A 115,343-nucleotide genomic window follows, 5' to 3' on the forward strand; every position below is an offset into this window, starting at 1 on the left:
GGCACAGATTGCCTGGAGCAGATTCTGGGGATGGGATCCGAAGGAAACATGGGCGTTCATCACATTCATGTTCTATACGATATTCCTTCACCTGCGACTCAACAGAGGGTATGAGGGCGAGAAGTCGGCATGGCTCGCCATCATCGGCATCCTGATCATCATTTTCAACCTGATTGCCATCAACCTGCTGGTTGCAGGCCTGCACTCCTACGCATAATATGAAAAGAGGGTTCATATGTCTGAAAAAATTCTCATAGTGGATGATGAAGATCGCATCAGAAAACTGCTCAACATGTATCTGGTGCGGGAAGGCTACGAAATTACTGAAGTGGATAATGGAGAAGATGCCCTTGAGCTCGCATTGGAACAGGATTTCCACTGCATACTGCTGGATCTGATGATGCCCAGGATGGATGGCATTGAAATGGCGAAGCGTCTTAGAACCCAGAAATCCACTCCGATCATCATGCTGACTGCAAAAGGTGAGGAGAACAACCGGGTGGAAGGCTTTGAAGTGGGGGCGGATGACTATATTGTCAAACCTTTCTCACCAAGAGAAGTGGTCCTCCGGGTAAAGGCCATCCTTCGCCGTTCTTCGGAGACAGCATTCATCGAAGCCGATTCATCGACAAAAGATATCATCGTCTATGATCACCTTGTCATCGACAACGATGCCCACAGGGTACTCGCTGAAGATGTCAAAGTGAATCTGACACCAAAGGAATACGAACTCCTGCTGTTTCTGGCCCGCAGTCCCGATAAGGTGTTCGACCGGGAGGAACTGCTCAGGGAAGTCTGGCACTATGACTTCTATGGAGATCTGAGAACTGTGGATACACATGTGAAACGACTTCGGGAGAAGCTCAATAAAGTCTCTCCGGAAGCAAGTGAAATGATCCATACTGTGTGGGGCATCGGATACAAGTTCGAGGTCAATGAATAATGCGTGTCATTAACAGCATCGTTACAAAACTGTGGTTGACTATCATTCTGATAGTAACGACAGTTTTAATTATATTATCGGTCATTTTAAGCATGTATTTCCGCAATTACGTACTCAATTCCACAGAAACACTGCTCAATGAGGAAATCTCACGCCTTGAGGAAATTGTGCTCGCAGAACATGATATCGAAGATATGGATTCGGTTCTGCTCCGTGAAGACAATCTGATTTTCTATACTGAAGGCAGAATGATCTCCCACCAGTCTGCTGCCGATGAAGCGATCTATCAGCGGATAATGGACGGAGAGGGGACGGGAACTACATTCATCCTGGAAGATGTCTACAATCACGACTACATGGTCAAAGTCTCGAACTTGAGCAGCTACTTTGATAGCGATGTTGCCCTGATCAAGTACAGGGACCTCGAAGATATCAACCAGTCCATGCGGGCTGTTACAATCATCATCATCGGCAGTGCATTTGTACTGTTTCTGATAACGACTTCATTTGCATTCTTTCTGATCAACAGGATTACAAGGCCGCTGATCAATCTCCGAAGTGCCGCATTTTCAACAGCCAAAGGGAACTATAATACGCTGGAAGTGAAAAGCAGGGATGAGATCGGGGAACTTACGCTTGCATTCAACAAGATGAATAATGACATCAAGCATAATATTTCGGAGATCACTCATGAACGGAATTTGCGTGAACAGATATTCACCTACATGAATGAAGGTGTCCTGTACTATAACGGAGATGCAGAACTGATATACAGCAACCAGAAAGGACACGAACTCCATGAGCTGATTCGCCAGCATCAGTCGGAATCGGCGCGCTTCACTGAGAATATCAGGGAGATTGCCAAAAACCGTGAATCCGCCATCGAGAGGATGGAGATGGAGTCGCGTCATCTGCAGTTCTCCTATACACCGGTCGAAGAAGGCGATGTCGTGTACGGTGTCATACTGCTGGTCAAGGATATTACTGAAGAGGTCGGTACAGAGAAGATGCGCTCCGAGTTCATCGCCAATGTGTCCCACGAACTTAAAACACCGATGGTCATGCTGAGCGGCTACTCCGAAGCACTGCTCGATGATATCGTCACCGATCCTGCCGAAATCAAGGAGATGATCGGCATCATCAAGGATGAATCGGACCGCATGAATACAATGGTCAATGAGCTGATCACCATCGCACGCATGGACAGCCGATCCGACTTTTTTCATATAGAGAAGAATGACTTCGGTCAGCTTCTTGATAAGCTGGCAAGCCGTTTCAGGCATGAAATGAGCGACAACGGCATAAAGTTCGCCATCAATGCCAATAATGACGACATGGTTTTCGACTTCGACTATGACAAGCTGAGCCAGGTGTTCACAAATCTCCTGGACAACGCAATCCGCTATACATCAGAAGGGGATTATATTACCATCAATGTAGACAGGACGGAACGCTACTTTGTCATCAATGTGACGGATACGGGTACAGGCATCCGTACAGAGCATCAGAAGCGCATATTCGAACGCTTCTACAAGGTGGATGAATCCAGGACACGTGGCCAGCATGGTACAGGTCTCGGGCTTTATATAGTCAAAAGCATCATCCATCGGCACAATGGCTCGATAGAGCTCGATAGCACATTCGGCAAAGGAACCACTTTCCGGATCACTCTACCAAAAAAACACACAGAGGAATGATGCGCATGAAAAGAAAAAGTCTGGAAAGATTGATAATCATAAGTATTCTGGCGGCACTGTCGTTCATACTCATGCTCATCCAGTTTCCAATTCCATTTCTGCCACCTTTCCTGACTGTCGATTTTTCCGATATACCAGCATTCATCGGCTTCATCATTTTCGGTGGTGGGGCAGGTGCGCTCATCATCATCATGAAAATCGTCCTGTATGGACTGCTGATGGCAAGTGAGCCGATCGGTCCACTGTCGAACATGCTTGCAGCATTCTCTCTTCTGCTGCCGATATATTTCATTTATGCAAAATATCGGACCAGACGTTCTCTGATTGCCGGTTTCGTGACAGGCATCATCGTCCTCACAGTCATGATGGCTGTATTGAACTATTTTGTCCTGCTGCCGATGTACGGCATCATCATCGACCAGTCGGATCTTGTGGCGAATATACGTGCCGTAGTAACAGCAGGCATCATACCTTTCAATCTGATAAAAGGGACGCTCGTATGTCTTGTGGCATATGTTGTATATGTAAAAGTGATTCCGAAACTTTCGAAATAAATGAAGCGTGCCATCGGGAGCCGTAGTTCCCGATGGCACGCTTTCTATTCATTCATATTTCAATGCGTCTCCATCAAATGGCTGGTCTTCAACTTTGATCGAATCTGTTGGACAGCCATCGAACGCATCCTCCATATCTTCAAGCAGTTCGTTCGGAACCGCCATCGTTCCCTGGTTATCATCCAGGATGACATAGGCAATCCCGTCATCATCATAATCATATATATCAGGCGCCGCTGCGCCGCATGCACCACATGCAATGCAGGTATCCATATCAACAATCGTATATTTCTTTCCGCTCACTATTTTCACCTCTCAACCATTTCTTCCCCTTCATTTTACGGCTATTCAGGTTATAATTCAATTATATTCAGTTCCGGCAGTGACAATACGACCTTAGTCGTAAAGCAACAGCACTCCCTCTTTAAAATAAGCGGGAAACATACTATAATTGAAATGAAATATACAGTTTGAGGAGAATGTCCATGAAAGATGACTTCTATAAAGACATAGAACATAAACGTGCTTCGAAAGAAGAGAAGGACAAAAGTACCAAACAGCATTCTGAAGAACATAAGACGGAAGATAGGAATTTCAGCCGGGCTGAACGCCATAAGCCGAAGGAGAAAGATAAAGGCAGATCGAATGGCCAGCAGAATGAACGTCTTAAGGAATGGCGCCAGAAATTTGATAGAAACATCAATAAGGAAACTTTGGAAAAAGGGAAGGCGTTTTTTGCAGGCAAGCTGTCCTCATATAACAAAAGAGTCAGGGATGAACTCAAAGTATCAAAAGAAAAACTGTCGCAAGCCCGCCCAGCACGCAAGGTTACCCGGGACGGGGATGATGGTGGCGGAAGAAAAGGATTTACACCAACACTTATCGCAGGCATCCTGATCCTGCCTGTAACCATCATTCTTGGTGTCCTCATCATCAGCAACTTCTGGCCGACAGATGACACAAGTCCCGAGGTTGCAGATAATGCGGAAGAAACAACTGGAGCAGCACCGGAGGAAGCAGGGAATGATGACCTTCAGGACCAGAAGGCAGAGCTCGAGCGTGAGCTTGCCGAATCAAGAAATGAAACTGGTGGCGATGATCTGGGTACCGGCTCGGTTGAATTCGAATACAGCGAGGAAGAACAGTCCGAACTGGAAGCCGCAGCATCTACAGCCATAGAGGATAAGGCATCTGGAGAGGCAACGGATTCAAGTACCAGTGTAGTGGAAACCCCTGAAGAACCCACAGAGGAAACAGAAGTGACCACCGAAGAAGCACCGGAAGAAACAACAGAGGAACCGGCGGAAGAAACGACTGAAGAAGCACCGGAAAGCTCAGGTGGTACTACCCATGTCGTTCGTGGAGGCGATAATGTCTATCGTATCGCTTTGCGCTACTATGGCAGCGGCAGTGCAGAAAACGTCAGCAAGATACTTGATGCCAATGGCGTCACTGCGGATTCACTATCAGTCGGACAGGAACTGGTCATTCCAGAATAGAAAGGTGTAGGACATGAAGCATATCGAAACAATCATCATAGGCGCAGGCCCATGCGGTCTGTCTACAGCCATAGAACTGCAGAACAGGAATATGGACTATCTGGTCATCGAAAAAGGAAATATTGTTGAAGCAATCTACAATTATCCGACCCACCAGACATTCTTCTCCTCAAGCGAGAAGCTTTCCATCGGAGAGTTTCCATTCATTACGGAACAGCATAAGCCGAAAAGAAACCAGGCGCTCGTCTACTATCGGGAAGTCGTCAAACATTTCAACCTTAATATCAATACCTACGAAGAAGTGACATCCGGACGCAGAGTAGAGGATACGTTCATTCTGGAGACTTCAAAAGGCAAGTACAGGTGCAGTAATCTTGTGATTGCGACCGGCTACTATGGCCAGCCGAACGCGCTTAATGTCCCAGGTGAACATAAGAGCAAGGTGCATCACTATTTCAAGGAAGCCCATCCTTTCTTCAATCAGAATGTACTGATCATCGGTGGAAAGAACTCCAGTGTCGATGCAGCTATTGAACTTGAAAAAGCCGGCAGTAATGTGACTGTCGTCTACCGTCAGGGTGCCTATTCAAAAAGTGTAAAGCCGTGGGTCCTGCCGCAATTCGATTCACTGGTCAAAAACGACAAAGTGGCGATGCATTTCAATACGGATGTTGTGGATATCAAGGATGGAAGTGTAGTACTTGAAAAAGAAGGCGAGACATTCGAAATCCCGAATGATCATGTATTCGCGATGATCGGGTATCATCCGGACTACCGTCTGCTGACATCCTTCGGTGTGGAACTGAACGAAAACAGCCATGGGGTTGCACCATTGCATGACAAGGAAACAATGGAGACAAATGTGGAGGGCCTGTATATTGCCGGAGTCATTGCCGCCGGCAATGATGCCAATACCATCTTCATAGAGAACGGAAGATTCCACGGTGGCGCAATTGCTAGTGATATACAAGAAAAAATAGTTGAACAATAACAAAGCCTGCGACCGATCCGGTCGCAGGCTTCTTTGACTTTAATGCTGGAATACTTCCACCAGTTCGTCACCTTCTATATCATTGCAGAGCGCAAGAAGCAGCTTGATGCGTGCTTTCTGTCCGTTGAGACCATTCGAGAAGATGACACCTCTCTGTTTCAGATCGTAGCCGCCGCCTTCATAATCATAGTAGCTGCCTACGATGCCGTTGAATGATCGTGAGACCAGTACTGTACTGATGCCTGCGTCAAGTACGCGTTTGAGTCCGCCGAGCGCACTGGGTGGAAGGTTTCCCTGGCCAAGCCCCTCGACCACCAGTCCATCATAGTCTGCCATCACCAGTGCATCGAAGAGGATATCATCCAGATCGGCATGCGCTTTGATCAGCCCGACCTTCCTGCCTGAATGGGCAGTGTCGAACTGGTCCTGCAGACTCACCTGATGGTGGAAATGGATCTCATCCTTCGTCAGTATGCCGATCGGACCATGGTTCGGACTCTGGAAAGTGGCAATATTCGATGTATGTGTCTTGGTGACGTTTCTGGCTGTATGTATCTCATCGTTGAAAACGACGAGTACACCCCTTGAATACGACTGGTCATCCATGGCTGCACGCAGACTCGATATGTAGTTGTACATGCCATCTGAGCCGATTTCATTGAAGGACCGCATCGCACCGGTGATGACGACAGGCTGGCTGATACTCAGCGTCAGATCGAGGAAGTAGGCAGTTTCCTCAAGTGTGTCTGTACCGTGTGTGACGACAAAGCCGTCATAGTCATCAACACCCTGAAGGATGATATCCCGGATGGCAATCATATCGTCCAGGGTCATATGGGGCGAAGGTTTCCTTACAGGGTATGACTCTTCGAGGTCGATATCAAGCAGATCTCTCTCCTCAAACTTGACCGGGTTATCTCCCACAGGATTGACCAGTCCCTGTGATGAGGACATGCTGATGGTCCCTCCGGTATGTATTGCCAGTATTTTTTTCTGCATATGACTTCCTCCTAAACGAATCTATAAAACTATGATAGAATAAACTGGAACAATGAACAAGGCGGGTTTATATGAAAAAGAAAATCAATATAGCAATTGATGGTCCTGCTGCAGCAGGCAAGAGTACGATTTCCAGACGTATTGCAGAAAGAATGGATTACATATACATCGACACCGGTGCGATGTACCGGGCTGTAACCCTGCATGTCATTCGTCATGGCAGGCAGGTTCTGGATGAACTGGACGACCTCGACATCCGTTTCGAAGCAGGGGGCACCACACTGTATCTGAATGGAGAGGATGTTACGGAAGACATCCGTACACAAGAAGTGACAAGTAGTGTAAGCGAGGTTTCAAGTCTGCCCGAGGTGAGACGCTATCTCGTTTCCATGCAGCAGAAGATCGCAGAGGACAAAGGCGTCGTCATGGACGGCAGGGATATCGGGACGACGGTTCTGCCCGAAGCCGAGCTCAAGATCTTCATGAAAGCATCCCCTGAAATACGTGCCAGACGCAGACTCAAGGAAGAGGAAGCCCGTGGGGTGGAAATAGATCTTGAAACGCTGACCACCCAGATCATCCGGAGGGATGACCTGGATATGAACAGGGAAATTTCACCGCTTGTGAAAGCCCACGATGCTGTCCTTCTCGATACGAGTCATATGGGCATAGCAGAAGTGGAGAACAAAATCATAAAAATGGCTTCAGACCTGTTGAGGGGAGATTAGAAATGCTATACGGCACAGTAAAGGCAATAGTAAAAAAGTACTACCAGGCAAGATTCAAAATCAGGGTGATCGGTGAAGACAGGATCCCGGCAGAGGGACCTGTACTCATCTGCAGCAACCACACATCACTCTATGATCCTCCACTGATTGCCGTCAGTGTAAAACGCGAGATGTCATTTTTCGCGAAATCGGAACTGTTCAAGATTCCTGTTCTGGGCAATGTGATCAGGCGTCTGAATGCAGTACCTGTCGAACGGGGGAAAAGTGATCGGGCAGCGCTCAAGAAATCCATTGAAGTGCTCGGAGACGGCAGCATGCTCCTTGTCTTCCCGGAAGGCGGCAGAAATAAATCCGGTACACTCAAGGACCTTCAGCAGGGTGCAAGCTTCCTTGCAGTGAAATCGGAAGCGCAGATTGTACCGGCTGCCATCAAAGGCAGCTATGACAGAAAAAAGGGTGTTACGATCGTGTTCGGCAAACCCATTGATACAAAGTCGCTGATTGAGGCAGGACGAAATCGCAAGGATATTACGGAAAATATTAAAGATGGCATCAACAATCTTCTTATTTCCGGTTAATTACTTGACAAATTATTATATTTATAAGAAGTTAGGTATATACACTTTATAGTAATGTAATTGGAGGCAGGCATATGACGACTGAAAATACTGTGAACGAAGAAAACAATGAAGAACTGAATGAGGAAGTGAACACTTCCGAAGAAACGGGTACAAACACTTCTAGCGCGTTTGAAATCGGTGATACTGTAAGAGGTACGGTTTACAAGATAGAAGACAAATTTGTCAAAGCACACATCGAGGATTCCGATTTTGAAGGTATTGTTCCAATCAGCCAACTGACGAACAAGAGAATCGAACGCCCTGAAGAGATCGTTTCCGAAGAAGACACGATCGAAGGCATAGTCATCAAAGTTGAAAATGAAGAAGATCGCAAAAATGTCATATTCTCCATCAGAAAGCTTGATGAGTCCAACGCTTATGACAGCCTGCAATCAGCAAAGGATAATGACGAAACAATTACAGGAACAGTGATGGAAGTCGTTAAAGCTGGACTTGTTGTGGATGTTGGTGTCAGAGGATTCATCCCTGCATCACTGCTGTCCGACGCTTATATCGAAGATCTTGACCAGTTTGAAGGACAGGAACTCGAAGTCAAAGTTGAAGATATCGAACCTGAAAAAAACCGCGTCATCCTGAACCGCAAGCGTATCGTGGAAGCTGAAAAGACAGAAGAGCGCAAGAAGCAGCTTGAATCTCTTGAAGCAGGAAGCATTGTGGAAGGCGAGGTTGTAAGAATCACCACTTTCGGTGCATTCATCAATCTTGGCGAAGTCGATGGACTGGCCCACATTTCCGAGCTCGATTACAGCAGAGTTGAAAAAGTTGAAGATGCAGTCAGTATCGGTGATAAAGTGCAGGTCAAAATTCTTGATGTGGATCCTGAACAGGAAAGAATCAGTCTTTCCCTGAAACAGGCTCAAGCAAGTCCTTTTGATTCATTCCTCAATGCACATTCCGAAGGCGAGGTCCTGGAAGGTACAGTCAAGAGACTTGTTGACTTCGGTGCATTTGTTGAAGTGGCATCCGGTGTGGAAGGTCTTGTCCACGTATCCGAAATCAGCCACGAACATGTTGCAACACCGTCCGACGTGCTGAAAGAGGGTCAGACAGTTTCTGTCAAGATCCTTTCCCTGAACGAAGACTCCGAGAAAGTTTCGCTTTCAATCAAGGAGACTTCAGACAGACCAGCCAGAGAAGAACAGGGTAAAGTATACCGCGATGATACCGAAGATGATGGTCCGACTCTCGGAGATGTTTTCGGAGATCGTTTCAAAGACCTGGATATCTAGAACGACTTCAAATTCAATATGTCATCAACTGATAAAGAGCGATAAGTATCGCTCTTTATTTTATTTTTGTGTTAAAATGATTTTAAATATAGGAGGTAGTCCATGTATAAACCAACAATAGCCGTGGTAGGGAGACCGAACGTCGGAAAATCTACTTTGTTCAACCGCATCATCGGTGAAAGAAAAGCAATTGTAGAAGATTCCCCAGGCGTTACGAGAGACCGTCTTTATGCTCCTGGCGACTGGCTTAATTACGAGTTCAATGTCATCGATACTGGTGGGATTGAAATTAAAGATGAACCGTTCCAGGAACAGATTAAAATGCAGGCCGAAATAGCAATACTGGAGGCTGACGTGATCATCATGATCACCAATGGCCGGGAAGGCGTGACAGAGGATGACCTCTTCGTTGCACGTATTCTCCAGAAATCCAAAAAACCGGTTGTGCTTGCAGTAAACAAAATAGATAACTTTGAAATGCGAAATGACATATATGAATTCTACCAGCTTGGAATCGGAGATCCTTTCCCGGTTTCAGGTTCGCACGGACTCGGACTTGGGGATGTTCTGGATGAGGCAGTTGAACATTTCAAGAACCTTGAAACAGAAGAGGAAGAAAATGATTCAGTCAGAGTTTCCCTGATCGGTCGGCCGAACGTCGGTAAATCAAGCCTTGTCAATGCGATTCTCGGTGAAGAGAGGGTAATTGTCTCCGATATCGCCGGGACAACCAGAGATGCAATCGATACCGATTATTTCTATAATGACGAGCATTATACGCTTGTAGATACAGCAGGAATGCGCAAGCGGGGCAAAGTGTATGAAGCGACAGAGAAGTATTCCGTTCTGCGGGCGACCCGCGCAATTGAACGCTCGGACGTTGTCCTTGTCGTCATTAACGGTGAAGAGGGCATCATCGAGCAGGATAAGCGCATTGCCGGACTGGCCCATGAAGCCGGCCGTGCAGTCGTCATCGTCGTCAACAAGTGGGATGCAGTGGAAAAAGATGAGAAGACGATGAAGAAGTTTGAAGATAAAGTGAGGCAGGAATTCCAGTTTCTCGACTACGCGCCGATTACATTCGTCTCAGCATTGAAGAAAACACGCATGACAACACTGTTCCCACTGATCAGCCTTGTCAATGAGTCCCATAAAAAACGTGTACAGTCCAGTACATTGAATGAAGTGCTTGTCGACAGTGTCAGCATGAATCCGACTCCTACTGATAACGGCGGCCGCAGACTGAGCATCTATTACGGTACCCAGGTCAGTACAGCGCCACCGACTTTCGTTCTTTTTGTCAATGATGTGGAACTGATGCACTTCAGCTACCGGAGATATTTGCAGAACCAGCTGAGAAAGGCTTTTGACTTCACCGGTACTCCAATACACATTCTCAGTAGGAAAAGAAATTAGGAGGGTGCAGTCCTTATGAAAATTACAGTGATCGGCACGGGCAGTTTCGGTACCAGTCTTGCCATGGTGCTTGTTGATAATGGTCACGATGTGCATATATACGGCAGGAATAGTGCAGTTGTGGATGAAATCAATGAACAGCATACAAACGTCAACTATTTGAAGGACGTTTCAATTCCTGAAGCCGTCAAGGCAGTGTCCAATTTGGAGGACAGCATCTCACATGCAGAAATCATTGTACTCGCCGTTCCTGTCAAAGCCATGCGGCAGGTCACCCGCGAAGTACATGCGCATCTGAAGGCGATGCACAAAAAAGTGCTGCTTGTCCATGTTGCCAAAGGTCTCGAACTGGATACCCATCTGAGAGTGTCCGAGATCATTTCGGAAGAAACAGATGATGAAACAGTACAGGATATATGTGTGCTCAGTGGACCGAGCCACGCCGAAGAAGTTGCCAGACGGGCGCCTACAACTGTCAGTGCAGCATCCATCGGATCCGATGGTGCCAAAGTCATACAGGATGTTTTCATGACCCAATACTTCCGCGTATACCACAATGATGACTTGACAGGTGTCGAAATCGGCGGTGCTTTGAAAAATATCATCGCGCTGGCCATCGGTGTCCTGCATGGTCTCAATTTTGGAGACAATGCAAAAGCCGCCATCATTACGCGTGGCCTGCAGGAAATTGCAAGACTTGGCACGCGCATGGGTGCAAACCCGCTGACGTTTCTCGGTCTGACAGGCATGGGAGATCTGATTGTCACAGCGACGAGCATGCATTCAAGAAACTACCGCTGCGGCATCATGCTGGCAGAAGGCAGAAGCGTCGAGGAGGCACAGCAGGAGATGGGCATGGTGGTCGAGGGCGTGAACACGACACGTGCTGCCTATGAACTCGCCACACAGTATGAAGTCGAGATGCCCATCACCAAAGTACTCTATCAGTATCTTTTTGAGGATATCAGCCAGGAAGAGGCTTTCTACGCATTGATGATGCGTGAGAAGACCGGTGAGACGGATGATCTGAAAGAAGCACTGCAGCAACAATATAAAGAATGGACTAGAGAGTGATAAGATGTTTGATATATCAAGAATGAACTTAATGTGGATTTCGTTCTATTCACTGGGTGCAATGGCACTTGCAGCCGTGCTGATATATGTTGCACGGTATAAGATTACTTCTCGGCCAATAAGTATCATAGTCTCCCTGATCGCATGGGCACTGCTGATATTTTCCTTTCTGCTGATGATACCAGTACTTGGGGGCAGTAGTCATGCGTAGCTTAAGACTGCTGGTGATCGTGCTTATAAGCAGTATGCTTCTTGCAGGGTGCCTGTATCCGGAATCCGAAAAGACACAGAACCGGATTCCGGATGATCTGCAGATAGAGATGGTCCAGAACGCAGTAGACCAGTTCCAGGAGAATTCCGAAGGTCTTCTGCCGATTAAGACACAGGAAGATCAGCGGGAATATCTCGAGTACCAGGTTGATTTCACAGCGCTGGTACCGACTTATCTGGATCAGCGGCCTGATAATGCCTATGAAGCCGGTGGCAACTATCAGTATGTTATCATAGACGCTGAGGAAGATCCGAAAGTGAAGCTCGCTGATCTGAGGATCACCGACGAAATCAGATCTCTCACCATCCGTCTGAATACATTTGGAGAGAATGTTGAGCTCGGCGAGCCGATCGGTCCCAATGTCTATCCGCTGGACCTGAACTTCTACGAGTTTGACAAAAATCCAACTGTGACAAGCCCCTATACAGAATCGACCCTGAATGTATACTATAACGGCGGACAACAGTTCATTGTGGACTACAGGGAGGACATCGGCAGAATCATGAAAGAGAATGACCTGGAATTCGAAACCGGGGAAGATGTAAGGCATGTCCTGTATGAATATACACCAATCGTGCCGATCTATTCCCCTGAAATCACAGTGAACGAAGAAAACAGGCCGATATTCATGACAAACCGCCATAAAAGCGATTAAAACGGCGTTTTTTAGCCCTAAAGCGCCTAAATCCGTTGCAGTGCTACATTCACTGTGTTAAAGTCAAAACATAATGATAATCATGTTTATCATTATAGTCATATAAGGAGGTGGATCTGATGAACAAAACAGATTTGATCAATGCTGTCAGTGATCATGCTGACCTTACTAAAAAAGAAGCAGGTGCTGCTGTCGATGCAGTATTTGACACTATTCAAGAATCACTGAAAAATGGTGAGAAAGTACAGCTTATCGGTTTCGGTAACTTCGAAGTACGTGAGCGTTCAGCAAGAAAAGGACGTAATCCACAATCAGGAGAAGAAATTGAAATCTCGGCATCGAAAGTCCCTGCATTCAAAGCAGGCAAAGCACTTAAAGATGCAGTAAAATAATTTAATTATTTAGGCCTAACGTAATGGTTAGGTCTATTAATTTATAAGGTGATATTTGTCATGAATGCGCTCAGGAAAGAACTTGAATCCGACCTCGGTCCCAACTCATGGATCCTCGATATACATAATGACCCCTTCTTTGATTTCTTTTCGGAAGAGGTCCATATCCTAAACAGTCCCCACGTCAATCAGGCAGTGCTGCTATTCAACACCGCTCTTAATTTTCTGGATCGTGTGCCTGAAGATGCTGACAGGGAGCTCCACGTACTTGCCGGCGACTATCTGTTCAGCAAATTCTACATGATGCTCTCAAGACACGAAGAATATGAAGTGCTGCATGATATGATGGAGATGTCCAAGTCGCTCAATTCCAGAAAATCCGAGCTGGTGATGGGGAAAGTCAAGCCTCGCCCACAGGAGATGGAATGGCTGCTCTATGGTCCCATGCTCTATCTCATCTCCAATGGATATGTTGACAGCCGTCTCGGTGAGGTCATAGAGGCAAGCATGAACAACCTGGATATCACTTCACTTCCATACATAAACCAAAAGTAAAGGTGAGTTGAATGGACAAAGAGACAAAAGTTCAAAACATATTTAATTCCATATCATCAGACTATGACCTGATGAATGATATCATCAGTTTGAATCAGCATAATATGTGGCGTAGGCGGACAATGAAGGAAATGTTCGTCAAAAATGGCCAGTCTGTACTTGATGTATGCTGCGGAACCGGGGACTGGACCATCCAACTTTCGGAAACAGCACCCGATGCCCGAGTCATCGGCATCGATTTCAGTGAAAAAATGCTGGAAGTGGCAGAAGAAAAGACAGTTGGACATTCAAATATAGAACTGACCCAGGGAAATGCGATGGCATTGCCATTCGATGATGGTTCATTCGACTATGTAACCATCGGTTTCGGTTTAAGGAATCTTCCTGACTACAAAAAGGCGATCGATGAATTCTACAGAGTGTTGAAGCCGGGAGGTACACTTGTAGTCCTTGAGACATCCATTCCTGAAAACAAGCTGGTCAACCAGGGCTTCGATTTCTACTTCGGCACCATCATGCCGACGCTCGGCGGCCTTATTGCCGACCGCTCGAAAGAATACGAATGGCTCTACGAATCCACAAGCGCGTTTCTTTCCAAGAATGAACTCAAGTCCATGATGGCTGAGAGTGGTTTTACGAATCTCAAAGTCATCCCGCATACTTTCGGTACCGCTGCCACCCACATCGGATACAGGCCGCTTGAACGGGTGAAACTCAGTTGAAAACAGTAAAGCAGTATCTTGCTTCAGATTTTGAAGCAGTCGGTGATATCATAAAGGAGAATCTTGATCCGAACGAGATTCTGGTGCATTCCAAAAGTTACGAACTCTTCAGATCAGGTGGAAAAAAGATCCGGCCAACTTTCACACTGCTTGTCGGCAGACTGGGTGAGACCGGCAGATATCCGGATGTACTGAAAGCGAGTGCGAGCCTTGAACTGATCCATATGGCGACACTCGTACACGACGATATCATCGACAACAGCAGGTTGCGTAGAGGCAGATCGACCGTCTACTATGAACATGGTTATCTGCAGGCGATCAATACCGGCAACTATCTTCTATCCACTTCGCTCTCCATCGTCAGCACGATAGAGCATAAGGCGCTCCATGAGGCTTTTTCACAAGCCATCAGGGATATAGTGGACGGAGAGATATTCCAGTTGGATCATCAGTTCAATACCTACCAGACGCTTGATGACTACTACACCAAGATATATAGAAAAACAGCACTGCTGATTGAACTGAGCATCAAAATGGGGGCCTACGCAGCAAATGTCGACCAGCGCATTCTGGACGGGCTGCTTGTATATGGCTATCATATCGGAATGAGTTTTCAGATCATCGATGATTGTCTGGATTTCATCGGAAATGAAAAGACACTCGGCAAACCCAAGTTCTCGGACCTTGAAAATGGTCATTATACACTGCCGGTCCTCATGCTGAGGGATGAAGACCCTGATTTCAGCAATAAACTGCATGCATTCGACGGAAGCAGGGAGAAGCTCGATGAACTGATTGGGGATCTTCTCGCTTCCGATGCAATCGACCGTTCGATCGCTATCAGCAATACGTACATCGATAAGGCAAGGGCGGCCATTGAGGATATAGACGAGCCGATCCGGACCTATCTGATGGAAATTGCAGAAAAACTATCAAACCGTCTGAATTAAATTGAAAAATCAAAATTGATAGTGTTAAAATGGTATGGATTGGATTTCAACTAAAGGAGAATGCAAAAAATGGAAAAAACTTTTCTAATGATCAAGCCTGATGGTGTACAGAGAAATCTCATAGGCGCCATTGTAGGACGTCTCGAGAACAAAGGTTTCAGAATCGCTGGTGCCAAGCTGATGCAGGTATCTGAAGACCTGGCTAAAACACACTATCAGGAACACGAGGAAAAACCATTCTTTGGTGAACTTGTAGACTTCATCACTTCAGGACCAGTTTTCGCTATGGTACTGGAAGGCGACAATGTCATTGATACAGCACGTCTTGCTGTAGGTTCAACCAATCCGCAACAGGCAGCTCCTGGAACGATCCGTGGAGACTATGGACTGACGGTCGGAAAGAATATCATTCATGGGTCCGACTCGAAAGAAAGTGCTGAGCGCGAAATCTCGCTTTTCTTTGATGAAAATGAGATTCTCGACTACAAGCTTTCCAATAGTGCATGGATCTATTAGAACTCAAATAGCAGAAGCTGGGTAAAGCACTCAGCTTTTTTTAGTATCATGAAATAATAAGGAGGATATATTATATGAGATTTTTGACAGCAGGTGAATCACATGGGCCGAAACTGTCGGCCATAGTGGAAGGTTTCCCCGCAAATCTGCCGATAGACAAGGAAAGAATGACCGCTGAACTATTGAAGAGACAAGGTGGATACGGCCGCGGCCGTCGCATGCAGATAGAGAAGGATACATTCCAGTTCGGCAGCGGCGTCAGACATGGCAAGACACTCGGCAGCCCAATCATGCTGGAGATTACAAATGATGACTTCAAGCACTGGAGCAAGATCATGGGCAGTGAACCCCTGACTGCAGAAGAAGAAGCATCCATGAAAAGGGTGATCACGAAGCCGCGTCCCGGTCACGCTGATCTAGTCGGTGGAATGAAATACAATGTCCGGGACCTGCGCAATGTACTGGAACGTTCCTCTGCACGGGAGACGGCTTCACGTGTCGCTGTCGGTGCGCTTTGCAAGGAACTCCTTCATGCGCTTGATATCCGCATCTTCAGTCGGGTCAACCAGATCGGCGAAGTGAAGGATGATGCAGAGTACAGTATTGAAGAGCGTGCAGGCCGTCCCGACCAGTCTTCAGTCCGCATGGTATCAGAGGAGAAGACAAAGCAGGCGGAAGAACTTATTGATGCAACAAAGAAAAAAGGAGACTCGATCGGTGGTATCGTTGAAGTCATCGTTGAAAATCCGATGCCCGGCCTCGGCAGCCATGTCCATTACGACCGCAAGCTTGATGCCAAAATTGCCGGCAGTATTGTCAGCATCAATGCTTTCAAAGGCGTCGAGTTCGGTATCGGCTTCAGAGCCGGGGAGACACCGGGATCGGAAGTTCAGGATGAAATCCTCTATAGTGAGGAGTACGGCTACTACCGCCGCACCAATAATCTTGGTGGATTCGAGGGTGGTATGACGACAGGCATGCCGATCATCGTCAAAGCTGTCATGAAACCCATACCGACATTATACAAGCCGCTCTTCAGTGTGGATATCAACACCAAGGAATCTTTCAAGGCAACTATCGAGCGCAGTGACGCATGTGCTGTTCCTGCTGCTTCCGTTGTATGTGAACACATGGTCGCTATTGAAATGGCCGGTGCCATTCTTGACAAGTTCCCTCATGATGATTTCATTGAGCTGGAATCGGCTGTTGCCCAATACAAACAGCGACTGGGCGAATACTAGTATGGAAATCAGAACCGACTATGCAGATGGCAACTACACCATCCACGTAGACTATGGCATTTTGGAAGCGTCCATATCCGAATATATCGCGGCATACAGCTCTGTACACTTCCTTGTGGATCAGAATGTTTATGCACTGTATAAGGATAGCCTGCTGTCATTTGTTCAGCACCCCATCATACTGGAAGGCGGAGAGGCATCGAAATCTTTCGATGCCTTCAAGCATATTACAGAAACCCTGCTTGAGAGGGGGATAAAGCGCAACCACCTGATCGTCGTAATCGGCGGGGGGGCTGCTGGCGATGCGGGCGGCTTTGCTGCTGCAACGGTATTGAGGGGTGTGGACTATATCCAGGTGCCTACAACGCTCCTTGCCCACGATTCTTCGATAGGCGGCAAGACTGCAATCAACAGTGGGCATGGCAAAAACCTGATCGGTGCGTTCCATCGTCCGAAAGCAGTCATCTACGATCTATCGTTCCTTGAGACATTGCCGCACCACGAACTGCTGAGCGGTTTCGGTGAAGTGTTCAAGCATGCACTCCTTAAAGACGAAGAGACCGTCAGAACGCTTATGGATGCCACCAGGACAAAAATATCACTCGACATGATGAAGCCGTTCATCATCAGCGGCATAGAAACCAAAATGCATTATGTGACCACTGATGAAAAGGAGTCGGGCATCAGAAAATTCCTGAACCTCGGGCATACATTGGGACACGCGATAGAGTATAAGTATAGGATGCCCCACGGGATGGCCGTGATGCTTGGTCTTTATTTCATGATGTATGCCTCAAACGAGAAGGCAGCGCGCAATATATTCGATCTTGATTCGTTCAGACAGTATTTTGAACTGCACGGCTATCCGCTCGAGCATCTGAAAGCGATCGATGAAGTTGAAATGATGACACTTATGGGCAAAGACAAGAAGAACCAGAGCTCGGATGCAACCGGTTTTGTACTGATGAACGATTTTGGACAGTGCTACTTTACTGAAATTGACAGCAATCAACTGAAAAAATATATTTCCCAATTAAAGGAGAGCCTATGAACCATTTATTGAACAGCAGTTTCAGCGGAACTTTGAAAGTTCCGGGAGATAAATCGATCACCCATCGTGCCCTCATGTTCGGTACGCTCGCAAAAGGAACGACGCACATCCATCTGCCACTTCACAGTGAGGATACACGCCGCACCATGGAATGTATGCGTGCGCTCGGTGCACAGGTGGAGGAGCATGCCCAGGAATGGGTGGTCACCTCTCCGGGACACAGTGGTCTTCAAGCACCGGATGATGTACTCTACACAGGGAATTCCGGCACGACAACACGCCTGATTACGGGTCTGATCGCCGGACTCGGCCTCCCGGCCGAGATAGAAGGGGACGCTTCCATCGCAAAGCGCCCGATGGACCGCGTGCAGCGCCCGCTTGCTGAAATGGGAGCAGATATCACTCTGAAAGATGAAAAATATCCACCAATTGAGATAAAACCTGCAAATCTTTCCCCCATCACCTACACGATGCCGATTGCCAGTGCACAAGTAAAAAGTGCCATACTGCTTGCATCACTATTTGCTGAAGGGCACAGTGTCATCCATGAACCCGCGCCTTCAAGAAACCACACCGAGATCATGCTTGAGCAGTTCGGAGCTGATATTAAATCCGAGAACGGCACAATCACTCTCACAGGCGGCAATGAACTGAACGCTTCGGATGTTACTGTACCGGGCGACATCTCTTCAGCGGCTTTTCCGATTGTTCTCGCTGTTCTGAAACCCGGATCCAGCATCACAATCGAAAATGTTTCACTGAATGATACACGTTCCGGCATTCTGGACGTGCTGGATATGATGGGAGCCGATGTGACGGTCGAACAGACATCCAGGACGGGTGAAGCGCTTGGCAGGATCCATGCAGCCTATACGCCGGAACTGAAAGGATTCGAAATATCCGGTGACATCATTCCGCGTCTGATTGATGAAATCCCCATCCTCGCACTTATAGCAGCGTTCAGCAATGAAGCCTGCACTGTGAGAGGAGCGGAAGAACTGCGCTTCAAGGAAACAGACCGTATCCGCGCAGTCATTGATGAACTGTCCAAATTCGGTATCCAGTTCACAGAGTACGATGATGGATTCACTGTCCACCCGGGTCAGGTCGATGTTATGGAAAATACACCAGTAAAAGGGTATAATGACCATCGAATCATCATGATGCTGATTGTTTTCTCCATAATAAGCAACACACCACTGGAAATAGATGATATGTCTGCAATTGATATATCCTATCCCGGATTTTTGGAGGATCTTGAAGCACTAAGGAAGGATGCCTAACCATGCAGGATCAGATCTATGAAATTATTGATCAGTTGAGAAAAGGGGAGTACCCTGAAAATAAATTGAACGAAGTCGTCGGAAATATCGACCAGCTTGTGGATGAGATGGATCTTGAAGCCCTCTTCATTCTTGGTGATACACTGGTCGCTTCAGGTCTTCATAAGGAAGCCGAAAGCATATTTGTACACCTCAACAGCCAGACGAGCCATGACGATGAAGTCCTGTCGTATCTTGTAGACATACTGATTACCGATGGACGCCTTGACGAGGCGCTCAGCCATGTCAATGAAGCAGAGAATACACCGGCTGTGCTGCTACTGAAAGCGGAAATCTTCCAGCAGCTCAACATGAGCGACGTCGCAATAAGATCACTGCTTGAGGCCAAAGCGCTGAGCGATGATCCCATTCTGGACTTTGCACTTGCAGAGATCTATTATCAGGAAGGGGAGTTCCCGGATGCCGTCCGCCACTATGAGGCTTTGATTGCCGCCGGCTTCGAGGAAATCAATGGCATAGAGCTGAATCTGCGGCTGGCCGAGCTGCACATGCATCAGCTTGACCTTGAAAATGCTGGCAGATATTTCGAAATGGCCGATGAGAAATTCTTCACCAATGACGACTACTACAGAAAAGCACTGCTGGAATACCAGCTGCAGTCTTATGAAGCTGCCAAAAACCTGCTCAATCAGGTCATTGAAAACGAACCATACTACGTCAATGCGTATATTCTGCTCATGAATGTTCATGAGACGGAGCACGAACTGGTACCGGCGATAGAACTGATCGAAAGCTACATCAGGCAGGATGATACCGAGCCATTGTTCTTCTTCCACCTTGGCAGGCTTTATTTCAGAAATGGGGAGACGGATAAGGCGATCAATAATTTTTCCAAAGCGATTGCCATCGATCAGGATTACGACGACGCCTATCTCATGCTGTTTGAAACATTGCTCAAATCCGGCAGAACAGAAGAAGCCCCGCAGTTCACCGAGAAGCTAGACACCCATGCACTATCAGGGGAGAGCCTGTATCTTCTGGCGAAGATCGAACAGGAGAACGAGAATGATGGCACCGCACTGGTCCTCTATCAGGATGCTTCAAAACTGATTGGCGAATCCATCGAATTCTATACAGACTACTACAAGTACCTGAACGAAATCCGTCATCCTGACAGAAAGGACATACTGGACAGACTCATCATCCTGGAACCTGACAATATAGATTGGCAGTTTGAAAAGGAGCGTTATGATGAAGAGCATGATCAGGCATAGAAAAGATTTCATTGACTATATTCTATACAATTATGAATTCGGCGATCGTACAGCTGTGTGGATTCTGAATTTCATCAAATCCCACCCGGTCGTCTCCAGTAATACAGTGTTTGTCGATAACGGCAATGTGGACCGTAAGCTTCGCATTTCCGACAATGGGAGTACAAGTCCCACACTGCTGTTTGAAAAAGGGAATACCATCACCGTAGATGGTGAGGTCATCTTCCACGAATTGAACATGAACCAGGAACAGCCGCTGCTACTGAAATTCAATCTTCATCGTGAAGATCCGAGATACAATAGCTTGAAGGCACTGGAAACAGATATGGACAGCACCCTTGAAAAGATAGGACATGAATCCGTCCTCACCCAGATTGATGAAGCGCTGGATTCAAAAGACCATGCCAGATTCAAACAGCTGACAGACTACCTTAATCGGACAAACAAGTAGAAGAGGTGATGAAATGCTATATAATCACCAGGACCTCAAAGTCCTGAAAGATGAAATCGAATTTGTGGATACAGCACTGGTCCCTTTTGCGAGTGCAGATATGAACGAGGGTGCACGTGACAATGCCAGCGACATGGAAATGATCCAGATGGTGACGATCCAGCTCGAAAAACAGTTCAAGGGCCGTCTTTTCATCACGCCGCCCATGATGACCGTCGAGGGCATGACGGAAGTCCTGCGCACTTATATCTCGCAGCTTGAGGCATATGGTTTCAAAAGAGTCATCATTCTGACACATCTTGATCATTCCTTCGAATCGGCACAATCCATTGTACTGAACCGCATCCCGCTTGAGGATATGGATGTCGAGATGAAGATGAGCCTGATCAATGATGAGGTGAAGAATGTGATGAAACAGGTCATCAGCATCTGGAATCAGAGGGATTAGGCATTATTACACGATTATGGTTCGCGAGCATATCAAAAGTTGATTTAGCTTATTGACCGGTTTCAGCTAATAGGCTAAAATTGAACTGTCCTAGTTATATAATAAATGTAAAAGTACGCGCGTTTGAGGGGGGAAATTTGAATGTCGCAAAAAGTAACAAGACGCCAGTTCCTGAACTATTCTCTGATGGGGGTAGGATCATTCATGGCGGCTGGTATCATACTGCCAATGGGTAGATTTGCACTTGACCCGCTGTTCCAGGATCAGGCGGAAGGTTCCATGATCACCACGAGTGTAAAAGCTGAAGAAATTACCGAAGAGCCTGTCAAAGTTGACTTTTCTTTCGATCAGCAGGATGCATGGTATGAAAGTGAAGTGACAGACTTCGCTTGGGTATATAGAGATGGCGAGGAGATCATCGCTCTATCGCCTGTGTGCAAGCACTTGGGCTGTACCGTAACATGGGCTGGTGATGATGCCAACCCGAACCGATTCTTCTGCCCATGTCATAATGGCATGTACGAAAAGAATGGTCAGAATGTGCCGGGTACACCTCCAAGAGGACCATTGGACCAGTTTGAAGTCGGTACATCCGATGGTTACGTCACTATAGGTGAAAGATTCGCCAACGAAATTATATAGGAGGGAACACTTTGCTTAACAGAATCTATGATTGGATAGACGATCGCATTGATATCACTCCTATATGGAGAGATGTCGCTGATCACGAAGTGCCGGAGCATGTTAACCCTGCCTATCACTTCTCAGCATTCGTATATTGTTTCGGCGGGTTAACGTTTTTCATTACAGTCATCCAGATACTCTCGGGAATGTTCCTGACAATGTATTATGTACCTGATATCGTCAATGCATGGAACTCCGTCTACTATCTGCAGCATGACGTTGCAGCAGGAGTCATCGTCCGTGGGATGCACCACTGGGGTGCCAGCCTGGTAGTAGTAATGATGTTCCTACATACTCTGAGAGTATTCTTCACCGGTGCATACAAGGCGCCACGTGAGCTCAACTGGGTTGTAGGCGTGCTGCTTTTCCTTGTAATACTCGGTCTCGCCTTCACAGGCTACCTGCTGCCTTGGGATATGAAAGCATTGTTCGCTACAAAAGTAGGATTGGATATTGCAGAGAGTGTACCGTTTGTCGGTGAATGGATCAAAACACTGCTTGCCGGTGATGAAGAGATCATCGGAGCTCAGACATTGACACGTTTCTTTGCCATCCACGTATTCTTCCTGCCTGCTGCTCTATTTGGATTGATGGCTGTGCACTTCATCATGATACGTAGACAAGGCATCTCAGGACCACTATAGGAATGATAAGGGAGGTAAATTGATATGAAACGTGGAAAAGGGCTGACTTTTGTCGGCGATTCACGAGTACAGAAATATGACAAACCAAAGCTCAATCGCGACTATTCCGAATTTCCGGGTCGTACAGAAGAGTTCTATCCGGATTTCCTTCTGAAAGAGTGGGTAACTGGTGCAGTATTCCTCATCGGTTTCCTCTGCCTGACCGTCGCACACCCTGCGCCGCTAGAACGTGTTGCAGATCCTACTGATACAGGATATATACCTCTTCCTGACTGGTATTTCCTATTCCTCTATCAGATTCTGAAGTACACATATGCATCCGGGCCATTCAATATCATCGGTGCCATAGTCATGCCAGGGATAGCTGTCGGCGCACTGCTGCTTGCGCCTTGGCTTGATAACAGCAAGGAACGCAAGTGGACCAGACGCCCTGTTACAGCTGCGATGATGCTCATTTCATTCGGCATCATCTTCTATACGACATGGGAGTCGGTGGCCTATCATGACTGGGAAACACAGAACCAGCAGGGTCAGATTGTATTTTCAAATCTTGATACTGAAGACCCTGTGTTCCAGGACATCATAAGATCCAACTGTACGAGCTGCCACGGCGGTGAACTGACAGGCGGATCCGGACCGAATCTGATTGAGCCTGATCTGAACGCAGAAACGGTACAAGCATTCGTAGAGAATGGTACTGGAGAAATGCCGGCATTCAAAGATCAGCTGACAGATGAAGAAATTCAACAAGTATCGGAGTTTGTTGCCAACCTCGAACTCACATCGGAAGAGGATGCTACAAATTCTACAAATGATTCAGATGTATCTGAAGAATAATTAAAAGCCCTAGCAATAGGGCTTTTTTTAGTAAGGGAATGTTCCAATGTATAAAGTGATTGATCTAATGTATAACAGATGGTTTCTCATTCTGCTGCTGATTTCAAATGTCATCGGGACACTGTATGGATACTGGTGGTATAGAGGCCAGCTATCCGATACAGAGTGGTATTTCATTCCATTCGTCCCCGACAGTCCGACAGCGACACTGTTCCTATCCATTGTCATACTTCTTATATTGATGGGAAAGAAATCGGGTCTGATGGATGCCCTGGCATTTACAACTCTGATCAAATATGGCGTTTGGGCTGTGGTGATGAACCTGCTGACCTTCATGGAGACAGGATTCATCTCATGGATCGGACTGATGCTCATCGCATCCCACGGCATCATGGCTGTACAGGCAATTCTTTTCCTGCCTCATCTTGAGATCAAGCCCATCCATCTCTACATCACTGCCATCTGGCTATTCCATAATGATATCATCGACTATGTATATGGCCAGTATCCGGTCTATGGTAATCTGGCGCAGTATGAAGCGCATATCGGCTACTTCGCCTTCTGGCTGAGCGTCCTTGTACTGATACTGCTTCATCAGCTGGTACCAAGGCGTTCTGATTGACGATTGGGCAAAATTTGAAGTAAAATAAAGTATGAAAAACTTTTGGAGGTTGGAATCCACGTGTATATTATATTGTATTTTGTGATTTTGATGGTTGTTCCAATGCTCGCACAGATGAACGTAAAATCGACATTCAACAAGTACTCGAAAGTGCGTTCGACGAGTGGGCTGACAGGCCGTGAGGTCGCAGAGGAAATCCTCAGGGAAAATGGCATCTACGATGTTTCAGTCGAAAGAGGCAAGGGCTTCCTGAGCGACTACTATGATCCGAAAAATAAGAAGCTTGTCCTGTCCCCGCATAACTATGACACGCCAAGTGTTGCAGGTACGGCAGTCGCAGCCCACGAAGTCGGGCATGCCATCCAGCATGCGACAGGCTACGCATTTCTTAACTTCCGTTCTGCGCTCTTCCCGCTTGCCCAACTTGGAAGCAACTTCTCATATATCCTGATCATTGCCGGCATGTTCATCACGTATGCGCAGAGCAATGCACAAGGTGGGCTGGGAGACCTGCTCCTCTGGGGTGGTATCGCTCTGATGGCATTCGCGGTTCTATTCCAGATTGTCACCTTACCGGTCGAGTTTGATGCATCCAAGCGTGCGATGAATCAGATCGAATCATTGAACATCGTCAATCAGAAAGAATACCGTCATGCCAAGAAGGTCCTTAACGCAGCAGCAATGACATATGTTGCAGCGACTGCAGTGGCCGTGGCTGAACTGGTCAGATTCATCATGATTGCACGGAGCAATTAGGCTGGATCCGAGGAACCCTTGAAGGGTTCCTTTTTTATTTTGCAGGTAGTCTGTTAATATGATAATGACCATGAAAGGGGAGATACCATGGATTGCAGCTATACTGAGGAGCAGCGCATCTTTCGCTACAGAGCTGTCGGCCTAATCATCGAAAACGATCATATACTGCTTGCCACCAACAGCATGGCAGAGTATTTCTATACAATCGGCGGGGCGGTAAAGCATGGAGAAACCAGTACTGATGCCGTCAGAAGGGAAGTTCTGGAAGAGACGAAGCTCGACTATGAAGTTGAAAAAATGCTCACAGTCGTTGAAAATTTCTTTGACTATGAGTTCAACAGTACGGAATATGAATTCCATGAAGTTGCCATCTACTACCTGATGAAGCCCCAAGGCATGAAAAGGATCAATGCAGTGCAGGATATAGGAGGCGGAAGGAAGGAGCACGTCGAGTGGATTCCTCTGTCACGCATCGACAAGATCGAGATCAAACCATCAATCCTCAAGGAGATCATAGCCAATATCGATCACCTCGCTTCCCCGCTGATACACAAAGATGTAAACCAGTAGTACAAATCAGGTTCACACCGGGGCCAAGATTGTCTATAATCAGTAATAGCAACTAAAAGAATGGATGATAATATGAAGATTGCATTAATCGCACATGATGAAAAAAAGGATGACCTGTTGAGATTCATAGACAAGCACCTTGTATTTTTCAAAAATCAGGAGCTATACGCGACGGGGACTACCGGCAGCAGGATCATCGAGCATACAGGACTCGATGTGCACCGGTGCAAATCCGGACCGCTCGGTGGTGACCAGGAGATTGGTGCAATGGTGGCAAACAAAGCAATAGACTGCATCATCTTCTTCAGGGATCCGCTTACTGCACAGCCCCATGAACCGGATGTCAGTGCGCTGCTGAGATTATCCGATGTATATGATGTACCACTCGCGACAAATGAAGGCACTGCGGAGGCCGTCCTCTATCATCTGAGCCATAAAGACAGGGGGTAGGGTGAATGAAAATCGGCATAACCTGCTATCCGAGCGTAGGTGGCAGTGGTATCATTGCCACTGAACTTGGCATACAGATGGCGAAAAGGGGGCATGAAGTGCACTTCATCACTTCAAATGTCCCTTTCAGACTGGATGCGAACCATCCGAACATCTATATACACCAGACGGATATAAATGACTACAGCGTATTCCGCTATCCACCCTATGACATCACCCTGGCAAGCAAGATCTCAGAGATCATCGTCGAATATGATCTGGAAATCATCCATATGCACTATGCCGTACCACACGCCATCTGCGGCATCCTGGCGCGTCAGATGGCAGGCCGGGACGTGGGTATCGTCACGACACTCCATGGCACCGACATCACGGTTCTCGGCCATGATATGTCGCTTGTCAGTGCAATCCGTTTCGGCATCAACGGCTCCGACGTTGTCACGGCAGTTTCCGAAAGCCTGAAGGAACAGACACAAAGGCTGATCGGACCGGACAAGGACATAAAGACCATATACAATTTTGTTGATGAACAGCACTTCAACTCAATTGGCAAGGAAGATGTTAAGCGGCGCATGAAGGAAAGGTTCGGAATACCTGCAGGCACCCGGGTACTTATGCATACTTCAAATCTCAGAAAAGTAAAAAGGATCGATGATATCATCCGCGCTTTCCATATAGTACACCAGTCTGTCGACAGTGTTCTCGTACTGGTCGGCGATGGACCGGAGATGAACAGCATCCGCAGACTGGTCAAAAATCTGAAACTGGAAGACGCCGTCATATTTGCCGGACAGCAGACGGATGTAAAATCATTCTATCTGATGAGTGATATCTTCCTGCTTATGAGCGAGAAGGAAAGTTTTGGTCTGGCATTGCTTGAAGCGATGCACTGCGGCGCTGTGCCGGTCGGTTCGACAGCCGGCGGCATCAGTGAAGTCATCCGTCACGAAGAAACCGGCTATCTTGCAGAGGTCGGTGACTTCGACACAGCTGCCGCACACATCATCGGCATACTTGAAGACGATACACTCTATAGAAGAATCCAGACCCGCATGCTTGAAGACGTCGGAGCCCGTTTCCATTCCGATGTCATTGTCGGCGAGTATGAAATGCTGTACAGGGAACTGATTGAGGAGCAGAAACATGCATGAACTCTTTACAACAGGCAATATCATATTGAAAACACTCGTATCCCATGGATACAAGGGATACTTCGTAGGCGGTTGCGTGCGGGACTATCATATGGGGCGGTCCATCAGCGACGTCGATATCACGACCGATGCGCTGCCGGAAGACATCGAGCGCATCTTCCGGCATACGATTGACGTCGGCAAAACGCACGGCACCATCATCGTACTGGTGGAAGACGTGCCATTTGAAGTGACCACTTTCCGGACCGAATCGGAATACAGCGACTTCCGCAGGCCGGATGCGGTCACTTTCACCCGGGATCTGCACAGCGACCTCGAGCGCAGGGATTTCACCATGAATGCGATGGCCATGGACGGTGATTTTGATATTATCGACCCCTACAACGGAATGGAAGCCATCAGCGACAGAATGATCACCACTGTCGGACAGGCATCCGAAAGATTTGGCGAGGATGCACTCAGAATATTGAGGGCAGCCAGGTTCGCTTCCCAACTCCAGTTCGAAGTCGCTAATGACACAAAACGTGCCATGGCGCAACATGCAGAGAATCTCCGGCATGTTGCTGTGGAACGAAGCGTAACGGAACTCACCAAACTCTATATGGGACAGGATCCGAATGGAGCCAAAGCACTGATGGCGGATACGCATCTGAACAGGTATCTGCCGTTCTTCGACAAGGTGGATGATGCGTCATTCCTCAGGACAGATGTCCGCTCGCTCGAATGTGAACTGGCACTCCAGATCCATCTGGCGCCTGAGCTGAAACAGGCACTTCCCGCACTGAAGCTCTCCAATACCATCAAGACGAATATTGGAAATACACTCAGACTGCTTGCCATGATTGATTCTTCCTCCATCAGAAATCTCGCCTACAGCTTTGATGACCGTGTACTGGAAAAAACCGCAGATATGATCCAGATGAATCCATATCTTGAGAACGGAAACAGGATGTCGCGCCTGAAGTCGGCACAGACCACAAAACCTGGACTTCCCATCGCAGATGCTTCCGAAATCGAACTTGATGGCAATGCGCTCATGTCACATTTCAATGCACGCGGCGGGCCGTGGATCAGAGTCGTCCTTTCGGCTGTGGAACAGGAAATACTGGATGGCCGACTGGACAATGACAGAGACAAAATAATTGAATGGGTGAGGGCACATGTCGAATATGAAGCAGGAAATATTGAAATTATTGAAAAGTGACCAGTTCATTTCCGGTCAGGAAATGGCCGACCGTCTCAAAGTTTCCAGAACGGCTGTCTGGAAGAACATCAACGCTTTGAAAACCGAAGGGTACAGCATTGAATCGGTCACCAGAAAAGGCTATCACCTGAGAGAGCATCCCCGTTACATAAGCCCGACGGCACTGGAGGTGCTGGTTGAAAGTTCTCCTCTCTTCAGTCATATGGAATACTTGGAAACCACCGAGTCGACACAGATTGAAGCGTTCCAGAAGCTTGAAAACAAGGATGGCGCCTATATCGTTGTCGCACTTGAACAGACCAAGGGCAGAGGGCGGTTCAGCCGCCAGTGGTCCTCACCAAAGAACAGGGGACTCTATCTTTCCATAGTGCTGCGTCCGAATATACCGATCACAGAGATCATACGCTTCAATCTTTTCATATCCCTTGCCCTGTCAAGAACGCTGGATGCGGCTTTTGGCGTCCAAAGTGGCATCAAATGGCCAAATGATATATATATCAATAACAGAAAGGTTTCCGGCTTTTTGACTGAAGTCGTCAGCGAAAGCAATGTGATCAGTGCTATAATCTGTGGTATCGGCATCAACATATTCAAAGACGAAAGTGTCAGTGCGCTCGGAACGGCCACTGACATAGAATCCGAAATCGAACCGGACAGAGCGATCGATCTGGATGATTTCATGAGAAAGCTGATCCACAATATAGAAGTGTACTATGACCGTTTCATCAATGAACCGTTCAGCAGCATCCGGGAAGAATGGAAATCGCGGGCGATTGTTTTCAACAAAGATCTGAAAATCACCGAAACCGGCGAAAGCTATATGGCTAAGGCTCTGGATATCGATCAGGATGGATTTTTGGAAGTGCTGGATGAGGCGGGAGAAATCAGAAGAGTGGTCAGTGCGGATATTGAACTCTAGTAGGAACTGGTGATGAGATGCTGAATGAAAAATTTGCGGTGGTCGACCTGGAAACCGCCGGAAATAATAAAAATAAAGATAGTATCATCCAACTGGGCATTGTGATTGTCCAGAACTTCAAAGTCGTTGAAACATACACGACTTTCCTGTCGGATGAAACAGAATTGACCCCCTTTATAAAGGAACTGACAAGCATTGAGACATCCATGCTCGAAGATGCACCACGGTTCAAAGATGTTGCCCACGAAATAGCTGCCCTTCTTGACGGCTGCATTTTTACAGCACACAATGTCGAATTCGATTTCGGGTTCCTCCAGTCGGCCTTCAGGAAATGCGGCATCAGATACAGCCCGAATCATCTCCTTGATACTGTGGAGCTGGCAAGAATATTCCTGCCGACACTGGAACGTCTTCAGCTCAATGAGATTGCCCAGTCGCTCGGCCTCGGGCTGTCGAATGCACATCGCGCAGACGAAGATGCCCTCGCGACTGCGGAACTGCTCATCCATCTGCTCGGCAAGATCACTGCGCTGAACACAGAAACACAAAAACAGCTGTATCACCTGTCGAAAGCGCTGAAATACAACTTGTCCGATGTCCTCTTCTCGATTATTGCAGAGTCTGAAGACAGGCAGCCTGTCGACCTTGATCACTATGGATCATTCTTTATGAAGCAGGCACCTCGTATGGATACGCATCTTCAGCCCGTTACAGTCAGGGAACTTTATGAAAGCTATGTTGCATATTCGGGAAATGAGTACCGTGAGGAGCAGCTCCGTCTTGCCAATGAAATATTCGAAGCGCTCGAACAGGATGACAATCTCGTTGTGGAAGCCTATACCGGCGTCGGCAAGACACTGGCGTTTTTGATTGCAGCAGTCAGTTTCCACTCCCTTTTTGGCCGGAAAGTGCTTGTCAGTACATCCAGAAAGATTCTGCAGAACCAGATTCTTCGAGATGAACTGACAGTACTGGAACAGGCTGCAGGTCTGTCAATCGGTGCAGCCAGCCTGAAAGGCAAGGATAATTATCTGAACCTTGATGCGTTCGAACTGCTTCTCTCTCTTGAGGAGAACAACACCGAAATAGTACAGTTGAAAATGAAACTGCTCGTATGGCTTCTTGAAACCGATACGGGCGACCTGGCCGAGATCCACCTCAAAGGCCCGGAACGGTCATACTACAGAACAGCCTCCATCCAGGCTGGTGAATCGAGCAATCATCTATTTTTCGAACGTGCCCTTTCTGAAGCGGAACGGTCTGCTTTCACAGTGACGAATCATTATTTTCTTATGGAATGCCTCCATCATCTGTCTGATGTAGGCAGCATCATTGTCGATGAAGCCCATCAGCTCAAACGGGCACTCGAAGAAAGGATGCGGACCACCTTCAGCTACCAGGCAATGAAGTTCTTCATCGGGCAGATCGGCACTGCAGGCCAGGACCGTCTTCTGACCACCTATATCAATCACAATAATGAAATGTCTGTATATCTGCTTGAAGATATACTCAAACATCTCAATCAGAACATAGACAGGATATTCGGTGCGGCGTCAGCCGGCAACCCCGAAGATATGCGGCACCATATCGAAGTCAGCATCCATCATGTCTCCATATTTCTCGGCACAATCAGAGGTACCCAGAACTACCAGGTCCTCTACAACCATATGCATCATTATCAGAAGATGCTCGGAAGTCTCGAACGTGGAATAAGAACCGGAAACTATTCGCTCGAAACGGACAGGAACATGCAGAAGATCAAGGTGCATATCCATGAAGGGGACATGGCTTCCCTTCGCGCAAGAGCCGCGAATGTCACAGCGACCATCATGCTGTCCGGGACACTGGAAGTGAACGAGAGTTTCGATCATCTCGACTACTGGTATGGAGAAGAATATTTCAAAACGCTGGTCATCCGCAACGAAGCCCTCTTCAGACAGACGAAAATCTTTGTGCCGGAGGATATTCCCGTCTATGATGTGCAGGATGACGACTTCATTGCAACAATTGTCGAATACATCGCAATCTACCTGAGCGAGACGGATCAGAAGCTGATGGTACTGTTCTCGAATTTCGAACTGCTGGATAAAGTCTATGAATATACGGAAGATATACAGACTTTCGAGGATTTTGTAATACTCAAGCAGTCGCGGGCGACTACAACCGAAAAGCTGCTTGCCCAGTTCAATCAGCTGGACAAATGTGTACTCCTCGGCACGTCGAGCTTCAATGAAGGCATCAATATACAGACTGCAGGCACCAAATGCCTGATGCTGACAAAGCTGCCTTTCCCTGTACCGAAGGAATCGGGTTTCAAAAGCTTCTACCGGACCGATCTGCCGGAAGCTGTATTCCAGTTCAGACAGATTGCCGGCAGAATTCATCGCCGTCCTGAAGAGAAAGGGCTGCTGCTGCTGTTCGACAAGCGCGTGCTCAACCGCAGATATAAAGATGCATTCCTCAAATACTTCCCTTCTGAAAATATCATCCAGGGGGATGGAGAGTCTTTCAAAGCACTGCTTCGTGATTTATAATGACTATATCAACCCTAAAGGAGACGAAATATGCAACTCTCTCAAAGAATCAGGAATATAACACCAAGTCAGACATTGGCAATCACTGCCAAATCAAGGGAATTGAAATCTCAAGGTGTCGATGTGATCAGCCTCAGCGCTGGAGAACCCGATTTCAATACACCTGAAGAGATCATAGAAAAGACCTACAAGGCGCTGAAGGAAGGCCAGACAAAGTATACATCAGCTTCAGGCATCAATGACCTCAAGGAAGCCATTGTCCGGAAAATGAAGGACGACAATGGTCTCGATTACGATGCTTCCGAAATTTTTGTCGGCAGTGGGGCGAAGCATGTACTCTACAACCTTTTTCAGGCAACACTCGATGCAGGTGATGAAGTACTGATTCCAACGCCATACTGGGTAAGCTATACAGAGCAGGTCAAGCTGGCCGAAGGCCAGCCCGTCGTCATGCATACTGATGAATCGACATCATTCAAGATGACACCGGAGATCATTGAAGCGCATAGAACCGATAAGACACGCATGCTCCTGCTCAATTCACCGAGCAATCCAAGCGGCATGGTCTATACGGAGGAAGAGCTGAGAAGCCTGGCGGAGTATCTCGAACAGACCGATATCGTTGTTGTGGCAGATGAAATATATGAAACACTCGTATATGACAGACCACATATTTCAATCGCGACATTCAGCGACAAGATGAGACAGAACACGATTGTCATCAACGGTGTAAGCAAATCCCATGCCATGACAGGCTGGCGCATCGGCTATGCATGCGGGGACCGGGATGTCATGAAGGCGATGACGGACCTGACGAGCCACTCCACATCCAATGCTGCGACACCTTCCCAGTGGGCGGCTGTGGCTGCCTATGAGATGGACCCATCCTACCTTGAGGAATACAATAGGACCTTCAACGAAAGAAGGGACAGGGCATATGAGAAGCTGATGGAGATCCCTTACATCGACTGCATCAAACCGGAAGGGGCATTCTACCTGTTTCCGAACTTTGCGGAATGTGCAGAAAAATGCGGTTTCCAGGATGTCGACCAGTTCGTCGCTGCACTGCTCGAAGAGCAGTACGTCGCGGTGGTACCTGGATCAGGATTCGGTTCACCCGACAACATCAGACTCAGCTATTCACTGAGCATCGAAGATATGGCCGAGGCACTCGACCGTATCAGAAAATTTGTAGAACAACATTCTAAAGGAGCTTAGTTTGACATGAAGATATCAATAAACCAGGCATCAAAATACGAAGGACAGCAGGTGACGATCGGGTGCTGGCTTCTGCAGAAGCGGGGCAGCGGCAAAATCCAGTTCCTGCAGCTGAGAGATGGCACAGGATTCATGCAGGGAGTCGTCGTCAAAGCAAATGATGAGACACTCTTTGAAACTGCCAAAGGACTGACCCAGGAGACATCCATGTACGTCACAGGTACAATCAAAGCGGACGAACGTTCCCAGTTCGGCTACGAGATGGAAGTGGACGGCATCGAAGTCATCCATGCATCGGAAGGCTACCCGATCACACCGAAAGCCCACGGCCCTGAATTTCTGATGGACAACAGACATCTGTGGCTCCGTTCAAAGAAACAGCATGCTGTCATGAATATCAGGAACCAGATCATCAGAAGTACCCATGACTTCTTCTTTGAAAATGGCTACAAGAAGATCGATCCGCCGATTCTGACAAGCAGCTCACCGGAAGGGACGACAGAACTGTTCCATACAAAGTACTTCGAAGAGGATGCCTACCTGTCACAGAGCGGGCAGCTCTATGCTGAAGCGGCCGCCATGGCGCACGGCAAGGTATTTTCATTCGGCCCTACTTTCAGGGCGGAAAAATCGAAGACAAGAAGACACCTGATCGAATTCTGGATGATAGAGCCGGAAATGGCATTCTATAAGCATGAGGACAGCCTGGAGGTACAGGAGCAGTATGTCGAGTACCTCGTACAGCAAGTGCTCCAGAACTGCAGTCTCGACCTCGGTATTCTGGAGCGGGATACGGCAGTGCTTGAGAAGATCCGCGCACCATTCCCACGCATCACCTATACTGATGCAGTCGAACTGCTGAAGGAGAAGGGATTCGAAGATATCGAGTGGGGCGAGGACTTCGGTGCGCCGCACGAGACTGAAATCGCAAACCACTTCGACAAGCCGGTCTTCATCACCAACTATCCGAAAGCGATCAAATCCTTCTACATGGAGGAGAACCCGGAAGACCCGCGCACTGTACTGTGTGCTGATATGATTGCGCCGGAAGGATACGGTGAAATCATCGGAGGCAGTGAGCGGATCCATGACTATGCTACGCTGGAACAGAAGATCATCGAAAGCGGCCTCAACCTCGATGCCTATCAGTGGTATCTTGATCTGAGAAGATATGGCAGTGTGCCACATTCCGGATTCGGTCTTGGTCTTGAACGTACAGTTGCATGGCTGAGCGGCGTTCAGCACGTCAGGGAAACTGCTCCATTCCCTCGCTTGCTCAACCGTCTCTACCCATAGGTCAAATATCGCCGTCAGGCGATATTTTTATAAGGAGTCGTATTATGATTGATGATTATATAAGATATGTGAATGTACCAGTAAATAAAATTCTGCTCGACCACTATGCCACACTCGATATTGATGAGCGTGCCATGGTCGTCATCATCAGGCTGATGGATATCCATCAGCAATCATCCCAGCTGCCTGAGTTCACCTCACTTTCAAAAGGCACGACGATGTCTGAAGGGGATATTTCCAAAGTGATCCAGGGACTGATCCAGAAAGGTCTGCTTGAAGTCGAAACTATCAAGGAGACAGGCAAATATATAGAACGGTTCAATCTCGAGCCGCTCTATTCCAAACTGGTCCAGCTTTTCGAATCGGCAGAACCGGCAAAGCCCGAGCCGACGGAAATCAGGTCGCTGTTCGAGTATGTTGAAGGATTGTACGGCCGTGTCATCAGCCCGAACGAGTTCGAGAGGATCAACAGCTGGCTCGAAGATTCGAAGTACAGTCCCGAGGCCATCCGGAATGCCATCGATCTGGCCTATCAGAATCAGATCAAATCACTGCAGTATGTTGAACGCATCCTTGGCCAGACAGGCCGGGAGACTGCAGAGGTGAAAGAGGAACGGATGCCTGTACGCTCATGGCTGGAAGGAGAAGATGTCTATGATCAGTAGAAAAAAGACGATTGAGATGATCGACAAGATCGACAAGATGTTCCCTGACGCAGAATGCGAACTCGTGCATGACAATCCATTCGAACTGACCATTGCGGTCCTGCTGTCTGCACAGTGTACCGACAATCTCGTAAACCGGGTGACTGGAGAGCTGTTCAAAAAGTACAAGATGCCGGAAGACTATCTGGCAGTCGGCCAGTCGGAACTGGAAAACGACATCCGGTCGATCGGACTGTTCCGCAACAAGGCAAAGAACATCCAGAAACTGTGCCGGGATGTCATCGACCGTTATGACGGGGCGATACCCGGCAATTATGACGATCTGGTCAGTCTGGCTGGTGTCGGCCGCAAAACGGCCAACGTCGTCCTGGCAGTTGCATTCGGTGTACCGAGGATCGCTGTAGACACCCACGTCGAGCGAGTAACAAAACGCCTCGGCATCACTCGATACAAAGATTCGGTGCTTGAAGTCGAAAAGACATTGATGCAGAAAGTGCCAAAAGAGCGCTGGAGCAAGACGCATCATCAGCTCATTTTTTTCGGCCGCTATCACTGTACGGCCAGGAACCCAAAGTGTGAAACATGCCTGCTGCTCGAAGACTGCAGGGAAGGGCAGAAGCGTATGAAGAGAAAAGACGCGTGATGACGATCGAAGCAATGTATGAAAAACTGCTCGAAAATGCCAGACGGCCGGACCGGAAACTCTATGATGAATATGAGCATGCCATCCTGGCCCATATCGATGCGACGCTTCATGATATGGACGCTGATGCACACATTCATGTACTGCCGTTCAACTATCAGGAACGCATGGCGTATATCCAGTCGAGACCATACCAGTACCACAGTATCATCCAGCTGAAGGGAATTCATGAAGAGTTCACCAAAAAGGCTGCCTCCTACCGCATCAGAAAAAATAGGGATTAAAAAAGTACTCATGAAACCAGAAGGTTTCATGAGTACTTTTCATTTTTATGATGCTTCATCAGTTTCTTCTTCAGTCGGCTCTTCAACCGGTTCCGCTTCCTCGGTCGTCTCTTCTTCCATTCCACCTTCTGCGGTCGCTTCCTCGGTTTGCTGTTCAGTCACTTCCTCAGTTGCTTCTTCTGTGGAAGGCTCTTCTGTCGTCGTCTCCACAGTCGACTGCTCCGTTGTTTCCTCTTCTGTCGCTTCCTCGGTTTGCTGTTCAGTCACTTCCTCAGTTGTTTCTTCAGGCTCAATGATGACCTGTGAGGGCTCTTCCGTTGTCTCGACCGTCTGTGCAGGTTGTGCATTCCGGGACTCTTCTGTGCTGGTGCTGTCGTCCGCTTGGACTTCCTCACTGCCTCTGACGGCCAGTACGTTGCCGTCCATCTGTACTACGCTGTCCGGCCGGTCGAAATCCTGGCCATTATACGTACTGATCGACTGCATGATATCCCTGAAGAACCACTGTGGTGTAATATGCTCATCAGCACCGACAAACGATGAATCACCATTATCCCTATTCTCCATAAACCCTGTCCAGAGGCTCATTGTGTATTCCGGTGTATAGCCGACAATCCAGGCATCCTTGGCGGAATTGTCAGGCAGGTTCATTGCTTCCCTGTCTTCTCTGCTGTACGAGGTCGTTCCTGTCTTGGCGGCAATATTCAATCCATTCATCTGGATGAAGTCTGCGCTGCCGTAAGGTTCGAAAGTGCCTTTGAGCATGTCGGTCAGCATATAGGCGGTATAGTCCTCCATGGCTTTTTCGGACTCATTTTCAAATTCGACCGTTTCGCCTTCATCGGTCACAACATGCCGGATCGACTGTGCCGTATTGTATGTGCCGCCGTTGCCGAGAGTAGCGTAGGCTTCGGCCATCTGAAGGGGTGTGAAGCGTGATTCATAGCCACCGAGCACATCATTGAATGACAGGGTGTAGTCGCCTTCCGCCTTCTCGCTGTAGTCGAGTCCGACATTTTCAGCAAATTCCTCCGGTGCATCTTCTCCCGCTTCGTCCCGGACCGTCTCGAATGTTTTGACAGCCGGTATATTGAGGCTCTGTCTCAGGGCGTTGCGCATGGTGACGGTACCGTGATCCTGGGAATCGTAGTTGTAGATGGTATTTTCAAAGCCCTGAGGCTGATACTCATACTCATCTTCTATCGTATGATCCGTCCGCCACTGCATATTCTCTATGGCTGGTCCATAGGCAAGGAATGGCTTCATCGTGGAACCGACATTCCTTTCGACCAGTGCCTGGTTGTGCATGACCACTTCACGGTAGTCCCGGCCGCCTGATATGGCCACAAGGTCGCCGGTCTCCGTATCCAGGATGGTCGATGCCATGTTGAAGTTGTCGCTCTGGAATTTCGGGTTATAGTAGTAGTCTCTGTTATTGACCATCGTCTGCAGCTGGCGCTGGACGCCGCTGTCCATATTGGTGTAGATGGATATGCCGCTTGCAAGTGCCTCACCAAGCTCCATGTTTCTGAACATGTCATTGGTCTGGAGTTCCTGCTTCACTACGTTGATATATGCTGCATATTCCGGGTTTTCAGGCTCACTGGAAGCACGATCCTCCTCGGAGCGCGCAATCAGATTGGCTGTAAGATCCGTATTGACCGCTTCGTTGTATTCCGCTTCGGTGATGCGGCCATGGTGCAGCATCAGACTCAGCACAGTGTTGGCACGGTCGGTGCCGAGTTCCTGGTCGACATAGAGATTGTATCTGTTCGGCAGCTGCGGCAGTCCTGCCAGATACGCTGTCTCCGCCAGGTTCAGATCGCCGAGGTCCTTGTCGAAGTAGTAGTCTGCTGCAGTCCTTATACCGTATATGCCATCCGAGTAGTAGATTTTATTCAAGTACATCTCAAGAATCTCGTCCTTGGAATACTCCTGTTCGAGCCGGTAGGCGAGATAGGCCTCCTGTGCTTTTCTTTCCAGTGATTTATCTGCAGTCAGGAAGACGCGCTTGACCACCTGCTGGGTGATCGTGCTGGCGCCCTGGCTGCCAAAGCCGTCCGTAACGTTGTTCAGCACTGCTGCGCCGAGGCGGACGAAGTCGATGGCACCATGGTCATAGAAACGGTTGTCCTCGACGGACAGTACCGCGTCGGTCACATGGGCCGGCGTATCCTCTATATCGACGAGCTGCCTTTCCTGCCCTTCATACAGGGTGGTGACCAGTTCGTCATTCTTATCGTATATTTTTGCAGGAATCGGATCCTGCAGCTTCTCTTCGCTGAAAGCCGGCGCTCGTGATGCGTAGTATGCAAAAAGGAATGAGCCGGCCACAAGCATTACAAGACCGACAAGTACCATCCACAGGACAATACGCTTGATCAGTGATGCTCTGGAACGGCCGGCACCTTTCTTCTTTCTTTGTGCACCGTTCTTTTGCGGAGGCTTTTTCCCGCTTCTTTTATAGTTCTGATCCATACACTATTCTCCATTCTCGAAATAAAATTCGTCGACTGCGTCTAGATAGCTGATCCTCGGGTTCATACCCTGTTTCAGCAGTAGGGCCGAGTCTTTTATGTCCTGGTATCTGATGGATTTTCTGCCACCGTCCTGGAATGTCTCCCAGAAGGGTAGAAAATGCTCGATCGGCATCAGATATGATTCATCGTACAATGAGAAACGGATGATGATGAAGACCATGCCGCCCTGCTCATAGCACTGTTTCATATGATTGACCTGGTGCGCGTGGATATTGATGAAGGGGAACCGCTGATCATTCCGCGTCTCTTTAGCTTCAAAATCTATATACCTTCCTCTGTATACACCATTATAGTCGCTGGTGGAGGGGACCTTGAAATATGCTTCATCAATCTTGGCCTTGTTTCTGGAAGGGTAGTCGACGTTGACAATCTGGACAGGGGTCGGCTTCTTATGTATGACAGCGCGACCGCTTTCCAGATAGTACTGGTTTGTCTGGTCGAGATCCTTCTCCAATGTCATGCCTCTCTGGCCATACTTGATTCTACCATCAAATGAGCGGCTACCGCGAGCAGGACTCTCCGAACTCTTTGGACGGGGTTTGATGCCCTTAGGATATTTCATATGCATCGCCTTTCATTATTCTGTATGATGATAATATAATATTATACAATATAATGGTGGAATTAAACCATTGATAATTATAGGGAGTGTGGCATTTTTGTCAAGAAATGCATCTTTTGAAAAACTGCGTGAACTGCTGGATGAAGTCGATCACAGGTACAGCATGGCCAGGGAAGGCTATAAATTCGACTTCGAGACCGAAATAAAACCGTTCCTCGACCGGAATAAAGTACTGGTGGAGCAGATTGAGGACGTCGACACGGACTTCAGGTTCAATCCGGTGACCCGGGAGAAGGTGGTGGAGGAGTTCATGGAATTGCTGATGGCCTGCCATGAAAAGCGTTTCAGCCTCAAACTCTACAAGGAGAAGTACAAGTTCGTAAACATGTGGCTCGCCCACACAGAGCGGGAGGGGCTGATCCGATGAAGACACTGATCACCGGCTACCGGCCATACGAGCTCGGCATCTTCAAGGACGCACAGCCGGAGGTCGATGTATTGAAGGATTTCATGAGGGAGAAGGTAAGGGCCTATGCTGAAACCGGCACCGAATGGTTCATCATACAGGGATATACCGGCATCGAATTCTATGCAGCCGAGGCACTGATCGCGCTGCGGGACGAGTACGGCTTCAAGTTCTGTGTACTGAAGCCGTTCCATAAGTTCGATGACAGGTATAAGGAGGAGGATCAGGCGAAGCTTCAGCGCATCCTGGATGAAAGCGACTTCCACCGGTTCATCTATGATCGGGAATACGAATCTCCGAAAATGTTCAGAATCATCAGCCAGTTCCTCATCGAACACTCGGATCAGGCACTCGTCGTCTACGACGAGGAGGTGCCGTCAAAAACCCGTTTCATATACGATCAAATGCTTGAATTTCAGATGGATAATCCGTATAATATTGAAAGAATACAATTTGACGAAATCAATGCTTTCATAGATTCCGCTTATGAGAGGTGAAGGAATGAGCGAATATACGTTGAAATTATCAGCAAAGGATATATTCGAGAAGGAATTTGAAAAGTCCGTGAGAGGTTTCAAGCCGATAGAAGTAGATAGTTTTCTCGATGATGTAATCAGCGACTATCAAAAAATGGCCGACATGAACAACAGCCTCAAACGACTTGAAGATGAGAATGCACGTTTGAAGAAAGAAGTGGAAGAATTAAGAATCCGCGTCGCCACCAAGGCGAGATCAGTTGACAACCAGTCACAGAACCACCAGATAGATATTCTGAAGAGACTCAGCAATCTGGAGAAGAAAGTGTTTGGACAGTCCAAAGTGAATTGATTTGAAGCGGTATCTCGGATAATCGCTATGCACGCATGTGCATAGAGGAAAGTCCATGCTCACACGATTCTGAGATGATCGTAGTGTTCGTGCTTGACGAAGAAATAAGTCAAGGCAGTACGTTTTAGAACGGCTGACGGCTGTGAACGGTCCTAAGTGCAATGCATATGGATCCAGTAGCTATAAAAGTGCCACAGTGACGTAGCTTCTGTAGAAATGCAGAAGGTGGAACGCGGTAAACCCCTCGAGTGAGCAATCCAAATTTGGTAGGAGCACTTTCCAACGGGAATTCAACCAGCGGAAGGATACTACATTGTAGTATAGACAGATGATTATCACCAATGTGCGAGTGTAACTAGTACACGCCCCAGCACAGCGGTACAGAACATGGCTTATAGAGATACCGGACTAGATACGCTCTCCATTACGAATGGAGAGCTTTTATTTTATAATAAAAATGAACTACATATAAACTTCCATAAAAGAGAGGGTTTTTTGATGCAATTCAAACTGCTGGCAAATACACCGATGGGAATCGAGCGGGTCGTCGCCAATGAAATCGAGGCGCTCGGCTATGAAACACAACTTGAAAATGGCCGTGTCTATTTCGAAGGGGATGAGATGGCCATCATCCGGACGAATCTGATGATGCGCACCGCAGACAGGATCCGTATCATCATCGGAGATTTCGAAGTGTCGACATTCGACGAGCTGTTCGAGAAGACAAAAGCACTCCCATGGTCCGACATCCTCGGTCCATCTGCCGAATTTCCGGTGACAGGACGTTCCCACAAGTCCACACTCTACAGCGTGCCGGACGTACAGCGCATCGTCAAAAAGGCCATTGTCGAACATCTCAAGGATGAATTCAGCATCAAAAGCAAGCTGCCTGAGACAGGTCCGCGCTACAAGGTGGATATCGCAATACTGAAGGATCGTGCCGTACTGACCATCGACACGAGCGGGGACGCGCTGCATAAGCGCGGCTACCGTACTGCACAGGGTGAAGCGCCGATCAAGGAGACACTTGCCGCGACAATGCTCGGCCTGGCAAATTATGATGGCTCCGGCACGCTCATCGATCCTTTCGCAGGATCAGGCACCATTGCCATCGAAGCGGCGATGATGGCATTGAATATTGCGCCCGGATCCAACCGGACGTTTGATGCAGAGAAATGGGACATCATCCCTGAAGCCGACTGGGTCAAAGTGCGTATGGAACTGGAAGAAGCGGCACATTACGATCGGGAAGTTAAAATACTCGCTTCCGACAACGATCCGGAAATGATCCGGATTGCCAGGGACAATGCCATGGAAGTCGGACTGCTTGACAATATCCAGTTCAAGCTGCTCGATGTCCACGACCTTGAAATTGACGAGGAGAACGTCCAGATCGTCACCAATCCACCATATGGCGAGCGTATCGGTGAAGCAAAAGCAGTCGAAGAGATGTACCGCAAGCTCGGTGAGCTGATGAACAGCAACCCTTCACTCAGCGTCTATCTGATGACTTCAAACAAGATGTTCGAACACATCGTCAACAGGAAGGCGACCAAGCGCCGAAAACTCTTCAACGGCTACATCGAAACAACCTACTTCCAATACTGGGGAAAACGGGAGGAATGACCAATTGGCAGCGACAGGGACACTCGACACATTATATAAGCTGAAAAAGGAAATACTGAAGTCCGATAATGATGTGCTTGTTTCACAGATCGATCATGCCATCATGAAAACGTACAGGGATCAGCTCGTATTTTCATTCATCGGTCATTATTCGGCCGGCAAATCGAGCCTGATCAATCATCTGCTCGAGCAGGACATCCTGCCGTCCTCACCCGTACCGACGACAAGCAACACCGTTTCGGTTGAAATCGGGGAGGAGCGGGAGATACGGGCCTTTGTCGACCAGTACAGATATATTCCGCTGGCAGACTACGCGGCACTCAGAAGACTCAATACAAGGGATCTCGACATCACGTCCATCTCGATGAATGTTTCCCACCCCGAGTTCAGGGCGCGCACGGTCTTCCAGGATACCCCGGGTGTCGACTCCAATACACAGAGCCACGAGGACAGTGCCAACCGCTTCCTGCTCAACAGCGACTACATCTTCTTCACTGTGGAATACAACCACGTCGAGAGCGAACATAATATGAAGCTGCTCAAGGAGATCTCGGAACTTGAGATTCCATTTTCCCTGATCATCAACCAGATCGACAAGCATGATGATGCGGAACTCTCTATGGAAACTTTCATGTCCCGCATCAGAAAGACGCTCGGCCACTGGAATGTCACACCTGCCCATATCTTTACAACATCGATATACGAGTCACCCTACAACGAAGTGGCACAGGTTTCTGAAGAAATCTCAAGCATTGAAGAGAACAGACCTGACTATGAGGCAGAGTACCACGAACGGATCATCCGCAATATCGAACACAGGCAGCTGCAGTACCTGGAAGACGCTGCAAAAGATATGGAGAGCAGCCTGGAACTTCCCGATACACCGACTGTGGAAGCAGTGGAGGAACAGATCACCTATCTTGAGAATGCACTCGACAATAATGAGATCGCCCGTCTCCATGAGAACCAGGAAGCACTCCGCTCCCATGTCCAGTCATCACTGAAGGACATCGTCACGAACAGCTACCTGTATCCACATCAGGTGAAAACGGCGATTGAGACGTACTTGAAGGTATGCGCCGGAGAGATACAGCCGGGCGGTCTGTTCGGCAAAAAGAAAAAGACCCAGGCACTCATTGATGAACATAGAAATAAGATTGGAAGTGAAATCGACCCTGTACTCCAGACGGAGATCAACGCACCGGTCAACGCCCTGTTCGACAAGCTTGGGCTCGAAGGGGAACCGTTCAGATACCACTGGAATGAAGATGTACTGATAGAGGAAGAGATGACAACACTGTCGTCAGCCTATGTCATGAACTATCTGGACAAGCTGAAGCGGGCAATCGGCGCAGACATCACTAGACGTGCAATGGACCACATGCAGGGCCTTGATATCCGGACACAGTCGCAGGCTGCATCTTCAAAGGAGCTCGAGGAGACACTTGAAACGTACCAGTCATTGAAGAAAACACTCGAACTGGTCGAATCCATCGAGACATCCAACTACAGGCATTTCTATATCCATCTCAATGATGAAATGGACAAACTCGACCTGACCGAGGCGATCAGCCGCGACTTTGAAGAAGCAGCACCAGACACAGTTGACTATAGGAGCAGCGTAGCCGACAAGCCCATTGGGGAGATGGATACCGCCTACTACCGTCAGCTCGTCGAAATACTCCTGGATCATCCAAGATACAATGACTACCGCAGTATAATAGCGGACAAGCTCGAGCGCATCGATAAAGGCGAGGTCAATATCAGCGTGTTCGGTGGATTCAGTGCCGGAAAGACAACCTTCATCAATGCATTGATGGGGGGCGTACATCTGACGACAAGCCCGAACCCGACGACCGCAACCATCACCGAGATCACCGGGGGCAAAGAGAGCCATGCACTATATAAGACAGAAGCGGATCTCGTCCAGTCGCTCGAAGTGATCACCAACCATGAGGGGAGTGCAGTCGCTGATTTCCTCCCCTGGATAAAGCGCAGCCGTCACAAGGTGAAGGAAGCCCACATTCCGTTCATTGATGGCATCCTGTCCCACTTTGACACGCATCAGGCGCATCTTGGCCAGGATATCGAGATGGAAACCGGAGCACTCATCGATATGATCAGTACGGACGAGGAGGCCATATTCATCCATAAGGCCTTCCTGTCCATCGATACGCCATTTACAGACAGATTCACGATCACCGATTCCCCAGGCATCAATTCAATCAACGACCGTCATACGAAGGAGACGCACAGCATCATTGCCGGCAGTGATATGATCATCTACGTATCCTACTATAATCATGTATTCAGTCGCTCCGATGAGCATTTCCTGCAGTACATCAAATCGATCAAAGGAGCAGATTTTCCGATCATCTTCATCGTCAATGCCGTCGACTTGATGCAATCGGATGATGACCTTGACAAAGTGATGGACTATATCCATGCCTCACTTGGACAGCTTGACATTGAACATGAGATATTTCCGGTATCAAGCAAACAGGCACTTGAAGATGGGGATGCTGGTTTTGACTCAGCCAAGAATGAAATCACGGCACTTGCCACCCATAATGCATTGAACATCCAGTACCAGTCCATGAGGGAAACAGCAAAACAGCTCAAGCGCACTATCGCCGGCAACTGCGAACGGTACCATGACCGCCACGCGCTACAGGCTGAAATTGAAGCGGCGAGAAGCAGAGTGGCCGATACAATCGACCGCTTCACAGTGACAGCCATTGCATCGACACTCCATCAGGAACTGGACATCATACTGTCCCATACAAAAAAACAGCTGACACTGAAGCTCTATGATCAGCTGAAAAGTATGATCTCCCCGGCGGATATGAAGAATGGGCATTTCCTAACGGATAACCAGGCCTATCTCTCGAACGCCATCAACCAGCATCTTGGCCTTGAAACGGCCACAAGCTTCAATGCCGTCTACCATAAGGCGGAGCGGGAGATTGAACAGATGGTCGGGCAGCTGAATGAAGATCTGAAGGAAACACAGACAGCCCACCGTATCGATGGCGTATATGCCGACCATGCACAGCCCGGAGTCGAGATTGACGCATCCCGTCTTATTGAATACGAAAAGCCCCTTGCACGTGCCAAAAACAGGGCGAGGGATTTCCGCAGCCTGCTGCTCGAACTCTCGGAAGCAGTCATTGATTCCATTGATGATGCTGCAATGAGGGACGGGATGACGGATATGGTCGACACCTATCTCCAAACGGTCGATGGGAAAATGAAGGCGCAGCTTGAACCCGTCCGTCAGTCACTATCCGAACCGCTGCCCGAAATCAGTGAGGAAGTCTACAAAGCGGATACAGAACTCGCGCAGACTATAGAAAATCTTGAGGTGGTGAATGCATGACCATTATAGACAGAACAACTGTAGACGAACAGGATTTCAATACGCTCATTCCGGTGGACTGCCGCAATGTCATGGATGATATGACAGCATCGCTTGATAGAATAGCTGAATCCCCGGTAGAGGGCGCCGTGCATATACCACAGTACCCCTGGATGTTTGATGACGAAGGACTGAATCACGGAAGACATCCGGTACCGGTTCGAAGTATCGTAGAAAAACTTCATGAATCACTGGTACAGGCATCAGGAGAGGTTCCGCTCCTGTTTGATGATGAACAGCAGTTCTTCCATACGCGCCTTTATTATCTGTTCAGGCTATATGGGCTTGATGCCATGCTGTGGAATGACTCGGTGGACAGCCTTGAAACATTGTCCACATCTTTTGGCAGCACCACACCCGCACTGCCTGGCCCGAACCAGAGCCGCACCGGCGACTACTCCGATGTCCAAATCGGACTGCTTGTGCTGATGGAGGATGTGAAAGAAGCGGTACATGATGAGGATGTCCTGCTGATCGACGTCCGCAGCAGGGAGCGGTACCTTGGACTTGAAGAGCCCATCGATCGTAAGATGGGACATATTCCGGGTGCTGTGAACATTCCCTACGGCAGTTTCTTCACAGCGGGAAGGATGGACTTCGCTTCACATGAGCACATGCGCCATTTTCTTGACAGTTTCAAGGAAATCATCGTATATTGCGGTTCCGGCATGAGTGCAACACCGCCATTTCTGGTACTCCAGGAGATGGGCCTGCCGGTGCGCCTTTACGGCGGCAGCTTCTCGGAATGGATAACAGATGATAACAACACTATCGAAACCGGGGACGCCCCGCTGAATGAAAGGATCCTATCTCTGAATGAATAATAATATACTTGTAGTGGATGGCATGGCACTGCTATTCCGTCATTTCTATGCGACAAGTTTTCGCCAGCAGTTCATGTACAATGCCTACGACAGACCGACCAATGGAGTCCAGGGTGTCGTCCGCCACGTACTGAAGCTGGTCGAGACACTGAAGCCGGAACATCTGGTCATCACCTGGGATATGGGCTCGAAGACTGTCAGAAATGAATGGTATGCGGATTATAAGAAGGACAGGGTCGCACCTCCAGATGAACTCATCCCGCAGTTCGACCATGTCAAAGAAGTACTGGACGCCCTCGGCATGTTCCAGATTGGCATAAAAGGTTATGAAGCCGATGACATCATCGGTACCCTGTCGAAGCGATATGATGATATCGTCATCGTCAGTGGGGACAAGGATCTCCTGCAGCTGCTTGATGCAAGAAATGAACTATGGCTGACAAAGAAAGGCTATACGGTGTACGACCAGTATACGAAAGCCCGGTTTGAAGCGGAGCATGGCATCACACCGGAGCAGTTCATCGATGTGAAAGCGCTGATGGGAGATGCAAGCGACGGCTATAAGGGCGTCAAAGGCATTGGGGAAAAGACGGCTTTCAAGCTGATCCGCGAATTTGAAAGCGTCGAAAACATCCTCATGAATCTTGAGACTCTGACGCCCGCTATCCGCAGTAAAATAGAAAGTGATGTCGAGTCACTGAAGATTTCACAAAGATTGGCGCGCATCATCACCGATGTACCGGTTGATTTCGACCATATAGAGCAAAATAGTGTACTCAGCATTTCAAAACTACAGATCCAGACCATACTTGATGACCATGACCTCGCAATCAGCAGCAAGTTCGTCGGAACGCTGGATCTGTAGGAGGTGACTGCATGACACTTGTCTATATAGACGCAGCCGCTTCGACCCAGCCGAAGATGGCTGCCGGGGCAGTTGTTTTCAAAGATGAGGCGATGGATCTTGAATTCACGAAGTTCCTGGGTGAAATGGACAACCATGAAGCTGAATGGGCTACACTCGATTTTGCTGTGGAAAAAGCGATTGAACATTCCATCACTTCTCTTATTGTTTACACGGATTCCAAAATCATAGCCGACAGCTTCGACAAGAACCATGTGAAACATCCGGTTTTCAGGAAGTATTTCAACAGCATTTCAGCCAATCTCGGCAGATTTGACCTTTTTCTGATCAGCTGGACACCGAGGGAGAAGAATCGGCGGGCTGACGAACGTGCAAGGGAACTGCTCTACAGACATAAGAAAGGCAGATCTCAGTGATCAGCCTTTTTTTATACGTAAAATTTCGGTATAATTGCTTAAGGAGGTTGAAAAGTGAATATCGAAGTATTGGATAAGATCAACGCCCTTGAAGAAAAATACTGCCAGAATTGCCTTCTGAAGGAGCTTAACCGCGCAGATGGCAGCAAGACGGCTGCACATAATTTTTGCATACACGAGTGTTCGATAGGCATCGCCATACGTTCACACGGAAATGAACTGCAATAGGAGGATTAACATGGAAATCGTTAAAATTGAACCAACACCAAGCCCGAATACTATGAAAATCACTGTAAGTGAAGAAAAGCAGGAAATGAAATCATCAACCTATCGTGAAACATCCGATGATGCACCTGCGTTCATCAACAGAGTACTTGAACTTGATGATGTGACCAGTGTATTCCACGCACTGAACTTCATCTCGGTCGACAAATCACCAAAAGCCGATTGGGACACGCTGATACCTGAAATCGAAAAGACATTCAATGCAGAAGACCAGGACGTAAAAAAAAACCTCAATTAGAGGATAACTTCGGTGCTGTTTCCACCCAGGTGCTGACATTTAAAAATATCCCTTATCAGATCAAACTGAATGACGGGGAAGAGCACCGGAAACAGCTGCCGGATCGATTCATGAATGCTGTCGAATCCGCTACGTTGCCAGAGGACAACATCATTCTGCTCAGGAAATGGGAGGATCATGGCACACGCTATGGAACGCCCGATGAGGTGTTCCAGGAAGTTGCCGAGGAACTCGAGGCACTTTATGGTGCAGAAAGACTGGATCGTCTCATCGAGGAAGCGAAGAGCAGATCGACTCCTGAACCTAAACGGTACTATAGATGGTCCGTCCAGGATTATGAATCCAGGGAAGACTGGAAAGATCGTCTCTGGCTGCTGAACCATATGGAAACACCCACTGCGGATGACTATGAACTGCTTGAACTTGCACTTTCAGATGACAAGATGCAGGTAAGAAGAGAAGCAGTCAGTCTGCTTGCAATGATCGAGGAGAAAAAGACACTGTCCTATCTTAAGCGTGCACTCCAGGATCGATCGGTGCCTGTAAGACGGACTGCAGGAGATGCCTACAGTGATCTCGGGTACGAAGAAGGTCTCCGGGACATGTATCCACTGCTGGGCGATAGAAGCCCGATTGTCCGTTGGCGTGCCGCCATGTTCGTCTACGAAGTCGGAGACGCGAGCAGCCTGCCGCATCTGAAAGCCCATAAGGATGACCCGCAGTATGATGTACGTCTCCAGATGGAGATGGCCATCGCCAGAATTGAACAGGGAGAGGCTGCACTCGGCAGCGTCTGGAAACAGATACAGGAAAGGAAGCGATAGAATGAACCCATACGAAGCATACATGAAAGAAGTTGCACAGCCGATGCGTGATGAATTGACACAGAGGTCCTTCGAAGACCTCACGACGGCTGGGGACGTGGACCAGTTCATGTCCGGCCTCGGTAAGGAAGAAACTGCTTTTGTTGTCATCAACAGCGTATGCGGCTGTGCTGCAGGACTGGCAAGACCAGCTGCAGTCACTGTCGCCGAGCAGAATCCTATACGTCCGGACAAAAGAGCAACCGTATTTGCGGGTCAGGATAAAGAGGCTACAGAGCGCATGCGTGAGTATGTCGGGCAGGCGCCTTCAAGCCCTTCAATGGCACTGTTCAAAGGGGATGCACTTGTGCATTTCATTCCACGTGAACATATTGAAGGCCGGGATATCAATGACATCATGATGGATATAAAAGAAGCCTTTGACGCGCATTGTGCATAATAAAAACAGGAAAGGCTGAGCCTTTCCTGTTTTTAATGATGATTATGGGACTAGTCGAAAATGCTCATGGACGTCATATATAAAGCGAGCAGCGTCAGACCGATTGTCATAAGTACTTCCATTGGCTACACCTCAAATGAATAGATTTAATCGCATACGTACATACGTACATTCATGTATTATTATATATAAATAATCATAAAAAGAAAAGGGGAGGATAAAATGAATCCTTTCGATAGTGAATATCACGAACTGATGAAAAAGATCATGACGGATGGCAAATACAAAGGTGACCGCACCGGTACTGGTACGTATTCGATATTCGGTCATCAGATGCGATTTGATATGCAGCACGGTTTTCCGCTTTTGACCACCAAAAAGGTACTGTTCAGGATGCTTGCTACAGAACTGATCTGGTTTATACGTGGTGATACGAATATCCGTTTCCTGCTGCAGTACAACAATAACATCTGGAATGAGTGGGCATTTAAAAACTGGGTCGAGTCCGATGAATATAAAGGACCGGATATGACGAACTTCGGAATCCGTGCACAGCAGGATGATGCGTTCAAGGAAGTTTATAAAGATGAGATGGAAACCTTCAAAGCACGTATTCTTGAAGATGATGCTTTTGCCGAAAAGTATGGAGATCTCGGTAATGTCTATGGCAGGCAATGGCGTGCCTGGGAAGGGCCGGATGGCAGCTTCACCGACCAGCTGAAGGATGTCGTCCGGAGCATCAGAAATAATCCGGATTCGAGGAGACACATCGTGACAGCCTGGAATCCGGCTGAAATCGATACGATGGCACTGCCACCATGCCATGCCTTTTTCCAGTTCTACGTTAATGAAGGGAAACTGAGCCTCCAGCTCTATCAGAGAAGTGGGGATGTTTTCCTCGGGGTGCCTTTCAATATTGCCAGCTATGCTCTGCTGCTGCAGCTTGTAGCCCGTGAATGCGGTCTCGAGGCAGACGAGTTCATCCATACACTGGGTGACGCGCACATCTACAGCAATCACGTAGATGCTGTAGAGAAACAGCTCGCACGCGAAGGTTTCACGCCACCGGAAATAAAGATAAATGGGGACCGTTCAATGTTCGAATTGGAATATGAAGATCTTGAAGTGGTGGACTATGAATCACACTCTTATATAAAGGCACCGATTGCGGTATAGGAGGATGAAAATGGTATCTTTGATTGTATGTCATTCAGCACAGAACGTCATCGGCTTCAAGAACAGCATGCCGTGGCATCTGCCCAATGACCTGAAACATGTCAAGAAGCTTACAGAAGGCAATACCATCGTCATGGGCAGGAAGACTTTCGAATCCATCGGTCGTCCGCTGCCCAATCGCCGCAATGTCGTACTGACACAGAGTGAAGATTTCTCGCATGAAGGCGTCGATGTTATCCACAGCATAGATGATATCGAAGCACTGGATGGCGAAGTATTCATCTTCGGCGGCAGTGGCGTCTACAGCCAGACGATGCACCTGGTTGATGAAATGCATGTGACACACATCTACGAAACATTCGGCGGCGATACCTTCTTCCCGGACTATGACAGTTCCGACTGGGAACTGGTGTCGAGTGAAGAGGGTACAGTCAATGAAAAGAACAGGTACCCGCACGAATTTCTGCACTATAGACGCAGAAACCGATAAAGGAGTGTCCGCTTTTGAATATTTGGAAATGGCTGTTCATTGGTCTGCTGATTGTGAACGTGGGCATCGTCATCTGGCTCTTCACCGTGCTGAACGGCAACTATGAAGCTCCGGATTCTGAAAATGATAATTATACGCCTTCGGAATCGGGTATAGAAATAAAGATGAACAACGATGCTGTCGAATCCGTACTTAATGAATCCATCAATGATGACAGTTTGACGATTTCAGTAGATGAATCAGGCATTGTACTTGATGCTGTCCAGGAAGCCTACGGATTCACAATCGATACATCAATTGCGCTTGATCCCGTATCCACTGGAGACGAGGTGGTCTTCGAAGCGAAGAACATCAACATAGCCGATCTTCCTTTGACGCAGGACATGCTGTATTCTCTGATCAGAACACAGAGTGACCTGCCGGAAGGCATCAGATTCAGCGATACGGAAAGGGCACTGGTTGTCGATTCCGCGGCATTGACAGAACAGATCGAGTGGGACGTGAAAGTCGATTCAATTGATTATGGGAATGATGAGTGGTATTTTTCTATAACAAGATAAAAGAAAATCAAGAGGTGAGTATTTTGGCAATAGCAACATTAGCAGGTGGATGTTTTTGGTGTCTCGTAAAACCATTTGACCAATTTGACGGAGTGAAATCGGTAGTTTCCGGCTACTCCAATGGTCATGTTGAAAATCCGACATACCAGGAAATATCAACAGGAACAACAGGACATGTCGAGGCTGTACAGATTGATTTCGATGAATCGGTCATGTCATATGAATACATGCTCGATATATTCTTCAAAACATTCGACCCGACAGATACAAACGGACAATTCGGCGACAGAGGACCACAGTATGCGCCCGCAATCTTCTATCATGATGATGAGCAGAAGCGTACTGCCGAAGCTGTAATCGAGAAGCTTGATGAACAGAATATATTCAACGGCCCGATTCGTACACCGGTGCTGCCATATAAGAACTTCTACAGAGCAGAAGAAGAGCATCAGGATTTCTATAAGACAAACAGTGCACACTATAATGCCTACTTCAAAGGTTCAGGCAGAAAATCATTCATAGAAGAGCATTGGGGGAAAGAGTAATGGCAATTGAAAAAAGTGAATCCGAACTGACTGCTGCCGAATACAATGTCATGAAGGAGAATGGTACCGAACCACCATTCCAGAACGAATACTGGAACCATTACGAAGATGGACTATACGTGGATAAGATCAAGGGCACACCACTTTTCACTTCACGTGACAAGTTTGCGTCCGATTGCGGATGGCCGAGTTTTGCGAAATCGATTTCGGAGGATGTATCAGAACACTTTGATGACTCATTCGGCATGCGCCGTACGGAAGTCAGAAGCGAAACATCAGACAGCCACCTTGGACACGTCTTCGAAGATGGTCCACAAGAACTCGGCGGCTTGCGCTACTGCATCAACTCAGCGGCGATGGAGTTCATTCCGAAAGACAGCCTTGAAGAAAAAGGGTACGGGGAATACTTGAAGTATTTCAACTAGATGTCATAAATAATAATATGGACAGGGGAGAAAGCACATGTTTAAAAATTTATTTGGAAAAAAGAACGAGGCAGACAAAGAGCTGAAAATCACAAGTCCTTTGAATGGAAAATATGTTAAACTGGAAGACATTCCAGATCCTGTTTTTGCGGAGAAGATGATGGGCGAAGGATTCGGTGTCGAGCCGACAGATGGTGAAGTGGTCGCACCTGTTTCCGGAACCGTCATGCAGGTCTTCCCTACAAATCATGCAATCGGCATCAAGACCGATAATGATATCGAGCTGCTCATCCACATCGGTCTTGAAACTGTTGCAATGGAAGGCAAAGGCTTTGAAGGTCATGTCTCCGAGGGAGATAAAGTTGAACAGGGAGACAAGCTTGTCACATTCGACTTCGACCTGGTCAAGTCGGAAGCGAACAGCACAATTTCCCCTGTCATCATAACCAATAGTGACATTCTCGAGTCTTTCAATATTGAGGAAGTCAGCAGTCTGAATCGGGCAGATACGGTTGTTGCAAGTGCTTCTATAAAATAATGAAGAACTATTCTTTCTATCAGTATCTCAAGACAAGAAGAGGGGAAGACTCGCCAATCGGTCGGTTGGCGAGCTTCGTCATGGAAGATTCCATGTTCCCCAAATATTCCGAGGACTATCTTGAAATTTCGGAATATCTTGAGGAGAACCCCTATGAAGACATGCCGCTTTCCCATTATGACTCAGCTTTTGATGACTATCGGAACTGGCTTTCCCACTAGCCGGACATTAATACCAACTAAAGGAGATTATTATTCATGAGTATTCACATCAATGCAAACAAGGGCGATATCGCAGAAACGATTCTGCTTCCTGGAGATCCACTAAGAGCTAAATATATTGCAGAGACTTTTCTCGATGACGTTGTCTGCTATAACGAAGTCCGTAATATGCTCGGTTTTACAGGCTACTACAAAGGCAAACGCATTTCTGTACAGGGTACAGGCATGGGGGTTCCATCCATCTCCATCTATATTCACGAACTCATGGCTGAGTACGGTGTCAAAAACCTGATTCGCGTCGGTACATGTGGTGCCATCCAGAAAGACGTGGAAGTCAGAGATGTCATTCTGGCACAGAGTGCATCAAGCGACTCATATCAGAACAGAAAACTTTTCAATAACATCGATTACGCTCCGACTTCAGACTTTGAACTGCTGCTTTCAAGTTATAATGAAGCAAAGAAAAAAGGGCTGAATGTCAAAGTAGGCAACGTATTCACGGCGGACTCCTTCTATGATGAAAATGGCAACATCGAACAGCTTGCAGAGTACGGTGTCCTGGCTGTGGAAATGGAATCCAGCGCACTCTTCACAATCAGCAAGAAGTTTGATGCCAGAGCACTTTCCATTCTTACCGTGTCGGATCATATCCTTACCGGAGAAGCCACATCAAGCGAAGAGCGCCAGACCACTTTCAATGAAATGATCGAAGTGGCACTGGATGCAAGCCTCCCTTTTGCAGAAGAAACTGAATAGCATTCATCAGGAACAGTGCCCGGCACTGTTCTTTTTCTTTAATTTTCAAGCTTAAACTGGTAAACTGAAACTTAATTATTCAAGCAGAAATTAGGTGTGTGTTTTGAGCGAAGAAAACGAGCGTCAAGAGTCCAGATTTGCAGAGGGACGACGTATCAATATCAATTTTTTCTGGTTTATCATCATCATATTGACATCAATCATTGCTACAGCTGTCATTACTGCACTCAGTCTCGAAGCAGGCTCTGAGAAAGCTGTGAATGTCGGTACAGACACGAGAAGCGAGTTTGCCAAACTCTATAATGTGTACGATACAATAAATGCAAATTACTATGACGAAGTTGATCGTGAAGCTCTGATCGAGTCTTCCATACAGGGCATGGTCGAAGGACTTGATGATCCATACAGCGAATATATGAACAATGAAGAACTGGCACAATTCCAGGAGTCTGTGACAGGTGACTTTGAAGGCATCGGCGCAGAGGTGATGCAGGAAGGCAATCGTGTCATCATCACATCCCCGATGCGAGGTTCTCCAGCTGAGGAAGCCGGTCTCGAACCAGGAGACGAAATCATTGCCGTGGATGGTGAATCCATTGAAGGATGGACCACACAGGAAGCTGTACAGCTGATACGTGGAGAAAAAGGCACAGATGTTGTTCTGACCATTGTCAGAGGCGAAGGTGATCCGATGGATGTGACAATCACCCGAGATACCATACACATCGACAGCGTCACCTATGAAGAGGTCGAAGGTGTCGGCCACATCAGCATCAACCGTTTCCAGGAAGGTACGACAGAAGAGTTTGAGAATATGCTCAACGCGGCAGCTGAAGATGATGTAGAGGATGTCATCATCGATTTCAGATATAATCCGGGGGGTCTTCTGGATGAAGCTGTCAGCATGATCAACCAGTTCATCGACCAGAATGAAACTGTGCTCTATTTGGAAGAGAATGGCGGAGAGCGCACAGAAATCAAGACAACTGATGAGCAGAATCCGAACACTGACGACTTCAACGTCTATATACTGATCAATGAAGGCTCTGCAAGCGCCTCCGAAGTATTTACAGGCGCACTGGATGATCTTACCGATGCGACCGTCGCAGGGACACAGTCCTTCGGTAAAGGTGTCGTCCAGCGCACGGTTGAACTTGGCGATGACTCGCTGTTGAAGTACACGAACACCAAGTGGCTGACGCCGGATGGCACCTGGATACATGGGGGAGGCATCACTCCGGATATACAGCTGGTAAACCCTGACTACTACAGAGTTGAAATGCTGAATCCCGATGAAGTGTATACAGAGGACGTCAGCAATGATACAGTGAAGTCAATCAAGGTTGCACTGGACACGCTCGGCTACGAGATTGATGATTTCGACGAAACTTTTGATGCATCATTGACCGCAGCAGTGGAATCATTCCAGGCAGATCAGGATCTTGAACAGAGCGGGGATGTCACTGGCGAAACTTCAACTGCAATGATGAGTGAACTCAGGGACTATATCAACAGCAATGATGCCCAGCTCAATTATCTGGTCGACTTTATTAATGAAGAATATACTGAAAAAGAAATAGAAACATACGCAGACGAGCGCGCACAGCATCTGGAGATTGAAGAACGTGAAGATCATTCAGATCAGGACGCCGGGAACGAAGAGGAATCAACAGAAGAATAGCAGTCAAGCCGTATGAACATGATGTTTATGCGGCTTTATATTGTATCAATGGCTAAAATAGTTTAAAGTAATTAGCATAAAAGAGTTTTTGGAGGAAAGTATGGAACCAAAGAAAAGAAAAGTCGTCCTCACAGGTGGGGGCACAGTCGGACACGTAATGCTCAACAAACTGCTCATCCCCGGGTTTATAAATAGAGGGATAGAACCTGTCTATCTGGGTTCAAAGAAAGGGATAGAAAAGGAAATCATCGGTGCGACTTCCATAAAATACTATAATATTTCGAGCGGGAAACTGAGACGCTACCTTTCCTCGGAAAACTTCAAAGACATATTCAAAGTCATGAAGGGTATCGGTGATGCCCGCAAAGTATTGAAAAAGGAAAATGTCGAATTTGTATTTTCAAAAGGTGGATTTGTCAGTGTACCTGTCGTACTGGCTGCCAAGTCGCTCGGCATCCCCGTCTATATCCATGAGTCCGATATAACACCAGGCCTGGCGAATAGAATAGCAGGCAAATTCGCAACCAGAATATTCGTCACTTTCAAAAGGACACTTGAATATATTCCTTCAGACAAGGCTGAATATATTGGGCCTGTAATACGTGATGAACTGAAACGCGGCTATAGCAAAATCGGTTATGAACTGACCGGCTTTAATCCGGATAAACCTGTGATGATCGTAATGGGTGGTTCGCTCGGTGCCCGTTCCATCAATCAGTTCATCAGAAACAATCTGGATGAACTGACCAGGGAATGGCAGATCATCCATCTATGCGGCAGGGGCAACTATCAGGAAGGACTGGACAGGGACAACTATAAACAGTTCGAGTTTGTCAAAAAGGAACTTCCACACCTTATCACGATTTCCGATATCGCCGTCGGCCGTAGTGGTTCGAATGCCATCTACGAATTCCTCCTTAATGAAAAACCGATGATACTCATCCCACTGCCACGTTCCCAGAGCAGGGGAGACCAGGTGGAGAATGCAGAGTATTTCAAGGAGAAAGGCTATGCAGAGGTCATACAGGACGAGGAACTTGATATGGAAATCTTCCAGCAGACACTCACACGGATTGATTCCAATAAGGAAGCCATCGTAGACTGCATGTGCAAGTTCGAGGGTGGCTTCAAACCCCAGGAACTCGTAGATCTTCTGATCACCAAGGAGGCACAGCAATGAGTCGACTGAAAAAAATATCCCTGTTTCTGGTTTTCACCCTGATTTTCGGTGTCATCGCCTTCTTCCACGAATCTCGCCTCGGGCGCTGGATTGATACTGAAGTATATGAATTCATATACGCATCGGAGAGTTTCATCACGACGGCGCTCATGCTTGGTTTCACCCAGGTGGGTGAAGTGCTGTCGATGGTCATACTGTCACTCATCATGATCACAATACTGATGCTCTACCGCCTCAAGTTCGAGACACTTTTTCTGATCATCTCCATGCTCTCGAGCAGTGTACTCGTACCTGTGTTGAAAAACACCTTTGACAGACAGAGGCCATCCCTCCTCAGGCTGATAGATATTACCGGGTTCAGCTTCCCGAGTGGCCATGCCATGGGATCGTCCATTTTTTTCGGTTCATTGATGGCACTCATCAAAAATAGTGAATTGAATCATAAGGGGATATTATACGGCATATGTGCAACTTTCATTCTGATGATATCCTCTTCCAGAGTCTATCTGGGAGTGCACTATCCGACAGATATCATTGCCGGAATCGTAGCCGGAACAGCCGTCGTCATCGGTACGAGTTTCATAATGCACAAAAAGCTTGACAAGCTTCCAACGCCTGTTTAGAATGTAATTGAAAATGATTATCAATGATAATGAATAAGCCCCCCTTATTTAACAGATCATTTTCAAGACAAAGAAATATATCCATAAACATATGGCGGCGCCCTTCTGGGCGTTGCCAATTTTTTTGTATGCACTTATAATTATCTTGTCAATATATATCAGTGAGGTGAGATCAGATGGTCGTCAATCTGTATGAGTCCATAATCCTGGAAAATGAAAGAATCAGGCTCATCCCCATGCAGCCGGGCCATGCCCGGGAACTGCACGAAATCAATCACGAGTCCATCTGGTCGTATATGCTGTTCCAGGCAACGAATGAAGACCTCATGCAGGAGTGGGTGAGAAGCGCCATAGAACTCAGGAACCAGCTTAGGGACATCCCTTTTGTCGTCGTATTGAAAACGACTGATGAAGTGCTCGGCAGTACGAGAATCCAGCAAATCGACTACGAGAGGCAGAGCTGCGAAATCGGCGCGTCATGGTTCGGGACAAGGGCCCAGCGTACTTTCGTCAATTCCGACAGCAAGTTTCTGCTGCTCGAGTACTGTTTTGAAGTGCTCAATATGATGCGTGTCCAGATTCGTGCGGATGAAAGAAATGTCAGAAGCAACCGTGCGATCGAACGGATCGGTTTTACGAAAGAAGGCATCATCCGCAAGGAGCGAAACCTCCGTGGTGTTGCACGCAATATCATCATCTATTCCATAATTGATGATGAATGGCCGGAAGTCAAAAAGAACCTGCTCATCAAACAGCAGAGCTATATGATGGATCTGCCCCTGGAAACTGTAAGCTGACGCATGATATCCATCATGCGTTTTTTTAATGCTTCCAGCATGATATGATTACAAAAACAGAAGATAGGAAGATTATGATGAAACATATTCTAGTTGTGGAAGATGAAATGAATCTCGCCCGCTTCATAGAGCTTGAGCTCGTTCATGAGGGGTATCAGGTCACTTTATCCGCCGATGGGGGGGATGGCCTGGATAAGGCCTATTCATTCGACTATGACTGCATACTGCTCGATCTGATGCTGCCTGAGCTGAATGGTCTGGAAGTATGCAGACGACTGCGTAAGGAGAAGGATACACCGATCATCATCATTACAGCCAAGGGTGAGACATACGACAAGGTGGTCGGACTCGATTATGGTGCAGATGACTATATTGTAAAACCATTTGAAATAGAAGAACTGCTGGCAAGGATACGTGTCATCATGCGCCGCTCCACTTCAAAAGAGCAGAAACGCGAAGTGCTTTCCATGCACGGCATTGTCATGGATGGAAAGGCTCACCACGTTACGATTGATGATGTCCATATCGATCTGACCAAGACGGAATACGACCTGCTCCACCTGCTGATGAAAAATGCCGGTGTCGTCCTCCAGAGGGAGACCATTCTGGATCATGTATGGGGATATGATAGTGAAGTGGAAACAAATGTCGTTGATGTCTACATCAGGTACCTGCGCAATAAGCTCAAGCCATTCGACAGGCATAAACTGATAGAGACCGTCAGAGGTGTCGGGTATGTGATCCGGTCATGAACAGACAATCGCTGAAATACAGATGGCTTCGGCTATCCACACTGATCATTTCCATCACATATCTGATGTTCAGCTCCCTGCTCATCTATCTGACCAGCATCTACCTGGAAAACCAGGAGTACCGTTCGATAGACCGAAGTCTTGAGGAGCTGGAGAGCATATATGAAGGTCAGCCGATCAATACCATCAACGAAAATGAAATCTATTCGAGTCTTTATGACGGGCAGAAGATGATTCTCTATACACAGAGTGGGGAAGAAGTTTTCAGCGCCACTGCCGGTATACCGCTGGTTTATGAAAGTGAGTTCGAGCCTGTACTTGAGAAGGAGATCACTTCCATGGATACAGAGGATGGCAGTTTTTTCAAAGGAAGCATCAGGATCGATTCAGTCTACTGGAATGGTTACCTTTCGGTCATACACCCGCTCGACTACTACCATTCGGTCATCCGCATGATGGTCTTCATCGCCATCATTGTCGGCTTCATCTCCATTCTCTTCACCTCGATCATCAGCTACTTCTTTTCCACACAGATGGTCAAGCCGATCCGGAACATTGCCAACCAGCTGAGAAGAATAGAAGATGAAGGGTTCTCCGAACGGCTCCAGATACAGACCAACACCGAAGAAACCGACTACATGGTCGAATCATTCAACCATATGATGGATTCGCTGGAGAGATCCTATAACCAGCAGAAACAGTTCGTAGAGGATGCGTCCCATGAACTCAGAACGCCACTCCAGATCATACAGGGGCATCTGAAGCTGATTAACAGATGGGGACGGCATAAGCCTGAAGTTCTCGACGAATCATTGAACATTTCAATCGATGAACTCCAGCGGATCAACAAGCTTGTCGAAGAACTCCTGCTTCTGACAAAGAATGAAGGCAGGACAAAAGAAGTCATGGAAGAGGTCGATATCAACAAGGAAGTGAAGAGCAGGGTGGCTGCATTCAGACAGCTGCATCCGGACTATACTTTCAATCTTGATCTTGACGATAGAAAGATCCGGTTCCTCATCAATCCTTATCATCTTGAGCAGATGCTGGTCATTTTTCTGGATAATGCAATCAAATACGACCATGAACAGAAACATATCAATGTCACTACAAAAAAACACGAGGACCATTTCGACATTTCAATCGTCGATCACGGAATCGGCATCCCGGAAAGCGAAATTGAAGCCATTTTCGACCGATTCTACAGAGTCGACAAATCAAGGAGCAGGGAACTCGGCGGCAACGGTCTCGGACTCTCTATCGCACAAAAACTTATCGATAACTATAAGGGTAGAGTATGGATAGAAAGCAATGAGGGAGCGTTTACAAAAGTGACGATAAGATTCCCTCTAAAAAATAGACAATTGTAATAATTACAGCAACTATTGGCTTTAAAACGAAATACCATAGTGCTAGAATGGAACTGTATAAGATAAAAGAATCTAAAGAGGGTGGCAAAATGCAAGAGAAAGAACTTGAGAATGCCCCGGTTCGTTTTGGTACCAATCTGGGGATGATTCTCGAGCTTCACGAGATGTACCAGGAAAATCCAGACAGCGTCAGTGATGAAATGCGTTATCTGTTTGAAAATATCAGTTCTGGACAGGCAGGTACTGCTCAATCGGATATGGATCACAGTAAAGTGAAAAGTCTATTGCGTCTGATAGATAATATCAGGCTGTTTGGTCATCTGGAATCGGATATCTATCCTGTCTATACACCGGATGTAAAAAATGTTCCAAGCCTGGACTTTAAAGACTACAACCTGACTGAAGAGGACCTGAAAAGGCTGCCTGCTTCACTTGTAAGCGTGCACCTTGGTGACTATTACGATAATGCCTATGAAGCAGTCACCCAGCTCCATTCACTATACACTGGACCGCTCGCATACGAGTATATGCACATCAACGATACGCAAGAGCGCCAATGGCTGAAGGAAACAATTGAAACACAGAAGGAAGTTTCCCTTTCTGATGACGAAAAGAAGCACCTGTTCAAAACACTTGCAAAAGTGGAAGGGTTTGAAAAGTATCTGCACAAGAACTTTGTAGGGGCAAAACGCTTTTCCATCGAAGGTGTCGATTCCATAGTGCCACTGCTTGACCATATGCTCGGACTGATGGCGGACGAAGGCATCCCCAATCTGCAGATCGGAATGGCACACCGCGGCCGGCTGAATGTACTGACCCACGTCCTCGAGAAGCCATATGAAATGATGATCAGTGAATTCATGCATACAGATCCGATGAAGTTTCTTCCTGAAGACGGTTCTCTTGAAATCACACAAGGCTGGATGAAGGATGTAAAATACCACCTGGGTGGAGCGAAAACAAGAGAAGACAAAGGAATGAAGCAGCGAATCAGTTTGGCCAATAACCCAAGCCATCTGGAAGTTGTAGGACCGATTGTCCTCGGCAAGACCCGCGCACAGCAGGAGACTACCGATCATGCAGGATATCCGGATCAGGATTTCAACAAGGCGATTGCAGCAATCATACATGGCGACGCAGCCTTCCCGGGACAGGGTATTGTCTATGAATCCCTGAACCTCGGTAAACTGGATGGATACAGTGTCGGCGGTTCCGTCCATATCATTGCTAATAACCGGATCGGCTTTACTACTGAAGAGACAGATGCACGATCGACGGTATACGCCTCGGATGCAGCCCTCGGTTTCGATCTGCCGATTCTCCACGTCAACGCAGATCGTCCTGAGCATGTGCTCAGAACAGTAGAGATTGCACTTGAATATAGACAGAAATTCAACAAGGATATCGTCATCGACGTTCTTGGCTATAGAAGATATGGGCACAACGAAATGGATGAACCGACAACGACCAACCCACTTCTATACAAGGAAGTGAAGTCCCACGATACAATCGACGAAATCTATGGTGCTAAACTTGTGGAGGAAAACGTCATTTCAGAAGATGAAAAGACTGAAATCATACAGGGTGTACTGGATGAAATGAGAGCGGCCCATGACCAGATCGACAAGAGTGATACGAATGTAGATGGGCATCTTGAAACCCCGGAAGCCATCATGGAAGGCCAGGAAAACCCCGAAGATGATATTTCACGGGAACGTCTTGAAAAAATCAATGATGATCTCTTCCAATATCCTGATTCCTTCACAGTATTCAAAAAGCTTTCCAACGTACTTGAAAGAAGGAAAAAACCGTTTGAAGACGATGAAGAGCTCATAGACTGGGCACATGCGGAAGTACTTGCTTTTGCATCAATCAACCAGGATGGTACTCCGATCAGATTGACTGGACAGGATTCAGAAAGAGGTACGTTTGCCCAGAGGCATGCTGTACTGCACGATCCTGAAACAGGAGAAAATCATATTCCGCTCCATGCAGTCAGTGATTCAAACGCTACATTCGATGTGCATAATTCACCACTTTCAGAGGCTGCAGTCGTCGGTTTCGATTATGGATACAATGTAGAGCAAAAGACGGTCATGGCAATATGGGAAGCACAATATGGCGACTTCTCGAACATGGCACAGGTAATCTTCGACAACTTCATGGCCGCAGGCAATGCCAAGTGGGGAGAGACATCCGGAATGACACTGTTCCTTCCTCATGCTCAGGAAGGGCAGGGTGCAGAACACTCCTCAGCACGCCTGGAACGCTACCTCCAGCTTGCTGCTGAAAATAATATGACTGTTGCCAACCTGTCCAGTGCATCGAACTACTTCCACCTTCTTAGAAAACAGGCAAAATATCTTGGTACGGAAAAAATGAGGCCACTGGTACTCATGACACCAAAAAGCCTGCTCCGCAACCAGATCGTCAGTGAACCTGTAAGTGCTTTTACAGAAAGCAGCTTCAAGGAAATCATACTGCCGGAGTACAAGCGGACAAAAGTCAGAAAGGTATTGATTGCCAGCGGCAAGATGGCTGTCGACCTGCTGACAGAGCAGAAGAAAAATCCAGATGATGCAGTAATGATCATCCGACTGGAGCAGATCTATCCCTTCCCTTCTGAGAAGGTCCAGGAGGTACTGAAAGGTCTCAGGAATCTGGATGAAGTCAGATTTGTCCAGGAGGAACCTGAAAACATGGGCACATACAACTATGCTCTTCCGTTCCTGCTCGAGATAGTACCGGAAAAAGTGGAAGTGGACTATGTAGGCAGAATCAGGCGTGCCTCTCCTGCAGAAGGTGATGGAGAATCCTATAAACTGATACAACAGAATATTATTGAAACTGCTCTAAAATCATAGGAGGTAGAATAATGGCTGAAGTTAAAGTCCCAGAATTGGCTGAATCAATTACAGAAGGAACGATTGCAAGTTGGCTGAAACAAAAAGGTGACCAGGTCGAAAAAGGAGAAAATATCCTCGAACTTGAGACGGATAAGGTCAACGTGGAAGTAATCAGTGAAGAAGCCGGTGTCATCACCGAGCTCAAAGCTGAAGAAGGCGATACGGTCGAAGTCGGCCAGGTCATCGCCATTGTTGAAGAGAATGGCGAAGCAGGCAGTTCATCAGAAGAATCTGAAGAGAGCACGAAAGAAGACAAATCAGAGCCTGAGCAATCTTCCGACAGCTCAGAACAGAAGGAAGAACAAAAGAAACAAGAAGAACAGCCAAACGGTGAGCGCATTGTAGCCACACCTTCAGCGAGGCGCATGGCTCGTGAGAAAGGCATCGATATCAACGATATCAATGCTTCCGATCCAAGGGGGCTTGTAAGAAGCCAGGATGTCGAAGGCCACGGCAAGCAGCCTGAGAAATCAGAGGCACCTAAAAAGCAGGAGCAGCCCAAGAAGCAGGATTCCGGCAAACCGGATAAGCCTGTAATCAGAGAAAAGATGTCCCGCAGAAGACAGACCATTGCCAAACGTCTTCTCGAAGTTTCACAGAACACAGCAATGCTGACGACTTTCAATGAGGTCGACATGACGAATCTCATGGAACTCAGAAAGCGCAAGAAGGAACAGTTCCAGGAACGCCATGATGGCACCCGTCTTGGATTCATGTCATTCTTTACTAAAGCATCCGTCGCAGCACTCAGAAAGTATCCTGCTGTCAATGCTGAAATTGATGGGGAAGATCTTGTCCTCAAGCAGTTCTATGATATCGGTGTTGCAGTGTCGACTGATGAAGGTCTCGTTGTCCCGGTAGTCAGGGATTGTGACCGTAAGACATTCGCAGATATCGAAAATGATATCGTCGATATGGCGAAGAAGGCACAGAATAAAAAGCTCGGCCTTGATGACATGACCGGCGGTTCATTTACAATTACAAATGGTGGCGTATTCGGCTCACTGATGTCCACACCGATCATCAATGGTACACAGGCAGCCATCCTCGGCATGCATACCATTCAGAAACGTCCTGTGGCAGTCGATGATGAAACAATGGAAATCCGTCCGATGATGTACATTGCTCTAAGCTATGACCACAGGGTCATCGATGGCAAAGAGGCGGTAGGGTTCCTCAAAACAATCAAGGATCTCGTTGAAAACCCTGAAGATCTTCTGCTTGAAGGATAAAACAATAATATTTATGACAGGCGTCCATAGGACGCCTGTCTTTTTTATGTTAGAATCATAATAAAATCAAATGTCTGGAGAGATGAACATGCTTCATGAAACTTGGAACGACAACAACTTGAGAACGGTCAAAGTAAAACATACAGATGCTAAGAAATATAAAGTATCAGATATGCTGACAGCCGGAAAGCTGTATACGGTAGTCAATGAAACCGAAGAATATATTTTTGTTAAAGATAACTCGGGAAAAGTCGGCGGCTACTATAAGACCTACTTTGAAGAAGCTGAATAGATATGCCGATACAATTTCTTCACAATGATGAGACAATCAAAGGGGATGCGATGATCATCCTTTCCCTCGGCAAGAATCTTCTGCTCAAGGGTCCTACCGGGGCTGGAAAGACCCGTCTTGCAGAAAACATGGCTGAAGCGCTTGATCAGCACATCTACAGCATCAACTGCTCCGTGGATGTGGATATCGAATCCCTGCTTGGATTCAAGACAATTGAATATACGGAAGGCCGGCAGGAAATTACTTTCATAGATGGCCCTGTCGTTTGTGCCATGAAGGAAGGCGCGATTCTATATATTGATGAGATCAACATGGCCAGGCCTGAAGTGCTGCCGATACTCAATGCGGCACTCGACTACCGCAGAACGATCACCAACCCGCTGACCGGGGATGTCATTACAGCTGAACAGGGGTTCAGGGTCATCGCAGCGATCAATGTCGGATATGTCGGGACCATGCCTATGAACGAAGCACTTCTTAACCGCTTCAATGTTATCGAACTCGGATATGTATCGAAGGAAGCACTTGCCGAAATATTGAAAGCACAGAGCATACAAAAAGATGGGAGTATCATTGAGGAGATTGCACAATTCCACAGTGATCTTGTCACAATGACAGAGCAGGGCCAGATTTCCCAGGAAGCTTCAAGTGTCAGAAGTCTGATCGATCTTGCAGATCTGAGCACAAAGATGCCGATCAGTCGTGCCTGCCACCGTGCAATCATCGACAAGCTGGATAGTGAGCAGGAGAAAAAGGCAATACTGAATGCAGCAGAACTTCAATTTGGAATGGGATGACCATGGGCTATTCATTTATAAAATTCAATGATGAGATTGTAGACTCCAAAATCATGATGGAACTGACAGACCTTGCAAGGCTGCTTCTTAGGAACAAGGAAGTGACAGTGTCCGTAAGGAAGTACAGCTACTATGATCCTGTTGAAAATACATTCAATCTGAGCTTCTTCTGGAAGCATCGAACCGATATCACCGAAAGGGAAGGATTCAGATACGATATACTGACCCGGTATCCTTCCACTTCCATCATGGACTACAGCCAGTATGACAGCATGAAGGACACGGGTGTACTGACGCAGCAGATTTTCCTGTCCCTGGAATACTACAGAAACCGCCGGGCTGCTTTCCACTCCCGCCCTCTGATCAGCAGCATGGTGGAAGAGGGGGATCGCATAAGAATCAGAGAATACAGCAGGAATGCTGCCACTGATGCCGAGGCGTTTCTCAAATCATTCAATATTGCCATCTTAGAGCGCAAGGATGCCCTTCATGCATTTGGTGAAGATTTCCCCCTGATCAGCACAAGTACAGAAGAAAGCATCCATCTGACTGAAGAGATCATTTCGATGCTTTCCTCCCGCATCTCGCTCAATACTGCGTTTCAGATACATGATATGCCCTTCAACGAAATCAGTGTGTTCAATAGAACGACACCATTCAGAAAAGATGCTGCAAAACTGGAAAGTGAAGAAGAGACGGAAGAGAATTCGACTCGCAGTGTCGATACAAAGACCGATCGTGATGCGAATGATGCGAATGTCCTTGGTGAGACAGGTGACAATTCATCACGTAAAAGTGCACATGGCAGGCAGAATGACCATAATGATGATGTATCCGACTATTATGAAGGATTTGGCAGCAATACTGGGGAAAATCAATTTGAAGACAGGGGACGTACCAATCAGTATGCAACTCTCAACGTGCTGCGTCCAAAGGTAAAACTTTCCCAGTACAATGACTACAGGAATATATTCGAGTCCTATAATCATGTGGCCCAGAAAGTCATCGGGGATATCACACAGATTCTCAACTATAAGATGAATGCCTATCAGACACGCCGCACTTCAGGCAAACTGATGAAGAATCCCGTTGGACCGCTCATCGATAACAGTCACAAATTGTTTGTCAAAAAGAACACCGAATCGAAAGAAATCGATGCTGTATTCACGATCATCATCGATCAGTCATTTTCAATGACGGAACATCTTGCAGGATGTCGGAATGGCGCAATCATCCTGAATAACATACTTCGGACACTCCATGTTCCACACCGTATCATTTCATATCATGAAGATACTTTTGAAGTAATGAAAAACCATTACCCGAATAACATATACGAGCATCTGGATTTTGAAAGATCCAGATACTACTATCCTGTGTCACTGATGGATCTTGAAACTTCCGGTGATAACAGGGATGGGCTCATCATCAGAAACGAAATAGAGAATCTCGAGCAGCGCAGTGAAAAGGATCGGTTCATCATCATGTTCTCCGATGGACTGCCAAGTGCAGAGCAGTATAACCAGAGTGGCATCATAGACACGCATGAAGCAGTTCAGGAAGCCAGGAAATCAGGAATACAGGTCATCAATATGTTCATAGACCAGGATAATGAAGAGAATACACTGGCAGCCATCAGGAATATTTACGATACAGACACTGTAATTGTCCATGATGCAGAAGAGATTGCTTTCGCGCTGCCGAACCTGTTGAAGAGGGTACTGGCAAAGATACTGATGTAATCCCGGGTTGTGATGTCTGATTATTAAGAATCTTATGGACTTGATCAGATTTGTGTTGTACACTAATGAATGTCGTTTTATTATTCTTTCGTATCAGGAGGTCAAATAATGAGTTTTAAAAACAATATCATAGTCGGTTTCATGCTGTTTGCCATGTTCTTTGGCGCAGGAAACCTGATTTTTCCACCAGGGCTGGGTTTTGATAGCGGGCAATATTTCTGGATGGCAATCATCGGCTTTGTCATTACCGGGGTAGGACTGCCACTGATCGGAGTCATTGCCGGATCCATATCCAAAGATGGCTATCGGGAATCTCTCAAAGTCGTCCATCCGATATTTGCCATCATCTTCATGGTGATCATCTATCTCGCAATCGGACCGTTCTTCGCAATTCCAAGGACAGCGACGACAGCATATGAGATGGCGATGGTGCCATTCATCAACGGCACAGGCTGGGTGAGTCTGCTCATATTCACACTTGTCTTCTTCGGTATCGTATTTGCATTGAGCTATAACCCGAGCCGCATGGTCGATAATATCGGCCGCTTTCTTACACCGGTACTGCTGGTTACCATAATTGCTCTGATCGTCAAAGCAATCACAATGTACATCGGCAACGATTCAGGTGCTGCGGCTGAAAGTTTTGATTCTACATCTCCATTTTCTGTCGGATTTACTGAAGGCTACCTTACTATGGACGCGATTGCAGCCATTGCCTTTTCAGTCATCGTTTTAAATTCGATCCGCAGCCTTGGGGTTACCAAAAGAAAAGACCTGCTCATCGAGACAATCAAATCTGCTTCCATTGCAGCATTTCTTCTGGGCGTCATCTACATTTCGCTCGGATGGATCGGAAACCATGTAAGTCCAAGTGTTTCCCAGCCGGAAGACCAGAACCTGGGGACGTTCCTGCTGACATTCGTAGCTGAAGATTCCTTCGGTCAATTCGGCACAATCCTGCTCGGTGTCATCGTTGCAGTGGCCTGTCTGACAACAGCGACTGGCCTTGTTGTTGCTGTCAGCGAGTATTTCAATAGTATTCTTCCTAAAATATCGTACGAAACTTTTGTCATCATATTTACTCTGATCTCACTTGTGCTCGCCAACCAGGGGCTGACACAAGTCATCCAGACAAGTGTTCCCGTGCTTTCAATCATCTATCCGATTGCCATGGCGTCCGTTGCACTGCTGTTCCTGACATACTTCATACCATCACCACGACTGAGCTTCCAGATTCCGATCTACCTGATCATCGTTACAAGCATCCTGGCAGTTGTTCACAGAAATGGATGGTTTGATTTTGGATGGATTGAAAATATGCCTCTGTTCCAAAGCTCATTCGAATGGATCCCCGTCATGGTCATCGGTTATATTGTCGGTTATCTGATAGGGATGAAACAGGAGAGAGTAAAATATTCATAAAAAAAGAAGCGCAGATGCGCTTCTTTTTTTAATATCTATGTTCCTGCTTGATTTCAAGCAGTCTTGTTTTAAGATCCTCTTCCATCTGTTCAAGTTCACGCTCCGCTGCCTGACGTTTCTGTGAACCTTCCTGCTGTATTCTTAGAGTTTCCTCAATAGTCGTTACCAGATTATCCTGCGTCGTCTTCAATGTCTCGATATCAACGATGCCTCTTTCATTCTCCTGCGCAGTGCGTATGGAATTTTGCTTGAGCATTTCAGAGTTTTTGGTCAACAGGTCATTGGTGGTGTTTGTAACAGCCTGCTGTGCCTGGGAAGCCGATTCCTGACGGAGCAGGGTAAGGGCGATCGCCATCTGGTTTTTCCATAATGGTATGCTGGTCAGTATGGAGCTCTGGATCTTTTCAGCCAACGTCTGGTTGATATTCTGGATCATCCTGATCTGCGGTGCAGACTGTAATGTAATCTGTCTTGAGAGTTTAAGGTCATGAACCCTCTTTTCCAGTCGGTTGATATACTGCATCATATCGTTGACTTCCTGCACATGCATCTGATTGCTGGATTGTTCGGCTTTGCTCCTTAGTTGCGGCAATGTCTCATTCTCGAGTTCCTGCTTTTTCATTTCAGCAGCAGCAATGTAGATATTTATCGCATCAAAGTAGTCTTTGTTCTGATCATACAGCTTATCGAGCAGATGGACATCTTTGACAAGCACTTCCTTGGCATGCTCAAGCTGGATGCTGATGCGATCGACTTGTGAAGCGACACTCTGGTGTTTGGAGATCAGTTCATTCACTGATTTCTTGACTCTTCTGAACAGCCGGTTGAATATATTCTTCTTTTCCTTGGAAAGTTCATCAGGATCGATTTCTTTGAGCTTCTTCATCAGGCTCTCCAATGTATCCCCGATGGGACCTACATCCTTGGACTGCACTTCATTCAGCATCTGGTGGGAGAATTTTGAAAGGGCCTGCTGAGCATTGGCCCCATATTGAATCAGAGCATCATTATTCAAAGGTTCTATCTTATCTTTGATTTCTGTAATTCTCTTCAGGTCTTCCTCATTGAACCGTTCCTGATAGGTCGTCAGTGCGTCCTGCTGCTGGCTCTCCTCGGTCATGGCCGCTTCCGGCCGAGGAATCAATTCATTCTCTTCATCCACTGAAGAAAACGGGTCTGACAGAAGCTGTTCTCTCAATTTATTTTCCTCTTTCATCATCTTCACCTCTGTTTTGGTATACGGGTTCTTTCTCTTTTTTCTTAAGCTTCACTTTCTGCTTATCCAATGTGTTGTCGAGTTTCATGGTGGATGTGCTACGCTTTCTGTTCAGCTTTATAAAGTCCTTTTCAACTTCCAGTGCCTGATAGCCATTCCTGTTCATTGATGACAGGTTGCTCTGTATCGTCCGTTTCAATTCCAGCAGTGAAATTCTTGTTTCATGAAGTTTCACCTTCTCCTCTTTGGTCTTGCCTGGCATCTTATAGAGGAAAAGATACTGTTCAATTGTATTTACTGCCGAGTCCAGATTCGAGTGGAAAAACTGCTGGATATTGAAAAATAGTTTAGGGTCATTTTCAACTGTCTGATATACAGTCCGGACAAGGCGGTTGATATCATATATCAGACGCGCGTCCTTCAATGTTCTTACATTCTTATAGCTCTGTCTCAGCCGTTTTATCTTTTCTCTCGCTTCCGTCAGCTGACTTTTGACATAACGATACTCACTTTTGGTAATTCCCATCTTCTGCAGCTGGGAATTGAGACTGATGGATTGAGTAGGGAAGTAGGCCGCAAAAAAACCACCTGCTGCAATCATCATATCGAACACCAGATGAATATCGAAGGCTATCATCGAAAACATGCCGGCCACAAGAGCAACCGGAACGGAAATTAATGATGCAAACCAGTGTGATATATTATTCTTCATTTTTAAATTACACCTTCAGTCAGTACTATTTGGTGACAAATCTGCCACTGCCGTCTTCAAGGGGAATGTTTTCGACGGAATAGTCGTCAACTCTTGAAGCAGGGGAGATCCCCTTGATGATCTCCTGTACAAATTGATCGAGATCGGATGTTTCTCCGGTCGCCAGTATTTCCACATGATCCTGAACGTTTGCTGCATATCCGGTAATATTCAGTCTGTCTGCAGCAGCTTTGGCCGAATATCTGAAACCGACCCCCTGTACATGGCCGGAAACGTTTATCATTCTAGATTCCATCTGCAACACCTCTTATACATATTATAGGATTTTTAACTTGATAATGCGAATTATACGCGTATATAATACATATATTATCAAAAGCGAATGGAGTTTTTAAAATGCTTAGGATTGTCATACTCAAAGCGGATTATGAAGGCTGGTGGCTCTTTGAGGGTTGGCAGGATAATATCATCAGACAGTTCAGCTATGATTCGGAAAAGGACATGCGTCAGGCGTATGCCGAGCTGAAGCAGCAGATGAAAGAGAAGTTTCATTCTTCCAAGGAAGGTAAATACAGTCTTACAGCTTTCTTCAATGGCTGTGAGCTTGAATACTGTGAAGACTGTGATGAAGACCTTCAAATCTACTATACACCGATAATGATTAAAAACGACGAATTATTTGTATAATATTATTAGAATATTCATAAAAAATTTACAAAACTTACAAAGAATCATTTGCAAATGCAGTCATTTTGCAGTATAATTGATATATCAATAGGCATTCTCTATTTAAGAAATTGTATGTACCATACAGTTCTTATCTATGTAGTTTATGCATATTGAATTATCGTCTTTGGAGGATTTAATTAATGAAACAAGGTACAGTAAAATGGTTCAATGCAGAAAAAGGTTTTGGCTTTATCGAAATCGAGGGTGAAAACGACGTATTCGTACACTTCTCAGCGATCAATCAAGAAGGTTACAAATCTCTTGAAGAAGGTCAATCAGTAGAATTCGAAGTAGTTGAAGGCGACCGCGGCCCACAAGCTGCTAACGTTGTTAAACTATAATATAAATCCATTTATAGGTTAAATTGATTTGTATCATGAAAAACCTGGGTCCAGGCCCAGGTTTTTTTATTGCCAATATATATGGAGCGCCTTATGGCGCTCTTTTTTTATATCATATCATTTTCTATCAGCTGGGCAAGACTCTGCCTTCTGATCACTTCACGAACGTCTGCTCCAGTTACGAAGATGACAGCGGGTTTCCTCATCTGGTTGTAGTTCGATGCCATGGAGTAATGGTAGGCACCTGTTGTTCTTACAGCAACAAGATCCCCTCGGCTGACATCTTCCGGCAGGGAAGCATTCTTACGTACAATATCCCCGGATTCACATAGCTTACCGACGACATGAGCGTCCATGGACTGGGTCTTGTTCTCTTTAACAGCCATCACTTCATATTCTGCGCCGTAGAGTGGGGTGCGGATATGATCGCTCATGCCACCATCGACTGATACATAACGGGAAACACCAGGGATATCTTTGACGACACCGACTTCATATAGTGTAATGCCTGCTTCAGCGACAATGGAGCGTCCGGGTTCTATCATGATGTGGGGGAGGGGGATACCATACTCGGTGGACAGCGACTTCAATCTGCTGATGATGTTGGCAAATCCCTTTTCTATCGGATAACGTGTGTCTGCCTCTGTATACCGGACACCGTAGCCGCCGCCCATGTTCAGAATCTCAATGTCGATACCGGATTTTGACAGCCACTCAAATACGACATCAAGCGCCTTCAGGAAAGGTCCTTCTTCATCTATCTGTGACCCCAGATGATAGTGGACACCTTTAAAGTTCACATATCTGCTTTCCTGGATCATTCTGATGGCCTCAAACGCTGTACCATTATGGATGGACAGACCAAATTTGCTGTCCTCCTGGCCAGTCTGTATGTATGAGTGGGTGTTGACATCAATGCCTGGATTGATTCGCAGCAGAACGTCTATGGGCTGATCTGCCAATCTGTCGAGCAGAGCCACTTCGTCCATGGCATCAACGACAAAAAGTCCAATGCCCACTTCCAGCGCATACTGGATTTCTTCTGCCGTCTTATTGTTGCCGTGAAAATGGATATGGGAGGCCGGGAAGCCTGCCTGGATTGCCGTATACAGTTCACCTGCCGATACGACATCAAGCTTCATATCTTCTTCCTGGAGCAATTTGACCATCTGTACCGAGGTGAATGCTTTGGATGCATAGGAAATCGAGTAGTCGAGTGATTCCTGTTCAAATACGCTATGGTATTTTCTGCACTGGCTGCGGATTGCGTCTTCGTCATATACAAATAGTGGCGTGCCGTATTGCTTTGCCAGATCTTCCAGTGCATGGTCGTTCAGATGGAGTTCATTATTGATATACGCCAGTGTCATTGATAATCACCTTCTTCAGAGAGTTGTAGTTCAGTGCCCCCAGCTGTTCGGAGTTCGCCCCGACACCTAAGGCTGTAAATTCATCGATTCTGAGATCATTGCCATATAGGATCACTTCATCTTCCATGTCTACACATTCATCCACTTCCACAATCATATGGCTCATCATCAGTGCTTTTATCGGGTAGCGTCTGCCGTTGATCATACAGTCGAACTCGGCACGTTTTCTTAATATGCCGTCACCATAGCCGATATCCACCACCGCGATCGATGCGTCTTCATGCGGTTCGTAACTGCCGCCATAACCGCACTTCTGACTGGCTCGAAGATGTCTCAGCTGAACGATTGGAGCCTTCAGCGTCATACTCTGTTCATAGTCTGAAGCAGGCAGAGTAGCATAGGGGCGTGAACCGTATAATGCTATGCCGAGCCTGAGGTGCGTATGATGCTCAAAAAGGCCGTCGCGTGCATAGCTTGCGCTGTTCTGGGCATGGATGTATTTGAATGTATGACCTGTGTTCATAACAGTTGACAGGAGATCGAGCCACATTTTTCTTTCCACTTCATACTCCTGCATATCCAGCTCATCCGCATAGCCGAAGTGTGTCCATATGCCTGCAATATCGGCGCGCGCGTGGGGCGGCAGGGCATATGCATCATTGATCACTTCCACCATATCTGATGCATCTTCAAAACCCGATCGGTTGAAAAGTCCTGCATATTCCAGATGAATGCTGATGCCGGTGAGGTCATCTCTATACTTGTAGTAGTATTCCAAAGAGGGGAGGGTGATATGGAAATCATTGCGTCTGACCATTTCCAAATCATACGTCGGGTTCATCAGAAAAATCATTGCATCCGGTGCCATCTCCCTGATTGTGAGTGCCTCATCCATGGATGTGGTGGCAAATGAATGGATACCGGCCTCAAGAAACGCACTGACGGAAAACTTCAGACCATAATTGTAGGCATTGTTCTTAACTACAGCGATGACATTTTTGCCACCTGATGATGCTTTCGCTGTCCGTATGAATTGTGCTCTGTCGATTATGAGTGTACCGCCCATTCCATTCACTTCCTTTTTATATTTCGTTCATCAATGCTTCGTAATAATCGGCTACATTCATAAGAACCGCTTCATCGAGATCGAATGTTGCTGTATGCAGGCTGCTTGTAAATCCTTTTTCTTCATTTCTACTTCCAAAGAAGACGAAATAGGATGGGGCAAGACGACTGTAGAAACTGAAGTCCTCACCAAAAAGGTAGGGCTTGTCATTCTCCACTACATCTACATCGACCTTCGACCCAGCAAGTGCTGCTTCAACAGGCTGTCTCAGAGCCTGTGCATTCATGACCGGTGGATAACCTTCATTGAAAGTGACCTCGACCGCTGAACCGAACAGCTCGCTCGATGTTCGTGCCAATGTCTGCATTCTTGATTTGATGGTATCAAGGTCATTCATTTCATATGTTCGTATCGTTCCCTCAAGATAGCCCTGGCTTGCCACTGTATTGATGGCCTCGCCGGCATTGAGGTTTCCGATATGGATGATGTTGCGGTTCAGACCATTCAGATGGAAATGCTGCATCTGTGTCAATTGTGTTGCGATATGCAGCAGGCTTTCTATTGAAGATACACCCTCGTGCTTTGCTGCGACATGTGCGGATTGGCCATTGATATAAAAACGGAACTCCGTAGCACTTGCTGTAATCGCGTCATCCCGGAGTATCACTTTGCCTTCATCCTCATTCGGCATCATATGAACACCGAATACTGCTTCAATCTCCATATCAGGCTGCCAGACATTGATCAGCTGGTCTGCGCCTGCCGCCGTTTCTTCGGAAGGCTGGAAAATGAAGATTACATTGTGCAGCAGCTGCCCTTCGTCAGCAAGTGCCTTGCACCGTTTTGCGAAAAGCATGAGTGCACTCGTGTGACCGTCATGCCCGCATGCATGCATGGCGCCATCAACTGTACTGCGATAGGGCACATCATTCTCCTCATGGATCGGCAGGGCATCGATATCCGCCCTATAGGCGATGGTTCTATCCGAATTACCGTCCAGATAAGCAACGGCCCCTGTTTCAAGAGGCCGTTCAAAAGGAATATCCATCTGTTCCAGAAATGTAATGATATGATCTGTCGTTCTGAATTCCTGCATGCTTATTTCAGGATGCTGATGGAGTACCCGTCTGTGATGCGTGACGAATTCAAGATCAGTCATTCAGTTTCCTCAGTGCAGCAACAATTTCCTTCTTGGAGCCTTCAACGTCCTGCGCCTGTTTGATGACTTTGGCTGGTGTACCTGCGACGACAGTGCCTGCTGGTACGTCTTCAGTGACTATGGCACCTGCAGCAACGATTGCGCCCTGACCGACTCTGACACCTTCCAGGATGACAGCATTGGCACCGATCAGTACATCATCTTCAATGACGACAGGGGAGGCACTTGGCGGTTCTATGACGCCAGCGAGTACAGATCCGGCACCAACGTGCACATTCTTGCCTGTCACGGCACGGCCCCCGAGAGATGCATTCATGTCGATCATGGTACCTTCTCCGACCACTGCACCGATATTGATCGTTGCACCCATCATGACGACTGCGCCGTCTTCGATGACTGCATTTTCACGGATGAATGCACCTGGCTCGATACGTGCATTGGTTTCTGACAGATCCTTCAATGGGATGGCAGAGTTTCTTCTGTCCATTTCAATTTCGATATCTGTGATGACGTCCGTATTTTCTGTTTCGAATGCTTTCCAATCAGCAAGATCTGCAAAAATCGTCTTTGAACTTTCACTGCCAAAAACTTTGAGTGTTTCAGGGAACTGGACATTTTCAAAGTTGCCGTTGACGTACACCTTCACAGGTGTCACCTTATGTGCGTCGCTGATGTATTGGATGATTTCTTCTGCTGTAAAGTTTTCCATGATCTTATCTCTCCTCGAATAGATTATTATAGTCGTAGAACCCGTCCGGCCGGTCGACCAGAGCTGTTGCTGCTTTCAGCGCACCATTGGCGAAGATTTCCTTCGATTGCGCCTGGTGGCTGATTTCAATGACTTCGTCATCTTTGGCGAATATGACATCATGCGTCCCGACGATGGAACCGCCTCTGATGGCACTGACACCAATCTCTTCTTGTTTACGCTTTTCATGAATATTGGACCGGTCGTATACCGGGTAGCTGCCTTCACGATGATCAAGGGCAGTGTCCAGTAATTTTACCAGAGTGCCACTTGGTGCATCCACTTTCCTGTTGTGATGACGTTCGACCATCTCCAGATCGAAGTCTTCAAGCATGTCCAGTGCTTTCTTGAGCAGTGTATTCATGACATGGACACCGTAGCTCATATTGGCACTGAAGAATACAGGCAGCGATCCACTCTTTTCTTTCAGTACAGCAACCAGTTCTTCCTTCCTGCCTGTCGTTGCAATGACAAGTGGTGTCTTCACTTCACCTGCGAGCAGAGGCAGCAACAGATCCGGATGCGAAAAGTCGATGGCGACATCCGCACCTGCTGCATCGATCGAATCGAATGCAGGGTAGGGGGGATCACTTTTACCACCAGCAATGATGCCGGCAATTTCATGTCCTGCTTCTTCAGCCAGCCTTGCTGTGATTCTATTCATTGTGCCGTAGCCGATCAGCAGTATTCTCATACGAGAGAACCCTCCCTGAACTTTCTCAGTGTTTCAACCACTTTTTCGTGCGCTTCCGCTTCGAGAGGGACAAGTGGCAGTCTCAGTTCATACTTGCCGAAGCCGAGTACACTCGTCATCGCTTTTACCGGTATCGGGTTGACATCCACCTGTACCGCTTCGATCATCGGAATAAGCCTATTGAACTGTTGCTGTGACTTCGGGTCATTGTGCTGGATGCTGTCATAGACTTCCTGCAGCTCACCGGGGATGATGTTGCCGACTACGGAGATCAATCCTTTGCCGCCCATTCTGCAGAATTCATGCATATTATCATCATTGCCGCTGTATAGGGAGAAGTCCTGATCTTTCGTCATTTCAAGTACTGTTTTCGTATATTCCAGATCACCTACAGCATCCTTCAGACCAACGATATTCTGATGTCTGCTCAACTTTTCTACAGTCTCAGGCTCTATTGTCATCCCGGTTCTGCCAGGGACATTATAAAGGATGACAGGCAGATCGGTACTTTCCGCCGCCTGCACAAAATGTTCGTAAAGACCGCGCTGGCTGCTTTTATTGTAGTAGGGGGTGATGAGCATCAGCGCGTCTGCGCCGGCTTCAGCAGCATACTTCGAATGCTCTATTGTAGTCCGCGTCGAGTTTGTACCTGTGCCTGCAATGACAGGTATACGACCTGAGACCGCCTCTACTGCCGTTTCGAGGAGGGCACGCATCTCGTCACCCTCAAGTGTCGGTGATTCACCTGTAGTGCCATTGATGATCAGCGCCTGTGCATTGTTTTCAATCAGGTATTCGATATGTCTTCTGAATGCTGCATGATCCACAGCGTCATCTGCGAATGGGGTCGTCATCGCTACACCGATGCCTTCAAAAATAACCGTATCATTCATTATGAACCCTCTCCGTTTCCATCATCATTTTTAAAATCTGTACTGTGTTCTGCGCGGCGCCCTTCAGAAGATTGTCTGCTGTGCACCATATATGGAATGTATTATCCAGTGAATCATCTCTTCTTATGCGTCCGACGGATACTTCCGGTTCACCTGTACTTTCAAGCGGTGTCGGATATACATTATTTGCAGGATCGTCCAGCAGTTTGATGTGGGGGAGATTTCTGAATGCTTCCCTTACTGCTTCAACCGAAGCTTCCTGATCCAGAGTGACGTTGATGTGCACGCTATGGCTGTTTGACACCGGAACCCTGACACAGGTTGCGGTCACCCGGAGGTCTTGCTGGTCCAGTATCTTCTTTGTTTCGTCCATCATCTTTATTTCTTCTTTCGTATAGCCATCTTCCATGAAGACATCGATGTGGGGAAGTACATTATCATGGATCGGATGCGGATAGGTTGTCGGTGCTTCTCCTTTTGCTCCCGCCTCAAGATCCCTCAGACCACCCGAACCAGAACCGGAGACGGCCTGATAGGTAGTGTAGTGTACTCTTTTCAATCCAAACTGCTCTTTGAGTGGCTGGAGTGCCACGACAGACTGGATGGTCGAACAGTTGGGATTCGCTATGATGCCTCGATTGAGCTTCGGCGTATTGATTTCCGGCACGATCAGATCGATATCTTCATGCATCCGCCACTGGCTGGAGTTGTCTATCACGATGGCGCCATTTTCCTCGAAAATCGGTGCGAACTGCTTGCTGGTGCCACCTCCGGCACTCATGACGACGTAATCGAATGCTTCCTTCGCTGATTCTTCATTCAGTTCCGTGACTGTAAGCGTCCGGCCCAGGACTTCGATCTCTTTACCTGCAGAACGCGGGGAGGAGAAGAGCACCAGCTCATCCGCCTCTATCTCATACTGCTCGAACATTTCAATCATCTTGCTGCCGACGACACCAGTCGCTCCAACTATTGCTACTTTGACCATATTGATCTCCTCCTGATTTTATAGTTCGAAGGCTGTCGCCAGTACTTCGACTGCCTGCTTATCATTTACACTGTCTACGACGTAGGAAATGCTGATTTCCGAAGTCGTTGTCTGATAGAACGGTATTCCTGCTGCCTGTAGGGCCCTGAATGCTTTCGATGCCACGCCTGTCATATCCCGCATCCCTGAACCGATGATCGAAACTTTTGACCGGGTGGTTCTGGCATCGAGCATCATTTCAGGATGCATATGTCCGACTGCTTCAAAGATCTCATCCAGACGATATGAATCAGCATCTTTGACTGTAAAAGAAAGCTGAAATCCTTCGCTGTTCACGACTTGCGAAATCATATCGATATTGATGTCATGCTTTTCGAATTTTTCGAAGAGGTCGAATATGAGTGTCGATTCCTTCTGTGGTTCATAGAGTGTGACATGGATGATGTCACTGTCGAGCGCTGCCCCCGTGACTGCTTTCCTTTCAAGCACTTGTGTATCCTGCATGATCCATGTTCCTTTCTCTTCAGATAGTGTTCTTCCCAGATAGAGTGGGATGGCATGATTTTTCGCAATTTCTACGCATCTTGTTTCAAGGACTCCCGCACCGAGTGCACTCATTTCCATCATTTCATCGTAAGTGATCTCATGGATTCTGCTGGCTGCGCCATAGACTCTCGGGTCTGTGGTGTATACGCCATCCACATCCGTATATATTTCGCATGGCATGCCACAGCGTGCTGCGATGGCCACCGCCGTTGTGTCGGAACCACCCCGGCCAAGTGTTGTAATCTCAAGATCGTCATTGATGCCCTGGAAACCGGCAATGACAATGACGTCATGGATTTCAAGCGTCTCTTTCAATCGTTTTTCATCAATATCTGCAATTCTGCTTTTCATGTGGCCGCCGAATGTTTTTATACCTGCCTGGTAGCCCGTCATGGCCTTCGTACAAACACCAAGATCTTCAAGCACAATTGAAAGGTAGGAGATGGTCTGCTGTTCTCCAGTAGTCAGCAGCAAAGCCACGTGGTCCTCTTTTGGAGCAGAGGAGAGCCGGCTGGCATTCCGCAGCAGTTCATCCGTCATGCCTCCCATCGCGCTGACAACAACAATCAGCTTCTCACCCCGCGAGACCCGCGACTGCAGTTCTCCGGCAATATCTTTTATCTTGTCGAAATCACCTACAGACGTTCCGCCAAACTTCAATACACTTGTTTCCATATGACCTCCTGCTAGGGAAGTACTCACTTAAATTAAAAAAAACAAGCCCGGAATGCCGGACTTGTTATATCTATACACAAGTGATGCACTCCATTATTTTGTGAAAATAATGACAGATCTGTAGCTCTTAACCTTCAGATCCAATAGCGTACCGCTGCAACGGTCTGCTATTTCGGCATCTCACCCTTTTGCACACTTAAAGCTCGCAGGCTTTGATAAGTGGCTACTCATGATTGATGCGCCTCATCCAACTGATATTAAATTTTATAAACGTAATTATACATATATAATCCATACATGTAAACCACTTTTTTAAAAATAGACAATTGCCGCATAATTACGACTTGATGAGCCCTTTATCTTTCAAGTACTCTTCGTACGTCGATTCTTTGACGATGGCACCTGTTTTCTCGAGTTCCAGCACTTTGTTTGCGATGGTATTGATGAACTCGAAGTCATGAGATGCAAAGATGATGGATCCTTTGAATTTCTTCAGTCCTTCATTGACCGAGGTGATGCTTTCCAGATCAAGGTGGTTTGTCGGTTCATCCAGTATGAGTACATTGGATTTCGACAGCATCATTTTGGACAGCATGCCTCTCACTTTCTCTCCACCGGATAGGACATTCGCCTTTTTCTTGGCTTCTTCGCCACTGAACAGCATGCGGCCGAGGAATCCTCTCAGGAAAGTTTCAGTCTGCTCTTCAGGTGGTGCATACTGGCGCAGCCAGTCGACCAGGTTCAGGTTTACACCTTCGAAGAATTCGGAGTTGTCTTTTGGCAGATAGCTGTGACTTGTCGTCACGCCCCATTTGACTTCTCCTTCGTCCGGCTTGATTTCTCCGGCAAGAATGCGCAGCAGGGTAGTGCGGGCAATCTCGGAATAGCTGATCAGTACGGTCTTATCATATGGGTCGAGTGTGAAATTCACATTATCCAGAACCTTCTGGCCGTCAACTGTGTGGGAAAGGTTTTTGACCTGCAATAGATCATTACCGATTTCACGCTCAGGTGTAAAATGAACAAATGGATATTTCCTTGACGATGGTTTGATATCATCAAGCTCTATCTTTTCGAGGGTTTTCTTACGGCTGGTCGCCTGTTTAGATTTCGATGCATTCGCACTGAAACGTGCGACGAAATCCTTCAGTTCCTTGATCTTCTCTTCCTTCTTCTTATTCTGTTCCTGCGCCATCTGTTGGGCAAGCTGGCTGGATTGGTACCAGAAGTCGTAGTTGCCGACGTAGACCTGGATCTTACTGAAGTCAAGGTCTGCAATGTGGGTACACACGTTATTAAGGAAGTGACGGTCGTGTGAGACGACAATGACAGTATTGCTGAAGTTCATGAGGAACTCCTCAAGCCACTGGATTGCTTCGATGTCGAGACCGTTGGTCGGCTCATCGAGCAGCAGTACATCGGGATCGCCGAAAAGACTCTGTGCCAGGAGAACTTTCACTTTCTGATTGTTCTCGAGTTCTGACATGTTCTTGTCGATCAGATCTGCACCGATGCCAAGACCATGGAGCAGGCTCTCAGCGTCTGCTTCAGCTGTCCAGCCGCCCATTTCTCCATATTCACCTTCAAGTTCGGCCGCACGCATGCCGTCTTCATCTGAAAAATCCGGTTTCATATATATGGCGTTCTTTTCGTTCATGATATCCCATAGCTTGGCGTGGCCCATCATGACGACATCGAGAACGCGCTGATCTTCGTATCCGAACTGATCCTGCTTCAGTACGGCCAGTCTTTCGTCATTCCCCATGCTCACATGACCTGTCTGTGCTTCCAGTTCTCCTGAAAGTATTTTAAGAAACGTTGATTTGCCGGCGCCATTCGCCCCGATCAGACCATAGCAGTTTCCGGGTGTGAACTTTATATTTACATCTTCAAACAGTTTTCGGTCACCAAACCTCAGACTGATATCTGTAACCTGTAGCATAGGCACTCTCCTTTAGTATATTCTTAAGCGATGATACCACATTTATGGTACCATTGAAATATAATTCTAGGAGGCCAGTGACCGATGGAACATGAATCAAGCCGATTTTCGGACATCATCAGGAACAGTCGACGCAGTGTGTTTTTCACTGGAGCAGGGGTTTCTGTCAAAAGTGGCATCCCCGACTTCAGAAGCATGGGTGGACTGTTTGATGAAATCAGCAAGGAAGGCCATTCGCCCGAGTATCTGCTGAGCCGGTCGCATCTTGAAAATGAACCTGAAAGCTTCGTCCGCTTCTATAGGAAACGGCTGATGTATCTTCAGAAATCGCCAAATATCGTCCATGATTTCATTGCAGCTGAAGAAGACGCGGGCCGTTCACTCGGCGTCATCACCCAGAACATAGATGGCCTGCATACGGAGGCGGGCAGCCGCAATGTGGATGAACTCCATGGAACGATCAACCGCTTCTATTGCACCGGTTGCAGCACGCAGTATTCCAAACAGGCAGTCATCGAACAGAATCTGATGCATTGTGACTGCGGGGGCATCCTGAGACCGGACATCGTACTTTATGAAGAAATGCTGGATGAATCCGTAATGCAGTCCGCCATGGACAAACTTGGACATGCAGACACGCTTGTCGTCATGGGAACATCACTCGTCGTCAATCCGGCAGCATTCCTCATCAACTACTTCAGCGGTAGTCATTTCATCATCATCAATCAGGACAGAACACCATTCGATCGTGCAGCAGACCTGGTCATCAATCAGGATATGACCAAAGTCATCGAGCACATCTATAATAGTTAAGGAGATAATATATGGAACCAATATCAGGAACAGTACAATTTTTGGAAGTCATCAAGAAGGAAGGCTCGACATACCATTTAAAAACAGAGGATGCGCAATATATCAGAATGAACGCCTCTACATCGGATAAGGAATTCGAAATCGGTGATCAGGTCAGCGCCTTCATCTATCCGAACAGAAGTGGTGAACTGTTTGCCGCTCCAATCGTACCGACAGCATCCGTCGGCCAGTATGGCTATGCGACTGTCACAGAAGTGAACAGGGACGGCGCATACGTGAACGTCGGTGCGCCTAGGGATATTCTGGTGCCCTGGATCGATCTCCCGAAAGTCAAAGACGTCTGGCCGAAAGAGGGCGACCAGCTGTATCTCGTCTTGAGAGCAGAGCATGATAACCAGCTCTTCGGCAGGCTGCTCAGTGAAAATGATGCAGCAGAACGCTTCACACCTGTCGACCAGTCGAAGTTTGCAGAGATGAAGAACAAATGGCTTGAAGGCCGTCCGTATCGTCTGCTCAGGATCGGGACATTCCTGCTGACCGAAGATGGCCACAAAGTGTTCGTCCATGAAAGCGAAAGGGAAGCAGAGCCGCGTCTTGGTGAACTGAAGAAATTCAGAGTGATCGGCATCAATGAAAAAGGCGAAATCAATGGTTCCTTCATCCAGCAGGCATACAAGAAAATGGACGCTGACAGCGAAAAGGTGATGGACTATATTACAAAAAATGGGGGCAGCATGCCATTGACTGACAAAAGCCCTCCTGAAGACATCAAAGAAGCATTCAACATGTCGAAAGGTTCATTCAAACGTGCGCTCGGCCGGCTGATGAAAGAAGGCAAAGTCGAGCAGACAGGCAAGGAAACAGTCGCAAAGAATCAATAGGTATAGATGGCCCTCCGGTTTTTATTGACGGAGGGCCTTTTGTATTGAGCAGTGGTCGACAATTGGGTATTCTTGAAATGAATGATAAAGAAAATTACGAAAAGAGGGTTTGGATGATCAGATTTGACAGCGATTATATAGAAGGCGCACATGAATCGATTTTAAAACGGCTGTCCGAGACCAATAATGAACAGCTGCCGGGTTACGGTACGGACCATCACACAGAAACAGCCAAAGCGTATATCCGTGATCTTTGCGGAGTAGACGCAGATGTACACTTCATGGTCGGTGGCACACAGGCCAATATGACCATCATCGCATCGATGCTCAGAACCCATCAGGGTGTCATCGCGCCCGATAGCGGCCATATTGCCGGTCATGAAACAGGCGCCATCGAATCAGTCGGACATAAAGTCCTGGAAATCGAAAATAGCGACGGTAAAATAAATGCCGAACAAGTCAGAAGCTTTGCAGAGGGCCACTGGAATGATCCGACCCACGAACATATGCCGCAACCGAAGATGGTCTACATATCACAGCCGACTGAATCTGGTACATTATACTCCAGGCAGGAACTGGAAGATCTCAGGGAAATATGTACTGAAAATAATCTATATCTGATGGTTGATGGCGCCAGGCTTGGATATGCACTTGCATCCCGGGACAATGATACAAGCATCCGTGACTTGGCAAGTCTATGTGATGTCTTCTATATCGGTGGCACAAAAGTCGGTGCACTATTCGGCGAAGCCATCGTCATCACCAATGATAATATAAAACCTGATTTCCGCTATATTATGAAGCAGAAAGGCGGATTATTGGCCAAAGGCAGACTGCTCGGCATCCAATTCGAAGTCCTTTTTGAAAATGGGCTGTACTTTGAGATATCAAAGCATGCCATAGAGATGGCCCATCGTCTGGCAGAAGCTTTTGAGAAGAAAGCTATCGAAATGTATGCTCCCGCATCAACAAATCAGATTTTCCCAATACTGACCGATACACAGATCGACGTATTACAGTCAAAGTATGCCTTTCATGTATGGGAAGAGATTGATACAGCAAGGAAAGCCATCCGGCTTTGCACGAGCTGGTCGACTACCAGTGATGATGTCGATGCACTGATCAGCGATATCGAAAAACTTTAGAAAATAGTGTCATATAATAAAGAAAACCAGTCATCGATTGTTCGATGACTGGTTTTAAATTTCTATCCTTCTATTTCTTCTGTCAGTGCTTCAAGCTGATCGACTAGTTCGCCGATATAGTCTATCGTGTCGCGCAACGGCTGCTCAGTTGTGATATCGACGCCGCCCATGCGTGCCAGCTCGACAGGATCTTCCGTACCGCCCGCATTCAGAACTTTGAGCCAGTCGTCGACTGCCGTCTGTCCTTCATTCAGTACTCTCTTGCTCATCGCTGTAGCAATGGTGAGCCCGGCAGAGTAGGTGTATGGATAGAGTCCCATATAGTAGTGCGGCTGTCTCATCCATGTCAGTTCGGCACCTTCTGTGATTGAAACATCGTCTCCCCAGAACTCCTCGATCACTTCACGCTTCAGCTGATTCAGTACAGGGGCGGAGACACTTTCGTTCTGATCCACCTTCTTGTAGACTTCACGCTGATATGCAGCTTCAAGCAGGTGCGTCACACAGTTGTGATAGTACGTTCTGGAAATGATGGAGCTGATGACCCAGCGCTTGAACTTCGGATCGTCGGAGTTCTCAAGCAGGTGGTTTGCCATGAGCATTTCGTTCATCGTACTTGGTGCTTCGACAAAGTACATGGAACTTCTTGCATCAAACACGTTCTGTGAACGGTTGGCGTTGTAGAAGTGTCCCGCATGCCCCAGCTCATGGGCAAGGACGAATACTTCCGTCATCAGTGATGTCCATGAGATCAGAATGAACGGATGGGAGCCATATGGGCTGGAGCAGAATGCACCAGTGGATTTTCCTTTGTTTTTGACGAAGTCGATCCAGCGCTCATCGTAGGCACGATTGACCATGTTGACATAGTCATCTCCCATGATGGCAAGTGCATCATTGATGTACTTTCTGGATTCCTCGATGCTGATTTCAGGCTCTGATGATGGGTCGAGTGAAATCTTAAGGTCTTCATACTTCATTTCATCCAAGTTATGCACGCGCTTCAGCAGTTTCGCATAGCGTCTCATGTGTGGAGAGAGATCACTCATGATCATGTCGATCTGACGGTTATAGAGCGACTGATCCACATCCTGGCGGTGGAGCAGGTAGTCGAATACGGAATCGAAGCCGCGAAGATCGGATGTCGTCTTCTCCTGCTTGAGCTGGAGATCGTAGGTTGCTGCTGTCGTATGCTGATACTCTGCAAGTTTGTCACTGAAGGCACGGAATGCACTGTGTCTGATTTCCGTATTTTCATGACTTTCCAGTTCACCTTCGAAAGCGAGGTAGGATAGGGGGATTTCCTGTCCATCCGCTTTGAAAGTACCAAAATCAATATCAAGCAGTTTGGTTTTCTGATACAGACTGTATGGGCCTTCGAAAACAGTGGAGTAGGAGGCAAGCGCCTTTTCCACATTGGCATCGAGCTGGTACGGTTTGTTTTTCAGCAGCTCGTCCACAAAATTAGTGAATTCGGATGCCTGGCTTTTGACTTCTTCAAGGAAAGACGTGTCCTTCTGCAACAGTTCACTTGTCAGGAAGCTCGTTTCACTGCCGAAATATGTACTGATATTGCTCGCAAGGCCACTGAGTTTCTGAGCAGAAGCATCTCCCTGATCGGATGCCATTCTGAGATTGGCGTATGCACCGATCGGCACTAGGGATTCAGTCAGATTCCTATAGCTTTCAAGCGCTTCAATTGCAGTTTTTGCATCCGATAGACCACCTGAGAATTTTTCACTGAATGACTTTATTTCCGGGCGGATATTCTGTACAGCCTTTTCAAATGCTTCATCAGAAGCAAAAAGGTCGGATAGATTCCACGTGTACTTTTCTTCCACTTCATTTCTGGACTTGAGTTGTTCCATTGTCATTTGACACTCCTTTAATTTCGGAAACCGAAGTAATGATACCATTATACATGAAAATTCAAAAAATTAAAATCATTACTATATAAATGAGGAAGAAGTTTCAAAACTGTCCAAATCGAGAATAAGAGATGTATAAAACAATTTGGAGGTGAAAGGATGATACAGAGTCCGAGTTTCTACATTTTCAGCATACTTGCAGTCATTGTCATAAGCGCAATTGCAGGGCTTGCTTTGAGGAGATATATCATTGTACCGATCATTGTTTTCATAATCACGGCTCTGGCAGCATTCATCATACCGAACTTCGTTGAGAATACGGATTGGGAGCCATTGATGGGCTATGCATTATTCCTTGGAATATTATCTTTCATTATAAGCGTATTGACCTGGCTGTATGTCAGGGCGAGAAGAAGAAAGAACGAAATTACTTCAAAACGCGCGACGAAGGCCGAACTGAATGATCCGGATACAGCACCTGACAGTAAAAGATGATGCATGATGACAGCTGCCAAAGAGCAGCTGTTTTTTTTATGGATGAATTAGAAACCACACATACGGAATCACACAAACATGTATATAATAAATAGACATTTCAGATCATGTTCAGTGGAAATATTGCGATAATCCCGGATTGCACATAAAAATAATCCAGATGCTATGGATGGCAATAGTATAAGGTGCTGTATGTGCAGATCAGGCTGGATGATCAAAAGGACCTATGATAATATATGGAGCAATAGACGACAGTTTATAGACAGATCAGTAAAAAGGGTGCTCTATCTCTATACACACATAACTTCCTATAATATATATTATGTAAACTTTATAATATAGGAAATATGTTCTGTAAAATTACCATTAATATGGGCATTAAAATACCCGGTCCGGATCTTATTCCGTAACCAGGTATTCATCATTCCATATGATTTGCTTGCTATGTTAACTCTTATGTTAGTATTTTATCCTTCTTCTTTTGATTCGTTTACAACTTTATATACTGTCGCTCTGGATACGCCAACCATATCTGCAATCTGCTTTCCTGTATATTTCTGTGTATCGTATAACGACTGTATCATTGCTTTCTTGTCGTCTGCAATTCCGGGTCTGCCACCGTTTCTACCGCGTGCGCGCGCTGATTCCAGCCCTTTTTTCGTCCGCTCACTGAGCAAGCTTGCTTCAAGTTCTGCAAATGCCGACATCATCGTAAAGAACATTTTACCCATCGGATCTTTCGTTGTAACATTCATATTGATGATTTCCAGGTCAATTCCGCGTTTTTCCAGCGCTGTCGACAGCTCTATGAGCTGTTTTGTCGTACGTCCCAGCCGATCCAGCTTCGTGATCACCATCGTGTCCCCCTCCCGCATATAGTCCATGCATTTTTCAAGCTCTGTGCGTTCGGGCTTTCTGCCGCTTACTTTTTCTGAGAAAATTTTAATGCATCCTGCTTCTTCAAGCATATCCATCTGACTTTCGAGGTTCTGACCTTTGGTGCTTACTCTTGCATAGCCTATTTTACTCATTTTTACATCTTTCCCTTTTAATGTATTTTAAACGGTGTAATATCATTATAAGTGTACAGTGAATAAAAAACAAGTTAAAAAACAACATTTATTAACATTTTAGAGGTTTATGTTCTTTAATTGTTAATGTAAATAAAACCCTCGTTAAATAGACAGTTAAAATGCCTCCTCAATTCATTGGAAATTTTACAATTTATGTTTAATGTCTGATAATTAGTACATATATAATATAAATGATAACCCCATATTTGTTTCTGGAGCTGATAAAATGACTTTCACTATTGTTACTTGCATCCTATTTATGGCTTTTGTCGCCTGGTACTCCTATCGTAAAACGAGAAACACCGTCGGTGACAGTGATGGCTACTTTCTCGCCGGGCGTGGTCTGACCGGTGGCTTCATCGCCGGATCTCTCGTTCTGACCAATCTTTCTGCAGAACAGCTGGTCGGACTGAATGGCCAGGCCTACAGTGCAAACATGTCGAATATGGCATGGGAAGTGACTGCCGGCATATCTGTCATCATCCTTGCGCTTGTCCTGCTGCCAAGATACATAGGGGGTGCTTTCACCACCCTGCCGGGTTTTGTGAATAGCCGGTTCGATGAAGGGACCCGGATGATGGTCACACTTCTGTTCATGATGGGATACACGTTCGTAACCATCCCTTCAGTACTCTACTCCGGTGCCATTGCTGTACTTCAGCTGTTCGATGTACCGGAGCTGCTCGGTCTGTCACTGGAGCAGTCCATGTGGATTGTCATCTGGATTGTCGGCATCATCGGTGCCTGCTATGCCATATTCGGAGGGCTGAGGGCTGTTGCCATATCGGATACACTGAATGGAATCGGGTTGCTCGTCATTGGACTGCTCGTCCCGATCATCGGACTATATGCACTCGGCAGCGGCAACATTTTCGAAGGTATGAAGACTATTGCTACAGAAAACCCTGAAAAACTGAATTCAATCGGTTCTCGTGAGGATGCTGTACCATTCGGCACCATATTCACCGGTATGATTTTCGCCAATCTATTCTATTGGGGCACGAACCAGTACGTCATCCAGCGGACACTTGGCGCCAAAAGTCTTGCTGAAGGTCAGAAAGGTACGCTGTTCACCGGATTTCTGAAAATGCTTGTACCATTCATGATGATGATTCCCGGCATCATCGCCTTTCATCTGTATGGACCGGAACTTCAAAATATAGATCTTGCCTACCCGGCTCTGATCAACCAGCTGCTGCCACCCGTTTTAAGTGGATTCTTCCTGGCAGTACTTCTGGGCGCTGTACTCTCGAGCTTCAACTCGCTGCTCAATAGTGCGGCCACCATGTTTGCGTATGATATCTATAAGGTGAAATTCAAAAAGAATGCGTCAGACAGGGAAATGATTATGATCAGTAAATGGTTTGGTACACTCCTGGCGCTGATTTCCTTCTTCATCGCCCCTCTGCTGCTCCGTGCACCGGATGGACTTTGGAATATCATCAGGGAATTCACCGGATTCTTCAACATTCCGGTTATTGCAATCATACTTGTCGGTATCTTTTCAAAGAAAGTGCCGCCGATCGGCCCGAAAATTGCCATCATTGTCCATGTCATCTTGTACTACATGCTGATATGGGGACTGCCGACATTCTTCGGCATCGAGTTCGGCATCAGCTTCATCCATATCCAGGGCATGCTGTTCGTACTCGCTGTCGCAATCATGGCAGTAGCCGGAATTGTCAAACCATTGGCAAGACCACACGAATTCACCTATAACCCCAAGGTGGACATGGTACCATGGAAGTTTGCACTACCTGTTACAGTAGTGCTGATCGGTGCCATGGTATTCTGCTTCGTACTATTTTCAAACATCGGACTCGCCTATCCGGACGGCATTGTTTCCGGATGGTTCTGGCCAGTCGTTATAATACTTGCTGCCATGACCGCCCTATTCTATTTCATTTCATTCAAGAGATGGAACGACAAGTACGGCACAATGCTGCAGAACACCTACAGCGAAAAGAAGCTATAGCACATGTGCTATAGCTTCTTTTCTGTTCTAGATCTTATTCAGTTTCTGGGCCAGCTTGTGCACCGGCCTGTTGTATACTTTTTCAAACGTTCCCGGTAATTCCTCTATCAACGGATCATAGCCTTTTTTGAACTTGTAGACACCATAGTCCTTTGAGTCTTCCGTAAAGTCCCCGGTCAGCCCAAAGAAATTGAAGCGTCCGAGACCAAGCTTCTTTGCTTCCTTGATCATATGCCATGTCGTGAAGTTTGTCCCCATGAACATGGAATGCTCGGGGTAGCTGCCACTGAAGAGATAGACCATTTCATGGTTGTTATAGTAGTACATGGCAGCGGAAAGCTCTATGATGTTTCCGTATTCGGCCTGGACACCACGGATTTTCTCCAGACGTTTCTCCTTATTGCCCATCAGATCCTTCAACTCATTCAGTCGACCCTTCATGCGTTTCGTGCCCTGGCCGCTGTCGACCTTGCTCTGCATTTCCTTCTGATCGGAAACGAGTGCTTCGAGCTCCTCACTGAGCTTTGCCAGGTATTCTTCAAGGTCGATGTAGCTTAACGTCAGATAAGTACGATCCTTCAAAGTTCTGAGGAGGTTTTTGATCTTCTCGCTGCTTACCGGGTCAAAACCGATGCGCTCTTCAGTATCCTTGTATATTTCAATGAATTTGTCGTATTCATCCTCTTCCAGATATCTGACCCTGATGCACATCTGCTCACTCGCCCGGGTGTTGTATCGGGTCTTCTGATCCATGCGCTTCATGAGTTCTTCTTCGTCCCTGGTGATATCAAGCACTGCCTGATACCTCAGCATTTCACTGGTCACAAGCTGCTTCGTAAAACCATTATGGCTATAGCCGAGAGCCTTGTAGACTTCCATGATCCCATGGTTGTTAAGTTCGCTGTCGATCGCTTCCCCGTCGCTATTGCGCATCTGATAGATATGATATGGAGAATGGACCATTTTGATGGCGCCCTGCTTTTTTGCATACGCATCAATTTCCTTCAGGAAGAACTGCAGCCTTTCATTTGAAAAAGGCTGGATCAGCGGGCCGGCATGAGACGTGAATATCCTGTACCGCTTCAGCACAGAACGGCCACTGATCATGGAAACGCCGATGAGCGTCTCCTCTTCAAACAGCCCAAGGATATGAGTCTCCTGGATGCCTGAAATATAGTCATAGTACAGCGGATCATGCATATAGTGGCAGTAGCTGCCATAATCGGCCATGAAGGCTTTGAAAGTCTCCGCCTGGATGGGTGATGTTCTCATATTTGGGACAACCTTTCCTTTACTGGTCAATTGGACCTTGCAGCTCTTTTCTGTTCAATCTTCCGCTTCACCTTATAGACATTGTACGGCATTTTGCTGATGACCTTTACAAAGTCTCCGACAAGCTCCTCGATTTCTGCATTGAAGCCGCGCTTGAATCGATAGACACCGTAATCCTCTCCATCTTCCGAAAAATCTCCACTTACACCGTAGAAATTGTACCGGCTGATGTTCTTGTCCATACAGTACTTCATCATTTCGAAGTGCATCATATAAGGGCCGACAAACTGGGAAAATGCAGTGGAACTTGCACCGGAATGGTAGACCATTTCATAAGGTGTTTCGAAATAGATGCCGGAAGCCAGGTTCAGTACATTGCCTTCGTTCTTGCGCAGTTCGCTTGCCTGTATCCGGTCCTCGGTCATCTTGTCGATCTGCTTGTCGAGTTCACTGATCTTATTGAGCGTCTTTTCATTCTTGCTGTCTTTTTCCATCAGCTGGTTTCTCTTGGTCTCAGCATCTTCGATGTCATCGGAAAGATTGCTGATGTACTTGTCCAGTTCTATATAGGCCAGTGGAATAAGTATCTTGTCTCCATACGCTTTTTTAAGGTTCGAATAGTATTTAGGCGGATCCGGCGGTGTGAAGAAGTCCTGCCGCTCGCTTGTATCCATATACAGTTCCAGGAAGATGTCGATTTCATCCAGCTCCAGAAACCTGATTTCGACACCATATTTCAGCGCCTTCTTGATATTCCGCTTCCTCTGGGAATCAAACGACTTCAATAAGGTGTTTTCATCATATCCCGACAGATCCAGTACGCTCATCCAACGGGCCTGCGATGTTCTTGAATAGCCGCGTGTAAATCCCTGGTGGACGTATCCCTCTTCTTCCATGATGCCGATCAGTGCATCCTGCTCGGGATAGTCGGCTTTCGGATTGACATCCTTGTCATATTTTCTGTAGATCCAGTTCGGGTCGAGTTTGACATAGAGTCCATTGTTCTTCTTCAAATACTGTGTGAGTGACTGCAAAAAGAAGCGGACGAGATCATGATTATGGTAATCGAGAACCGGTCCACGGTTGGAGTAGTAGAAATACTTGCCCATCACGGTCTTTTTCAATGTAAACAGACAGGCGGCGATGACTGTATTGTCCTTATCCTTGACGCCAAGCAGGCGTACCTTGTCCTTATCCATCTCACGATTCCTTTTATTTTCTATCATCTGGAAGAAGGCGGATTCCTCGCCTTTTTCGATATAGCCTTTATATTCATTCTCGGTCAGCTCAACAAATTTCATCCGTCTGCTACCTCCCTATCCTATCCCTTAGTTTCTTCAGTCCCTGATAGGCTCTGTATGCCGGAACATTGACCGGCTTCGTAAAGTCACCGGCATATTCGAATACTTTTGCATTGAAGCCACGCTTGAACTGGATGACGCCGTAGTCCTCCGCTTCTTCTGTGAAGTCTCCACTGATGCCATAGAAGTTGTACAGGTCGATTCCCCTCTCCAGCGCATAGTTGATCATATGCCATTGGATCAGATAGCTGCCTGCAAAATGCCTGAAATCATTGTCACTGCCCCCAGCCAAGTATACAACCTCGTGCGGTGTGATGAAGTAGTAGGCACTCGCAATCGGGAGTTCCGTCCCATGCGTCTCCCGCAATGCTTCGCCTTCAGCAAGCTTGTCTTCTATATTTTTCAGCTGCTCTCCAAAATTATCGATTTTTTTCGCGGCTTTCCTGTTCATCGGATCCTTCTCCAGATCCTTGTTTGCCTTCTCAATATTTTTGAGCAGTGCATCACGGTCTTTGGTTATGGATGCTGTGTATTCATCCAGGTTGACATATACGAGCGGAATGATGACATTATCGCCAAAATGCTGCTTTCTGCTGATATAGTAGGCGTCATCCCGATCGACGAATGCTTTCTTCTCGGAAGTATCCCTCATGAATTTCCTGAATACATCGATCTCGTCAAGTTCCAGATAGCGTATATGAAGTCCATGCTTCTGCGCCTTTTTGATGTTCCGCTTCCTCAGGTTGTCCATCTCATCAAGCAGTGTCTTCGGATCCTTGTCCCGAAGCTCGAGTACCGAATGCCACCGGATCTGTATGACAGGATCGAAGCCTGTAGTGAAGCCATCGTGCCTGAAGCCCTGATCTTTGAAGTAGTCGAAGATATGGCCGTTGTCCCTATCCTCCAGCACTTCGCCATCATGATCTCTTTCCTTGATGACTTCATAGGGATCAATTCTGACATGCATGACTTTTTTCGGTTTCAGAAACTGGTGCAGACCTTGGAAAAATACATCAAACACCTGCTTGTCCGCGTAGTCCATCACCGGCCCACGATTGCCGTAGGCATACTTGAACACTTTCATCATCGGGGTCAGTGTCACAAGACACGCCGCCCTGACCGATTCGCCATCCTTCACACCGACAAGATGCGTCTCCACACCTTGCGATACCTTCAGCAGGTAGTTCTCTTTCGTCTGGGTGAAATGACTGAAGTGGGTTCTGGTGAACTGATCGAATTCCTCTATGGTCAACTCTGTAAATTGCATAATGGCACTCCTGTCAACTAATTTTCATACTTTGATTATATTATCAGATTTACCGGACCATCTCCATAATTTTTAAAAGCGAGTCAATAAATTCGCTCTCAGACACAAATTTCATCAAATTCGCCTCTGGACACAAATTGTTATATAATATAGCCATAGTCCTATGTATTATACCATTCAGGAGGTGGTCTGCCATCGTTTCCATACTGATCATGGATGTATCCGGAAGCTCCAAGGCAACCGAAGCAATTTTCAAGAATCTGAAATGGCTGGAAAAAGAAATCGGTACATGGCTCACCGGCGACTCTTTTTCACATGTCAACTACCGCATGGGGGATGAACTGTTCATCCTGTCCTCCCGTGAACACTATACCCTCTTCATCGCCATCTATGCGAAGCTGCTCTGGGAGTCGGGGGACTTCCCGCTCAAGTGCAGCTTCCATTCTGCAGACATGGAAATTCCGGAGGGCGACCCGGAGCAATGGAGCCATGAAGCAATCAAAGATACAAGGCGCGCCCTCGACCAGGTGAAGAAGTCTTATATCCAGGACTTCACTTCCCCCGAAATGAGCCAGGAAGTCGATGTGGCCCTCATGTATGCGACGGATATACTGAACCATATGACGGACATCCAGCGCCAGGTGGCTTCGTTCAAGATCGGCGGCATGCTGCAGAAGGATATTTCAGCACGACTCGACAAGAATGAATCAACCATTTCAGCACACTACAGCAAATCCCGCGGCCGCCAGCTCACGTCCATACTTGCCTTTCTGGCCGAATACTACCAGGTGGATGATGGACCGCTTCGGGAGGGATTCAGCACCTCTTTCGAAAGGCGGGCGGAGTCATGAAGATACTGATGATCCTCCTCTCCATTCTTCTTTACGTTTCAAGCGGCTATATGCTGAGAACACTTCTCGGCTTTCTTTCAGGCATGCGGCATACGCGTACCGACTACATCGGATTGACCATCGGATATAGTGAACGCTTTCTGATCATCATCTTCGTAGTGTTCGACCAGTATACGGCAATGGGACTGATCATTGCTGCAAAATCCATATTGAGATTTCCGAGCACCAGTGACGATGAAGGTCATAAAGAGAGCGAGTACGTCCTCGTCGGGACGATGCTCTCCCTCGTCATCGGCATCCTGAACGGACTCCTCTTCATGTACGCTCTTACTTTATAGGACAGCACCCGCTGTCCTATCTTTTATGTCCGGCAATCAGCCCTTCCCGCAGTTTGAGTGTCGACGGTTCGGTGCAGCTGAGTGCACGCATGACAGAAAGCTGGCCATACTTCACCTTGAGGCGGTCCACAGTCTTCACCAGCCGGTCACGGCGTTCTGCTGTCTCCACATCCTCAAATAGTGAAATCTGCCGGATATGATCAGGAATGAAGTTGGTCAGCGAAATGCTCAGGGTCCGATATAAGGCATATGGATCCGCCATTTCAGAAAGCAGCTCCCATACCCGCTTCATGATGGCATTGCTGTCGTTCGTGCCCTCGTGGATGGTGAACTGCCTGCGGTAGATCTTCCCTTCCGCCGTGCCCACGGAAAACTGGACGGTCCTCGCCATCCTCCCTGAAATCCTCAGCCGGTGGGTGACTTCATCGACATGCTCCAATATGACGACATAAGTCTCAACGAATCGATAATCCCGCATCAGTATCTGGCTTTTCACTATCGACGGGGAATGTGCAACATGCTTTTCCCGGATGGTGCTGAAGTCGATGCCATTGGCATGCAGATGCCAGTCCACACCGATGATGCCGAAGTCCCGCTTCAGATGGACCGGAGAATACTTTGCCAGATCCCCGATTGAAAATATCCCGCGTTCATTCAGCTTGATTTCACTTCTTCTGTTTATACCCCAGAAATTTCTGAGCGGTTTGATCTTCCACAGCTTTTCAGGTACATTCTGATACCGCCATTCGGCAACACCATCCGCTGTCTTCTTCGCCTCAATATCAAGAGAGATCTTGCTGAGCAGAATATTTTCACCGATGCCGATCGCGCAGTCGATCCGGGTCTCCCGATAGACTTCAGTCCTGATCCTTCTGGCAAGCGCATACGGGCTATCTTCATAAATGTGGAAGCTCTCAGTCACATCCATGAAGAATTCATCCACCGAATACTGATGGAAATCCTCAGGGGCCACATATCTCAGCGCAATCTCTGTGATTCTTGCAGAATAGTCGAGATATGCCTTCATGGAAGGATTGATGATATAGATGTCTTTTTGCCGCGGTATTTCAAACAGTCTGGATCCGGTTCTGACACCGGTCTTCTTCAGCTCAGGTGTCGCTGCAAGCACTACAGAGCCAAGGTTCTTCGTGTCCGCGACAACTGCAAGCTTTGCCGTCATGGGATCGAGCCCCTTCAATATGCAGGAAACACTGGCAAAGAAGCTTTTCTGGTCGACACAGAAGACATGCCGGTGCGGGCAGATATGATAATTGTACATAGCATCCCCTCCAAATGAGAACATATGTTCCCTCCTTCGTATATTCATCATATCACAAAAGTATAATGGCGAAACATAAATGATGATTAACACTGGATAATCGGGTAAAGATGGGGTATGAAATATTATATAGTTTCAAAAGGAGGAGATCTTATTGAAAGATATTTTCAGACTGCTCAAGCAGGGCAGCAAATCATCACTGATCGCATCCATTGTCAACTTCATCATTGCAGGACTCAAGGGGGTCGCCTTCCTTTTCACTGCCAACGTTGCAATGTTTGCTGAAATGATGCACTCCCTCGGGGATGCCATCAACCAGCTTTTCGTATACATCGGCTCAAGCCTATCGAAGAAAGCACCGACAGAACGCTTCCCTTTCGGCTTCGGGCGGCTTGTAAACCTTGTCTGCCTGTTCGCCATCATAGTTGTTGCGATACTATCATATGAGACCATACGCGAAGGCATACATCATATCGTGGAGCCGCTTCCGACCGATACCGATACGACCATGCTGCTGATCAATATCGGTGTCCTTGCCATTGCCGCAATTCTCGAAAGTTTTGTACTGTACAAGGCAGGCAAGGAAATACTGCAGCAGACGGACCAGCCCTATGATGGACTGAAACCGCTGACGAAGAGCTTCCTGCATCTCAATCGGGCCAAGCCGGCAACGAAGCTCGTATTCATGGAAGATACCGTCGCAACAGCCGGTGCCCTGCTCGCCATCATTGCAATACTGATCGCCCGCTTTACAGGATTTGCACCGAGTGAAGGGATTGCATCCGTCATCATCGGTCTGATGATGTTCTACATCGTCTACAGGGTGTTCATGGAAAATGCAGCCGGCGTACTCGGTGAACATGACCCGCATATGGAGGAACGCATTTCACAGATCGTCCTTCGCCACGATGCGATAGCGGACATCAGGAAACTGTTCGTCCTTAAAGAAGGGGATAACCTCCACGTTGAAGTCATTGCAGAAATCGATCCCGATCTCACATCCAGGGAAGTGAACAGCATCCGGGATGAAATAGAAAAGATCATCATGGAACAAAGGCACGTCACGGATGTAAACATGGAATTCGAACTGGATGACGGCAAAAAAACATGGCCGAAGACACAGAATGAAATGGATCAGAAGTCAAAATAAATTGCATAATAAAAAGGATGGCGCAATCGCCATCCTTTTTCATTTTTCATTCGCCTTCAGCAGGGTCTTCTGCGCTCGGCTCGAGCGCCTCTGTGTCCTCTACGTTTCCTTCAAGAAAATCATGAATGTACTGGCTGTTGGTCTCAAAATCGAGATCGATGACATTTCCCGCATGCGGAACATCAACAAACTGATAGGTGTTCTCGACCGGTACAGTCAGCGTCTCGATGCCCTTATCGCTCCTTACGAGAAACGATGCCATCATCCTGTACAGCTCTCCATCGCTCATACTGGTGTTGACGTGCCCCATGGCTGTACCTGTAATTTTGGGAAGCTTCAGCATATTGCCGACGCTCAGTGCCTCATCCTTCAGTGCATTGATCACCTGCTGCTGACGTCTGACACGGCCGAAATCACCCTCTGCATCATGACGGAAGCGGGCGTAGGCCAGAAGGTCCGTCCCGCCAAGCTGCTGCTCACCCTGTTTCAGTTCCGTGTCGATCTTCTCGGACATGTCCTTTTCTACATCAATGGGGATGCCATTTTTATTGATGACATCGACGACGGATTCGAATGCGTCGTAGTCGACCACTGCATATTCTTCGACTTCAATGCCGAAGTTCTGCTCGATGGTCTGTCTGAGAAGCTCCGCCCCGCCAAGTGAATAGACCGAATTGATCTTATAGCTTTGAAAGCCCGGAATATCCACATAGATATCACGCATGAGCGATACCAGCTTCATCTCCTTGTTCATGAAGTCGTACTGGGCGAGCATGATGACGTCCGTCCGCTGGGTGCCATCCACTTCACGGTCGGCACCGAGCAGCAGAATATTCTTCTTGCCATCATTATTGTCCTCACTGTTGAATTCGAACGTCTCCTGTTCCACACCGTTCTCCTCAGCAATCTTCAATCCCGACTGGTATGAGAAGAATACGTAGAGGACTGAAGCGATGAGCACCACCAGTAGAATGAGAGGAATGAGCGCACGCTTCCTGATGCGCTTCTTCTTTTTTGTATTATTATGCTCCGGTCTTTCGGAACGTCTGTATTCATTATCCATAATCATGCTCCTGTCATCAATATACCCAATCATTCTAACGGTTTTCCGGCAAATAATAAAGAAATTATATTACCTTTATACGCGCCAGCATATAAAAAATTGTTATGAACAGGCTTCATATAGTAGAATATCCATAAGAAAAGAGGGATTGAAATGATCAGAAAACTACTACCGCTGGCAATTGCTATGCTACTGCTGCTGCCGAATCAGGCCGAAGCTGCTTCGGAATGGAGTGAAGCGGTCACTGTATATGGCGCTGCACTCGAAAATGATCCACAGCTCCAGGAATCGACACGTGAAATACTGGGCGCGGCAGAGGATGATAAGACTGCATACGTCTACAGCGAGGATGTCGAGCAATACATCGGCATGAACTACAGCAATGATGTATTGAAGTCGAGTATACGCATCACCCAGCAGGATCCGGGCTACGGGCTCGATATCACCGTGGATGAAAGCATGGGACAGATCACCCAGATCACCGAGGAGACATATAAGAACGCACTGCTCACCTCGGGCATCACAGATGCACAGGTGGTCATCGGTGCTGCTCAGGATGTCACCGGGGAAAGTGCACTTGCGGGCATCTACAAGGCCTATGAGACCCAAGGGGAAGCCATAGATACCGAGCGTACACAGAATGCCCAGGATGAACTCGGAACCATCACGGAAATCACAGAAGAGAACAGCAGTGTTGAAGGCTTCTCCCAGGAACAGCTCAACAAGATGATCACCGACATCAAGATCGAGGTCATCAATCAGGGCGGCAATCTGACTGAAGAGGAGATCCGCACCATCGTCGATGAACAGATGACCGCCAATGGTCTGAATGGTATTTTGACCCAGGAGCAGATCGACAGGATCATTGCACTGATCAAGCAGATTCAAAATTCCGGGCTCTTCCAGAGCGAAGAAGCTGAAGCACTGAAGGATAGCGCCCAGAATCTGATCGATCAGATCACTTCGAGTGATGCATTCAATAATGCAGTCGACCAGGCGGAATCCCTGGGACAGGAGATTCAGGAATCCAGTGCATGGGATTCCTTCAAGACAGCCGTTTCTAATTTCTTCGACCGCGTCGTTTCATTCTTCAGATCACTTTTCAACTAGAAAAAAGGCAGACCTCATGGTCTGCCTTTTTTCTATTCTTTACTTATTTGTCCTCGTCCCTGTAGGCGTATCGGTTGTAGCCCCATTCGTCTACAGAAGTGAGATCAGCTCTGATGTTATTGGTCTCGAATATCGGCTTCTCACCACGTTTGAGCTGCTTCTTGTAGTCGGCGGCAACCTGCCAGACGACATTGCTCAGGCCGAATACAGCAACCAGGTTGGTCACAGCCATCAATGCCATGAACAAGTCTGCTGTCGCCCATGCCGTATCAAGTTCCATGACGGAACCGATGAAAATCATGACGACAACCAGGATCTTGAACACGAATAGAAGCACACGGTTCTCTTTGATGTAGTAGAGATTGCTCTGCCCATAGAAATAGTTTCCAAGAATGGAACTGTAGGCAAACAGCAGGATGACAATCGCGATGAATGTGTTGCCGAATGAACCGATCTGTTCGGTCATTGCCGCCTGTGTCACCTCGATCCCCTGCACAGCATCTGCACCGAAGCTCAAGTCTGTATACATGAGTATGAGGATCGCTGTTGCTGTACATACGACCATCGTATCGAAGAAGACGCCAAGCGACTGTATGAGACCCTGTTTGACCGGGTGACTGACCGCTGACGATGCTGCAGCATTCGGTGCGGACCCCATACCGGCTTCATTGGAGAAGAGTCCCCTCTGGAAGCCATTGAGTATCGCAGCACCGACTGCACCACCAAATACTTCACGGATACCAAAGGCATTGGAGAAGATTCTTCCAAGCATCGGTATGATCTGATCGTAGTTGATGATGAGGATGACGAAGACGACTGCCAGGTAGACGACCGCCATTACCGGAACAATGTAGCCGGTGACATTCGCAATCCATTTTGCACCACCGAAGATGACCAGCCCTGCAAGCGCCGCAACGATGAGACCGATGATCCAGCGGTCCACACTGAAGGCCTGTTCATAGGCATGTGCAATCGTATTTGCCTGCAGCCCATTGAACACAAAACCGAAAGTGATGGTGATCAGAACGGCAAAAAATACACCCAGCCATTTCTGGTTGAGCCCCTTTTCCATATAATAGGCCGGTCCACCACGGAAACCACCCTCTTCGTCCTTCACCTTATAGACCTGGGCGAGTGTGGATTCGAAAAACGCAGTGGCTGCACCGAAGAATGCAACAACCCACATCCAGAAGATCGCACCCGGACCACCGAGTACAATTGCAGTGGCAACCCCTGCGATATTTCCCGTTCCGACACGGGAAGCCGCACTGATGGCAAATGCCTGGAACGGCGAAATCCCTTTGCTGCCATCCGGAAGTTTTTCTCCTTTTTCCTTCAGTACATGGAACATTTCCTTGAACCATCTGAACTGGACGAATTTGGAACTGATAGAAAAATAAAGACCTGCGACGATCAGCAGTCCTATGAGAAAATCGCCCCATAGGAGCGTGTTGCCGACCTCGACAAAAGTTTTAAACCATTCGGGTATTATCCCTTCAAAATCCATATTGCACCTCCTAAGATAAATACCATTATAGCATTGAAGAAAGTGCTATGAAGGAGGAAATTAATTTTACTGGTCCGATGGTGTCATATTTCCGAAAATGATACTTTTCACTTCGCCGAATTCATTCTCATCCACCACAAAGGAACCATTGGCATACTTGCCGCTGACACGGATGGATCTGGCGTCAAGATCAAAGCTTGATCCTGATGAACGCAGCGTCATGCCTATGTTATTTTCGATGAGGCGCGCACCGATGATACGGTGCGGCTTCGATTTTATTTCCTTGAGCAGTGTACTTCCGACCTGTGCCCGACCGGCCGATTCAAACGTATCGATGGCCGTCCGCTTCACTGCACCACGCTGGGTGGCCGTCACAAGAAACTTCTCATTTGTAATGAGACCGGAGAACACGAGGGTATCATCCGCTTTGAGCTGTATCGCCCTGACACCCTGGGCCTTCAGACCGGTGGCATTGACATCAGACAGTGGATATCTGAGGGAGATGCCCCTTTCAGTAACCAGCAGTACGTCCGCCGCCGAATGGGCAAGCTCGACACTGATGACAGCATCGCCCTTCTTGAGATTGATGCCTGAGATCGGACGCCTGATCCGGCTCGCTTCGTAGGCTTTCAGTTCAGTCTTCTTGATCTGCCCCTGCCTGGTTGTGGTCACGACGGAAATATCGTCTCCGTATCCTTCAATTACGAAAGCCGCAACAGGTACTTCCTTCGCCCCGAGTCTGAATCGGTTTGAGAGATGCTGGCCGTTGTCCTTCCAGCGGATATCCGGCAGTTCATGGACCGGAATGATCATGTAGTTCCCGTGGCTCGTAAATACAAGCATATGCTCGAGTGTATGTGCCTGATGAGCAAGCAGCACCTGATCATCTTCCTTCATTCCGATCTCTTCCGGAGTGCTCGCATTATAGCTTCTCTGGCTGGTCCGCTTCACATAGCCTTCCCGAGTCAATGACACGACCACTTCCTCTTTTGCGATCAGCACTTCTTTTTCAAGTTCGATGGTCTGGATCTCATCCTCCACAGTACTTCTACGTGGTGTGGCATATTTTTTCCTGATATCCCTGAGTTCCTTCTTGATCACCTTGAGCAGCTGCTTCTCGTTGGAGAGGATCTCACGCAGCTGGTTGATGGTATAGTCGAGCTCATTATGCTCAGTCTCAAGTTCAACGATATCCGTATTCGTCAGACGGTACAGCTGGAGCATGACGATGGCTTCGGCCTGGGCTTCTGTAAAGCTGAAGGTTTCCACCAGGTTCTCCTTGGCATTGCGTTTGTTATCGGAATCCCGGATGACACGGATGACCTCGTCCAGGATCGACAAGGCTTTCATAAGGCCTTCGATGATGTGCATCCTGCGCTCTGCTTCCGACAGTTCATGCCGCGATCGATTGATGATGACCGCCTTCTGATGGGCGACATAGCTCGTCAGTATCTCTTTCAATCCAAGCTGCTTCGGTGCCCGATCGCTGATGGCCACCATATTGAAATTGTATGACACCTGCAGGTCGGTCTTCTTGTAGAAGTAGTTGATGATGCCTTCGACGTTTGCTTCCTTCTTCACTTCGACAACGATGCGCATCCCTTCGCGATCCGTCTCGTCCCGGACTTCCAGTATGCCATCGACATTGCGGTCCGCGCGTATTTCATCCATTTTTTTGACAAGGTTGGCCTTGTTCACTTCAAACGGCAGCTCATCTATGATGATGAGGGTCTTGCTGCCTCTTGTGTCTTCGGTGCGCACCTTGCTGCGTACGATGATTTTCCCGCGTCCCGTCTCGTAGGCTTTCCTGATCTGATCCACACCCTGGATGATGCCGCCTGTCGGAAAATCGGGACCTTTCACGACTTCCATCAGCTCCTCTACAGTCGTACTCGGCTTGTCGATGACCTTCAGTGTTGCATCTATGACCTCACCGAGATTATGCGGCGGGATGTCTGTGGCGTAGCCTGCAGAAATGCCGGTCGAGCCGTTTACAAGCAGATTCGGAAACTTTGATGGGAGTACGGTCGGCTCCATTTCCGTATCATCGAAATTGTTGATGAACTGGACCGTATTCTTATTGATGTCCCTGAGCATCTCATTCGATATTTCAGCCAGTCTGGCTTCTGTATAGCGCATCGCAGCAGGCGGGTCGCCATCGACGCTGCCCTTGTTGCCATGGATGTCGATCAGCCCTTCACGCATCTTCCATTCCTGTGACAGGCGGATCATTGCTTCATATACACTGGAATCCCCGTGCGGGTGATAGTTGCCGATGACGTTGCCGACTGTCTTGGCACTTTTCCTGAAACTTTTCTCATATGTGTTGCCTTCCTTGTACATTGCGTACAGAATACGACGCTGTACCGGTTTCAGGCCATCCCTGACATCAGGAATGGCACGGTCCTGGATGACATACTTGCTGTAGCGGCCGAAACGGTCGCCGATGACGTCTTCAAGTTGCATCCGCTGTACTTGTTCAGTCATTCATTTCACCACTTTCTCCCAATTTTGTGACGTCGTCCTTGCCCAATATGCTGTCTGCATCCTCTAGCGTGAAACTGACATTGGATTCGATCCATTTTCTGCGCATCTGGACATTGTCTCCCATCAGTGTCGTCACACGTTTCAATGACAGTGCTTCGTCTTCCACCTGGACCTGGATCAGCGTACGTGTTTCCGGATCCATGGTCGTTTCCCACAGCTGATCCGGCATCATTTCACCAAGCCCCTTGTAGCGCTGAAGATCGATATTTTTTCCCATTTCCTTCTGTGCCTGGACCAGTTCATCTTCGGTCCACACATATCTGACTTCCGATTTCTTCTTGCCGCGTGTCTTCAGCTGGAAGAGCGGCGGCATGGCAATATAGATCTTGCCTGCATCAAAGAGCGGACGCATATAATTGAAGAAGAACGTCAGCAGCAGTACTTGTATATGGGCGCCATCCGTATCGGCATCAGTCATGATGACAATCTTGTCATAGTTCGAATCCGCCACATTGAACTCGGTACCGACACCGGCACCGATCGTATGAATGATTGTATTGATCTCTTCGTTCTTGAATATATCTTCAAATCTGGCCTTCTCTGTATTGATGACCTTGCCCCGAAGCGGCAGGATGGCCTGGAATCTTCTATCCCGACCCTGTTTGGCGGAACCGCCTGCAGAGTCACCCTCGACCAGGTACAGCTCATTCTTTTTGGAATTGCGGCTCTGGGCAGGAGTCAGCTTACCCGATAATAGCGTATCCTTGCGTCGCTTCTTGCCGTTCCTTGCCTCTTCACGCGCTTTTCTTGCTGTTTCCCTGACGTTTCTTGCTTTGAGTGCCTTTTTGACGAGCTGGGTGCTGAGTGGTCCATTCTCCTCGAGAAAATATGGCAGATGCTCACTCATCACCGACTCCATGACATTACGCGCCTCACTGGTACCCAGTTTGCTTTTCGTCTGCCCTTCGAACTGGAGCAGATTTTCAGGAATCTTAACTGAAATGACCGCCGTCAGTCCTTCGCGGATGTCATTGCCTTCAAGATTCTTATCCTTGTCCTTCAGCTCATTTATTTTGCGTGCATATTCATTGAAAACACGCGTGAAACCGGTTTTGAAACCGACCTCATGTGTACCTCCATCCTTCGTACGTACATTATTGACGAATGAAATCAGCGTTTCCGTGTACTGGTCGTTGTACTGGAAGCTTACTTCCGCCACAATATCGTTATATTCCCCGGAAAACATGACGACTTCTCCGATGGCATCCTTGCCCTCATTCAGAAAATCGATGAACGCTTTCAGCCCTTCATCATACTTGAAAATTTCCTCGAGCGGCTCTTCAGGGCGCTCATCTGTAATGGTGATTTTCAGCCCCTTCTGAAGAAATGCGGATTCACGCATCCGCTCCATGATTGTTTCAAAGTTGAATACCGTGCCGGATTTGAAGATTTCAGCATCCGGCCTGAAAGTCACTTCTGTACCTGTTTCCTTTGTTTTTCCTGTGACCTTCAAGGGACTATCCAGCTTGCCACCATCCTTGAATGACATTTCATGGATCTTTCCATCCCGGAAGATCCTGATTTTTACCCATTCACTCAGAGCGTTTACAACCGAGGCCCCCACACCATGGAGTCCGCCGGACGTCTTATAGCCGCCAGCACCAAATTTACCGCCCGCATGGAGTACAGTAAAGATGACTTCGGGGGTTGGCTTCCCTGATGTGTGCATGCCTGTCGGCATGCCGCGTCCATTATCCCGGACAGTGATGCTTTCATCGGGATTGATTTTGATGCTGATTTCGTCACCATAGCCGTTGATGGCCTCATCCACCGAGTTGTCGGTGATTTCATACACCAGATGGTGAAGTCCCCTATGGTCGGTCGAACCGATATACATTCCCGGTCTTTTTCTTACGGCATCCAGACCTTCCAGTATTTGAATCGAATCATCATTATAAGTATTCTGTCCTGCCAAATCTGATATCCTCCTACAAACATACGTTCGTTATTTTTATCTCATGTTCTATTTTTATACAAAATCTCGGTGATTGCAACCATAATCGTACCATACAGCCTGATAGTTTACATAATAATATTATTGTAAACTATGTTTTGTTATGCCCTGATAAAAATTTATGGTAAACTGTTAGTACCTGATAATAAAGGGGTTTTTAAATGGAAATGATCATAATACTCCTGGTGTTGAGCTATCTTTTAGGGTCCGTGCCTTTCAGTCTGCTTATCGGCAAATGGTTTTATAAAATTGATATACGGCAGCATGGCAGCGGTAACATCGGAACAACCAATACTTTCAGGATTCTCGGAAAGAAAGCGGGTATTGTTGTTCTGCTTCTCGATATGCTCAAAGGCGCCCTCCCGGTGCTTGCTGCAATGCTGCTGGATCCGGATATGCATATTTTCATCCCTGGACTTGTCGCAGCCCTTGGTCATGTGTATTCGATCTTCCTGAAGTTCAAAGGTGGAAAGGCCGTTGCAACGAGCGGTGGCGCTGTACTTGCATATAATCCCATTCTTTTCATCCTGCTGCTGGTGGCTTTTCTGATCACATTGAAGATCAGCAAATACGTCTCCCTTTCCAGCATGGTCAGTGCAGTTCTCTTTTTCATCCTGTCTCTGATTTTCAGAGATCCACTGCTCATTGCTTTTTCTTTTATCATCGCTGTAGTGATTGTTGTTAGACATATCTCCAATATTAGACGTATAATGGACGGGACAGAAAGCAAGATTACATTCATGTAGCAGAAGGGATGATCAAAATGCTAGAAGTTACAGATCGTGCACTTGATTGGATGAAGGAAGAACTGGAGCCGAACGAAGGACAGGGCGTCAATATCTATGTAAGATACGGCGGAGAAACACAGCTGAAACAGGGGTTTTCCCCGGCACTGACGGTAGAACGCATCCCCTCTGACAGTAAAGTATATGACTTTGAAGGACTTCAGATTTTCATCAAGGAATCCGACCTCTGGTATTTTGAAGACACCGAGCTGATCATAGATTCGGATGAAGATGAAATCATATTCGACAGCAAATAGGCAAATGGCCCATCCCCTTTAAAGGGGATGGGCCATTTTGATTTTCTATGCTTTGAGTTTGTTTCTGAGGACGAGCTGGAGGATGCCACCATTGCGGTAGTAGTCCACTTCAACTTCGGAGTCGAAACGTGCTTTGACTTTGAATTCCGTCTTTTCGCCCTTTTCATTCGTTGCCACAGCATCCAGGATATGTCCAGGCAGTACATCTTCATCAACTTTGATGTCGAATGTTTCACTACCGTCGAATCCTAGAGAGTCTGAATCTTCACCGTCGACAAACTGCAATGGCAGTACACCCATCATGACAAGGTTAGAGCGGTGGATACGCTCATAGCTTGCTGCAATGACTGCTTTCACGCCAAGGAGGTTTGTTCCTTTGGCAGCCCAGTCACGACTTGATCCCATGCCGTAGTCGTCGCCAGCCAGAACGACGAGACCTGTACCATCCTCCTGGTATTTCATGGCAGCATCATAGATGCTCATCACTTCACCAGTCGGCCAGTATGTCGTAAATCCGCCTTCTTTGCCGTCCGCAATCTTATTGCGGATACGGATGTTGGCGAATGTACCACGCAGCATGACTTCATGGTTGCCACGGCGTGAACCATATGAGTTGAAATTCCTCGGTGATACTCCTTGTTCAATCAGCCATTTACCAGCTGGTGTATCCTTGCCGATTGCTCCGGCTGGTGAAATATGGTCGGTTGTAACCGAGTCGCCGAACTTGCCGAGTACACGCAGTCCATTAAGTGACTCGACCGTACCTGCTTCAGCAGATAGGTTCTGGAAGAATGATGGATTCTGAATATATGTGGAATCCGGATTGAAGTCATAGAGTGGTGCATCCGTCGTTTCGATGTTGTTCCAGATTTCATTGGCATCGAATACTTGCTCATACTCTTTTCTGAAGAGTTCCGGACTGACGTTGCCCATGACAGCATCCTTGACTTCCTGAGTGGAAGGCCAGATATCCTTCATGAAGACATCATTTCCTTCTTTGTCTTTGCCAAGCGGTTCATTGCGCAGATCGATATCCACTGTACCTGCCAGCGCATATGCCACAACGAGTGGTGGAGATGCCAGATAGTTCGCTTTGACAAGCGGGTGGATTCTGCCTTCGAAGTTACGGTTACCGGAAAGTACGGAGCTTACAAGCAGGTCACTTTCTGTAATTGCTTCTGTAATTTCAGGCAGCAATGGGCCGGAGTTTCCGATACATGTCGTACAGCCGTAGCCGACAAGGTTGAAGCCGAGCTGGTCAAGATATTCCTGCAGTCCGGATTCATCCAGGTAGCCGGTAACAACTTTGGATCCTGGAGCCAGTGAAGTCTTCACATATGCTGGGACTTCAAGTCCTTTTTCCACTGCCTTCTTGGCAACGAGTCCTGCACCGAGCATGACATATGGATTGGATGTGTTGGTACATGATGTGATGGCTGCGATGACAAGATCGCCAGTCTTCATCTCAACTTCTTTTCCGTCATTGAAATTGACTGTCGTCGTCTTATCGAACTCGTCTTCATCAAGCCCATGCCCATTATGGCCGCTTTCAGCTGTGATGGACTTTCTGTATTCTTCCTTCATATCGGAGAGCGTAATCAGATCCTGCGGACGCTTCGGTCCAGCCAGGGAAGGTTCCACAGTGGAAAGGTCGAGATCGACAACTTCGCTGTATACCGGCTCATTTTCCGGATCGAAGTACATATCATTTTCCTTGAGGTATGTTTTGACGACATCACAATGCTCAGCACTGCGTCCTGTCAGCTTCATGTATTCGAGTGTTTCATCATCAACCGGGAAGAAACCGCATGTTGCACCGTATTCAGGTGCCATATTGGCAATTGTTGCACGGTCGGCAAGTGGCAGTTCAGTAACACCCTGGCCGAAGAATTCGACGAATTTACCGACAACACCCTGTTGTCTGAGCAGCTCGGTCACACGGAGTGCGAGGTCTGTTGCTGTTGCGCCTTCAGGAAGAGCATTGGTCATGCGCACACCAACGACTTTAGGAATCGGGAAATAGGAAGGCTGTCCAAGCATTCCGGCTTCAGCTTCAATACCGCCTACACCCCATCCAAGTACACCAAGGCCGTTGATCATCGTCGTATGGGAATCGGTCCCGACAAGCGTATCAGGGAATGTAACGAGCGCATCGCCCTCTTCTTTCACATGGACGACATTAGCCAGGTACTCGAGGTTGACCTGGTGCACGATGCCTGTCGCCGGCGGCACTGCTTTATAGTTATCAAATGCTTTTGTTGCCCAGTGCAGAAACTCGTAACGCTCCTGGTTTCTTTCGAATTCAAGTTCCATGTTCTGTCTGAGTGCATCGTCAGTACCATAGGCATCCACCTGAACAGAGTGGTCGATGACCAGGTCGACTGGTACTTCAGGGTTGATCTTCTGTACGTCTCCCCCGACGTCATCCATTGCTTTTCTCAAAGATGCCAGGTCAACAACTGCCGGCACACCGGTGAAATCCTGAAGGATGACACGCGACGGTTTGAATGGCACTTCTTTTCCATCGTTATTGCCCTGGTCCCAAGTAGCCAGGGATTCAATGTGATCGTCATTGATGACACTGCCATCATACTGGCGAAGTACTGATTCGAGCAATACTCTTACGGAGTATGGCAGCTTATGTGTTTCGGACATGCCGCGTTCAGTTAAAGTCTTCAGACTATAGTAGTTATAGTCCTGACCATTGACGCTGAACGACTTTCTGGCCGCTTCACTAACATTTTGACTCATTTTTAATAGCCCCCTATCAATATTCCAGTCATATGACCGTTCCTATTAATTGTATATCTTTACAATAGGGATGTAAACGAAACGCGTCATAATTCAGCCATATCTTCGATACAAAAAAATGACCCATAGCGATAAGTATAACTTATCACTACAGGTCATTCACATAACTATATATTATTCACTTTTCTCTGAGTTCTCTCTTTCCAGTTTCTTTTCATGATCCTTCATGAGTTTTTCATATTTTGTACCCTCATAGTTCGGTTCATGAAGCAGGTTCAGAGCTTTCTGTTCTTTCGCGACATCCTTATAAGTAGCAATCATCATAAGAATGAGGATGATGGAGAACGGGAAGGCAGATATTATTGCTGCAGCCTGGAGTGCATCCAGTCCGCCGCCCATCAGAAGTACAATTGCAATCAGTACCTGGGCAGCACCCCAGATCAACTTGACTTTATTCGGTGGCGTCAGTGAACCATTCGTTGTCTGCATACCCAGTACAAATGTGGCCGAGTCTGCAGAAGTAATGAAGAATGTAGCAATAAGGAGAACCGCAACAATTGAAATGATCAAGCCCATAGGCATATTGTTCAACATCTCGAACAGTACTATTTCCGTCGCAAGATCTGAAAAGCCGCCTATTGTTTTTTCCATATTGATTGCTGTCACACCAAATATGCTGAACCATACGAAGCTGACTGCAGCTGGCGCGATCATGACGGCCAGAACAAACTCACGGATGGTACGGCCACGGGATACGCGGGCGATGAATATTCCTACAAATGGACTCCAGGACATCCACCAGCCCCAATAGTAGATTGTCCAGCTGCCGAGCCAGTCATTCTTATCCTGGTTGAGTGGCGCGACATCATAGCTCATCTGGACGAAACTGCCGATCATGCCGCCAAAAGTGTCGGTCCACATATTAAGGATAAGTACGGTTGGTCCAACGACGAGCGTGAAGATCATCAGAAGTCCTGCGAGTATCATATTCGCATTACTGAGATACTGGATGCCTTTTGACAGTCCTGTCCATGAACTGTACATGAATAATACTGTAATGACGATGATGATCATGATCTGAACAGTGATGTTATTTGGTACATTGAACAGATAGTGGAGTCCACCATTGATCTGTTTAACACCAAGACCAAGTGATGTAGCAACACCGGCGACTGTGGCGAATACAGCAATTACATCGATTGCTGTTCCTACAGGCCCTTCGACACGTTTACCAAGAATCGGTCTCAGTGTTCTGGAAATAAGACCTGGCTCATTGCGTCTGAATTGGGTAAAGGCGAGTGCCAGTCCTACGACTGCATATATTGCCCAAGCATGGAATCCCCAGTGGAAAAATGATCGTCTGAGTGATTCTTTCATTGCCTCATCTGTACCTGGCTCAGCAGTCGGTGGTGTAAAGAAGTGGCTGAGTGGTTCAGCAGCACCCCAGAATACAAGACCGATACCCATACCGGCACTGAAGAGCATCGCAAACCAGGACAAGGTTCTGAATTCTGGTTTTTCTGTTGGCTTACCGAGACGGATCTGACCCATCGGTGTCAATACAAAAACTAGACAGAAAGCAATAAAAACAGTTGTCAGCGACACATAGTACCAACTGAAGTTGCTTGTAATGAATCCTTGCAGATTACCTGTCACCGTCTCAAAGTTTTCTGAGAAAAGGACACCATAGAGCACAAGTACAGTAACCATGGCAAGCGCAATCCAGAATACCGGTGTCAATCTTGCTTTGTCGTTCTCATTCATGATATTCCTCCTTCATTTTCTTAAGGGATAATTAATTTACTTTTTGTAATAGCCCTTGCAAACAATTATTCATGTTAGCATATTACACTTGAGCTGGCAAATTGAAATGGCGTTTATAGGCACTTATTTACCTCAAATTAACTAAATTAATAGTATTTTTACATTAGAATTAAGCTTCCACCATCATGTTATGATAGTATGATATTTCACTTGAAAATCATTACACAACTAAAGGAGGAGCAGTATCATGTGGCAGGAATTCAAGAGTTTCATACTCAGAGGAAATGTAATCGATTTGGCTGTTGCCGTCGTAATCGGTGCAGCATTCAGCAAGATTGTTACGGCACTTGTAGAAAATATCATCATGCCGTCCATCGCCCTCATCTTCGGCAATACCGACTTCACTTCAGAGTGGGCGTATAAGGGTATTACATATGGTGTATTCATCCAGGCAATCATCGACTTCATCATCATAGGCGCAGCTGTATTCGTATTCGTCAAGGCGGTCAACGTACTGACGCGAAACAGGCTGGTCGCAGAAGAGGAAGAAGTGGTGGATGAGCAGATCGTTCTTCTGCGGGAAATCAGGGATGCTGTGAAAAAAGATCAGAATGGCATATAGCATAAGAAACACGTCGGACCTTCAATGGGTCCGACTTTTTTTATGAAATGCCGATGATGGTTGCTACGACCAGTGCAGCTGCAGCAATGAAGAGCCATAGCAGAGTCACTTTCCACACGAATCTGACCCATTTGATATACGGAATACCTGATACGGCCAATACCCCCATCAGCGAAGCGGATGTCGGAATGATCGTATTGGTGATGCCGTCTCCATACTGATAGGCAAGTACCGCAACCTGTCTCGGTATGTTCTGCAGATCCGCAATCGGCGTCATGATCGGCATTGTTGTCATGGCCTGTCCTGAACCAGATGGAATGAAGAAGTTGATGACGACTTGGATGACCAGCATGCCAAGCGCCGTAATGGACGGTGGAAGGAAATCCAGTACACTGCTCATTCCATGGATGACCGAGTCTATGATGACACCCGACTCCAGTACGACAACGATGGCGCGTGCAAATCCGACAATGATGGCACCGTAGACGACGAGCTTCATGCCGCTGATGAATGCATCAAATATGTCATTGATCTTCATCCCCCCTACCAGTCCTGCAATCAGGCCGATCAGGAAGAAGTTGGCGGACAGTTCCGTCAGGAACCAGCCATACTGGAAGATGCCGTACACATTGATGATGATTCCGATGACGAATGTGGCAAGGATCAGTATGTGCCGCTTCCTGAGCTGTTCAAAATTCATGACATCATCTGTAAAATTGACCGTGCCTTTTTTTGATTCTTCATATACAAGACTTGATTCCGGGTTTTTCTGCACTCTTTTGGCATAGCGCATCACGTACAGGATACCTGTTCCAAGTACTACCAGATAGACGATGGTTCTGAACCCCCATCCGGAAAAGATCGTCAGCTCTGCAATCTGCTGCGCGATACCGACCGTAAAGGGATTGAGCATGCCGCCGATGAAACCGGAAGCTGCACCCAATGTGACCATGGCCGTCCCTACTATGGCGTCATAGCCGAGTGCTGTGGCCAGCACGATGCCTATCGGAACGAAGATGATTGCTTCTTCGGACATTCCTGTAGTAAAGCCGAGAATTGAAAAGACCAGCATGATGACCGGAATCATCAGTTTTTCCCTGCCTTTGACTGCCGTCATCACTTTCTGGATGGCCGCTTCAATGGCGCCTGTCGCTCTGATGATCCCGAACGCACCCCCTACAAGAAAAATGTAGAAAATAATATTTGCGCCATCTATCAGGCCAGTTGGAATGGCCTTGAAAAGTTCGAAGAATGAGACGGGACTCTGTTCGACATTCGTGTAGCTGCCCGGCACAACCTCTGTCCTGTCCCCTACTTCCACCCTTTCAAATTCTCCGGCAGGAATGACATAGCTCAATGCCGCAGCGATGATCACAACCGTTAAAAGAATTGCATAAGTATGGGGAAATCTCAACCTCGATCCGGGTTCTTCTTTCGTGTCTCCTTTATTCATACCATCTCTCCTAAAGAATTGATATTTTTATTATACCGATATTTCGGAATATGAAAAGGATATATTATTTGAACTTTTCCAATTATTTAGGTAATTAAGGTTGTCATCACCCGCTCCTGAAGTATAATTGAGTAGACATCTCATGAAAGGGGATTTGAAATGAAATACATAAAAATACCCCATGCGTTTGTGCTGATATATGCCATCGTCATTCTGGCGATGCTCATGAGCTATATCATTCCAGCAGGGGAATATGAGAGATATGAGAATGAAAACGGCACGCTTGTCGTTGATGAGACTTCATTCCAGTATACGGAACAGACACCTGTGCACTGGACCGAGATATTCCGAAGTGTCCCTGAAGGCATGACAGATGCTGCAGGCATCATCTTCCTCATTTTCATCATCGGTGGCGCCTTCGGCATGATCAATGGGACAGGCGCCATCGAGGCGGGCATCAACAAGGTGGTATCACTGCTGAAAAATCGGGAGGTTATTCTGATTCCGCTGACGATGCTGATATTTTCGTTCGGTGGTGCGACTTTCGGCATGGCCGAATCCACGCTGATCTTCATCCCGATGGGCATCATGCTCGCGCGCTCCCTCGGCATGGATGCCATGACCGGAATGGCCATGGTGGCGCTTGGTGCAGCTGCCGGCTTCTCGGGCGGATTCATGAATATATTCACCGTCGGGGTCGCCCAGCAGATTGCTGAACTGCCACTATTCTCAGGCATGTTCTATAGAATCATCATCCAGCTGGTGTTTGTACTCATTGCAGCATTCTTCGTCTACCGCTACGGCCGGCGCGTCCAGAAGGATATGAACAACAGCTATGTCTACGGACTTGAAAAGAATGCACAGAATGAAACTTACGAATTCAAAGAACTGACCAGCAGGCATATTCTTGTGCTGCTGATCATATTTTCCGGATTCGGTCTGATCATCTACGGCGTCGTACAGGGCTGGTCGACAGGCACCGACCTGTCCGCCATATTCCTGGCCATGGGAATCGTGTCGGGGCTCGTCGGCGGCAATACGCCGAACGGCATCGCCGAAGATTTCATCAAAGGCGCAAAGGAAGTGACATTCGGTGCCCTGATCGTCGGACTCGCGCGATGCATACTGCTCATACTGGAGGATGGCACCATCATCGATACGATCATCTTCTCAATCAGTACGATTCTTGAAGGACTGCCCGCTTCAGTTGCCGCGGTCGGCATGTTCCTGACCCAGTTCATGATCAATTTCTTCATCCCGTCAGGATCCGGCCAGGCTGCGACCACCATACCGCTTCTGGCACCAATCGGCGATATTGTCGGTGTGTCCCGCCAATCGGTAGTGCTCGCCTTCCAGATGGGAGATGGACTGGCGAACTATCTGTTCCCGACGTCGGCCATCCTGATGGCTGGACTCAGCATTGCGAACATTCCCTATGAGAAATGGCTGCGCTTCGTCTGGCCGGTCATGCTCGTATGGGTGGTTGCAGGTGCGACGTTCATGGTAGTCAGCCTGTGGATCGGATACGGTCCCTTCTAGCATATATAAAGACACTGGATCCTGATCTCAGGATCCAGTGTCTTTATTGTTGTAGTACTGTTTGATTTCACTGATGAAGTAGAGACTGCCGGTCACAAGCAGCACGTCCCCTTCGAATGCTTCGATAAATGAGAGGTAGTCGGTCACCATGGACTTGTCGGGATGGTTCACCTTTTCAAATATGTGCTCTTTCGACAGCGATTTCGGGAAATCAAAGTCCGTCACATGGAATGATCCTGCAATTTCGCCAAGCGTATCCAGCATATCTGTCAATGGCTTGCCTTCTATTGCCGAAAACAGTACTGTAATTT

The 115,343-nt window shown here is 47.3% G+C and carries 117 protein-coding genes, 1 other RNA gene and 1 riboswitch (2 of these 119 cut by a window edge); of the genes, 88 read left to right on the forward strand and 30 right to left on the reverse strand.

All coding sequences use genetic code 11. From position 1 onward, the window contains the following. The 4 genes from ccsB to GQ671_RS02930 all read left to right on the forward strand — a co-directional run. Positions 1–217 carry the final stretch of a c-type cytochrome biogenesis protein CcsB gene (gene ccsB, locus GQ671_RS02915; protein WP_160652431.1) on the forward strand. Its footprint begins 983 nt before the window's first position, so only the last 217 of its 1,200 coding nucleotides appear in the window; its start codon lies off the left edge, out of view; the stop codon is at positions 215–217. A gap of 18 nt (positions 218–235) precedes the next feature. After that, the gene (locus tag GQ671_RS02920; protein WP_160652434.1) at positions 236–943 is read left to right on the forward strand and encodes a response regulator transcription factor; all 708 of its coding nucleotides are present in this window, start codon (positions 236–238) and stop codon (positions 941–943) included. Between the two features lie 92 nt (positions 944–1,035). Then, positions 1,036–2,640, forward strand: coding sequence for an ATP-binding protein (locus GQ671_RS02925; protein WP_246153106.1), 1,605 nt, complete (start codon positions 1,036–1,038; stop codon positions 2,638–2,640). Between the two features lie 5 nt (positions 2,641–2,645). Further along, on the forward strand, positions 2,646–3,194 hold the full coding sequence (locus tag GQ671_RS02930) for an ECF transporter S component (protein WP_160652440.1): 549 nt from the start codon (positions 2,646–2,648) through the stop codon (positions 3,192–3,194). A 48-nt stretch (positions 3,195–3,242) separates the two neighbouring features. Here GQ671_RS02930 and GQ671_RS02935 read toward each other — a convergent pair whose 3' ends face one another. Further along, complete coding sequence (locus GQ671_RS02935) at positions 3,243–3,467, reverse strand: 4Fe-4S domain-containing protein (RefSeq protein WP_160653521.1); 225 nt, start codon at positions 3,465–3,467, stop codon at positions 3,243–3,245. A 212-nt stretch (positions 3,468–3,679) separates the two neighbouring features. On the opposite strand from GQ671_RS02935, the gene GQ671_RS02940 reads away from it, so the two are divergent. Then, positions 3,680–4,693 (forward strand): LysM peptidoglycan-binding domain-containing protein, encoded by a 1,014-nt coding sequence (locus tag GQ671_RS02940; RefSeq protein ID WP_160652443.1) that lies wholly within the window; start codon positions 3,680–3,682, stop codon positions 4,691–4,693. Positions 4,694–4,706: 13 nt separating this feature from the next. Continuing rightward, positions 4,707–5,684, forward strand: a complete 978-nt coding sequence (locus tag GQ671_RS02945; protein WP_160652446.1) for a YpdA family putative bacillithiol disulfide reductase — start codon at positions 4,707–4,709, stop codon at positions 5,682–5,684. A gap of 39 nt (positions 5,685–5,723) precedes the next feature. Here GQ671_RS02945 and GQ671_RS02950 read toward each other — a convergent pair whose 3' ends face one another. Further along, on the reverse strand, positions 5,724–6,683 hold the full coding sequence (locus GQ671_RS02950; protein WP_160652449.1) for an asparaginase: 960 nt from the start codon (positions 6,681–6,683) through the stop codon (positions 5,724–5,726). A 71-nt stretch (positions 6,684–6,754) separates the two neighbouring features. Here GQ671_RS02950 and cmk point away from each other — a divergent pair, with 71 nt between their 5' ends. The 34 genes from cmk to GQ671_RS03120 all read left to right on the forward strand — a co-directional run bounded on the left by cmk (position 6,755) and on the right by GQ671_RS03120 (position 36,057). Continuing rightward, complete coding sequence (cmk, locus tag GQ671_RS02955; RefSeq protein WP_160652452.1) at positions 6,755–7,411, forward strand: (d)CMP kinase; 657 nt, start codon at positions 6,755–6,757, stop codon at positions 7,409–7,411. A gap of 2 nt (positions 7,412–7,413) precedes the next feature. Then, a complete protein-coding gene (locus GQ671_RS02960; protein ID WP_160652455.1) occupies positions 7,414–7,989 on the forward strand; it encodes a lysophospholipid acyltransferase family protein in 576 nt (191 codons plus the stop codon). A gap of 74 nt (positions 7,990–8,063) precedes the next feature. Then, positions 8,064–9,281, forward strand: a complete 1,218-nt coding sequence (gene rpsA, locus GQ671_RS02965; RefSeq protein ID WP_160652458.1) for a 30S ribosomal protein S1 — start codon at positions 8,064–8,066, stop codon at positions 9,279–9,281. A 102-nt stretch (positions 9,282–9,383) separates the two neighbouring features. Beyond that, a complete protein-coding gene (gene der, locus GQ671_RS02970) occupies positions 9,384–10,697 on the forward strand; it encodes a ribosome biogenesis GTPase Der (protein ID WP_160652461.1) in 1,314 nt (437 codons plus the stop codon). A 15-nt stretch (positions 10,698–10,712) separates the two neighbouring features. Then, the gene (locus tag GQ671_RS02975; RefSeq protein WP_160652464.1) at positions 10,713–11,771 is read left to right on the forward strand and encodes an NAD(P)H-dependent glycerol-3-phosphate dehydrogenase; all 1,059 of its coding nucleotides are present in this window, start codon (positions 10,713–10,715) and stop codon (positions 11,769–11,771) included. 22 nt (positions 11,772–11,793) lie between these two features. Further along, positions 11,794–11,982, forward strand: coding sequence for a DUF2768 domain-containing protein (locus GQ671_RS02980; RefSeq protein WP_246153117.1), 189 nt, complete (start codon positions 11,794–11,796; stop codon positions 11,980–11,982). Then, the gene (locus tag GQ671_RS02985) at positions 11,975–12,697 is read left to right on the forward strand and encodes a hypothetical protein (RefSeq protein WP_160652470.1); all 723 of its coding nucleotides are present in this window, start codon (positions 11,975–11,977) and stop codon (positions 12,695–12,697) included. The genes GQ671_RS02980 and GQ671_RS02985 overlap by 8 nt, the downstream gene beginning before the upstream one ends. A gap of 119 nt (positions 12,698–12,816) precedes the next feature. Then, positions 12,817–13,089, forward strand: a complete 273-nt coding sequence (locus GQ671_RS02990) for an HU family DNA-binding protein (protein ID WP_160652473.1) — start codon at positions 12,817–12,819, stop codon at positions 13,087–13,089. A gap of 60 nt (positions 13,090–13,149) precedes the next feature. Continuing rightward, positions 13,150–13,644, forward strand: coding sequence for a hypothetical protein (locus GQ671_RS02995; protein ID WP_160652476.1), 495 nt, complete (start codon positions 13,150–13,152; stop codon positions 13,642–13,644). Between the two features lie 11 nt (positions 13,645–13,655). Then, positions 13,656–14,366: a demethylmenaquinone methyltransferase gene (locus GQ671_RS03000; RefSeq protein ID WP_160652480.1), complete on the forward strand. Its 711-nt coding sequence runs from the start codon at positions 13,656–13,658 to the stop codon at positions 14,364–14,366. Beyond that, positions 14,363–15,316: a polyprenyl synthetase family protein gene (locus GQ671_RS03005; RefSeq protein ID WP_160652485.1), complete on the forward strand. Its 954-nt coding sequence runs from the start codon at positions 14,363–14,365 to the stop codon at positions 15,314–15,316. The genes GQ671_RS03000 and GQ671_RS03005 overlap by 4 nt, the downstream gene beginning before the upstream one ends. 69 nt (positions 15,317–15,385) lie before the next feature. Continuing rightward, entirely contained in the window at positions 15,386–15,832 is a 447-nt protein-coding gene (ndk, locus tag GQ671_RS03010; RefSeq protein WP_160652489.1) for a nucleoside-diphosphate kinase, read from the forward strand. A gap of 74 nt (positions 15,833–15,906) precedes the next feature. Further along, positions 15,907–17,073, forward strand: coding sequence for a chorismate synthase (gene aroC / locus GQ671_RS03015; protein ID WP_160652492.1), 1,167 nt, complete (start codon positions 15,907–15,909; stop codon positions 17,071–17,073). 1 nt (position 17,074) lies between these two features. Next, positions 17,075–18,124: a 3-dehydroquinate synthase gene (gene aroB, locus GQ671_RS03020; protein WP_160652495.1), complete on the forward strand. Its 1,050-nt coding sequence runs from the start codon at positions 17,075–17,077 to the stop codon at positions 18,122–18,124. After that, positions 18,121–19,407, forward strand: coding sequence for a 3-phosphoshikimate 1-carboxyvinyltransferase (gene aroA, locus GQ671_RS03025; RefSeq protein ID WP_160652498.1), 1,287 nt, complete (start codon positions 18,121–18,123; stop codon positions 19,405–19,407). Before aroB ends, aroA begins: the two co-directional genes overlap by 4 nt. A gap of 2 nt (positions 19,408–19,409) precedes the next feature. After that, positions 19,410–20,681, forward strand: a complete 1,272-nt coding sequence (locus GQ671_RS03030; RefSeq protein WP_160652501.1) for a tetratricopeptide repeat protein — start codon at positions 19,410–19,412, stop codon at positions 20,679–20,681. Next, positions 20,659–21,132 (forward strand): YpiB family protein, encoded by a 474-nt coding sequence (locus GQ671_RS03035; RefSeq protein ID WP_246153119.1) that lies wholly within the window; start codon positions 20,659–20,661, stop codon positions 21,130–21,132. Before GQ671_RS03030 ends, GQ671_RS03035 begins: the two co-directional genes overlap by 23 nt. A gap of 13 nt (positions 21,133–21,145) precedes the next feature. After that, positions 21,146–21,580 (forward strand): DUF2487 family protein, encoded by a 435-nt coding sequence (locus GQ671_RS03040; RefSeq protein ID WP_160652504.1) that lies wholly within the window; start codon positions 21,146–21,148, stop codon positions 21,578–21,580. Positions 21,581–21,721: 141 nt separating this feature from the next. Then, positions 21,722–22,222: a QcrA and Rieske domain-containing protein gene (locus GQ671_RS03045; RefSeq protein WP_160652507.1), complete on the forward strand. Its 501-nt coding sequence runs from the start codon at positions 21,722–21,724 to the stop codon at positions 22,220–22,222. A gap of 11 nt (positions 22,223–22,233) precedes the next feature. Further along, the gene (gene qcrB / locus GQ671_RS03050; RefSeq protein ID WP_160652510.1) at positions 22,234–22,908 is read left to right on the forward strand and encodes a menaquinol-cytochrome c reductase cytochrome b subunit; all 675 of its coding nucleotides are present in this window, start codon (positions 22,234–22,236) and stop codon (positions 22,906–22,908) included. Positions 22,909–22,932: 24 nt separating this feature from the next. After that, the gene (locus GQ671_RS03055; protein ID WP_160652512.1) at positions 22,933–23,745 is read left to right on the forward strand and encodes a menaquinol-cytochrome c reductase cytochrome b/c subunit; all 813 of its coding nucleotides are present in this window, start codon (positions 22,933–22,935) and stop codon (positions 23,743–23,745) included. 46 nt (positions 23,746–23,791) lie between these two features. Next, a complete protein-coding gene (locus GQ671_RS03060) occupies positions 23,792–24,367 on the forward strand; it encodes a DUF1405 domain-containing protein (RefSeq protein WP_160652517.1) in 576 nt (191 codons plus the stop codon). Between the two features lie 66 nt (positions 24,368–24,433). Next, complete coding sequence (locus GQ671_RS03065) at positions 24,434–25,123, forward strand: zinc metallopeptidase (RefSeq protein ID WP_407690713.1); 690 nt, start codon at positions 24,434–24,436, stop codon at positions 25,121–25,123. An 87-nt stretch (positions 25,124–25,210) separates the two neighbouring features. Further along, positions 25,211–25,693, forward strand: coding sequence for an NUDIX hydrolase (locus GQ671_RS03070; protein ID WP_160652523.1), 483 nt, complete (start codon positions 25,211–25,213; stop codon positions 25,691–25,693). A gap of 72 nt (positions 25,694–25,765) precedes the next feature. Further along, on the forward strand, positions 25,766–26,143 hold the full coding sequence (mgsA, locus tag GQ671_RS03075) for a methylglyoxal synthase (protein WP_160652526.1): 378 nt from the start codon (positions 25,766–25,768) through the stop codon (positions 26,141–26,143). A 5-nt stretch (positions 26,144–26,148) separates the two neighbouring features. Beyond that, positions 26,149–27,294, forward strand: a complete 1,146-nt coding sequence (bshA, locus tag GQ671_RS03080) for an N-acetyl-alpha-D-glucosaminyl L-malate synthase BshA (RefSeq protein WP_160652528.1) — start codon at positions 26,149–26,151, stop codon at positions 27,292–27,294. Further along, positions 27,287–28,498, forward strand: a complete 1,212-nt coding sequence (locus GQ671_RS03085; RefSeq protein ID WP_160652531.1) for a CCA tRNA nucleotidyltransferase — start codon at positions 27,287–27,289, stop codon at positions 28,496–28,498. The genes bshA and GQ671_RS03085 overlap by 8 nt, the downstream gene beginning before the upstream one ends. Continuing rightward, positions 28,455–29,417: a biotin--[acetyl-CoA-carboxylase] ligase gene (locus tag GQ671_RS03090; RefSeq protein WP_160652535.1), complete on the forward strand. Its 963-nt coding sequence runs from the start codon at positions 28,455–28,457 to the stop codon at positions 29,415–29,417. The genes GQ671_RS03085 and GQ671_RS03090 overlap by 44 nt, the downstream gene beginning before the upstream one ends. Before the next feature lie 17 nt (positions 29,418–29,434). After that, on the forward strand, positions 29,435–31,951 hold the full coding sequence (locus GQ671_RS03095) for an exonuclease domain-containing protein (RefSeq protein ID WP_160652538.1): 2,517 nt from the start codon (positions 29,435–29,437) through the stop codon (positions 31,949–31,951). Between the two features lie 30 nt (positions 31,952–31,981). Then, on the forward strand, positions 31,982–33,169 hold the full coding sequence (locus tag GQ671_RS03100) for a pyridoxal phosphate-dependent aminotransferase (protein ID WP_160652541.1): 1,188 nt from the start codon (positions 31,982–31,984) through the stop codon (positions 33,167–33,169). A 6-nt stretch (positions 33,170–33,175) separates the two neighbouring features. Continuing rightward, positions 33,176–34,465 carry an asparagine--tRNA ligase gene (gene asnS, locus GQ671_RS03105; protein WP_160652544.1) on the forward strand — a complete coding sequence of 430 codons (1,290 nt, stop codon included), beginning with the start codon at positions 33,176–33,178 and terminating at the stop codon, positions 34,463–34,465. Between the two features lie 44 nt (positions 34,466–34,509). Continuing rightward, positions 34,510–35,130, forward strand: coding sequence for a DnaD domain-containing protein (locus tag GQ671_RS03110; RefSeq protein WP_160652547.1), 621 nt, complete (start codon positions 34,510–34,512; stop codon positions 35,128–35,130). Beyond that, the gene (gene nth / locus GQ671_RS03115; protein ID WP_160652550.1) at positions 35,120–35,773 is read left to right on the forward strand and encodes an endonuclease III; all 654 of its coding nucleotides are present in this window, start codon (positions 35,120–35,122) and stop codon (positions 35,771–35,773) included. Before GQ671_RS03110 ends, nth begins: the two co-directional genes overlap by 11 nt. Beyond that, entirely contained in the window at positions 35,773–36,057 is a 285-nt protein-coding gene (locus tag GQ671_RS03120) for a YpoC family protein (RefSeq protein WP_211364878.1), read from the forward strand. The genes nth and GQ671_RS03120 overlap by 1 nt, the downstream gene beginning before the upstream one ends. 45 nt (positions 36,058–36,102) lie before the next feature. Here the strand turns inward: GQ671_RS03120 and GQ671_RS03125 are convergent, their stop codons facing one another. After that, the gene (locus tag GQ671_RS03125) at positions 36,103–38,535 is read right to left on the reverse strand and encodes a transglycosylase domain-containing protein (RefSeq protein ID WP_160652556.1); all 2,433 of its coding nucleotides are present in this window, start codon (positions 38,533–38,535) and stop codon (positions 36,103–36,105) included. 3 nt (positions 38,536–38,538) lie between these two features. Next, complete coding sequence (gene recU, locus GQ671_RS03130; protein ID WP_160652560.1) at positions 38,539–39,159, reverse strand: Holliday junction resolvase RecU; 621 nt, start codon at positions 39,157–39,159, stop codon at positions 38,539–38,541. A gap of 97 nt (positions 39,160–39,256) precedes the next feature. Here recU and GQ671_RS03135 point away from each other — a divergent pair, with 97 nt between their 5' ends. The 33 genes from GQ671_RS03135 (at position 39,257) to brnQ (ending at position 68,893) form a co-directional block, all read left to right on the forward strand. After that, on the forward strand, positions 39,257–39,586 hold the full coding sequence (locus GQ671_RS03135) for a DUF1798 family protein (protein ID WP_160652563.1): 330 nt from the start codon (positions 39,257–39,259) through the stop codon (positions 39,584–39,586). Next, the gene (locus tag GQ671_RS03140; RefSeq protein WP_160652566.1) at positions 39,583–40,122 is read left to right on the forward strand and encodes an SLOG family protein; all 540 of its coding nucleotides are present in this window, start codon (positions 39,583–39,585) and stop codon (positions 40,120–40,122) included. The genes GQ671_RS03135 and GQ671_RS03140 overlap by 4 nt, the downstream gene beginning before the upstream one ends. A 4-nt stretch (positions 40,123–40,126) precedes the next feature. Beyond that, a complete protein-coding gene (gpsB, locus tag GQ671_RS03145; RefSeq protein ID WP_160652569.1) occupies positions 40,127–40,453 on the forward strand; it encodes a cell division regulator GpsB in 327 nt (108 codons plus the stop codon). Positions 40,454–40,463: 10 nt separating this feature from the next. Further along, an RNA gene (gene rnpB / locus GQ671_RS03150) (RNase P RNA component class B) lies at positions 40,464–40,853 on the forward strand. A 98-nt stretch (positions 40,854–40,951) separates the two neighbouring features. Further along, positions 40,952–42,079, forward strand: a complete 1,128-nt coding sequence (locus GQ671_RS03155; protein ID WP_160652572.1) for a THUMP domain-containing class I SAM-dependent RNA methyltransferase — start codon at positions 40,952–40,954, stop codon at positions 42,077–42,079. A 4-nt stretch (positions 42,080–42,083) separates the two neighbouring features. Beyond that, the gene (locus tag GQ671_RS03160; protein WP_160652574.1) at positions 42,084–45,458 is read left to right on the forward strand and encodes a dynamin family protein; all 3,375 of its coding nucleotides are present in this window, start codon (positions 42,084–42,086) and stop codon (positions 45,456–45,458) included. Further along, positions 45,455–46,321 (forward strand): sulfurtransferase, encoded by an 867-nt coding sequence (locus GQ671_RS03165; protein ID WP_160652577.1) that lies wholly within the window; start codon positions 45,455–45,457, stop codon positions 46,319–46,321. The genes GQ671_RS03160 and GQ671_RS03165 overlap by 4 nt, the downstream gene beginning before the upstream one ends. After that, positions 46,314–47,186 carry a 5'-3' exonuclease gene (locus GQ671_RS03170; protein ID WP_160652580.1) on the forward strand — a complete coding sequence of 291 codons (873 nt, stop codon included), beginning with the start codon at positions 46,314–46,316 and terminating at the stop codon, positions 47,184–47,186. The genes GQ671_RS03165 and GQ671_RS03170 overlap by 8 nt, the downstream gene beginning before the upstream one ends. 11 nt (positions 47,187–47,197) lie before the next feature. After that, positions 47,198–47,602, forward strand: a complete 405-nt coding sequence (locus GQ671_RS03175; RefSeq protein ID WP_160652583.1) for a ribonuclease HI family protein — start codon at positions 47,198–47,200, stop codon at positions 47,600–47,602. A 54-nt stretch (positions 47,603–47,656) separates the two neighbouring features. After that, complete coding sequence (locus GQ671_RS03180; RefSeq protein ID WP_160652586.1) at positions 47,657–47,830, forward strand: zinc-finger domain-containing protein; 174 nt, start codon at positions 47,657–47,659, stop codon at positions 47,828–47,830. Between the two features lie 10 nt (positions 47,831–47,840). Then, positions 47,841–48,125, forward strand: a complete 285-nt coding sequence (locus GQ671_RS13110; RefSeq protein WP_322789451.1) for a NifU N-terminal domain-containing protein — start codon at positions 47,841–47,843, stop codon at positions 48,123–48,125. A 29-nt stretch (positions 48,126–48,154) separates the two neighbouring features. Further along, positions 48,155–48,949 (forward strand): virulence factor, encoded by a 795-nt coding sequence (locus GQ671_RS03185; RefSeq protein ID WP_322789452.1) that lies wholly within the window; start codon positions 48,155–48,157, stop codon positions 48,947–48,949. 1 nt (position 48,950) lies between these two features. After that, on the forward strand, positions 48,951–49,388 hold the full coding sequence (locus GQ671_RS03190; protein WP_160652588.1) for a BrxA/BrxB family bacilliredoxin: 438 nt from the start codon (positions 48,951–48,953) through the stop codon (positions 49,386–49,388). 222 nt (positions 49,389–49,610) lie between these two features. Further along, positions 49,611–50,564, forward strand: a complete 954-nt coding sequence (locus GQ671_RS03195) for a thymidylate synthase (RefSeq protein ID WP_160652591.1) — start codon at positions 49,611–49,613, stop codon at positions 50,562–50,564. Positions 50,565–50,574: 10 nt separating this feature from the next. Continuing rightward, a complete protein-coding gene (locus GQ671_RS03200; protein ID WP_160652594.1) occupies positions 50,575–51,054 on the forward strand; it encodes a dihydrofolate reductase in 480 nt (159 codons plus the stop codon). A 14-nt stretch (positions 51,055–51,068) separates the two neighbouring features. Then, on the forward strand, positions 51,069–51,614 hold the full coding sequence (locus GQ671_RS03205; RefSeq protein WP_160652597.1) for a DUF2140 family protein: 546 nt from the start codon (positions 51,069–51,071) through the stop codon (positions 51,612–51,614). Positions 51,615–51,637: 23 nt separating this feature from the next. Continuing rightward, positions 51,638–52,159: a peptide-methionine (S)-S-oxide reductase MsrA gene (gene msrA, locus GQ671_RS03210; RefSeq protein ID WP_160652600.1), complete on the forward strand. Its 522-nt coding sequence runs from the start codon at positions 51,638–51,640 to the stop codon at positions 52,157–52,159. Continuing rightward, complete coding sequence (msrB, locus tag GQ671_RS03215; protein ID WP_160652603.1) at positions 52,159–52,584, forward strand: peptide-methionine (R)-S-oxide reductase MsrB; 426 nt, start codon at positions 52,159–52,161, stop codon at positions 52,582–52,584. The genes msrA and msrB overlap by 1 nt, the downstream gene beginning before the upstream one ends. A gap of 37 nt (positions 52,585–52,621) precedes the next feature. Beyond that, the gene (locus GQ671_RS03220; RefSeq protein WP_160652606.1) at positions 52,622–53,122 is read left to right on the forward strand and encodes a PTS sugar transporter subunit IIA; all 501 of its coding nucleotides are present in this window, start codon (positions 52,622–52,624) and stop codon (positions 53,120–53,122) included. Beyond that, positions 53,122–53,343 (forward strand): YozE family protein, encoded by a 222-nt coding sequence (locus tag GQ671_RS03225; protein WP_160652609.1) that lies wholly within the window; start codon positions 53,122–53,124, stop codon positions 53,341–53,343. Before GQ671_RS03220 ends, GQ671_RS03225 begins: the two co-directional genes overlap by 1 nt. 36 nt (positions 53,344–53,379) lie before the next feature. Further along, on the forward strand, positions 53,380–54,099 hold the full coding sequence (gene deoD / locus GQ671_RS03230) for a purine-nucleoside phosphorylase (protein ID WP_160652612.1): 720 nt from the start codon (positions 53,380–53,382) through the stop codon (positions 54,097–54,099). Positions 54,100–54,202: 103 nt separating this feature from the next. Continuing rightward, positions 54,203–55,780, forward strand: coding sequence for a S41 family peptidase (locus GQ671_RS03235; RefSeq protein WP_160652615.1), 1,578 nt, complete (start codon positions 54,203–54,205; stop codon positions 55,778–55,780). A gap of 100 nt (positions 55,781–55,880) precedes the next feature. Further along, positions 55,881–56,960: an undecaprenyldiphospho-muramoylpentapeptide beta-N-acetylglucosaminyltransferase gene (locus GQ671_RS03240; protein WP_160652618.1), complete on the forward strand. Its 1,080-nt coding sequence runs from the start codon at positions 55,881–55,883 to the stop codon at positions 56,958–56,960. Continuing rightward, the gene (locus GQ671_RS03245; RefSeq protein ID WP_160652621.1) at positions 56,957–57,583 is read left to right on the forward strand and encodes a phosphatase PAP2 family protein; all 627 of its coding nucleotides are present in this window, start codon (positions 56,957–56,959) and stop codon (positions 57,581–57,583) included. Before GQ671_RS03240 ends, GQ671_RS03245 begins: the two co-directional genes overlap by 4 nt. A gap of 176 nt (positions 57,584–57,759) precedes the next feature. Beyond that, positions 57,760–58,380, forward strand: coding sequence for a GNAT family N-acetyltransferase (locus tag GQ671_RS03250; RefSeq protein WP_160652623.1), 621 nt, complete (start codon positions 57,760–57,762; stop codon positions 58,378–58,380). Positions 58,381–58,457: 77 nt separating this feature from the next. Further along, positions 58,458–59,132, forward strand: coding sequence for a response regulator transcription factor (locus GQ671_RS03255; RefSeq protein WP_160652626.1), 675 nt, complete (start codon positions 58,458–58,460; stop codon positions 59,130–59,132). Then, a complete protein-coding gene (locus GQ671_RS03260; RefSeq protein WP_160652629.1) occupies positions 59,129–60,502 on the forward strand; it encodes a HAMP domain-containing sensor histidine kinase in 1,374 nt (457 codons plus the stop codon). Before GQ671_RS03255 ends, GQ671_RS03260 begins: the two co-directional genes overlap by 4 nt. 89 nt (positions 60,503–60,591) lie before the next feature. Beyond that, complete coding sequence (locus GQ671_RS03265) at positions 60,592–63,366, forward strand: 2-oxoglutarate dehydrogenase E1 component (protein WP_160652632.1); 2,775 nt, start codon at positions 60,592–60,594, stop codon at positions 63,364–63,366. 11 nt (positions 63,367–63,377) lie between these two features. Then, complete coding sequence (gene odhB, locus GQ671_RS03270) at positions 63,378–64,640, forward strand: 2-oxoglutarate dehydrogenase complex dihydrolipoyllysine-residue succinyltransferase (protein WP_160652634.1); 1,263 nt, start codon at positions 63,378–63,380, stop codon at positions 64,638–64,640. Positions 64,641–64,728: 88 nt separating this feature from the next. Further along, on the forward strand, positions 64,729–64,932 hold the full coding sequence (locus GQ671_RS03275) for a DUF6501 family protein (RefSeq protein ID WP_160652636.1): 204 nt from the start codon (positions 64,729–64,731) through the stop codon (positions 64,930–64,932). A 2-nt stretch (positions 64,933–64,934) separates the two neighbouring features. Next, entirely contained in the window at positions 64,935–65,729 is a 795-nt protein-coding gene (locus GQ671_RS03280) for an ATP-binding protein (protein ID WP_160652638.1), read from the forward strand. A gap of 2 nt (positions 65,730–65,731) precedes the next feature. After that, positions 65,732–67,471: a vWA domain-containing protein gene (locus GQ671_RS03285; RefSeq protein ID WP_160652640.1), complete on the forward strand. Its 1,740-nt coding sequence runs from the start codon at positions 65,732–65,734 to the stop codon at positions 67,469–67,471. A gap of 108 nt (positions 67,472–67,579) precedes the next feature. After that, complete coding sequence (gene brnQ / locus GQ671_RS03290; RefSeq protein ID WP_160652642.1) at positions 67,580–68,893, forward strand: branched-chain amino acid transport system II carrier protein; 1,314 nt, start codon at positions 67,580–67,582, stop codon at positions 68,891–68,893. Positions 68,894–68,921: 28 nt separating this feature from the next. Here the strand turns inward: brnQ and GQ671_RS03295 are convergent, their stop codons facing one another. The 3 genes from GQ671_RS03295 to GQ671_RS03305 are packed head-to-tail and all read right to left on the reverse strand — an operon-like array spanning position 68,922 to position 71,116. Next, on the reverse strand, positions 68,922–70,109 hold the full coding sequence (locus GQ671_RS03295; protein ID WP_160652644.1) for a toxic anion resistance protein: 1,188 nt from the start codon (positions 70,107–70,109) through the stop codon (positions 68,922–68,924). Next, the gene (locus GQ671_RS03300; protein ID WP_160652646.1) at positions 70,093–70,821 is read right to left on the reverse strand and encodes a 5-bromo-4-chloroindolyl phosphate hydrolysis family protein; all 729 of its coding nucleotides are present in this window, start codon (positions 70,819–70,821) and stop codon (positions 70,093–70,095) included. Before GQ671_RS03300 ends, GQ671_RS03295 begins: the two co-directional genes overlap by 17 nt. Positions 70,822–70,846: 25 nt before the next feature. Continuing rightward, positions 70,847–71,116, reverse strand: coding sequence for an acylphosphatase (locus tag GQ671_RS03305; RefSeq protein ID WP_160652648.1), 270 nt, complete (start codon positions 71,114–71,116; stop codon positions 70,847–70,849). 101 nt (positions 71,117–71,217) lie between these two features. Between GQ671_RS03305 and GQ671_RS03310 the strand changes: the two genes are divergently transcribed. Further along, on the forward strand, positions 71,218–71,508 hold the full coding sequence (locus tag GQ671_RS03310) for a DUF1033 family protein (protein WP_160652651.1): 291 nt from the start codon (positions 71,218–71,220) through the stop codon (positions 71,506–71,508). A 182-nt stretch (positions 71,509–71,690) separates the two neighbouring features. Continuing rightward, complete coding sequence (cspA, locus tag GQ671_RS03315; protein WP_017548994.1) at positions 71,691–71,891, forward strand: cold shock protein CspA; 201 nt, start codon at positions 71,691–71,693, stop codon at positions 71,889–71,891. A 107-nt stretch (positions 71,892–71,998) separates the two neighbouring features. On the opposite strand, the gene lysA is transcribed toward cspA, so the two are convergent. From lysA to GQ671_RS03360, 9 genes are all read right to left on the reverse strand, one after another. Further along, entirely contained in the window at positions 71,999–73,261 is a 1,263-nt protein-coding gene (lysA, locus tag GQ671_RS03320) for a diaminopimelate decarboxylase (protein ID WP_160652655.1), read from the reverse strand. Further along, positions 73,239–74,327 carry an alanine racemase gene (locus tag GQ671_RS03325; protein ID WP_160652657.1) on the reverse strand — a complete coding sequence of 363 codons (1,089 nt, stop codon included), beginning with the start codon at positions 74,325–74,327 and terminating at the stop codon, positions 73,239–73,241. The genes lysA and GQ671_RS03325 overlap by 23 nt, the downstream gene beginning before the upstream one ends. Positions 74,328–74,343: 16 nt before the next feature. Beyond that, the gene (locus GQ671_RS03330; RefSeq protein ID WP_160652659.1) at positions 74,344–75,486 is read right to left on the reverse strand and encodes a M20 metallopeptidase family protein; all 1,143 of its coding nucleotides are present in this window, start codon (positions 75,484–75,486) and stop codon (positions 74,344–74,346) included. After that, the gene (dapD, locus tag GQ671_RS03335) at positions 75,479–76,195 is read right to left on the reverse strand and encodes a 2,3,4,5-tetrahydropyridine-2,6-dicarboxylate N-acetyltransferase (protein ID WP_170288612.1); all 717 of its coding nucleotides are present in this window, start codon (positions 76,193–76,195) and stop codon (positions 75,479–75,481) included. The genes GQ671_RS03330 and dapD overlap by 8 nt, the downstream gene beginning before the upstream one ends. A 4-nt stretch (positions 76,196–76,199) precedes the next feature. Beyond that, positions 76,200–76,928 carry a 4-hydroxy-tetrahydrodipicolinate reductase gene (dapB, locus tag GQ671_RS03340; RefSeq protein ID WP_160652662.1) on the reverse strand — a complete coding sequence of 243 codons (729 nt, stop codon included), beginning with the start codon at positions 76,926–76,928 and terminating at the stop codon, positions 76,200–76,202. Then, a complete protein-coding gene (gene dapA, locus GQ671_RS03345; RefSeq protein ID WP_160652665.1) occupies positions 76,925–77,821 on the reverse strand; it encodes a 4-hydroxy-tetrahydrodipicolinate synthase in 897 nt (298 codons plus the stop codon). Before dapA ends, dapB begins: the two co-directional genes overlap by 4 nt. Further along, entirely contained in the window at positions 77,814–78,809 is a 996-nt protein-coding gene (locus GQ671_RS03350) for an aspartate-semialdehyde dehydrogenase (RefSeq protein ID WP_160652668.1), read from the reverse strand. The genes dapA and GQ671_RS03350 overlap by 8 nt, the downstream gene beginning before the upstream one ends. Before the next feature lie 18 nt (positions 78,810–78,827). After that, entirely contained in the window at positions 78,828–80,030 is a 1,203-nt protein-coding gene (locus tag GQ671_RS03355; protein WP_160652671.1) for an aspartate kinase, read from the reverse strand. 75 nt (positions 80,031–80,105) lie between these two features. Then, positions 80,106–80,285, reverse strand: a riboswitch (Lysine riboswitch). Between the two features lie 82 nt (positions 80,286–80,367). Further along, a complete protein-coding gene (locus tag GQ671_RS03360; protein ID WP_160652674.1) occupies positions 80,368–81,972 on the reverse strand; it encodes an ABC-F family ATP-binding cassette domain-containing protein in 1,605 nt (534 codons plus the stop codon). Between the two features lie 84 nt (positions 81,973–82,056). Here GQ671_RS03360 and GQ671_RS03365 point away from each other — a divergent pair, with 84 nt between their 5' ends. The 3 genes from GQ671_RS03365 to GQ671_RS03375 all read left to right on the forward strand — a co-directional run bounded on the left by GQ671_RS03365 (position 82,057) and on the right by GQ671_RS03375 (position 84,811). After that, positions 82,057–82,785, forward strand: coding sequence for an NAD-dependent protein deacylase (locus GQ671_RS03365; protein ID WP_160652677.1), 729 nt, complete (start codon positions 82,057–82,059; stop codon positions 82,783–82,785). A gap of 11 nt (positions 82,786–82,796) precedes the next feature. Continuing rightward, positions 82,797–83,666, forward strand: a complete 870-nt coding sequence (locus GQ671_RS03370) for a CvfB family protein (protein WP_160652680.1) — start codon at positions 82,797–82,799, stop codon at positions 83,664–83,666. Positions 83,667–83,779: 113 nt separating this feature from the next. Beyond that, positions 83,780–84,811 carry a threonine aldolase family protein gene (locus GQ671_RS03375; protein WP_160652683.1) on the forward strand — a complete coding sequence of 344 codons (1,032 nt, stop codon included), beginning with the start codon at positions 83,780–83,782 and terminating at the stop codon, positions 84,809–84,811. 62 nt (positions 84,812–84,873) lie between these two features. Here the strand turns inward: GQ671_RS03375 and pepF are convergent, their stop codons facing one another. Continuing rightward, positions 84,874–86,679, reverse strand: a complete 1,806-nt coding sequence (pepF, locus tag GQ671_RS03380) for an oligoendopeptidase F (RefSeq protein WP_160653530.1) — start codon at positions 86,677–86,679, stop codon at positions 84,874–84,876. Positions 86,680–86,838: 159 nt separating this feature from the next. Between pepF and GQ671_RS03385 the strand changes: the two genes are divergently transcribed. Continuing rightward, positions 86,839–87,174: a hypothetical protein gene (locus GQ671_RS03385; RefSeq protein ID WP_160652686.1), complete on the forward strand. Its 336-nt coding sequence runs from the start codon at positions 86,839–86,841 to the stop codon at positions 87,172–87,174. A 467-nt stretch (positions 87,175–87,641) separates the two neighbouring features. Here the strand turns inward: GQ671_RS03385 and GQ671_RS03390 are convergent, their stop codons facing one another. After that, positions 87,642–88,205 (reverse strand): recombinase family protein, encoded by a 564-nt coding sequence (locus GQ671_RS03390; protein ID WP_160652690.1) that lies wholly within the window; start codon positions 88,203–88,205, stop codon positions 87,642–87,644. A 268-nt stretch (positions 88,206–88,473) separates the two neighbouring features. Here GQ671_RS03390 and GQ671_RS03395 point away from each other — a divergent pair, with 268 nt between their 5' ends. Further along, positions 88,474–90,222 (forward strand): solute:sodium symporter family transporter, encoded by a 1,749-nt coding sequence (locus GQ671_RS03395; protein WP_160652693.1) that lies wholly within the window; start codon positions 88,474–88,476, stop codon positions 90,220–90,222. Positions 90,223–90,249: 27 nt separating this feature from the next. Here the strand turns inward: GQ671_RS03395 and GQ671_RS03400 are convergent, their stop codons facing one another. The 3 genes from GQ671_RS03400 to GQ671_RS03410 are packed head-to-tail and all read right to left on the reverse strand — an operon-like array spanning position 90,250 to position 94,062. Beyond that, on the reverse strand, positions 90,250–91,494 hold the full coding sequence (locus GQ671_RS03400; RefSeq protein WP_160652695.1) for a peptidoglycan bridge formation glycyltransferase FemA/FemB family protein: 1,245 nt from the start codon (positions 91,492–91,494) through the stop codon (positions 90,250–90,252). 26 nt (positions 91,495–91,520) lie between these two features. Continuing rightward, positions 91,521–92,795: an aminoacyltransferase gene (locus GQ671_RS03405; protein ID WP_160652697.1), complete on the reverse strand. Its 1,275-nt coding sequence runs from the start codon at positions 92,793–92,795 to the stop codon at positions 91,521–91,523. Between the two features lie 7 nt (positions 92,796–92,802). After that, a complete protein-coding gene (locus tag GQ671_RS03410) occupies positions 92,803–94,062 on the reverse strand; it encodes an aminoacyltransferase (RefSeq protein ID WP_160652699.1) in 1,260 nt (419 codons plus the stop codon). Positions 94,063–94,274: 212 nt separating this feature from the next. Between GQ671_RS03410 and GQ671_RS03415 the strand changes: the two genes are divergently transcribed. Both GQ671_RS03415 and GQ671_RS03420 read left to right on the forward strand, forming a co-directional pair. Further along, on the forward strand, positions 94,275–94,913 hold the full coding sequence (locus GQ671_RS03415; RefSeq protein ID WP_170288613.1) for a sigma-70 family RNA polymerase sigma factor: 639 nt from the start codon (positions 94,275–94,277) through the stop codon (positions 94,911–94,913). Then, the gene (locus GQ671_RS03420; protein WP_160652701.1) at positions 94,910–95,251 is read left to right on the forward strand and encodes a hypothetical protein; all 342 of its coding nucleotides are present in this window, start codon (positions 94,910–94,912) and stop codon (positions 95,249–95,251) included. Before GQ671_RS03415 ends, GQ671_RS03420 begins: the two co-directional genes overlap by 4 nt. A gap of 16 nt (positions 95,252–95,267) precedes the next feature. On the opposite strand, the gene GQ671_RS03425 is transcribed toward GQ671_RS03420, so the two are convergent. Then, the gene (locus GQ671_RS03425; protein WP_160652703.1) at positions 95,268–96,530 is read right to left on the reverse strand and encodes a Y-family DNA polymerase; all 1,263 of its coding nucleotides are present in this window, start codon (positions 96,528–96,530) and stop codon (positions 95,268–95,270) included. Positions 96,531–96,684: 154 nt separating this feature from the next. Between GQ671_RS03425 and GQ671_RS03430 the strand changes: the two genes are divergently transcribed. Further along, on the forward strand, positions 96,685–97,680 hold the full coding sequence (locus GQ671_RS03430; protein ID WP_160652705.1) for a cation diffusion facilitator family transporter: 996 nt from the start codon (positions 96,685–96,687) through the stop codon (positions 97,678–97,680). Positions 97,681–97,726: 46 nt separating this feature from the next. On the opposite strand, the gene GQ671_RS03435 is transcribed toward GQ671_RS03430, so the two are convergent. Beyond that, entirely contained in the window at positions 97,727–98,743 is a 1,017-nt protein-coding gene (locus GQ671_RS03435; RefSeq protein WP_160652707.1) for an LCP family protein, read from the reverse strand. A gap of 153 nt (positions 98,744–98,896) precedes the next feature. Here GQ671_RS03435 and GQ671_RS03440 point away from each other — a divergent pair, with 153 nt between their 5' ends. Further along, positions 98,897–99,853, forward strand: coding sequence for a DUF1002 domain-containing protein (locus GQ671_RS03440; RefSeq protein WP_160652709.1), 957 nt, complete (start codon positions 98,897–98,899; stop codon positions 99,851–99,853). 43 nt (positions 99,854–99,896) lie between these two features. Here GQ671_RS03440 and GQ671_RS03445 read toward each other — a convergent pair whose 3' ends face one another. The 3 genes from GQ671_RS03445 to parE form a co-directional block, all read right to left on the reverse strand. Continuing rightward, entirely contained in the window at positions 99,897–101,360 is a 1,464-nt protein-coding gene (locus GQ671_RS03445; protein WP_160652711.1) for an alanine/glycine:cation symporter family protein, read from the reverse strand. A 66-nt stretch (positions 101,361–101,426) separates the two neighbouring features. After that, positions 101,427–103,847 (reverse strand): DNA topoisomerase IV subunit A, encoded by a 2,421-nt coding sequence (parC, locus tag GQ671_RS03450; RefSeq protein ID WP_160652713.1) that lies wholly within the window; start codon positions 103,845–103,847, stop codon positions 101,427–101,429. Further along, the gene (gene parE / locus GQ671_RS03455; RefSeq protein WP_160652716.1) at positions 103,840–105,822 is read right to left on the reverse strand and encodes a DNA topoisomerase IV subunit B; all 1,983 of its coding nucleotides are present in this window, start codon (positions 105,820–105,822) and stop codon (positions 103,840–103,842) included. Before parE ends, parC begins: the two co-directional genes overlap by 8 nt. A gap of 200 nt (positions 105,823–106,022) precedes the next feature. Here parE and plsY point away from each other — a divergent pair, with 200 nt between their 5' ends. Then, a complete protein-coding gene (plsY, locus tag GQ671_RS03460; protein ID WP_160652719.1) occupies positions 106,023–106,607 on the forward strand; it encodes a glycerol-3-phosphate 1-O-acyltransferase PlsY in 585 nt (194 codons plus the stop codon). A gap of 8 nt (positions 106,608–106,615) precedes the next feature. Then, positions 106,616–106,903, forward strand: a complete 288-nt coding sequence (locus tag GQ671_RS03465; RefSeq protein ID WP_246153121.1) for a HesB/YadR/YfhF family protein — start codon at positions 106,616–106,618, stop codon at positions 106,901–106,903. 45 nt (positions 106,904–106,948) lie between these two features. Here GQ671_RS03465 and acnA read toward each other — a convergent pair whose 3' ends face one another. Beyond that, positions 106,949–109,654 carry an aconitate hydratase AcnA gene (gene acnA / locus GQ671_RS03470; RefSeq protein ID WP_160652722.1) on the reverse strand — a complete coding sequence of 902 codons (2,706 nt, stop codon included), beginning with the start codon at positions 109,652–109,654 and terminating at the stop codon, positions 106,949–106,951. 174 nt (positions 109,655–109,828) lie between these two features. Beyond that, positions 109,829–111,418 carry a glycine betaine uptake BCCT transporter gene (locus GQ671_RS03475; protein ID WP_160652725.1) on the reverse strand — a complete coding sequence of 530 codons (1,590 nt, stop codon included), beginning with the start codon at positions 111,416–111,418 and terminating at the stop codon, positions 109,829–109,831. Positions 111,419–111,665: 247 nt separating this feature from the next. On the opposite strand from GQ671_RS03475, the gene mscL reads away from it, so the two are divergent. Beyond that, positions 111,666–112,040: a large conductance mechanosensitive channel protein MscL gene (mscL, locus tag GQ671_RS03480; protein ID WP_160652729.1), complete on the forward strand. Its 375-nt coding sequence runs from the start codon at positions 111,666–111,668 to the stop codon at positions 112,038–112,040. Positions 112,041–112,080: 40 nt separating this feature from the next. Here mscL and GQ671_RS03485 read toward each other — a convergent pair whose 3' ends face one another. Further along, the gene (locus GQ671_RS03485) at positions 112,081–113,493 is read right to left on the reverse strand and encodes a YfcC family protein (RefSeq protein ID WP_160652731.1); all 1,413 of its coding nucleotides are present in this window, start codon (positions 113,491–113,493) and stop codon (positions 112,081–112,083) included. A 159-nt stretch (positions 113,494–113,652) separates the two neighbouring features. Here GQ671_RS03485 and GQ671_RS03490 point away from each other — a divergent pair, with 159 nt between their 5' ends. Beyond that, a complete protein-coding gene (locus tag GQ671_RS03490) occupies positions 113,653–115,032 on the forward strand; it encodes a YfcC family protein (RefSeq protein WP_160652734.1) in 1,380 nt (459 codons plus the stop codon). A 27-nt stretch (positions 115,033–115,059) separates the two neighbouring features. On the opposite strand, the gene GQ671_RS03495 is transcribed toward GQ671_RS03490, so the two are convergent. Continuing rightward, on the reverse strand, positions 115,060–115,343 hold the 3' portion of the coding sequence (locus tag GQ671_RS03495; protein ID WP_160652737.1) for a bifunctional folylpolyglutamate synthase/dihydrofolate synthase. It continues 994 nt past the right edge of the window; 284 of the gene's 1,278 nt are visible here — the last part of the coding sequence; its start codon lies beyond the right edge, outside the window; the stop codon is at positions 115,060–115,062.

The sequence above is a fragment of the Salinicoccus hispanicus genome (genome assembly GCF_009831115.1).
Taxonomy (GTDB): Bacteria; Bacillota; Bacilli; order Staphylococcales; family Salinicoccaceae; genus Salinicoccus; species Salinicoccus hispanicus.

Bases quoted from the DNA above. Each gene is read 5' to 3' on its own strand.
- GQ671_RS02920 (WP_160652434.1), top strand. From the start codon at position 236: ATGTCTGAAAAAATTCTCATAGTGGATGATGAAGATCGCATCAGAAAA.
- GQ671_RS02925 (WP_246153106.1), top strand. From the start codon at position 1,036: ATGTATTTCCGCAATTACGTACTCAATTCCACAGAAACACTGCTCAAT.
- GQ671_RS02930 (WP_160652440.1), top strand. From the start codon at position 2,646: ATGAAAAGAAAAAGTCTGGAAAGATTGATAATCATAAGTATTCTGGCG.
- GQ671_RS02935 (WP_160653521.1), bottom strand. From the start codon at position 3,467: ATGGATACCTGCATTGCATGTGGTGCATGCGGCGCAGCGGCGCCTGAT.
- GQ671_RS02940 (WP_160652443.1), top strand. From the start codon at position 3,680: ATGAAAGATGACTTCTATAAAGACATAGAACATAAACGTGCTTCGAAA.
- GQ671_RS02945 (WP_160652446.1), top strand. From the start codon at position 4,707: ATGAAGCATATCGAAACAATCATCATAGGCGCAGGCCCATGCGGTCTG.
- GQ671_RS02950 (WP_160652449.1), bottom strand. From the start codon at position 6,683: ATGCAGAAAAAAATACTGGCAATACATACCGGAGGGACCATCAGCATG.
- cmk (WP_160652452.1), top strand. From the start codon at position 6,755: ATGAAAAAGAAAATCAATATAGCAATTGATGGTCCTGCTGCAGCAGGC.
- GQ671_RS02960 (WP_160652455.1), top strand. From the start codon at position 7,414: ATGCTATACGGCACAGTAAAGGCAATAGTAAAAAAGTACTACCAGGCA.
- rpsA (WP_160652458.1), top strand. From the start codon at position 8,064: ATGACGACTGAAAATACTGTGAACGAAGAAAACAATGAAGAACTGAAT.
- der (WP_160652461.1), top strand. From the start codon at position 9,384: ATGTATAAACCAACAATAGCCGTGGTAGGGAGACCGAACGTCGGAAAA.
- GQ671_RS02975 (WP_160652464.1), top strand. From the start codon at position 10,713: ATGAAAATTACAGTGATCGGCACGGGCAGTTTCGGTACCAGTCTTGCC.
- GQ671_RS02980 (WP_246153117.1), top strand. From the start codon at position 11,794: ATGAACTTAATGTGGATTTCGTTCTATTCACTGGGTGCAATGGCACTT.
- GQ671_RS02985 (WP_160652470.1), top strand. From the start codon at position 11,975: ATGCGTAGCTTAAGACTGCTGGTGATCGTGCTTATAAGCAGTATGCTT.
- GQ671_RS02990 (WP_160652473.1), top strand. From the start codon at position 12,817: ATGAACAAAACAGATTTGATCAATGCTGTCAGTGATCATGCTGACCTT.
- GQ671_RS02995 (WP_160652476.1), top strand. From the start codon at position 13,150: ATGAATGCGCTCAGGAAAGAACTTGAATCCGACCTCGGTCCCAACTCA.
- GQ671_RS03000 (WP_160652480.1), top strand. From the start codon at position 13,656: ATGGACAAAGAGACAAAAGTTCAAAACATATTTAATTCCATATCATCA.
- ndk (WP_160652489.1), top strand. From the start codon at position 15,386: ATGGAAAAAACTTTTCTAATGATCAAGCCTGATGGTGTACAGAGAAAT.
- aroC (WP_160652492.1), top strand. From the start codon at position 15,907: ATGAGATTTTTGACAGCAGGTGAATCACATGGGCCGAAACTGTCGGCC.
- aroB (WP_160652495.1), top strand. From the start codon at position 17,075: ATGGAAATCAGAACCGACTATGCAGATGGCAACTACACCATCCACGTA.
- aroA (WP_160652498.1), top strand. From the start codon at position 18,121: ATGAACCATTTATTGAACAGCAGTTTCAGCGGAACTTTGAAAGTTCCG.
- GQ671_RS03030 (WP_160652501.1), top strand. From the start codon at position 19,410: ATGCAGGATCAGATCTATGAAATTATTGATCAGTTGAGAAAAGGGGAG.
- GQ671_RS03035 (WP_246153119.1), top strand. From the start codon at position 20,659: ATGAAGAGCATGATCAGGCATAGAAAAGATTTCATTGACTATATTCTA.
- GQ671_RS03040 (WP_160652504.1), top strand. From the start codon at position 21,146: ATGCTATATAATCACCAGGACCTCAAAGTCCTGAAAGATGAAATCGAA.
- GQ671_RS03045 (WP_160652507.1), top strand. From the start codon at position 21,722: ATGTCGCAAAAAGTAACAAGACGCCAGTTCCTGAACTATTCTCTGATG.
- GQ671_RS03055 (WP_160652512.1), top strand. From the start codon at position 22,933: ATGAAACGTGGAAAAGGGCTGACTTTTGTCGGCGATTCACGAGTACAG.
- GQ671_RS03060 (WP_160652517.1), top strand. From the start codon at position 23,792: ATGTATAAAGTGATTGATCTAATGTATAACAGATGGTTTCTCATTCTG.
- GQ671_RS03070 (WP_160652523.1), top strand. From the start codon at position 25,211: ATGGATTGCAGCTATACTGAGGAGCAGCGCATCTTTCGCTACAGAGCT.
- mgsA (WP_160652526.1), top strand. From the start codon at position 25,766: ATGAAGATTGCATTAATCGCACATGATGAAAAAAAGGATGACCTGTTG.
- bshA (WP_160652528.1), top strand. From the start codon at position 26,149: ATGAAAATCGGCATAACCTGCTATCCGAGCGTAGGTGGCAGTGGTATC.
- GQ671_RS03085 (WP_160652531.1), top strand. From the start codon at position 27,287: ATGCATGAACTCTTTACAACAGGCAATATCATATTGAAAACACTCGTA.
- GQ671_RS03090 (WP_160652535.1), top strand. From the start codon at position 28,455: ATGTCGAATATGAAGCAGGAAATATTGAAATTATTGAAAAGTGACCAG.
- GQ671_RS03095 (WP_160652538.1), top strand. From the start codon at position 29,435: ATGCTGAATGAAAAATTTGCGGTGGTCGACCTGGAAACCGCCGGAAAT.
- GQ671_RS03100 (WP_160652541.1), top strand. From the start codon at position 31,982: ATGCAACTCTCTCAAAGAATCAGGAATATAACACCAAGTCAGACATTG.
- asnS (WP_160652544.1), top strand. From the start codon at position 33,176: ATGAAGATATCAATAAACCAGGCATCAAAATACGAAGGACAGCAGGTG.
- GQ671_RS03110 (WP_160652547.1), top strand. From the start codon at position 34,510: ATGATTGATGATTATATAAGATATGTGAATGTACCAGTAAATAAAATT.
- nth (WP_160652550.1), top strand. From the start codon at position 35,120: ATGATCAGTAGAAAAAAGACGATTGAGATGATCGACAAGATCGACAAG.
- GQ671_RS03120 (WP_211364878.1), top strand. From the start codon at position 35,773: ATGACGATCGAAGCAATGTATGAAAAACTGCTCGAAAATGCCAGACGG.
- GQ671_RS03125 (WP_160652556.1), bottom strand. From the start codon at position 38,535: ATGGATCAGAACTATAAAAGAAGCGGGAAAAAGCCTCCGCAAAAGAAC.
- recU (WP_160652560.1), bottom strand. From the start codon at position 39,159: ATGAAATATCCTAAGGGCATCAAACCCCGTCCAAAGAGTTCGGAGAGT.
- GQ671_RS03140 (WP_160652566.1), top strand. From the start codon at position 39,583: ATGAAGACACTGATCACCGGCTACCGGCCATACGAGCTCGGCATCTTC.
- gpsB (WP_160652569.1), top strand. From the start codon at position 40,127: ATGAGCGAATATACGTTGAAATTATCAGCAAAGGATATATTCGAGAAG.
- GQ671_RS03155 (WP_160652572.1), top strand. From the start codon at position 40,952: ATGCAATTCAAACTGCTGGCAAATACACCGATGGGAATCGAGCGGGTC.
- GQ671_RS03165 (WP_160652577.1), top strand. From the start codon at position 45,455: ATGACCATTATAGACAGAACAACTGTAGACGAACAGGATTTCAATACG.
- GQ671_RS03170 (WP_160652580.1), top strand. From the start codon at position 46,314: ATGAATAATAATATACTTGTAGTGGATGGCATGGCACTGCTATTCCGT.
- GQ671_RS03175 (WP_160652583.1), top strand. From the start codon at position 47,198: ATGACACTTGTCTATATAGACGCAGCCGCTTCGACCCAGCCGAAGATG.
- GQ671_RS13110 (WP_322789451.1), top strand. From the start codon at position 47,841: ATGGAAATCGTTAAAATTGAACCAACACCAAGCCCGAATACTATGAAA.
- GQ671_RS03190 (WP_160652588.1), top strand. From the start codon at position 48,951: ATGAACCCATACGAAGCATACATGAAAGAAGTTGCACAGCCGATGCGT.
- GQ671_RS03195 (WP_160652591.1), top strand. From the start codon at position 49,611: ATGAATCCTTTCGATAGTGAATATCACGAACTGATGAAAAAGATCATG.
- GQ671_RS03200 (WP_160652594.1), top strand. From the start codon at position 50,575: ATGGTATCTTTGATTGTATGTCATTCAGCACAGAACGTCATCGGCTTC.
- msrB (WP_160652603.1), top strand. From the start codon at position 52,159: ATGGCAATTGAAAAAAGTGAATCCGAACTGACTGCTGCCGAATACAAT.
- GQ671_RS03220 (WP_160652606.1), top strand. From the start codon at position 52,622: ATGTTTAAAAATTTATTTGGAAAAAAGAACGAGGCAGACAAAGAGCTG.
- GQ671_RS03225 (WP_160652609.1), top strand. From the start codon at position 53,122: ATGAAGAACTATTCTTTCTATCAGTATCTCAAGACAAGAAGAGGGGAA.
- deoD (WP_160652612.1), top strand. From the start codon at position 53,380: ATGAGTATTCACATCAATGCAAACAAGGGCGATATCGCAGAAACGATT.
- GQ671_RS03240 (WP_160652618.1), top strand. From the start codon at position 55,881: ATGGAACCAAAGAAAAGAAAAGTCGTCCTCACAGGTGGGGGCACAGTC.
- GQ671_RS03245 (WP_160652621.1), top strand. From the start codon at position 56,957: ATGAGTCGACTGAAAAAAATATCCCTGTTTCTGGTTTTCACCCTGATT.
- GQ671_RS03250 (WP_160652623.1), top strand. From the start codon at position 57,760: ATGGTCGTCAATCTGTATGAGTCCATAATCCTGGAAAATGAAAGAATC.
- GQ671_RS03255 (WP_160652626.1), top strand. From the start codon at position 58,458: ATGAAACATATTCTAGTTGTGGAAGATGAAATGAATCTCGCCCGCTTC.
- GQ671_RS03260 (WP_160652629.1), top strand. From the start codon at position 59,129: ATGAACAGACAATCGCTGAAATACAGATGGCTTCGGCTATCCACACTG.
- GQ671_RS03265 (WP_160652632.1), top strand. From the start codon at position 60,592: ATGCAAGAGAAAGAACTTGAGAATGCCCCGGTTCGTTTTGGTACCAAT.
- odhB (WP_160652634.1), top strand. From the start codon at position 63,378: ATGGCTGAAGTTAAAGTCCCAGAATTGGCTGAATCAATTACAGAAGGA.
- GQ671_RS03275 (WP_160652636.1), top strand. From the start codon at position 64,729: ATGCTTCATGAAACTTGGAACGACAACAACTTGAGAACGGTCAAAGTA.
- GQ671_RS03280 (WP_160652638.1), top strand. From the start codon at position 64,935: ATGCCGATACAATTTCTTCACAATGATGAGACAATCAAAGGGGATGCG.
- GQ671_RS03285 (WP_160652640.1), top strand. From the start codon at position 65,732: ATGGGCTATTCATTTATAAAATTCAATGATGAGATTGTAGACTCCAAA.
- brnQ (WP_160652642.1), top strand. From the start codon at position 67,580: ATGAGTTTTAAAAACAATATCATAGTCGGTTTCATGCTGTTTGCCATG.
- GQ671_RS03295 (WP_160652644.1), bottom strand. From the start codon at position 70,109: ATGAAAGAGGAAAATAAATTGAGAGAACAGCTTCTGTCAGACCCGTTT.
- GQ671_RS03300 (WP_160652646.1), bottom strand. From the start codon at position 70,821: ATGAAGAATAATATATCACACTGGTTTGCATCATTAATTTCCGTTCCG.
- GQ671_RS03305 (WP_160652648.1), bottom strand. From the start codon at position 71,116: ATGGAATCTAGAATGATAAACGTTTCCGGCCATGTACAGGGGGTCGGT.
- GQ671_RS03310 (WP_160652651.1), top strand. From the start codon at position 71,218: ATGCTTAGGATTGTCATACTCAAAGCGGATTATGAAGGCTGGTGGCTC.
- cspA (WP_017548994.1), top strand. From the start codon at position 71,691: ATGAAACAAGGTACAGTAAAATGGTTCAATGCAGAAAAAGGTTTTGGC.
- lysA (WP_160652655.1), bottom strand. From the start codon at position 73,261: ATGACACTGGCGTATATCAATAATGAACTCCATCTGAACGACCATGCA.
- GQ671_RS03325 (WP_160652657.1), bottom strand. From the start codon at position 74,327: ATGGGCGGTACACTCATAATCGACAGAGCACAATTCATACGGACAGCG.
- GQ671_RS03330 (WP_160652659.1), bottom strand. From the start codon at position 75,486: ATGACTGATCTTGAATTCGTCACGCATCACAGACGGGTACTCCATCAG.
- dapD (WP_170288612.1), bottom strand. From the start codon at position 76,195: ATGGAAAACTTTACAGCAGAAGAAATCATCCAATACATCAGCGACGCA.
- dapB (WP_160652662.1), bottom strand. From the start codon at position 76,928: ATGAGAATACTGCTGATCGGCTACGGCACAATGAATAGAATCACAGCA.
- dapA (WP_160652665.1), bottom strand. From the start codon at position 77,821: ATGAATGATACGGTTATTTTTGAAGGCATCGGTGTAGCGATGACGACC.
- GQ671_RS03350 (WP_160652668.1), bottom strand. From the start codon at position 78,809: ATGGTCAAAGTAGCAATAGTTGGAGCGACTGGTGTCGTCGGCAGCAAG.
- GQ671_RS03355 (WP_160652671.1), bottom strand. From the start codon at position 80,030: ATGGAAACAAGTGTATTGAAGTTTGGCGGAACGTCTGTAGGTGATTTC.
- GQ671_RS03360 (WP_160652674.1), bottom strand. From the start codon at position 81,972: ATGCTACAGGTTACAGATATCAGTCTGAGGTTTGGTGACCGAAAACTG.
- GQ671_RS03365 (WP_160652677.1), top strand. From the start codon at position 82,057: ATGGAACATGAATCAAGCCGATTTTCGGACATCATCAGGAACAGTCGA.
- GQ671_RS03370 (WP_160652680.1), top strand. From the start codon at position 82,797: ATGGAACCAATATCAGGAACAGTACAATTTTTGGAAGTCATCAAGAAG.
- GQ671_RS03375 (WP_160652683.1), top strand. From the start codon at position 83,780: ATGATCAGATTTGACAGCGATTATATAGAAGGCGCACATGAATCGATT.
- pepF (WP_160653530.1), bottom strand. From the start codon at position 86,679: ATGGAACAACTCAAGTCCAGAAATGAAGTGGAAGAAAAGTACACGTGG.
- GQ671_RS03385 (WP_160652686.1), top strand. From the start codon at position 86,839: ATGATACAGAGTCCGAGTTTCTACATTTTCAGCATACTTGCAGTCATT.
- GQ671_RS03390 (WP_160652690.1), bottom strand. From the start codon at position 88,205: ATGAGTAAAATAGGCTATGCAAGAGTAAGCACCAAAGGTCAGAACCTC.
- GQ671_RS03395 (WP_160652693.1), top strand. From the start codon at position 88,474: ATGACTTTCACTATTGTTACTTGCATCCTATTTATGGCTTTTGTCGCC.
- GQ671_RS03400 (WP_160652695.1), bottom strand. From the start codon at position 91,494: ATGAGAACATCACCCATCCAGGCGGAGACTTTCAAAGCCTTCATGGCC.
- GQ671_RS03405 (WP_160652697.1), bottom strand. From the start codon at position 92,795: ATGAAATTTGTTGAGCTGACCGAGAATGAATATAAAGGCTATATCGAA.
- GQ671_RS03410 (WP_160652699.1), bottom strand. From the start codon at position 94,062: ATGCAATTTACAGAGTTGACCATAGAGGAATTCGATCAGTTCACCAGA.
- GQ671_RS03415 (WP_170288613.1), top strand. From the start codon at position 94,275: ATGGATGTATCCGGAAGCTCCAAGGCAACCGAAGCAATTTTCAAGAAT.
- GQ671_RS03420 (WP_160652701.1), top strand. From the start codon at position 94,910: ATGAAGATACTGATGATCCTCCTCTCCATTCTTCTTTACGTTTCAAGC.
- GQ671_RS03425 (WP_160652703.1), bottom strand. From the start codon at position 96,530: ATGTACAATTATCATATCTGCCCGCACCGGCATGTCTTCTGTGTCGAC.
- GQ671_RS03435 (WP_160652707.1), bottom strand. From the start codon at position 98,743: ATGGATAATGAATACAGACGTTCCGAAAGACCGGAGCATAATAATACA.
- GQ671_RS03440 (WP_160652709.1), top strand. From the start codon at position 98,897: ATGATCAGAAAACTACTACCGCTGGCAATTGCTATGCTACTGCTGCTG.
- GQ671_RS03445 (WP_160652711.1), bottom strand. From the start codon at position 101,360: ATGGATTTTGAAGGGATAATACCCGAATGGTTTAAAACTTTTGTCGAG.
- parC (WP_160652713.1), bottom strand. From the start codon at position 103,847: ATGACTGAACAAGTACAGCGGATGCAACTTGAAGACGTCATCGGCGAC.
- plsY (WP_160652719.1), top strand. From the start codon at position 106,023: ATGGAAATGATCATAATACTCCTGGTGTTGAGCTATCTTTTAGGGTCC.
- GQ671_RS03465 (WP_246153121.1), top strand. From the start codon at position 106,616: ATGATCAAAATGCTAGAAGTTACAGATCGTGCACTTGATTGGATGAAG.
- acnA (WP_160652722.1), bottom strand. From the start codon at position 109,654: ATGAGTCAAAATGTTAGTGAAGCGGCCAGAAAGTCGTTCAGCGTCAAT.
- GQ671_RS03475 (WP_160652725.1), bottom strand. From the start codon at position 111,418: ATGAATGAGAACGACAAAGCAAGATTGACACCGGTATTCTGGATTGCG.
- mscL (WP_160652729.1), top strand. From the start codon at position 111,666: ATGTGGCAGGAATTCAAGAGTTTCATACTCAGAGGAAATGTAATCGAT.
- GQ671_RS03485 (WP_160652731.1), bottom strand. From the start codon at position 113,493: ATGAATAAAGGAGACACGAAAGAAGAACCCGGATCGAGGTTGAGATTT.
- GQ671_RS03490 (WP_160652734.1), top strand. From the start codon at position 113,653: ATGAAATACATAAAAATACCCCATGCGTTTGTGCTGATATATGCCATC.